Genomic DNA, 112,634 nt, shown 5'->3' with positions numbered 1-112,634 from the left:
TCATACGCCCTGTTCTGGACGCTGGTGGTGCAGAAAGTCAATCCATTCAAGCCGGCTTCGGTAGAAGAAGTCCTGGCCAAGGAGTTTTCCAATGAGCCTGGCAACCCTCACAACGGCTATCTCGACCCTGCTGCAAAAACTGTCTGAGATGTTCAGTGCCCAGCGGGCCCCGGCAGGTTACCGGCCCGGGGTCACGCTCGAGTACCTGCGGCGTAATCTCGCAAGGGAGGGTTTTACCTCGACAGGCCCGGCCGAGGCCGTGCTGATTCTGGAGGAGGCCGACCTTCAGGTCGACATCGTCGAGCGCACCGAATCGCAATTGCTGATGCACCTGGTGATGACGCAATTCATGACCAGGGTGCCCGCCTCAGAGGAGGGCAATGCTCGCTTCGAGTTGCACCATAGCGGGTCGATTCGACGCACGGGATTGAGGTATCGACAACGGGCAGGAGACCCCGCTTTGGCAACCAGACTCCAGGCCCGCCTGGAAGAAGACAAAGCGTTGCATCAATCGTTGATGCTGCTTGATTTCAAAACCCTGCAAATCGATTTGGACGGAACTCAATGGCAGGTTCGGCTGGAACATATGGGCGGTAGCGAGGTGGTCAACCGGATGCCGGCCTTTCGTCGTTACATCGCCCTGAGCGGCGAGCAGCGTCAGGAGCTGCTCAATGTGCTGGTGGGTTTTCAGCGGGTACTGAACGGACTCTGAATTTAGGTGTTGGCACCATAAGTGCTTCTGTAGTCGGTACCACGGATTTGTTGCGTCTATTTAGATAACATGTTAACTATTAGCCAACAAAAACAAGATGCCACTGCGGAGATGCCCATGAGCACCTATCAGTCTGCGCAACATGGATTAGAAAACTGGACTCGGGACTTGCGAGCGGCCTGTGGCCATTTCAACACTGAACTGGCCTACAACCGTTCGCTGTTCATCGGCGAGGTTTCCAAACAGTCCAGGGGCGGTCTGTCCCTGGCCAATCTGCGTACCAACGCCGGTTTGATTTCGCGCGACCGGCCCAACGCCGATCACGATAACGATCAACATTGCTTCCTGGTCAGCCAGCGCAGTGGCTATTGTCAGATCACCCAAAATGGCCAGGTCATTCAGTTGGCCCCAGGCGATATGTTGTTGATGGACTCCACAGGGTCGATCGAGATCAGTCCTTTCGGACTTATCGAACATGCCTCGCTGTCGCTCTCGCGCAACGAGGTGTGCAAACACCTGGGAAGCGGTTCGAGAACCTTCGGCAAGATTTCTTCCAGCAAGGCCTGTGGCCGGATGCTCCATGTATTGATGGATCAACTGTGCAGGGAAGGGCAGAACGGCCAGGATTCGAGTGCAGAGGGTGAGGCCCTGCAATCAGCTTTTGTCTCGCTGCTCGGTTCCGCCTTCGAAATGAATGACACGGCGGGTGACAGCGCTGCATCCCTGCAGGGCAACAATCTGCGTAGCTATGTCCAGAAAGTCATTGAGGACTCCTTGACCCAGCCGGGTCTAAGCCCGGTGGGTCTTGCCAGCCGCTTGAATATCTCGGTTCGCCATTTGTACCGGTTGTTCGAAGAGCAGGACGACAGTGTCTGCCGCTACATTCAGCGTGCGAGACTCAAACGAAGCGCGGATGACCTGACGAATCCGTTCCTGAAGAGTGAGTCGATCACATCGATCGCTTACAAGTGGGGGTTTACCGATTCCGCTCACTTCAGCCGATCGTTCAAAAAACAGTTCGACCTCTCGCCCAAGGACTTCCGCTCAACCCATTTGCAGCAAGCGGTCGGAGCTGCGTAGGTCGTTAATCTATTAACTAATTGACGTTGGTCAGGGTGCTGGATAAGCTTGCGGGGGTTCCTACCTATTGGTAGGAACCCCTCTTCAACGCCAGGACTTACGATGACTTTTTCAGAAAACGGTACTCGATCCAACTGGCGGTTTGCGGTTTCACTCGCAGTGATCGGTGCCCTTGGCCCTTCAGCCGTCGACATGTATCTGGCTAGCCTCCCGGATATTGCCCATGAGTACGCCAGTTCCTATGCGAGCGTTCAACTGACACTCACAGTGTTTCTGCTGGCGATGGGGGCAGGGCAACTGGTATTTGGGCCGATGGTCGATACGCTTGGCAGACGGCGACCATTACTGGCGGGGTTGCTGGTGTTCAGCCTCAGTTCGCTGACCGCTGCGCTGGCGCCGAGCCTGGAGTGGCTGTTGGTTGCACGCTTCGTTCAGGGGCTGGGCAGCGCGCTGACACTGGTGGTCATCATGAGCATGGTTCGCGATGTCGCTGAAGGCGCGCGAGCCGCGCAGATTTTCGCTTTGCTGATGACGATCGAAGGTTTGGCTCCAGTGATAGCCCCCGCCCTGGGGGGCTTTCTGAGTGGGCATTTCGGTTGGCGGGCAATCATGGTGGTGCTAGCGGTGCTGGGCGCAGGGGTATTGCTCAACTCGGTTCTGGCGCTCAAAGAAACCCTGCCCGCAGAAAAGCGCCTTGCCTGGCAACCGTACGCCATCATGTGTACCTATGCGAACATCTGGCGAGATCCGAACTTCTTGCTTCCGGCCCTCGCTTTGGCCGCAGTGTTCTTTTTCCTCTTCGCCTACATTGCCGGCGCGGCATTCGTTTATCAGACCCATTTCGGCTTATCGGCAACGAGCTTTGGTTTGGTGTTCGGCGCCACGGGGGTTGCGATCCTGCTGGGCGCGATCACCGCAGGTCGCCTGGTCAGCCGATTTGGCCTGAGCACACTCGCATTGTTCGGGGCCGGATGCATGCTCATGGGAACATTGCTGACGCTGGTCTTTGCATTGGGCGAGCCGCACTTGATCGGCGTGGTTGCCGGCGTGGCCCTCAGCCTCTTCGGACTAGGCGTCTGCGAAACGACATTGATGTCACTGGCCATGGCTTCTCAGGTGCGTGCGCTGGGTTCGACCGCTGCGTTGCTCGGTGCTTTTCAGTTGGTTATTTCCTCTTCCTCCACACCATTGGCAGGGGCCGTGGTGGAGCGGGGTGTTGTTGAGTGGGCGCTATTGCTGATGCTGTCGGCTTTATTGGTCTGGGGTCTGACGTGGCTCACCACGCGTTGCACCGATGCTGTCTCAAACAGTGTGATTGAGCACTGAGTCCTTTTTATGAGCCAGGGAAAACGATGTCATGAAACCGCTCACCCCTTCGGCCAGTAATATTTGCGTGGTAGCGGTCGAACACTTTGCCGATCACGGTTACGACGCCTCGTCCCTGAACGAGATCGCTGGCAGGGCAGGCATGCGCAAGGCGTCGCTTTACGCGCATTTTGTCAGCAAGGATGAACTGTTTCAGACGGTCTTCGCGATCGCCCTGAAACATGAGCATCAGTACATCGCCACCTGTTTTAAGGAAGAGACCGAGCACATGGATATACCTGGACAATTGCACCTTGAACGTTTGATCGGACGCTATGACGTGTCGGCGCATCTGCGCTTTCTATTGCGCACGGCCTACTTCCCGCCGGTGGATATCCGCACAGTCATTACCACGGGGTTCGAGGGTTATCTGGCACGGATTCGCCGGTGCTTTCAGAGCGCCGCGCATGACAAATACCAGTCGGCGGGGGTCCAGCCTGAGCAGCTTGAAGTGTTCTGCGACGCCTATCTTGGCATTGTCGACAGCCTGCATGTGGAGCTGATTTATTCGACGCCGCAGGGTTACGGCAAACGGCTTGCAGCCTTGTCGCGCGTCTTCAGGGATTCCCTGTCAATGCTCGAAGGTGCAAGCCGTGTCTGAAGGCGTCCAGGCGGTTCAGGTCGTTTGCCAGAGGTGCGAAATCACACCTCTGGCAAGGTTGATCCACCGTCAACGACGATGGTCTGTCCGGTGATGTAAGTCGCCAGATCAGACGCAAGAAAGAGCATCGCCCCGGCAATGTCCTCGGCAGAGCCGAGTCGTCCCAACGGTACCCGTTTGGCAATGTCGCCATTGACTTGATCGTCGCCCAGATTGTTCATGGCTGGCGTGGCAATCATGCCGGGCTCGACACCATTGACGCGCACGCCATGGCACGCCAGCTCCAGAGCGGCATTGCGAATGAAACCGTTGACCCCGGCCTTCGACGCGGCGTAATGGCTGAGCCCCGGATAGGCTACCCGTGGACCGGTGACTGACGAGGTGACCAGCACGCAGCCAGCACCCTGACGCTGGAACATCGGCAAGGCTGCCTGGGTCAGCCAAAACAGTGCCGAGAGATTGACTGCCAGCGTGCGCTCGAGAATCGGCGGGGTGATGTCGGCGAACGACGTCAGCGGAAAGTAGCCGGCGTTATGGATCAGAATATCTAGCCGTCCCCAGTCTTGTTCCAACCCCTGAACCAGTTTGGATACTGCTGTCGCGTCGGCCAGATCAACGTCCACAGCCTCAACCTGACACGCTCTCTCCTTCAAGTCTGCAGCGAGCGCCTGAGCTTGAGCCAGACGAAGATCGGCGATCATCACCCGTGCTCCGCGCAATGCGAAGGCTTCGACGATTGCTCGGCCGATGCCTTGCGCGCCTCCGGTCACCAGCACCGTTTTCCCGCTGAAATTCAAGTCTTCACGCATGGGCAGCCTCCATATGAGCATAAGCCAGCGTTGGCACATCGACGATGCTTGAGCCCCCGTCGGCGACCACCGTCGCCCCTGTGATGATCGAGGCATCAGCGCTGGCGAGGAAGCGACAGACCTTGGCGATTTCTTCGGCGCTGGCAGGACGCCTTAGTGGCACATCGGCACAAACCCGGTCGTAAGCTTGCTGCAGCGTGTCGCCATAGAAACTCATCAATGGCTGCATTTCCTCATCGGCCATCGGGGTCGTGACCCATCCCGGACACACAGCGTTCACCCGAACGCCGCGTGGCCCATAGTCCCTGGCCAGTGAGCGATTGAGCCCAAGCAATGCGTGCTTGGCGGTGGTGTATCCGCACACTTCGGGGCCGGCGGCCAGAGACGCTATGGAGCCGATCAGCACGATGTTGCCGGCGCTTTCGATCAGTAACGGCAGGCAGGCCCGGGCACTGTAGAACGCGCTGTCCAGATTGCTTCGCAACGCAGCTTCCCAGGTTTGCGGGCTGGTCTGGGTGGCGCTGCCCATGCCATGACCGCCGGCACAGGCCAGCAGCACATCGAGCCGACCGTAGCGCTCACGAATTTGTGCAACGAAACCATCCCAGGTGTCTGGGCAGGCTGCATCGCCGACCAGGATCAGGCCGCCGGTTTCCCGGGCGACCTGTTCCAGAGGTTCGCGGCGGCGACCGATCAACACCAGGTTGGCACCCTTGGCTGCGTACAACCGGGCGCAGGCAGCACCGATGCCCGTTCCGGCACCGGTGATTACGATGGTACGTGAGTCAGGCATCGGGATACTCCGTCCGGTTGAGGACTTGGCAGTAGGAGCTGACCGGGAAGTTCGACAGCTCATCGAAGGACGAACCGGCATACCCGAAGATCTTGCCGTCGCTGCGGTGTTGTTGCAGGTCGATCAAGACCAGGCCGAGGGTCGGAATGATCTTTTCGCGCCAGACGAACAAATACAGTTGGTCGGCAATCTTGTAGTAGTGGCAACGGTCGGTATCGCACAGGCCTTGCTCGACACCCTTGAGGCACTGCCAGGCATAGAACTGATCGTTGAGATAGATGTGCTCGTAAACTTCGCTCGGGCTATAGCGATACATGTTGCGCAACCCGACCAATTCTTGGGTCGGCGCGTGCGGGCATTGGCCTTCCTGCCATGGTCGATCAAGGCTGCCATGCAGGAAGTCCACTTCAACCGATGTCAGAGCTTTGCCGGCCAGAGCACGGCTGTAAAGCCCTTCCTGGGTTTGCTCTTGAGGCGGCATGCTTGCGATCACGGCGGTGAACGACGACGTGGTGGTGTCCAGCACCAGGCTAACCGACCAGGCCTGACCGGCTTCGCGTTTAATGAAATCGACCAGATACAGACCAGGGCGCACAGACGTGGCCCGGTACGAGGCAGACCCGCTGGAGTGACCGTCGGCGGCGTTCCAGGTCAGCACCTCCGTTTCAAATCGATGTTCGATCTGCCAGCCGTTGGCGAAGTTCAGCGTGAAGGTCTTGCCGTTGAGGTCGGCCAGGTTGGGCAGGATAAAGGCGTCTGGGGCGAAACCATCGGCGAGGGCACCTACGGTGATCCAGTCAGATTGTGTTGTCATTGTGTGGCTCCGATTGAATGAATTGACGACCTGGATCATGCCCCTCGGAGAGTGAATCGCCTATCAACCGGATGGTTGAGCCGGTCTAGAGAAACAGCGTGCCAACCAACTCGGTACGGCTGGTCACGCCCGTCTTGCGGAACAGATTGATCAGATGCGTCTTGATGGTCGGCAGACCCACTTCCAGCTCCAGGGCCAGTTGCTTGTTGCTGGCTCCTTGACGTAACAACAACGCGATCTGACGCTCTTTGGGTGTCAGCCCGATCAGCGAATCCTCACAAGGCTGCATGTTGGCAACGGCCATTTGCAGCAACGACTGCAAGGCATTGAGCTGGGCCAATTGATCGGTGGTGAAAGCGCCTTGTTCGGCGGTGCGTAGCAATGAGATTGCAGCCTGAGGTTGGCCCGCGCGATGAGCGAGTACCTCCACGACATCAACAACACCGTAGCGTTGCAGAAAGTCACGATAGCGAAGACTGTCACGCGCAGGCTGTCGGGCCATGGCGAGGCTCAGTGGTACTACCGCCAGTCCGCTCGACAGGCAATTGCGCGGTTGCAGCGGGTCGAAATGACGGTAGTTGTCCAGATAATCGCGATGCATCTCACCGCTCATGCAGTGCAGCCGGAAATCACGGGCTTGCAGTTGTCGGTCGACACAATAGAACGCCGCCTGACTGGCGGGAACGAGTTGAGTGAAAGCCCGCAGGCAATGGCCAGCGACTTCCTGAGCAGGGATGGCGTTCATGGTCAGTAACTTCGCCAAAAAAGGCTGCCGGCACGAGCCGGCAGCGGGCATCTGTCAGACGACAGCGAAATAATGCTTCACAAAGCTTTCACTGACAACTTCCCAGAGCACAGGCGTGCCCTTGGTCACGAACCAGCTGTCACCTGCCTTGTAACGGGTGCTCTGACCGGTGGATTCGTCCGTCAGCACCACTTCGCCGGTGACCACGGTGGCTTGTTCGGCAAACGGATATACCATTCGGAACTTGCCTTGGGTCGTGCCGAAATAAGCACTGCTGACTGGATCGGTCGGGGCGCCGAACGTCATTTTGCCGAAGGCTTTGACTTCACCTTCGAGGATCTCCGAGCCAAGGTCAGCAACAGTGCCCCATGCATCGAGCTCGGACAGTTGGATGTCTTTCTTGAGAGTGGTAATGGGCATGGCAGTTCTCCTATGAATGATTCAGTGGGGATCAACGGCGACCGTTGAAATAGCCCGAGAGTTGATGAAGGCTTTTGCCTGCCGTCAGCAGCAGCGGCCGGAGGTGATCTTTGCCCATGATCTGCGCATGCTTGACTGAGCTGATCAGGTCATAACGAGAGGAACCCTCGCTCATTCCCTCGGCCAATACCTTGCAGATGATGTGGCTGGGCGTTACCCCAAAGCCGGCGTAGCCCTGTACATAAAAGGCGTTGGGACGACCGCTGAGCGTGCCGATCTGAGGAAACAGGTTTGCGCCAGTCGCCATCGGACCACCCCATGCCAAGTCGATTTTCACGTCCTTCAGGTACGGGAAAATTTTCAGCATCAGGTTGCGGTTCCAGGCTTTCAGGTCCAGGGGGATGTGCTCGACGAAAGGCGTCGCGGCACCGAAGAGCAGACGGTTTTCGTTGGTGACACGGTAGTAGTCGATGACCGGTCGAATATCGCTGTAAGCGCCGCGTATCGGACTGATGCGGTTGATCATTTCGTCCGATAGCGGTTCGGTCATCAACTGGAAGGCATAAGTGTTCAACGTGGTCTTATGGAGCTCTGGTTCCAGCTTGTTGAGGAAACTGTCGCAGGCCCACAGCAACTTGGAGGCTTTCACTGAACCCCTGCCTGTGCGCACCGTGATGCGTTCGCCATAACTGACTTCCAGAGCTGGGCTGTGTTCGTAGATGCGCACACCATGCCCGACCAGCGCCTTGGCTTCGCCCAGCAACAGATTCAGGGAGTGAACATGCCCACCGCCCATGTGCAACAACGCACTGGTATAGGCGTCGGAGCCAATGATCTGCTTGACCTCGGAGCCGGCCATAAAACGGATTTCGTCCTTGGTGTTGATCGACTTGAAGTCCTTTTCCCAGGCGCGCAGAGTTTTTTCCTGGCGGGCGTTAAAGCCCATGTAGCCGTAGCCGTTACAGAAGTCAGCATCGATCGAGTACTTGGCAATTCGATCCTTGATGATTCCGGCGCCCAGTTCACTGGTTTCAAAGATCTCGCGCAGCCCTTGCTCGCCCACGTGCTTCTTGATCTTCTCGAGATCGTGGCCGATGCCCGCCATGATTTGTCCGCCGTTGCGGCCAGTACCACCAAACCCCAGGTAACGCGCTTCCAGTACCACGATATTGGTGATGCCTTTTTCAGCGAGTTCCAACGCCGTGTTGATGCCGGAGAAACCGCCACCGATCACGACGACATCCGCTTCCACATCCTGCTCTAGGGTCGGAAAGCTGAGGTTGTATTTTTTGGTTGCTGAGTAGTAGGTAGGCGTTTCGATATTGATCATGGCGCAGCCTGGAAAAGTGAAGGGAAACTCAACTGCAGGGCTTGCAATAAGCTCTGTTTCTGTTGGGTGGTATTAAGTGCCTTCCGACCGGTAGGTGTCTTGATCCTGTGTGCCGCAGCTTTTGACCGTGGCTGCCAGAACTGGAGAGGCTCGCTGTCCGCGCGAGTGTCGGATCAAGCACAACTGATTCCGGGACGCCTCGTAATGATCAGGATCGCGCAATGCTGAGCGGAGAATGATAGAGTTTAGTTAATCTATTAACTAACTATGAGTTCGAACGTATTCCGATGTCCAGGCCGCGCCAATCTTTGACCCTCACATTGCTCCATGCTCGCGAAGCCGCAATGGGTTTTTTCCGTCCCTCTTTGAATCAGCACGGGTTGACCGAGCAGCAATGGCGGGTCATTCGGATCCTGAGTCAGCATGATGAGCTTGAGATCAATCGCCTGGCTGAGCTGGCTTGCATCCTCAAACCGAGCATGACTGGTGTGCTGATGCGCATGGAGGCCGCCGGCATGGTTGAACGTCGTAAGGCGGAACAGGATCAACGGCGAGTGCTGGTGCGGCTGGCCGAGAAGGGGAAGGCCTGCTTCAACTCAATGAGTCAGAGCATGGAAGCGAATTACCAGCGGTTGCAGGCTGCTTTTGGCGAGGAGAAGTTGCAGACGTTGTTGACGTTGCTCAACGAACTGAAAACGCTCAAGCGCTAGTCACAAGTGGTTACATTACCCAACCCCAGCGTTGCGCTGGGGTGGGGTGGGGTGGTTTGTTATCGTCAGTCAGACGTTTCAGGCTTGACCGATACCCATGCACATATACTTTTGTTCGATGTAATCATCGATGCCGTACTTCGAACCTTCTCGTCCCAGCCCCGACTGTTTGATGCCGCCAAACGGCGCCACTTCGGTCGAGATCAATCCTTCGTTTACACCGACCATTCCGTACTCCAGCGCCTCGCTGACGCGCCAGGCACGCCCCAGATCGCGGGTGTAGATGTAAGACGCCAGGCCGAATTCGGTGTCGTTGGCCATTGCAATCGCTTCGGCCTCGGTTTCGAAGCGGAACACCGGCGCCAATGGGCCGAAGGTTTCGTCCCGTGCGACCAGCATCGCCGGGGTCACTTCACCGAGCACTGTCGGCTGGAAGAAGTTACCGCCCAGCGCGTGGGTTTTTCCGCCCGCTAGCAAGGTGGCACCTTTACCCAGTGCATCGCTGATATGTTCCTCGATCTTGGCCACCGCTTTGGCATTGATCAGCGGTCCTTGCTGGGCGTTATCTACGTCAGCTGCACCGACCTTCAGTTGATTGACCGCAGCCACCAGTCGACGCGTGAATTCATCGTAGACACTGTTCTGCACCAGGATTCGATTGGTGCAGACGCAGGTTTGCCCACTGTTGCGGAACTTCGAACCCATGGCGCCTTCGACCGCGGCATCGAGGTCGGCATCTTCAAATACGATGAAAGGTGCATTGCCACCGAGCTCAAGGCTGACTTTCTTGATGGTCTCGGCGCATTGCGCCATCAGGGTTTTGCCGATACCGGTAGAACCGGTGAACGAGACCTTCTGAACAGCGGGATTACCCGTCAGCTCGGCGCCGATGATACGGGCACGGTTGCCGGTGACGATGTTCAGCACACCGGCGGGGATGCCCGCGCGTTCGCCCAGTTCAGCCAAGGCCAGTGCGGACAGCGGCGTTTCCGACGCGGGTTTCACCACGACCGTGCAACCTGCGGCCAATGCCGGACCGACTTTGCGAGTAATCATCGCATTGGGAAAATTCCATGGCGTAATGGCTGCCACCACGCCGATGGCTTGTTTGATCACCACTAGGCGGCGGCCCGGCTTGTCATGCGGGATCACGTCACCGTAGATGCGCTTGGCTTCTTCGGCGAACCACTCGATGAAACTGGCACCGTAGGCAATTTCGCCGCGGCTCTCGGCCAATGGCTTGCCTTGCTCCAGGCTGAGCAAACGGGCGAGGTCCTCCTGGTTGAGCATGATCAAGTCAAACCATTTGCGCAGGATAGTGCTACGCTCCTTGGCGGTCTTGCTTCGCCAGACGGGCAGGGCAGCCTGGGCTGCGGCGATGGCGCGTGCGGTTTCTGCCTGGCCGAGAGAACTGACTTCGGCGATGATTTCGCCATTCGCCGGGTTGGTCACCGGGAAACGATTGCCGTCATCGGCTTCGATCCATTGGCCGTTGATGTAAGCCTGTTCGCGCAGCAATTTCAGATCGTTAAGTTTCATGGGGTTTCTCAAAAAATCAGTACACGCCGCCGGAGCTGGTAGGCGCCGGAGCATCTTTGAAGGTGGCAGCGAGGGTTTGCAGGCCGCGCATCAGGACGGTCGTGTCAACGCCAACGGCAACGAACGCCGCGCCCAGTTCGATGTAACGCTTGGCCAGTTTCTGATCGGCGCTGAGAATACCGGCCGCTTTGCCGGCTTTCTGGATGCGGGCAATGGCGTCCTCGATAGCAGCCTGTACTTCGGGGTGCCCCGGGTTGCCGCGGTAACCCATTGAGGCACTCAAATCCGCCGGGCCGATAAAGACCCCGTCAACGCCGTCGACCGCCGCGATGGCATCCAGATTGGCCAGGCCTTCGCAATTTTCGATTTGCACGAGCAGGCACATCTGTTCATCGGCTTTGTCGAGGTAACCGGGAATACTGTTCCAGCGCGACGCACGTGCCAGCGCACTGCCGACACCGCGAACGCCGTTGGGTGGGTAGTGGATTGCTTTCACCAGTTCTCGCGCCTGGTCCGCGCTTTCCACCATCGGAACCAACAGCGTCTGCACGCCAATATCGAGCACTTGTTTGATCAGTGCAGTGTCGCCGATGACCGGGCGAATCACCGGATGGCTAGGGTAGGGCGCTACAGCCTGTAGCTGGCCGAGCATCCCGCGCAGATCATTGGGTGCATGTTCGCCGTCGATCAACAGCCAATCGAATCCGGCGTTAGCGGCCAGTTCGGCGCAGTAGGCATCTGCCAGACCAAGCCAAAGGCCGATCTGTGCTTCACCGCTTTGCAGGCGAAGCTTGAAGGTGTTTATAGGCATATCCATGAGAAGACCTCCGGTCAAACGAAACGGCAGGCAATGGACCCCAGCATGTCGTAGTCGACATGGAAGGTATCGCCAGGGTTGGCCGCCACAGGACGGGTGAAGGAGCCACCCAAGATGATTTGCCCTGGCTGCAGGGTGACGTCATAGGCCGCCAGTTTGTTTGCGAGCCAGGCCACGCCCTTCGCCGGGTGGTTGAGTACCGCCGCTGAAACCCCGGACTCTTCGATCACACCGTTGCGGTAGAGCACGGCTGGCACCTTGCGCAAGTCGATCTCCGTGGGGCGTACGGCGCGACCACCCATGACCACACCGGCATTGGCTGCATTGTCGGAGATGGTGTCGAACACCTTGCGGGTTGCGTTGGTGTGCGGGTCGACCTGCTGGATGCGTGCATCAATGATTTCCAGCGCCGGGATCACCCATTCGGTGGCGTCCAGCACGTCAAAAACCGTCACGTTCGGACCTTTCAAGGGTTTGCCCAAAATGAATGCGAGTTCGACTTCGACTCGCGGCACGATAAAGCGCTCGAACGGAATGTCGGTACCTTCATCGAAGAACATGTCATCGAGGAGCGCGCCGTAATCCGGCTCGGTGATGTTGGAAGACACCTGCATGGCCCGGGAGGTCAGGCCGATTTTATGCCCGACCAGCTTGCGGCCATCTTTTATTTTTTGGGCCACCCAGGCGCGTTGAATGGCATAGGCGTCTTCAATGGTGATCTCTGGATGGTCCAGGGAAAACTGACGTACCTGCTCGCGTGAGCGCTCGGCGTGGTCGAGGCGGGCAGCGGCTTGCTGAATAATGCGTTGATCAAGCATGACAATGATCTCTTACTGAGGGTTGACGATGGAGGCTTGGGTGCGCAGCACCAAAAAACCACCGAGAGCGATGAACAGTGCGAGCAGGTAAAGGGCCAGGCTTGCACTCTGGGTTGTGTCGCGCATCCAGCCGATCAGATAGGGCGCGAAGAACGCCGCGATGCTGCCGAAGGAGCTGATCAGCGCAATACCGGCAGCTTGGGTACGGTTGGACAAGAACGCAGGGGGGAGTTGCCAGAACATTGGCAGCGCGGCGCTAGCCCCCATGCCGGCGAGGATCAAACCACCCAGAACCAGGGTCGGGTTGGTGGGTGAGAGCCCGGCGATGGCGATGCCGGCAGCAGCCATCAGTAGCGGCACACAGAGGTGCCAGCGGCGTTCACGATTACGATCGGATGAGCGCCCGCAGCCAATCATGAAGAAGCAGCCGGCCAGATAGGGCACGGCACTGAGCAGGCCGATCTTGCCATCGCTGCCGATGCCGGCGCCGTGGATCAGCGTCGGCATCCAGAAGGCCAGGGTGTTGACCGCGAGCATCACCGCGAAATACACCGCCACCAACAGCCATACCTGCGGGTTGCTGAGGATTGCGGAAAACAACGTGATCGATTTGCGGTGTTCTTCCTTGTTCAGTTGTTCACGCAGTTGTTGCTTCTGCTCCGGCGCCAGCCACTTGACCGTCTCGAAGCTTTCCGGCAAGCACTTGAGTACAACGAGCCCAAGCAGGATCACGGGTAACCCCTCGATGACGAACATCCATTGCCAGCCGCGCAGGCCGCCAAAATCATGAAAATGTTCGAGGATGCCGCCTGAGAGCGGACCACCGATGACACCGGCCATCGGTACCGCGATCGCAAACAACGCAGTGATTTGTGCTCGACGACCGGCCGGATACCAGCGGTTGAGAAGCACCAGAATGCCTGGGAAGAAACCGGCTTCGGCCACACCGAGCAAAAAGCGCAGGGCATAGAAACCCGTCGCGCCGCCGATCAAAAACATGCACGTCGACAACGCCCCCCACACCACCATCAGCGTGGCAATCCAGCGTCGCGGACCAACACGGTCCAGGGCCATGTTGCTGGGTACGCCAAACAGCGCGTAGGCGACGAAGAACAGGCCGGCGCCAAAGCCGTAGACGGTGTCGCTGAAATTCAGGTCAGTGCTCATCTGCATCTTGGCGAAGCCGATGTTGATGCGGTCGAGATGGGCGAAGAGGTAGCAGATCAACAACAACGGCATCAGACGCCAGGTGATGATGCTGTGTGTACGGTCGCGTGCAACCGTCTCGATAGTGTCGGCAGTATTGGCTGTGCTCATGGTTTTATACTTTTTGTCTGAGAGGCCGATGGAACGAACGGGCAGGCTGCCTTAACGGGCCTGAGCCTTGAGAAAGGCGTGGACGTTGTTTTCCTTGAAGTTGAGTTGCTCGTGCAGTTCGATCATCTCGAACGACAAGGCCAGCGGGCGTTGGGCCTGAAGCTCGGCAAAGTGCTGGGTAATGACTTCGAAGAGTTTTTCGGCGACTTTCTGCCGTGTCGCCAGATCACGGCCGTGACCGACTTTCAATGTCATATGGACGAACGCGTAGTCATGCTTGCCGTCGGCCATGCGCCAGGTGTCCAGCCGCACGCCTCGGCTGCGGATGCCGCCCAGGGGAAACACGCCACTGTCACCCAGTGTTTCGTGGACTTTTTCGAACAGGCCAGGCAAGTCGGCTTGCTGTTCAATGTTATCGGTGTACTCAGCAATGAAGTGGGGCATGAACGGCTCCTTCAGGCCGCGCGGGAGGGGCGCGTGGCCGTACAGTCAAACAGGGAAAATGGCGTTGATCTGACCGGTGCCTGAACTACCGAAGGGCTCGGTAATGATCTCAGCGGGCTTGTCGTAATTCGGCCCGCCGAGCAAGCCGAGGAGCATGGCGGTGTCATGCATCTTGCCTTCACCGAAGCAGTGCTCGGCGTAGTCCGGGAGCATGGCGCAGAACTCTTTCCAGCGGCCCTGGCGCCAGAGATTCACGACGTGCAGGTCGACTTGTTTGTCGAACTCACGGGTCCAGCTATGAATGTTGGCCTCGGCATCGCGATCATCGGAAAAGCGGTGCGACAATGAACCGGAGGCCAGCACGAGGACCTTGCGGTCACTCTTCTCGATGGCACGGCGTACGGCGGCGCCGAAGGTGAAGCTGTCTTGCAGACGATGCCAGGCACACCAGGCGGCAATCGAAACGACATTGAATTTCTGATCTTGCGGTACCCCCATGTGCATGTAACGCATCGGCACCAGGGTTCCGTACTCCAGCTCAAGGCTCGGGATGTTGTGGGCCAGGGTGCGTACGTCGGCAGCGTTGGCCTCGGCGGCGATCAACTCGCCCAATTCAGGACAGCCCGGGTAGTCGTACTCCATATTTTTAATGAAGTGCGGTAATTCGTTGCTGGTGTAGATGCCTTTGAATTGCTCGCCACAGTTAACGTGGTAAGCACTGTTGACCAGCCAGTGCACATCGAACACCACGGCAGTATCGGCACCCAGCTCACGGGCGCGACGACCGATTTCCTTATGCCCGGCAATGGCCGCTTCACGGCAGCCATGGTGTTTTCCGGGAAGCTCCGACAAGTACATCGAGGGGACGTGGCAGATTTTCGCAGCCAGGACGACTTCGCCCATGATGATTCTCCTGAAATTGTTGTTATGCGTTTCAATCCGACATTAAGTGAAGCCGCGACAGGCCGATGCGCGACCCTCGCGGACTTTAGCAATCGTTAGGCCGGTTACAGTCCCCACCGAGGAATGTGATGGCTGCCCATCGAGATGCAGATGTTCTTGATCTCTGCGAACACTTCAAAGCTGTACTGGCCGCCTTCACGGCCCGTGCCGGAGCCTTTCACACCACCGAACGGCTGGCGCAGATCGCGCACGTTCTGGCTGTTGATGAACACCATGCCCGCTTCGATGCCATAGGCCAGACGATGCGCCTTGCCAATGTCCTGGGTCCAGATGTAGGACGCCAGGCCGTACTCTGTGTCGTTGGCCAGTTGCAGGGCTTCGGCTTCATCCTTGAATGGGATCAGGCACGCCACCGGGCCGAAGATCTCTTCCTGGGCAATGCGCATCTTGTTGTTTACATCGGCGAACACTGTCGGCTGGATAAACTGACCTTTGCTCAAGTGGGCAGGCAAGTTGGCCGGACGCTCAAGGCCGCCAGCGAGGAGGGTGGCGCCTTCTTCGATACCGATCTTGATGTAGCCGGTGACCTTGTCGTAATGAGCCTGGGTGATCATCGAGCCGACCTGGGTTTTCGGGTCTTGCGGGTCGCCGACGATCAAGCGTTTGGCGCGAGCGGCAAACTCGGCCACGAACTGCGGGTAAACGCTTTCCTGGATAAATATCCGGCTGCCGGCGGTGCAACGCTCGCCGTTGAGCGAGAAGATGGTGAATAACGCCGCGTCCAGGGCTCGTTCAAGATCCGCATCTTCGAATATCAGCACTGGCGACTTGCCGCCCAGTTCCATGGAGTACTTTTTCAGGCCGGCGGTCTGCATGATTTTCTTGCCGGTGGCGGTGCCGCCGGTAAAGGAAATCGCGCGCACATCCGGGTGCCGAACCAGTGCATCCCCCGCCGTGGCGCCGTAGCCCTGAATGACGTTGAGTACGCCCTTGGGAATACCTGCTTCGACGGCCAGGCGACCCAGTTCGTTTGCGGTCAGTGGTGACAGCTCAGACATCTTCAGCACGGCGGTATTGCCCAGCGCCAGACACGGTGCGGTCTTCCAGGTCGCCGTCATGAACGGCACGTTCCATGGCGATACCAGGCCGCACACACCCACTGGTTGATAAAGGGTGTAGTTGAGCATCTGGTCATCGACCGGGTAACTGTGCCCGTCCATGCGAGTGCAGACTTCGGCAAAAAAATCGAAGTTATGCGAAGCACGGGGAATCAGTACATTTTTGGTTTGGTGAATCGGCAGTCCGGTATCGAGGGTTTCCAGTTCGGCGAGGTGCGGTACATTCTGCTCGATCAGTTCGCCAAGCTTGCGCATTAGCCGGGCACGCTCCTTGGCAGGAGTGTTTGCCCATTTTGGAAACGCTTCCTTGGCCGCCGCTACCGCTTGAGCGACTTCTTCGGCGCCGCCACTCGCCACTTCACCGATAGCCTCACCGGTTGCCGGATTGTAGTTGACGAACACGTTTTTGCTTTCGACCTCACGGCCGTTGATCCAATGTTTGATCATGGTGCTCAAGCCTCTTTCTGAGCGGAGAAGAACTCCGCTTCGCTGACAATCCGATTGACCAGGCGACCTACGCCTTCAACTTCCACGATGACTTCATCGCCGGGCACCACGTCGGCCAGACCTTCAGGCGTGCCCGTGGCGATCATGTCGCCGGGCTGCAGGGTCATGAAGCTGGACAGGTATTCGATCAGATAGGGGATGTCGAAAATCATGTCCTTTGTGCTGCCTTCCTGACGCAGCTCACCGTTGATCCAGGTGCGCAATTTCAGATTGCTCGGGTCCGGCACATCGGCGACGTCGACGATCCACGGGCCGACGGGGGTCGTGGCGTCGCGATTCTTCACCCGCAAATTGGGCCGGTAGTAATTTTCCAGGTAGTCGCGAATCGCGTAGTCGTTGCACACCGTGTAACCCGCCAGATATTCCAGGGCGTTTTCACGTTTCACGTTGCGTGCCGGCTTACCGATGACGGCAACGAGTTCGCACTCGTAGTGCATATAGGCGACGTTATCCGGACGCCAAGTCACCTGGTTATGGCCGGTGTAGGTGCCGGGCGATTTGATGAATGCCAATGGCTCGGTGGGCGGCTTGAATGCCAGTTCTGCGGCGTGATCGGCGTAGTTCAAACCGAGGGCGAACATACTGCCAGTGGCCGGTGGCAGCCATTGCACCTGGTCTTCGGTCAGCAAACGGCCGTCGGCCAAGCGTACGGCGTTGTTGTCTTCGACATGGGCGAGGTGGACTTCGCCTTCAAAATTTATACGGGCGTGTTTCATGGAAGCTCCTGTTACTCGGCCACGATGTGGTTGACCAGACGGCCAAGGCCGCTGATTTCGACTTCGACGGTGTCACCGGGTTGAACATCGACACGTCCTTCCGGGGTGCCGGTTATCAGCACATCGCCTTCGTGCAACGTCATGAATTCGCTGATCTCTGCAATCAGTTGGGGAACACCCCGAACGAAATTGGCAGTGTTGTTTTGCTGGCGAATTTCGCCATTGACGTAAAGCGTGACGGCCAGACTGTGCGGGTCGGCGAGTTGTGACGTCGGCACCAGTTCTGGCCCGATGGCACAGAAACCATCACGGCACTTCGCTTTGACGGCGGGGCGGTAGTAGCTGTCTTCCGGCAGGCTGAATTCATTGACGATGGTGTAACCGGCCACGTAATTGAGTGCCTCGACCGGGCTGACACGGCTGGCTGTTCTACCAATCACAACCCCCAATGCCGGCCCAGGTTGCAGACGTTCACCGTGGCCTGGATGCACAACTTCGGCGCCGTGCTGATTGCGCGTATTGGGCGTCTTGATAAAAAGCACAGGTTTGATAGGCGGCTTCTGATAGGGCGGCTGTTCGAATTCGGCGAGGCGCTGCTTCAGCAGTCCCTGATAGTTCAACGCGACACCGAAAAGGGTGCCGGTCACGACGTCATGCAAGGCACGGCTCATGCTTTTCTCCTGGCAGAGCCATGAGGGCTCTGCGATTTGTTAATGTGTTAACAGTTATAATTAATATGTTAACTATCGTCAAGCGTGGCAGAATGGCGTGGCAGTGGTTGTCATGCCCAATTCGGCGCAGGATGAAAGCGACTGCGGTGCCTGAGTCAGTATAAAAACGAGTAGTCCACGATGACCGACCGTCAACAGATCCCGAACATCAACATTGGCCAGGTATACGACCAGCGTTATAGCGACGCTGAAGTCCATTACGACAAGCTGAACAACCTGGCGGGCTTCTTTGGACGCAACATGCCCGTTCACCGGCATGATCGGTTTTTCCAGATTCATTACGTGAAAAGCGGAACGGTGAGGGTTTACTTGGATGACCAGCAATACGTTGAGTCCGGGCCGATGTTCTTCCTGACACCACCCACCGTCCCACACTCCTTTGTGACCGAGGCCGACAGTGACGGGCACGTGTTGACGGTGCGTCAGCAATTGGTGTGGCAACTGATCGATGCCGACTCCAGCCTGGCGCCGGCCGGAGCGCAATTGCCGGCGGCGTGTGTCGCGCTGGCTCATTTGGGGCCGGAATATGCGGGCGATGTCCGCCGACTGGAATATCTGTTCGAGGAACTGAGCGAAGAGGTGATAGCTGCGCGTTCCGGGCGTAGCGCCGCCCTGGACAGCTTGACGCGATTGATCATGGTCAGCCTGTTGCGGCTGTGCTCCAACTCTTTGAAAGCGACCCCTGCCAGGCACGAGGATCTGAAAATATTCCATCGCTTCAATGAGCTGATTGAAGCTCACTATCAGCAGCACTGGCCTTTGTCGCGTTACGCTGAAGGCATTGGGGTTACAGAGGCACGGCTCAACGATGTATGCCGACGGATCGCCGATCTGCCTTCCAAGCGTTTGATCATGGAGCGTTTGATGCAGGAGGCCAAACGATTGCTGTTGTTTACGGGCAGCTCTGCCAACGAAATCTGCTATCAGCTCGGGTTCAAGGATCCGGCCTATTTCAGTCGTTTTTTCCAGCGCTACGCACAGCTCACTCCGGGAGAGTACCGCCAGCGTCAATCGGGTTTGCGTTAAGCGGGGCATAGGTGTTCTTGCGTCGGTCTTGTTGATCTTGTACGGATCATCATGGCCACCGCAGCGGTTCGACAGAATGGCTTTTACGGGGAACGGATTGTACTTTTCACAGAAGCTGCCGCTGGGCGATGTCCACTGAAGTCACGTTGTGAAAACGGTAACAAGCGAATAAACGAGTGTTGGTCCGCAGCTTGCCCCCGTTGGCTGGCGACACTAAGCTGCCGACTCGCCCATTCAAGTAGTTTCGTTATGGCTAACCCCAGACCCTCATTGACATTGACCTTGTTGCAAGCTCGCGAAGCCGCCATGGCTTTCTTCCGGCCCTCACTCAACAAACATGACCTGACCGAACAACAGTGGCGGATCATTCGGATACTGCGCCAGCAGGGGGAACTTGAAAGCCACCAACTTGCACATCAGGCCTGCATTCTAAAGCCAAGTATGACTGGCGTTTTAAGTCGTCTGGAGCGAGATGGTCTCGTGCGTCGGCAGAAATCCAGCCAGGACCAACGGCGAGTTTTCGTTGCGCTCACAGAGCGCGGCCAGCAATGCTTTGTCTCCATGAGCGAAGGTATGGAAAGCAACTACCTCAAGATTCAGGAACAGTTTGGTGCGGAAAAAATGGAGCAGCTTTTGGCTTTGCTCAATGAGCTGAAAAATATCAAACCTTGATTGATCGCGAGGGGCTCGAATACAACCATTCTGACTTCGTAGGCGTACTTCGTTGACGGCCGGCTCTAGTATTCCGACCAGAGTTTGCTCCAAAGTGGAATTGTCGGAGCAATTGAACACAAGTTTTTTTGAACCCGGTGACGGCTGGAAATGCTTGTCCTGGAGAGGCGGCACGGCGCTCTTTTGAGTATTGGTCGAGGATGTCTTGCTCGGCGCGCCCCTCAATGACCGCGGTCGGGGCTTCATGCAGTACATAGATATCGAACAGGCCAGACGTCAGGCCCAGACCACCCGTTGGGTTGATCACATGCGCTGCGTCTCCGGCCAGTATGACTCGGCCCACATTTGTTTGAAGCGGTTATGCAGTGCCACCAGCTCTGCGGCCGAAAAGATTCAGCCTAGTTCTACCTCGTAGTCGGCAGGGATTCGTGGGGTGCCGTCGACCAATTTAGTTAGGTCCGCCAGGGTTGCAGCTTTCTGGGGCAGGGGGATGTTGGTGAAGTAACTGATGGCTTGCCGGCGAGGGCAGCGGTTGACCAAGGCGCGGATCATTACCCGAGCATCGTGCTCGGAAACATAAATGACTGACATCTTGCCAAGTGTTGGGTCTCCAGCCAGTGGTTTTCATCACTGGCCCTGGCTAGTGCCGTCTCTAGCGGTCTATCAACGTCTTTCCAAGGAATGACTGCAACGCTGTGCAATTCCATGCCAATCCTCCCATGCCCCATGCCCCATGCCCCATGCTGGGCAAAAATTCAAAAAATATCTGAAAACTCTGGTCTGCTGGTTATTTGGTTATATCTGCTGAGTCGATAGGTGAGGTTTCCGACCCGGGAGGTCGGCTTCGCAGTCGATAGGAGGGCAGCGGTGATTTCTCGGATAGTCCTTTGTTGTGGTGCCTGCACTATGAGGGGCGCTCTTTTCTGAAAGTATTTGAGTCTGTTTTTTCGTGTCTTTTGTACACAAACTTTAAAACTTCAAAAATTACCGTTCAGTTATGTGTGCGCTGAATTTATTCATTAGTCGCAGGGCGCTTGACTCTCCATAATTAATCCGTAGCAGCACGCTGTAGTAATTTTATAAAGGGGGCTGTTTTTCCTGTATTCCGGTAAGGAAGTTAGTGTGTTGGGTATCGTTAATTCGGCGAGATACTTGCCTTTTGGGTGGATTGTCTTGTCGGATTATCCTCGTTGGAAATTATGCAACTAATGGAGCATTCGAGTATGGGGCAAACTGAACATCCGCCCGTTAATGTGGTGGTAAATGATTCTTCAAGTGAAGGGCTTGAGCCTGAGGTCTATGAGGCCTTGCTGCTCAGTACCACTGCCACATTGGCCAACATTATGCTTGGTCATGGCTTGAGCAATACATATTTGCTTGGGCTTTCGCCCCTTGCTGCCGGCCAGCCCAAGTTAATCGGCCCTGCTTATACGCTGCGTTTTATTCCTGCACGGGAAGACATCGACTCTATGGCTAATTACGCCAGCTCCGACAATTTACATCGTCGAGCTATTGAGGAGTGCCCGCCGGGTGCGGTTTTGGTGATCGACAGCGGTCGCTGTGTGCGTGCAGCTTCGGCGGGAGATGTCATGGCAGCCCGACTGAAGAAACGAGGGGTGCTGGGTATGGTTACTGATGGCGGATTCCGCGATTCGCAGTCGATTCGTGGTGTCGGCCTGCCAGCCTTTCAGCAACAGGCGGCGCCTCCGGCGACACCAATCGCTTTGCATCCCATCGAATTGAATGGCCCGGTGGGCTGTGCCGGGGTGGCGATATACCCGGGCGACATCATCGTCGGTGATGAAGATGGCGTTGTTGCGATCCCGGCGCATCTGGTGCAGGTGGTGGCCAGAGAGGCGCTACGGGTCTCGCGTTATGAGGAGTTCGTCGACCTGAACATCGAGAGTGGACGTTCAATATTCGGGCTGTTCCCTTCCAGTCTGGAGAGCCTGCAGGAATACGAGCACTGGGTCTCCTCGGGTAAACCGGGTCATTCAAAATGAAATGTTCCAAAGGAGGGCAAGTACCATGACCAGCACTTCGATTCGTCCGTGGTTTGACAGTGTGGCGCCCCCTTGCGGCATTGCCGAGCCGGTGGGGGTGGACGCTTTCCGCAGCGCTATGCGTCAATTGGCGGGGGCAGTGACCATTGTCACCAGCAGTGACGATCAGGGTGCTTGCGGCCTGACCGCCACGGCCGTCTGTTCTTTGTCCGCTGATCCTCCGCGCATTCTCTGCTGTGTCAATCTGACAGGGCGCACCTTCCAGGTCATCTCTAAGAGTCGGCGGCTGGCGATCAATGTGTTGCAGGCTGGGCAACTGGATTTGGCCATGACGTTCGCTGGGCGCGAAGAAAAACCCTTCGCTTCCGAGCGCTGGACCCATGCCGCCACCGGCGCGCCAATCCTGCGTGAGGCGCTGGTGTCCTTCGATTGCGCCGTCGCCGAAATGTTTGTGATGCCCACGCACGCTTTGATTGTCGGTGAGATTCGCCACATCAGCTATCTGGATCGCCCAGCTGCGCCCCTTGCCTATCAGAACGGTCAGTTCATGACTTTCGGCGCTACGTCTGCGAACTGATGAGTCGCAACATTGTGTATTTTTCCCTTTCTCGCGCGGCAGCATGCGCTGCGGCGCGATCATATGTGCACAGCCTTTGATAGCGTGGTTATGCCATAACTTGGTGCGTGCTCTCTTGGTTGCTATGTATTAGTGCATAAAAACGGTGTTGCGCAGTGCTGCGAAGTAACCATTCAAGCGCGATGGCAGAAATGTTACTGGTTCGGAGAGGCTGTTACATAAGGCCTCCCTGCTGCTACAGCTTGCGGTTTTGCGATGTTGTTGGGAAAAATCAGGCATTTGCGTTTTGCTTGATCAGGATCCCTGGATGGGTGTGCGATATAACCAATTGGTTATAAGTTGGAAGGAACTTTTCATTTTTATTTCACTTCGCGCTGCTCAATACTCGGTTTTAACTTGTAGGGCAGATGGCACCTTTAATGCGTTCGCCATCGTGCAGTAGCCAACGAATATAACTACAACTTTCCAGCAGGTTTTGACCCTATGTTGAACAAACAAACTCAGGTCGTCCAATCGGCCAACGCCGTCGGGTTGAATTATGTTGTTTATCAGGTAACCGACCTGTTAACCGCTCAGCGTTTTCTTGAAGACTTCGGTTTGACCCGGGTGCTGATCTCCGCCGATCGCCTGTTTATGCGGGGCGTCGGCGATGAAGCCTACTTGTACGAGGCGCGGTTGGGAGATCGCTGTGCTTTTATAGGTGCCGGTTTCAGCGTCGCCAGCATGGCGGAGCTGGAGGCGTTGTCACTGTTGCCAGGTTCGCGGCCTATCGAGCCCAGTGATGCGCCGGGCGGTGGACAACAGGTGCGTATGCTGGCCCCGGAAGGATTTGAAATTACCGCATTATTCGGCCAACAGGCCTCGCCCCTGGACGTGCCGGGCAACTCCCGTCTATTGAACATGAGCGGCGTCAAGCCGCGAATCAATAGCAGTGTGCGCATCCGGCGCCAGGCCGGCAATGTGCTGCGTCTTGGGCACTTTGTGCTGCGGGTTAAGGATCACGACGCGATGGTCACCTGGTTCAACGAACGCCTGGGCCTGATCGCATCCGACTATCTAGTGTCTACCCCTGACTCGCGACGCCCGCTGGCGACCTTCTTGCGCTGCGATAACGGCCAGAACCTGGTGGATCACCACTGCTTGTTCGTGATCGGTGCCGGCGAGACCGGAGTTCATCACTGTTCCTTTGAAGTCCAGGACTTCGATGCCCTGGCCAGTGCACATGACTACCTGGAGCAGCGCGGCGCACGCCTTGTTTGCGGCATTGGCCGACATTTGCTGGGCAGTCAGATCTATGACTACTGGCTGGATCCCTTCGGTTTTCGCGTCGAGCACTACACCGACGGTGACGTGGTGGACGCCGAGCATCGTCCGGGCTTCCACGCGGTGACCGCAGAAGAAACCACCCAGTGGGGCATGCCGCCGCCGCCGGATTTCTTTACCTGAGTTGGCCTTTTCATTTCAGTCTCTAGCTTGGAATTCACCGATGAAAAAGATCGCAATCACCAGTCCTGATGTCGCCGAGCCCGCACCGGGCATGTGGAGCAACTGCATCAAGGTCGGCGAGACCTTGTACGTCTCCGGCCTGACCTCCCGTGGTCAGGATGGCAAGACCATCCACGGCGCCGACGAAAGTGAACAGGCCACCATTATTTTCGACAAGATGAAAGCCTTGCTCGAATCGGCTAACGCCAAGATGGACGACGTGGTGAAGATGACTATCTTCGTCACCGACATCACTCGCAACACCCTGGTTTGGGAAGTACGCAAGCGCTACTTCACCGGCGCCTTCCCGGCTTGCAGCCTGGTGGAAGTCAGCGCCCTTGCAACTCCGGCCATCAAGATAGAGATCGAGGCTGTAGCGGTGATTGGGAGCGGCCGCTGACATGAAAATTATTGCATTTGAATATGACGGACGTCGGCGCCTGGGCTTGGTGCAAAGCGAAGGCATCCAGGTGCTACGGAGAGTGGCTGATATCGAGGAGCTGATCCATCTCCCCGAGCGGTTGCAGGTAGACACCTCATTGCCGCTGCTCGCCCTTGAGCAATTGGTTCTGCTCCCGGTGATCCGCCCTCGGCGCAATTTGTTCTGCGTTGGCTGGAACTACCGTAAGCATTTCGATGAAAGCATCGGCAAGCGCGAAGGCCAGGGCCCAGAGACGTTGCCCGACGTGCCGACTTTTTTCACCAAGGCGACCACTACCGTAGCTTCGGCGGTGGACGATCTGCCGCTGCACCCGGAGTTGACCGGCAAGCTGGACTGGGAAGTGGAGTTGGCAGTGGTGCTGGGGCGCGGCGGTCGGGATATTCCCGAAGACCAGGCTCTGGCCCATGTCTACGGTTACACCGTGGCCAACGACATCAGTGCCCGCGACCTGCAGCGTGCCCATGGCGCCCAGTGGTTCAAGGGCAAAAGCCTGGATGGCACTTGCCCCCTGGGGCCGGTGTTGTTGACCTGCGACGAGATAGACGACCCCCAGGCGTTGCGCATCAGTTGCCGGATCAACGGCCAGGTCGTGCAGAGCGACAACACCGCCAACCAGATTTTCCCCGTGGCCCGTTTGATTGCCGAACTGTCTCGGGGCATGACCCTGCTGGCCGGTGACGTGATCCTCACCGGCACCCCCGACGGCATTGGCGCGGCGCGCACGCCGCCAGTGTTCCTGGGTGAAGGAGATCGCATCGAAAGTGAAATCGAGGGCATCGGTTGCATGCACAACCAGGTCTTCGGCGCGCTGTCGGCGGCCACTCCTTCGAACCGTATCGCCTCCCTGAATCGCGAGTGAATGGCATGAGTATCGACCAAAACAAAGTGTTTGCAGAACTATCCCTCCAGGCCATCAACCCGGGCGCTCACGACAGCGAGCACGGCTGGTCCGCGGCCAGCGGTGCGACGTTCGATGTGACCAATCCAGCCACGGAGGAGCGCCTGGCCCAAGTGGTCGCGGCCACTGCCGACGACCTGGAGCGCGTGACCCAAACTGCCGTGGCTGCCCAGCAACGCTGGCGTATGGTGCCGGCGCCACGTCGCGGTGAACTTGTGGCTCGCATCGGTGAATTGTGCAAACAGCACCATCAGGCGCTGGCGGCCATCGTCGCTCTGGAGACCGGCAAGTCACTGGCCGAAGGCATGGGTGAAGTGCGTGAAGTGATCGATATGGCGATTCTCGCAGCAGGTCAGTCGCGCATGCTTTACGGCTTTACCCAGCAGTCGCAACGGACCAACCACCGTATGTATGACCAATGGCTGCCACTGGGAGTGGTGGGGATCATTTCGGCCTACAACTTCCCGGCCGCGGTCTGGGCGCAAAACGGTTTTCTCTCGGCAATCGGTGGCAACACGGTGATCTGGAAGCCTAGCCCCAAGGTGCCGTTGACCGCCCTGGCCTTGCAGAATCTGTGTGACATCGCCATGGGCGAGTTGGGTCAGGAAGGGGTGTTCTCTCTGGTGATCCCGGAAGCCAACGAGGTGGCCGAGCAGTTGGTGCGTGACACCCGCGTTGCGCTGATTTCTTTCACCGGCTCTAGCCCGGTAGGACGCAAGGTGGCGCAGATTGTCGGTTCGACCCTGGGGCGTCGCAGCCTGCTGGAGTGCTCCGGCAACAATGGCTGCATCGTCGATGAAACTGCCGACCTGGAACTGGCCGCCGCCGCCATTGCCTTCGGCGCCGTGGGGACCTCTGGCCAGCGTTGCACCAGCACCCGTCGGGTGATTGCCCAGCGCTCCATCGCCGGGCCGCTGGTGGAACTGCTGAAGAAAGCTTACAGCCGTATTGTCGTCGGTGACCCGGCAGTGCCTGGCAACCTGGTTGGGCCGCTGGTCGACCGCGCAGCTGCCGGGCACTTCGAGCGATCTGTGGCCGAGGCCGTGGCCTTGGGTGGGCAGATAGCCTTTGGTGGCAAACGCATGGACCGCCCAGGTTACTTCGTGGAGCCGACCATCATTGTCAACGCCCGCAACGAGTGGCCTTGCGTGCAGGAGGAAACCTTCGCTCCGCTGATCTATGTGATCGAGTACGACGATCTGGCCGATGCTATTGCCTTGCACAACGGCGTGGTCCAGGGCCTTGCCTCGGGGATCCACAGCAGCCACCTGGGCAACATTGAACTGTTCCTCTCCGCGGCCGGCAGCGATTGCGGGATTGCCAAGGTGAACATGGGTACCACTGGGGCCGATGTGGGGGCCGCGTTTGGTGGTGAGAAGGAAACCGGGGGCGGGCGCACTGCCGGCTCCGACGCCTGGAAGGGTTATATGCGTCGGCAGAGCGTGTGCATCAACTGGGGCAAGGACAGCCCTTGGAACCATCTACTAAACGATTGAACTCGACAGGCCAGGAGCCAAGACCATGACTGCGTACTTCCTTGCTTTCGGCACCGTCAAGGACCCGGAAAAATTAGCTGAGTACATCGATAGATCCAGCCCTTCGGTGGCGGAGTTCGGCGGTGAATTCGTCGGTGTCAGCGAGCAGACCGATGTACTGGTGGGGGTGCATCCGCACCAACGCTCGGCAATGTTCACTTTTCCCGATGCGGCCACCTGCCGTGCCTGGTTTGAGTCGCCGATGTACCACCAGTTGGAGGGGCTGCGCGAAGCCGCTGCGGATTTTGTTTTTCTAGTTTTTGATGTTTGACAGGGGCCGCCCCTTGAGGGCGGCCTTACCTGATGCGGGATTGGTGGACTATTGCCACCACACTGATGTCTCACAACGAGGAGAGCAGCATGCAAAAGACCATAAAAATAGCTTTGCAATTGTCCGCTTTGATCACCACGCTGGTCAGCTCCGCTGCCCACGCCGGTGTTGCCGACCAGACCAGCATTCCGGTGTTGGCCATGGACCCGCCACGGCAGACCGCCGCTGAACCCTTTCACGGCAAACCGGCAGTCTACAACCTACTCAAACCCAATGAGGTGGCTCAGAAATGGAATCTCTGCGCGCTGTTTCCACACACCACCAATGACATCCTGCGGGCTTACCTCTACGGCACTGTAGAACAGGCTAAGCACCTCGGCGCGCAGTTGACAATCTACGACGCCGGCGGCTACGCAAACATCGACAAGCAAATGGCCCAGTTCGACAACTGCCTGACCCTGGGCGCTCAGGCAATCCTGATGTTCTCGGTATCGCCCAACGGCATGAACCAGAAGATCGAACAGGCTCGGGCCAAGGGCATCAAGGTGGTGGACTTGAACACCGGGGTGGCCACGGCTACCGATGCCCGAGTGGTTGTCACCTACAAGGAGGTCGGCAAGCTGATAGGCCAAGCTCTAGCGAGCAAGCATCCGGCTGGCTCTGGTTCCACTCCGGTGGTGTTGATGCCTGGGCCGGCGGGTGTTTCCTGGTCCGAAGACAGCGTACTGGGCTTCAAGGACGCCATTGCCGGTTCAGATATCAAACTAGAGAAAGTCATCTACGGGCAAAGTGGTCGCCTGGACCAGCAACCTCTGGTGGAAAACGTCCTGGTGACCTACCCCGGAATCAAATACATCGTCGGCATGGGTAGCACCATCGAGGCCGCACTGACCACATTGCGCGAGCGCGGCAAACTCGGCGACATCGGTCTCTATGCCACCTTTATCACCGCTGACCTGCTCAAACCTGTGCGCAGCGGTGAAGTAGCCGGCGTGGTTGTGGAGAACTCGGTATCGATCAACCAGATCGCCGTGGATATGGCCGTGCGCAGCTTGCAGGGCTCGTTGCAATTGCGGGACGCGATTCCTGCCGTGCAAATGATGGACAAGCGCAACGTCGATACCCTCAGCGAGGCCGCCTTTGCCCCTCGTTCCTGGAAAGCCCGGCTCAAAGTCGATTGAGCAGCAAGACCCTACCCGCTAACTCGTTAAAGGAGCTTTCCCATGCCACCACGCATTCTTCCCCTCGAACGCCAGGACCTGCCGCAATTCGAGAGTGCCTTCAAGGGCATGATCGACTCCATCGGCTACGTCCCCAACAGCTTCTTCACGATGGGGCGCGCTCCACTGCTGCTCAAGGCGGTGGACGCCATGAGCGACGCGGCCTGGTACCCGACCACGGTCGAGGAACCGGTGCGGCGCCTGGTGACCTTTGCCTACAGCCAGTTCTCCCAGTCCCACTACAGTGCCGCCCACTGCGCCTGTGGTGCCCCGGAGCTGGGGTTGCCCCTGGAAAAGCTGCTGGCAATCCATGCGTACGAAACCTCGCCATTGTACGACGCCCGCGAGCGCGCCTTACTTCGTTTATGCAGGCATGCCGCACGGATTCCGGGGGAAGTCAGTGACCAGGACGTCAATGACCTCAAGGCGTTTTTCTCCGAAGAGCAGGTCATCTTCATCACTACGCTGATCTGCTACATGGCTTTCCTCAACAAGTGGAACGAGATCATTGGCACCCGCCTCGAAGACATTCCCCATGAGTGGGCCAAGGCCCATATCCAGCCGGTGGGCTGGAAGCCCGGTCACTGATTGCGCAGAACACTACAACGATAAGAACGCCACCCGGGCGACTTGCTCGGGTGAGCGCAGAACATGGGAGACGACCACTGTGATGCATGCCCTTGTCAATGACAGCCAGGCTTTATCGGCCGATTCCGTGCCGCCGGCGTTCGCCCAGGGCACGGTACTTCGCGTCGAGGGGTTGAGTAAACGTTTTGGTGCGGTCCAGGCCCTGTCTAACATGGCCTTCGAGCTGCACCGGGGTGAGGTCCACGTGCTGTTCGGTGAGAACGGTGCCGGCAAATCGACCTTGATCAACATGATTGCAGGAGCCTTGCAGCCCGACAGCGGACGCCTGTTGCTCAACGATGCACCGGTATCGTTCCGCGATGTACAGGACGCGCGTCGACATGGTATTGCCGCGATGTTCCAGGAGTTCAGCCTGGCCCCCACCTTGAGTGTGGAAGAGAACGTATTGCTGGGTGCCGAGCCTCGGCGCTGGATCTTCATCGATATCGCCGAACGGCGTCGGCGGGTGCGTGCCGCCTTGGCCCGGTTCGGTTTCGATCTTGACCTGCACGCCCCGGTCAGCCGACTGTCCCGGGCCCAGCAGCAAATGGTCGAAATGGCCAAGGCATTATTGACCGAACCGCAGATCCTGATCCTCGACGAGCCGACCGCGTCGTTGTCGGAGAAGGAAACCGAAGCCCTGTTTGAACTGGTCAACAGTCTGCGCGCCCAAGGCGTGAGCATCATTTACATCACCCACCGGATCAAGGAAATCTACCGGATTTCCGACCGCATCACGGTGATGCGAGATGGCCAGTTCATCCGCACCGTGGAGACCAAGGCGATCGCCGAGGAGCAACTGGTGCAACTGATGACCGGGCGTTGCTTTGAAGCCTTTTATCCCGAGATCGCTCATCGACCGGGTGCTTGCCTGTTGAGTTTGCACAATCTGAGCAGCCACGACGGTTCGGTCCGCGAGGTGAGCCTGCGGGTATACGCCGGCGAGGTAGTCGGGCTGGCGGGCCTGGTGGGTTGCGGCAAATCGGAAATCGGCCGCGCGGTGTTTGGCCTGGTGGGCATTGCCGCCGGTGAGGTGCAAGTGGGCGGCTGCCCGAGCCTGCGTCCGAGCCCGCGCAAGATGCTCGACCGTGGCCTGGCCTACATCACGTCGGACCGGCGCAACGAAGGTTTGATGTTGCTGCGCCCGACTCAGGAAAACATCACCTTGTCAGCATTGCGCCTTGGCTCGTTGTCCCTCGGCGGCTGGCTGCGCATGGGTGCCGAGCGCCAGGCCGCCAGCGATTTGGGGGAGCGCATGCGTGTACGACCGCTCAGCCTGGATGGTCACGTTGGGCGCTACTCCGGTGGCAACCAGCAAAAAGTGCTGATCGCCAAGGCGCTGTCACGAGATACACAAGTATTTATTTTCGACGAGCCCACGGTGGGCATCGATGTCTCGGCCCGGGTCGAGGTCTACGCCTGCATCAAGGCATTGGCCGAGGCGGGTCACGCCGTGGTGATTATCAGTTCTGATCTGCCCGAGGTGCTCAACCTCAGCCACCGTCTCTATGTGGTCAGAGACGGTCGTATTGTCGACCACATGGACAAACCCGAGATCACCGAAACCCGCGCATTGCATGGCTTCTTCGGTACCCAAATCCCCTCCGCAGCAGGAGTCGAGTCATGATTTATCCCGTTCCCGAGTCCAATCTCGCGGTGCCCGCAGCCTTCAATGCGAGTACCTTGGCCAAGCGGCTGTTCGTCAGCCTGGGTATTTTGCCGTTGCTGCTGACGGTGACCCTGGTGTATTTCGCGCTCAATGAACCGCGTTTCCTGTCCCTGGACAATCTGTCCAACGTGATGCGTGTCTCGACCTTCCTGATCATCGTGGCAATGGGGCAGATGCTGGTGATCCTCACCGCCGGACTGGATCTCTCGGTCGGCTCGATCATCGGCTTTGTCGGGGTGGTCACTGCCAGCCTGATGCTGCATCTGCTGGACAGCTACCCGGATTCTATTGGCATGGCGATGGGCCTGTCGGTGGCAGGCGGTTTGCTGGCCGGGGTGCTGGTGGGTGCGGTGAACGGTATAGGCGTGTCCTTGCTGAAAGTTTCGCCGTTCATGATGACCCTGGGCACCATGACCAGCCTGGTCGGGATCTCGCTGAGCCTGACCAGCGGCCTGCCGGTGACGGGTATCCCGGATGAGTTCATGCAGCTGTTCGGCTATGGCCGGGTGTTGGGCATGACCCCGCCGGTGTTGATCACTCTGGTGCTGTTCGTGGTCATCTGGTTGTTGCTCAATCGAACCACCAGCGGGCGTTACTTCTATGCGGTTGGGGCTAATTTGCGCGCCGCGCAATTGTCGGGGATTTCCACCCGTTGGCAGCTGTTCCTGGCCTATTCACTGGCGGGCCTGCTGGCAGCGGTGGTGGGAGTGTTATTCCTGGCCCGCACCGGTTCGGCCGAAGCCTTGAATGGCCAGCCCTTCGGCCTGCAGGCGATCGCCGCCTGTGTGATTGGCGGCGTTTCCTTGTTCGGTGGCATTGGCAAGGTGCGCGATGTGCTACTGGGTGCCCTGTTCATCACCATTTTGACCAACGGTATGGACCTCATTCGCGTCGAGTCCTATGTGCAGCAAATTGTCCTCGGGGCGGTGCTGATCCTCTCGTTGGTGGCCGATCAACTCCGCCTGCGCTGGACCTGCTGAGGAATACGCCATGTCTGCACAACTTGAACGAAACCGTCTTGTGGTCCGGGAGTTTCTCGACTTGGTGTTCAACCAGCATGCGGTGGATGAGGGCATTGCCCGTTGCATAGGGCCAACCTATCGCCAGCACAACACACAAGTGGCGGATGGTGTGGAAAATTTCCGGCAGTTTTTTACCGAGTTTTTCCGCGACTTTCCCCAGTCGTCCCTGGCAATCAAACGTCTGATTGCCGAGGACGATTTAGTGGCCGTGCATTTGCATTGGCAAAGCCATCCGGATCAACCCGGCGATGCGGTAATGGACTTCTTTCGTCTTCAGGACGGGCGGATCGTCGAGCACTGGGACGTGATCCAGCCGGTAGCATCTCAGTCAGCCAATAACAATTCAATGTTCTGAAATCTGCTCTTCCCTGGAGTTTCAACCATGACCCTAGCCGACTACATTGACTGGATCAGCCGCTTAGCCATCGCCTTCTATTTTCTCTGGGCGACCGTATTCAATTTCAAGAGCCGGGATATTCAACTCAGCGAGTTCAAACGCATTGGCATGCCCTTCGGTGGGCTGTTGCTGGCGATCGGTTTGTTGATGCTGGTGTGCGGCAGTCTGTTGCTGCTGTACCCGGCGACGGTGATGAGCGGGGCGTTGCTGCTGATTGTGTTTATCGCCAGTGCCGACCTGATGTTCCATCGTTACTGGACCTACTCCGATCCTCATGAGCAGGTACTGCACAAATTTTTTCTGTTCGAGCACGTTGCACTGATCGGTGGCCTGCTCGGCATCATCAGCGGCCGTCTGTAATCCGCCAGCCCTCAAGGAGCAGTGAGTGATGAGCAAGCAAAATCTTCAAGCCGATGTCGTTGTGGTTGGATCGGGCGCCGGCGGTGCCGCCGTGGCCGGGCGCCTTGGTCGAGCCGGCAAGCGAGTGATCGTGGTCGAGGCAGGTCCCCTACGCTTCGGCACATCAGGTGGGCATGCGCGCAATCTGGATGTCAGCGAGTCCGGGATGCTGGCCTACGCCAAGGAAGTGATGAAGGAGTGGGTGTTCCCCTGTGGTAGCGCCACGCCAGTGCAGGGGTTGCCGGGCTTCCTGGTCAGTCACGGGGCTGGCGGCTCCTTCTCGTTGTGGTGCTCTAATGCACCTGCGCCGGATATTTCCGAGCTGCCCACCTGGATGGACCCGGCAGATTGGCTCGACTACTTGGGGCAGGCCGCGCAGGTCATGCATATAGATCCAGATATCGCCAAAGGAGGGGTGCGTGCCGAGCGCATCCTTGCTGCCACCCGGGCGGTGATTGGCGAATTGCCGGCGGGGCGCGAGGTGCAGCCGATGCCCATCGCCGCACGGAGGGTCAACGGTCGCCTGAAATATACCTCCAGTGATGACCTGCTGGCCCAGGCCTATGGCGGGGTGGAGCCGTTGCTGATCACCGAACATATCGTTCAGCAAGTATTGCACAGCAATGGTCGGGCCAGCGGTGTGGTGGCCATTCCACGCAATGGCGGTGAGCCGCTGGTGATTGAGGCCAGCGCGGTGGTGATCGCAAGTGGCACTCTGGCCAGCGCCCAACTGATCCAGGCCTCGGCTATCGACGCCGGGCCAGCCTTGGGGTGTAACCTGCTGGACCATCCGATCATCTCCACTCGTGTGCTGCTGCGGCCAGAAATCCTTGAAGGAGTGCCCGAGGATGACCCGGTGTTTTCCATTTGGGTTCCCCATTCAGCGGCGCACCCTTGGCAGACTGAAGTTTTCCGTTTTCCTCAGACGCCACCATCAGGTACCCGCGACGAAGATGGTGCGGATGTAACAACCTTCGTGGCCATGGACGAGAACCCGGATAACCGACTGTTCTTTGAGCCGGGTGTCAAAGACGCCTTTGGACTGCCTCAGATTCGGGTGCAACTGCGCCACAGCGCCGCCGACAGCCAGCGCATCAGTCTGGCCATGGCGGAGAATTACCGGGTCTGCGCAGCAGTGGGTGACACCCTGCGTGGCGCTGGCGTGATGCTTTACGGGGCAGGCGGTTCGGCACATCTGATGGGGTCGTGCCGCATGGGTGCCAAGGCCGACGGCAGCAGTGTGGTCAATGGTGCCGGACAGTTGTGGGCTATGGACAACCTGTTCGTGGCCGGCAATGCGGTGTTGGGCACCTCCAATAGCTCCAACCCTACATTCACTCTGGTCGCAGCGGCATTGCGCACGGCTGATCGTATCCTCGCCACGCTTTAGAGTCGGGGTCCGATGGGTTAGGTACGTAGAAGGAACACCTTATGGCAAGGCTCGACTGGTACATCCGCGCGGGGTTAAAGCCTCGGCACCTGCAATTGCTGGTGGCGATCGACGATCTGGGGCAGTTGACCAAGGTGGCCGAGTTGCTCAACGTCACCCAGCCAGCGGTTTCCAAGGCACTCAACGAGTTGCAGACGGGGCTCGGCCTCAAGCTGTTTGATCGTACGGGTCGCGGGCTCACGCCCACGGCTTATGGTGAGTGCCTGATTCGTCACGCACGCTCGATCCTCGCGGACCTGAGTGTTACCGGCGAGGAGTTGCAGGCCTTGGCGGCGGGACGTACCAGTAAGGTCAACCTGGGGGCGTTGCCGGCAGCGGCGGGAGCCATAGTGCCTAGGGCGTTAGCGTTGCTGCAGAAGGAGTCTCCCGGCACATCGGTGTTTATTCGCGAAGGCAGCATGGACTTGTTGTTACAGGAATTGCGGGCCGGCACCATCGACTTGATCTGTGGCACTTTGCCCGCCAAGAGAGTGGGCCTGGATGTAGATGAAAAGGTCCTCACCGAAGACAATACGGTGGCGGTGGTCGGTCCACAGCACCCCTTTGCCAAGCGCATCGATGTCACTTGGTCAGACCTGGTGGAGTTCCCCTGGGTCCTGCCGCCTTCGGGCTCCTTGTTGCAGGCGCCGTTGCTGGCAACCTTTCGTCGGCACGGAGTGCCGTTGCCAAGTACTTATATCGAGACCCTTTCGGCCAATGTGATCCAGAGCTTTATTCACGAGACCGACTCGATCGCCTTTCTCTCTGGCTCCATTGCCTCCGATTACGAACAACGTGGACTGTTGTCGATCCTGACCCTGGCGCTGCCGCGTCTTGTGCGCCCGGTGGGAGTGCTGTGGCTGGCCCATCGGCCGCCCAACGAAGTGACCTGCCAGTTGGTGGCGTGCATGGAGAAGGCCGCAGCCAACATGAGCCCTCATGTGCCAGTTTACGATGAGCCGGAAGATGAATTCGAGACTTTGCCGGAGGGCGTTTAAGACCGGCTGAACTGAGTGGATGGTTATATCAAGTGCTGATTTATTCAGTGGTTATTCACTGAGATGGATTTGATACTTCAGCTTGAAAGTTACTTGTTATCTGGCACTAAGCCAACAGGGAGTGACCCATGACACTCGAAGTATTGATTCACACCGCGCAACTGGATACGGACGGTTGGCGCGATTTTCCAGAATATGGCTTTCGCCAATACTTTCTTTGGAAGCACCCTACCAGCGGCGCTAGCATCGCCTTGTTGGAGTATGAAAAGGGTGGGCGTATTCCCGTCAAACATTCTCATGCGTCTAATCAATTCATGTATTGCCTGGAAGGCGAATATGAATACACCGACTCCGGTCTGCGCCTTTTGCCAGGTTCTTTCTATATGAACCCCAAGGATCATCCCCACGGGCCAACCTTGGCACATGAACGTTCAGTATTGATCGAAATTTACGACGGGCCGCACTACTACGAAAAACCGGTGTTTCACACCGATGAAACCATCGGCGATTTTCTCAGCGATTCAACCCAAAGCTGATCGCGGAGTGGGCCAATTGCAATTGCAGACTAGACAGGACTACACAGATGTCGAAAGAAATCGTTAAGCGCTTTTATGAGTACGCCGGCAATGGTCGCTTTGCCGAGGCCGCGGCGTTGTTTTCCCCGCAAGCCCACATCAGCTTCTACGGCCCTTCCAGCGTGCCCCATTCCGGGGAGTACCTCGGTGTTGATGGTTTGCAGGAATTTTTCGCGATTGTTGGTGGCACCCTGGAAGTGCAGGCGTTCGAGCCCTTGGAGTTTATCGCTGAAGGTGATCGTGTGGCTGTCCTGGGGCGCGAGCGTTCACGGGTCAAGGACAATGGGCGCGAGTTCTCCGTTCAGTGGGTACAGGTCTGGACCGTGGAGCATCAGAAGATTGTCCGCCTGCGTGATTACTTTGACACCGGAACCATGGCTGAGGCTTTTGCCGCGCAGCTGTGAGTGCCCCTTCACTCTTGATAAAAACAACCAGATTTGAGGAATTCACCCATGTCCCGTAACGGTTCCGACTACCTGGCCAGCCTGCGCGATGGCCGTGCTGTCTACATCAATGGCCAGCGGATCGACAATCATGTCGATCACCCAGCCTTTCACAACGCCGTACGCACCGTGGCCGGCATGTACGACTACCAGGCGCAGAATGAGGAACAGATGACCTTTCGCTCGCCCGGCAACGGTAAGCAGGTCAATTTGGCCTGGCAGTTGCCCCGCAGCAAGGAGGATCTGCTGCGTCGCGGCGAGGCACATCTGGCCTGGGCACGCTTGACCGGCGGCTGGGTAGGTCGTTCTCCCGACCATGTGCCAGCAGCCCTGGTGGGCATGATGATCGGCATTGAACTGCTGGAGAACTACGACCCGGCGCGGGCCAAGGCCTTGCGTGACTACTACGCCTATGCACGGGACAAGGACCTGGCGATGACTTACACCATCGTCAACCCTCAGGGTGACCGTTCGCGTAATGTCGGCGATCAAGGCACCAAGTACCATTCCCTTGGGGTGGTCGATGAAGATGCCGAAGGCATCACCGTGCGTGGCGCGAAGATGCTCGGCACCTCGGCGGTATTAGCCGAGGAGTGCTTTGTCGGTGTGCAGAATCCGCTGCGCCCCGAGGACGATATGTATGCCCTGTCGTTCGCTGTACCGCTGGCCCAAAAAGGCGTGAAAATTCTTTCTCGACGCTCATACGAGCAATCGGCCACCTCGTCTTTCGATTATCCGCTGGCCACCCGCTTTGATGAAAACGATGCGCTAATTTACTTCGATGATGTGAAAATCCCTTGGGATCGGGTGTTTATCTACCGTCGCCCGGAACTGTGTGGGCCGTTGTTCCACCAGACTGCCGCCGAACAGATGATGAACCTGCAAAGTCAGGCGCGTTTCACTGTCAAGTTGCAGTTCCTTCTGGGCGTGGCTCGGCGCCTGACAGAAACTACCGGGACTGTGAACTTCCCTGCGGTGCAAGACACCCTCGGCCGCCTGGCTGGTCAGGCGATGGCGGTGGAGGGTAATTTCCGCTCGCTGATGCACGACCCGGTGCAGCGCGGTGAATTCTTCGTACCCAAAGCCTCGCGGGTGTATTCGGCCACCTCCATGGGGCAGGAGTTGTACCCGCAGTTCATCAACGACATCCGTGGCCTGGCTGGCGGCGGGGTGATCATGTTGCCGTCGTCGGTGGAAGACTTTGCCAACCCGGAAATACTCGAGATGATCGACGCTACCCAGCGTTCAGCCGCCACCGATCCCATGGGCCGGGTCAAGTTGATGAAGCTGGCCTGGGACGCCTTGGGTTCCGAGTTCGGTTCGCGGCATACCCAATACGAGATGTTCTATTCCGGCCCGCCGTTTGTGCAGCACATGCGCTGTTTCGGCAACTACGACTGGAATGCCAGCACCGCAATGGTCGACGGTATCCTCGCAGACGTTTCTGTCGAGGCATCCCTGGGAGCTTTGAAGTGAGCATTGGCGCCAGTACCTCTTGGGTGCCACGACCGGAGGTTGGTGCCCACCATGGCCCCAGCGACTATCTCAGTGCGGAATTCGCCCGGGAACATTTTCGCCAGGCCATGCGTGGCCTGGCGGGTGCGGTAAACATCGTCACGACCACTCACGCTGGTGACCGCTTTGGCTTGACTGCCACCGCGGTGTGCTCTGTGTCAGCCGATCCGCCGCGAATTCTTGCTTGCGTCAATGTTGGTGGCCGGACCTTCCGCGCCTTGATGGACAGCCGGCGCATGGCGATCAATGTTCTGGCCCTGGATCAGCAGTACATTGCCGACGCCTTCGCCAAGTTTGGCGAAGGCCGTCAGGACCCCTTCAGCGTAGGCGGCGAATGGCTGGCAGAGGGGACTGGAGCCCCGGTGCTGCAAGGTGCGCTGGCATCGTTCGACTGCGTGGTGGCGGAGCTCTTCGTGACGCCAAGCCACGCCATTATCATCGGCGAGATTCGTGATTTGAAAGTGGCGCAAGAACGTCCGCCGCTCATGTACTATGATGGCACTTATGGAACTTTGGAGGCCTTGTAAAGATTTGAACTTAGAGTTTTAATGCTTCAGCCTTTGGTTAGGGTTTTGCCGTTTAGACGGTTTTGGCAGGCGTTAATAGCGCCTGCTTTTTTATGCCAATTATATCCGGCGCCGATTAAGTTATCTTTTTCGTCGTTTAATTCATTGTTTATTTTCAAGGCCTCTCTCCATACTCGGTGATGAAGAGTGCAAAGCTCTTCGGCGTCCCGTTATATATTCATGCCCTGTTTTCCTGGTGTGGAAATAACAATAAGCGGGCGTCTCGTTCTAATAATTAATTACCTGCCCTCATATGGTCCGGGAGATAAAAATGAGCGTACCGAAAAGCAAGGTTAGTTATGTTGGGTCGTCGATAGTTTCTTTACTGGCTACCACTGCAGGGTGTTGGGGAAGTCAAGCCCAGGCCTATGAACTGTATTCTCAGGGTGATGACACACTGAATGCGGAGGTGACCACTTACCTGGGGGCGTTCAAAAGCCAGAAAAGTTACAATCAGATGGGCAACCGTGAGGCGGGCAGTGTCAGTTGGCAAGAAGCTGCCACTAAGTACGGTCTCAAGGGTACATATGGCCTGGGAACCAACGGGTTGCTTTACGGTAGCTTGAAAGGTATCACTACCGGCACTTGGGGTGACGGCGATCCAGCCGGTTGGAGTGTTGGCGGTGAGCGCCGCACCAATTTTGAGGAAGCTTATCTGGGCTGGAAGTCTGGGGAGTTGATTCCAGCCTTCGGCAAGAACGGTATCGATGTTTCTGTAGGTCGCCAGGGCCTTGTGATCGGTGATGGTTTCATCATCAAAAACGACGGTTTCAACATGGGGGCCGGCGGCGGCAACAGTTTCGACCGGGGCGGAGCCTACTACTTGGGCTTACGTCAGTCTTATGGTCAAACCGCGATCATGCGCCTGGGCGGCACTGAAGGCTGGCGCTCGGATCTGGCCTGGCTAAAGTCAGCCAACCCGATCCAGGCCGAGACCTCCTTGGCCTTGTTCAACCTGGAGCATGTCAGCCCCGAAAGTACCTTCGCCTTGCTCTATGTGCATGGCCTGGACGTCAACGATCGTCTGGCTTCAGCCAGCCAGTTGCAGCGTAAAGATCTGGATCAATACAGCTTCAGGGTCAAGACCAATGCGGGTAACCCTAATGTCTTCCTGTCCTCCGAACTGACCTTCCAGGACAAGAAGCAGGACGCCCAGGCCGGTTATGGCGAGGCTGGCTACACCTTTGCCGATCTGCCTTGGTCGCCGACTATCAGCTATCGCTATGCCCGTTACTCGGAACACTACGACGCGCTGTTCAGTGGCTTCTATCGCGGCTACGGCACGTGGGTTCAGGGTGAGGTGGCGGGTAATTACGCCGGCGCTTTCAACTCCAATGCGGCGATCCAGAATGTCGGGCTCAAGCTCAAGCCGGCGGAGACTCTGAAGCTGGGGGCGCAATTCTTCGATCTGAAGACGGTGAATACCCGCAACTATGACTTCAGCGGTCGCGAACTGGACCTGTTCGCTGAGTGGACGCCTACACCGACCTACTACATCAGCCCGATGCTGGGTTTCTACAAACCGGATAAAAGCGTCGGGGAGGGAGGCTCCCAGCTTGGTGGTGATGGGCTCAATACCTACCTGCAGTTGATGGTCGGTATCTATTTCTAACCAGGGATTATGGCGCGCAGCCAGTGTCGGGCACCCTGTTCGGCCTGGTTGTGGGCTTGCGAGAGGGATGTCATGAGTATCAAATTAAAATTGACCTGGGCCTTTGCGTTGATCGCCTGTGTGCCGGTGCTGTTGTTTGCAGGGTGGGTGATCGACGGTTTACGTAACGCTGCCCGCGAGGATTTTATTGAGGGCAGTTCCCGGGAGATCCGTCAGATCGACAACACCGTGCAGGTGTTTTTCGACTCGATTGAACAGAATGTCCGATTTCTGGCTGATCACCCGCTACTCAAAGGTCTGGACGGCAACATCAAGCAATACACAGGTGGCACACCTAATCGCGCTGTCGCTGCAGCTTCGGAGCAGGCCATCAGTGCTCTGTTCGATGACTTTCGTCGCAGCCATCCTCCCTATGCCTATCTTTATCTGGGGACCGTTGAAGGCGGCTCACTCTTCAGTCCGGCAGATCCAGAGCTTGTGAGCTATGACCCGCGTTCAAGGCCCTGGTACGAGAAGGCTATGAAGCAACCTGGTGAAGCCATTCGTACAGGTACCTACTATTGGGCCAAGGACAAGGTTTCATTACTGGGCACAGGGAGCACCTTCAGTAACACCGCCGGTGTTTTAGCGGGGGTGATCAACGTAGATGTGTCGTTGGCACAACTTACCGATGCGGTGAAGAAGATAAAGCTGGGGGAGGGCGGATACCTACTCATGGTGGAAGGTAACGGAAATGTTCTAGTGGACCCACGGCACCCAGAATACACCCTCAAACCCTTGAAGGGACTGGGGCTTGGCTATGCCCAACTGGCCGACGGCAAGCGCGGCTTCAGTGAGGTTGAAATTGACGGGCAGCGCTACATGGCCAATGTCTGGCCCTCAGAGAAGCTGGGCTGGGTATTCATCGGCCTGACTCCCTACGATGAGGTCATGACCGAGGCCACGCGGATGGCTTGGTCTGTGGTCCTGGGTGCATTGTTTCTGGCCCTGTCTTTTGCCGTTATCGGTTCGCTGTTCGCAAGGTTGATCGTGCGCCCGATTCAGCAGGTATCTGGCGGTCTGACTGAGATCGCCCAGGGCGGCGGCAGCCTAGGTCAGCAACTGGAGGTGCGGGGGCAGGACGAGGCGGCGCAACTGGCGAAGGGATTCAACCAATTTGTCGGTGCCATTCGTGAGCTGATCCAGAGTATTGCCACTACCTCTACCCGCGTATTGGCGCATGCAAACACCTCCACGGTGGGCGCCGCCGACATGGCGGCGATTGCCGGACGCCAGCGGGAAAATGTCGATTTGGTCTCCACCGCTTTTAACGAGATGGTGGCCACCGCCCATGAAGTCGCGCGATCTTGCAGCCGGGCGGCTATCTCCGCCGATCGTGGGCAGCATCAGGCGCAGTTGGGGCAGGCGGAAATCGAGGCCGCGGTGCAGGAGGTCGATCAACTGAGCTCGGAGTTGGGCAAGGCCACTGATGCAATGCGCCAACTCGAGCAGGACAGTCATGATATTCAGTCAATTCTTGGCACCATCCGGTCGATTGCCGAGCAGACTAACCTGTTGGCCCTGAACGCTGCCATCGAAGCAGCTCGCGCCGGTGAACAGGGGCGGGGGTTCGCTGTGGTTGCAGACGAAGTCAGGGCGCTGGCCAAGCGTACTGCAGATTCTACTGAAGAAATAAACGGCATGCTCCTGGGATTGGCAGATCGTACTGGGCAGACATCCGGGCAGATGTACGCCAGCTTTGAAGTTTCCCGCAGCTCAGTGCAGCGGATTAACGCGGTGCGGGACAACTTCAGCGTGATTCGCGAGTCTGTGGAGAGCATTCGCGACATGACCACGCAGATTGCGGCAGCAGCGGAAGAGCAGCATCGGGCCGCGGAGGGCATCAATCAGAATATAAGTATGATTCATGGTGACGGTCTGCATCTGGCGCAATTGACCGATACGGCCAGTAGCAGGTCCGAAGAACTGGCGCAATTGTCTGATGAGTTGAATGTGTTGGTCAGGCGTTTCAATCTTGACTAAAGAGTTTGTTCGAGGCTCAGGCGAAATTTTAGAAGATTCAGCTTGAGCGTCAATGCGTTAATCACCGTTTAACGCTGTCCGCTCATTATGTTAGGGCAGTTATGTTGTCTAACTAAGGGAAGTGGTGTCATGCAAATTATTAATGGTGCAGCAAGGCCGCGTTCTTGGCTCAGAGCTATTTCTGGTCTGTTGGTGTTGTGTTTTCAGCTTTCAGCGCATGCAGGTGTGTCAATAGAGCATAAAAACCTTGATCAGCTATATCAGGAAGCCAAGGCTGAAGGCGGAGCTTTGGTGGTGTACGCGGGAGGCGATACCCCGGGGCAGCAGGACGGTATCAAGAAGGCTTTCGAGGAACGTTTCCCTGGTGTTATTCTTGATGTAGTCGTCGACTACAGCAAGTTCCACGATGCTCGTATAGATAATCAGTTAGCGACTAAAATGTTGACACCTGATGTGGTTCAATTGCAGACACTGCAAAATTATCCTAGATGGAAGTCCGAAGGTGTCTTGCTCAGCTACAAACCGCTTGGCTGGGACAAAGTCTATCCATCTTTTCGTGATAAAGATGGCGCATGGACCGGAGTTTTTGTAGATGCATTCAGCAATGTGGTGAACACCCAACAAATACCTCAGGCTGCGTGGCCCCGTGAAGCCAAGGACTACCTGCGCCCGGATCTCAAGGGCAAGATTGTAGTGACGTATCCCACCGACGATGATGCTGTTCTTTTTTGGTTCAAACTTATGGTGGACAAGTTTGGCTGGTCGTATGTTGAGCGTTTCAGGGATCAACAACCACGTTACGTGCGAGGTACCCAAGCGCCGGCGGATGATGTTGAAAGTGGACTATCCAGCGCCACGTTCTCGACGGATGGTGCTTTGAACCCAGATCCGGCAGCTCACTCTCGCTTTGTACTGCCCAAACAGGACCCGTTTGTCTCATGGGCCCAACGCGCTGCAATCCTAAAGGACGCCAAACATCCGGCGGCGGCGAAGCTTTACCTGAGCTGGCTGCTCGATAAAAAAACCCAGAGTGAAGTTTGGTACATGTGGTCGGTACGTACGGATGTCACCCCTCCAAAAGGTTACAAGCAAATATGGGATTACCCCAACACGGACCCTACAGCTTTCGAGCATTTCATGGCAGACCGTGCAGCAGTTGAACGCTTCCGTGCCCAGATAGGGCTCTACCTTGGCGAAGTCAAAGGCGAGCCGTCGCCGGGGTTACCTGGACTTCACCCAACTACAGCGTTACCCCACTAAATCAAAGGAGGGGGCGCGGTTGTTCGCGGCCTCCTCCCGCTCGAAGTAGACAATTCGGTAGGCAAATCTTTGTTGGCGATCAGCATGGTTTTGTCTTGAACGTATATGGTCAAGGCATCGTTTGGTTTGGGTGGCTCCGATGCATTGGAAAAACACGACGAAAACGTTGCAGGCAAAGTACAGGCCTGTCTGCAATGACGTCAGGCGGATGCCTTTCATCAGGATTGAGGGTACCGCGGCGAACTAGGCAAACCTCAGCCGCCTGGCCAATGTCCAAATCGATGGTCGCCAGCTGGTCGCGAGGGAATTCGTTGCCATTGCCCACCAGCTGCTGGTGGCCGGCAACGAAACGACGACCAGTGCTATCGCCACCGCCATCTTTGAGCGTCTCTAGGGTTTGATGGCGTTTTTAAGCATCGTTGCCACCCAGGAAGAACAAAACCGCAGATTACAGGTTCGACATCGATAGCTCCGGGGCGCGCTGCAGACAAGTGTTCGTTCGGAAAGTTAGCCGCTGGTCGAAAAGCAATACACCATCCAGGGTGTGGCCTGAAGTGTGGGTTACGAGGTTTTTCCAAACCTAAGAAACGACAAAGCCCTGAATAATCAGGGCTTTGTCGTATAAAGATGGCGGAGACGATGACATCTCTTACTGTGTCTCAAGTCCCTCCAAATCATCCTGGCCTATCAAGATATCAATGAGCTTGTCGCCCAACAGGTTCCAAGCTTTTTTCTCTCAGCGGCATAATCATGGTGTAAGTAGTGACGGCGGACCCGCGAACCTGCCAGCACGTGGTTCTGGCACCGGTCTATCACATCAAGGCTTACCCCCGAGGCTTGCATCATGATTGCACCGGTTCGTATCAAGTCATGAGGTGTTCACTCCCCATTCAAACCACCAAACAGCACCAGGGTGTCATCATGTCGGCGACGTGCTAGCGGCTTGCGATTTTTGAAACGTGATTGGCGGTCCCCAACCTGTTTGCTGACGACCTTGAGATCGAAGGTTTTGAGTTTTCAATTTCCACTTTAAATCCGTTAAAGTGCCGCCTCCGGATTACGCCCAAACACCCGGCTGTATTCAGCCTTTGCGGTCTGTTCGGTAAACTCCCCCGACCATTTTGAGACCACCACCGTCGCCACGCTATTGCCGATGGTGTTGCAGGTGGCGATGGCCATGGACATGAAGCGATACACCCCGAACAGCAATGCAAGTCCTTCCACTGGCAGCACGCCGATTGCCGTTACCGTGGCGGCGAACACCACAAAGCTGCCGCCGGAAACTGCTGCTGCACCTTTTGAAGTCACCAGCATGATGGCGATAGTGCCCAACTGTTGTTCCCAGCTCATCGGTACGCCGTAGGCATTGGCGATAAACAGCACGCATAGCGACATATAGATGGAAGTGCCATCGAGGTTGAAGGCATAACCGGTAGGCAAGACCAAACCGACGCTCTGTTTGGAGCAACCGAATTTTTCCAGTTTCTGCAGCAGGCGTGGCAGAGCGCTTTCCGAGGACGCCGTTCCCAAGACAATGAAAATCTCATCCTTGATGTACTTGAGGAATCGCCACAGGCTGAAGCCTGAAATACGGCAGACGGCACCCAGCACCACGAAAATGAAGAACGCGACACAGACGTAGAACATCAGCACCAGGTTGGCCAGCGACATCAGCACCGCGCTGCCATTACTGCCGACGGCGTAGGCTACCGAGCCGAAGGCGCCGAACGGAGCGAACTTCATAATCAGGTTGATGAACTCGAAAAAGCATTCGGAGACGCGGCTCAAGCCGTCCTCAATCACGCTGCGACGCTCGGGCTTGAGGGCCAGCAGGGCGAAGCCGAACAGTACTGAGATCACCAGCACCTGCAGTAGTTGTCCGCCAGCGAAGGCACCGACGAAGTTGTCCGGGAAAATTCCGTAGATGAAGTCCATCGTCGAGGCCGGGGCGTGGCCCTTGGCGACCGCTGCGCTGGCGGCGGCTGCCGTCGCGCTGCTCGGATGAGCGTCGTGCATGCCCGACCCGATGTCCAGTAGATTACCCCACAGCAGACCGATGGCCAGAGCAATGGTGGAGACAATTTCAAAGTAAATCAGTGCACGCAAGCCGACCTTGCCGACTCGCTTGATATCGCCAGCCGATGCGATGCCATGAACGACGGTGAAGAATACCAAGGGCGCCACTGCTGTCTTGATCAGCTTGAGAAAGATATCGCCGAGAATCTTGAACTTGGCAGCCAGTTCCGGGGCAAGGAAGCCGAAGGCAATACCCAGCACCATGGCAGCGATGACCTGGAGGGTCAGATCTTTGTAGAACGGCTTTTTGTTGATAGTGGTCATGTCTGCGATCTCGTTGTTTTTATTGGCGAGCAAAATGCAGAAGGGGCCCGACCATGTACGAGCCCCGTGAGATTAACGCTTGACGGAGCCTTCGCGAGACAGAGCGATATCAACCATTAGGGGGGCAAGACCCAAATAGTTAGACGGGTCGGTCAGGCGCTTGAGTTCCTCGATATCCAGTTGCGCGGTGGCTTCGCCCTGAGCGAGCAAGGCATCAAGCAGGCTGGTGCCTTCATCGTTCGCCATGCGGCAGGCGGCATACACCACGTCATGCGCTACCTGACGGCCCAAGGCTGGAGCCAAGCCCATCATCACCGCCTCAGCCACGATCAGGCCTTGGGTCATGTCGAGATTCTTGCGCATGCGTTCAGTGCGCACTTCCAGGCCAGCGAGCATGAATTTCGCCTGACCGAGAGAGGCCGCGCTTAACGCGAAGGCTTCAGGAATGGCGATCCACTCGGCCTGCCAAGGGCCGGTAGAGCGCTCGAAGTCCTGAATCATTGCGTCGAGCATCAGACCGGCGTGCTGACGGACGCCTTTGGCGGCGGCGTACATCAATTCACAGGAAATCGGATTGCGCTTTTGCGGCATGGTGCTGCTGGCGCCACGACCTTTGACGAAGGGTTCGTAAACTTCACCCAGCTCGCTGGTCATCATCATCATGACGTCCAGAGCGACTTTGCCCAAGGAACCGGTGACCAGTCCGAGGAAGTTCAGGGTTTCGGCCAGGCCGTCCCGGGCAACGTGCCAAGTGGCTTGCGGCACGCCCAGACCCAGTTCCGCCATCAAGGCTTCCTGGACTTCCAGGCCTTTGTCACCCAGTGATGCCAGGGTGCCCGCCGCGCCGGCGAACTGACCGATCTCTACCCGAGGACGCAGTTCCACCAGGCGCTCGGCGTGACGGTCGAACATGCTCAGCCACACCGCGCATTTGTAGCCGAAGGTGATCGGCAAGGCGTGTTGCAGGTGCGTACGGCCAGCCATCGGGGTATCGCGGTAGCGTTTGGCCAGATCGGCCAGCAGGCCGCGTACGGCCTGGATGTCGCGCTCGACCAATGCCAGCGCTGCGCGTATTTGCAGCACAACAGCAGTGTCCATGATGTCCTGGGTGGTGGCCCCCCAGTGAACGTAGCGTCCGGCTTCGCCACAGATTTTCGACAGTTGTTCAACCAACGGCAGGATCGGGTAACCGACGATTTCGGTCTCGTGCTGCATCAGCGCCAAATCGAGGGAGGCATACGTTGCGAGTTCGGCGATTTGCTCGGCGGCCTGGCTCGGGATTACACCACAGCGCGCCTCGGCGCGGGCCAGGGCCACTTCCACTTCGATGTAGCGTTCGATCAGGGCTTTATCGGAAAACACACCGCGCATCTCGGCGGTGCCGAACATGTCGCGAAAGAGGGCGGAGTCGAAGACAGTGCTGGACATGAGGTAATCCTGATATGTTTGTTATTGATCGGACATATTTAATATGTCCGTACATAATTCTTACGTGCTCACTGATACACTGTCAACTCGGTAAACGCTCGGGACTGATGAAAGGTATGAACCAGACGCGCTATGCGGTCGTTGCAAAGGACTTGATGGAGGGGATTTCCAGCGGGCGATACCCGGTCGGGACGTTGCTGCCGACGGAATTCGAGCTGTGCGAGCTGTATGACGTGAGCCGACATACGGTGCGTGCCGCCATCACTCAATTGCAGAACCAAGGGCTGGTGTCACGGCGCAAAAGGGTGGGCACCCGAGTCGAGTCTGCCTCGCCCAAGGGCGGCTACTCCCAGTCACTCGCCTCGGTATCTGACCTGGTTCATCTCGCCGAAACCCAAGTGCGCAGTATTCAGAGCGTGCAGCACTTTGTGGCCGACATCGCGCTGGCCAAACGATTGGGGCTAGAACCCGGCGAGCACTATTTTTGTGTGTCGAGCATCCGGGTCGACCAAGAGAACCCGCGTGCGCCATTGTGCTGGACTGACGTGTATGCCCAGGACATTTACTCTGAAGTCATCGAGCTGGCCGAGCAGCATCCTGATGAGTTGATTGCCGCCTTGATTGAGCAACACTTTGGTCGTCACATCGATGTGGTGGACCAACAAGTCCGTGCGGTCTTGCTGTCACCCGAGATTTCGAAAAGCCTCAATGCTGAAGCAGGCTCACCGGGCCTGAACATTCTTCGCCAGTACCGTGATGAGGAGGGGGCTGTGATGGTGGTGTCGGAAACCACCCACCCTCAAGACAGGTTTACGTTGGTCACTCAGATGCGCAGAGAAAAGAATTTGACCCCTTAGGAGTGACTGCTATGGGTTGATTCTGTTGAAAAAGTCGATCCGCCCAAACGGCCTGGTCCTTGACTGGTTAAACCGCCTTTTTTGCACGCTGCTACGTGAAATCTGAGTCCAGTAGTCTCTGCCGAAAGTAAAGATTTCAATCTCAGACGCATACTTTTCTGCTGCGGAAACCATGGCCGACTTTTTCAACAGAATCAACCCATAGCAGACACTCGCCATAGGCTGCTGTTGGGCAAAAGCGGACTTTTTTATGAGTTTGAGAAATTAGGAGCAATTGATCTGAACGGGTCGCTGGGTGCGCCGAGAAGCTTCGCGGGCATTACAGCCAGAGTTTGTTGGCGCTGAGGCGATTTTGACCCAGGTTACTGATTTTAGCTGCCCCATGTGCAGCCTCTTAAATCCCACGCAGGGCCATCGATTGCTGAGTATTCGTATGGGTGAATGATTTCCGGCGGATTGGGTCAAAATCGCCTCAGCGCCAACAAAATTGCCAAACATGCTGAAATCACCCAGAGCACAGGAGTGGCGATTTACTTCGCTGACCCTCACAGCCCCTTGGCAGCGGGGCTCGAACGAGAATATCAACGGTTTGATCCGCCAGTTCCTGCCCAAGAGCACGGACTTGTCGGTACATAGCCAAGAGAAACTGGATGAAATTGCTTACTTGCTGAACAACCGCCCACGTAAACGGTTCGACTGGAAATGCCCAATTGAAGTAATTACGCAGGTGGTGGGTTTGCAACATGATGCCCCCGCTTCAATTCAATAGAGGTGTTGCACTCAGCTTCTACAACCGCCGTGTTTTTCGTGATGGATCGTGATCATTCTGAAGTGGTGGAAAGTATTTGTGGGTATGTTATGCAAGAATACTATATTGTTTGGCTCGCCACCCGACCAAGATTGAGAGCATCATGCATAGCATTTCAATAAAAATAAGACTGACCCTTCTGGCTGTGATTTCCCTGATCGGCATCGGTGTGACGGGAGGCGTTGGTAGCCTGGGTGTCGGACACCTCGCCGCCGCACTCGACGATATCCAGCAACGCAGCATGCCTGCGGTGATACTGGTGACTGAGTTGCGAATGGCGCAGCTGAAATCCGTGCTCATTTCGCGCGAAGGAGGAACTTGGAGTCTTGAGCCATACGAGGCCATGTCTAATAAAGATGATGCGGTTGCGGAAGCGAATAGTCTGTTTACTTCCATCCTGGAGCGTCGAGACAAGGCCGACCAAATTGCTGATCAGGCGTATGTCGCTTACGACGCATTACCAAAATCAGACGCCGAAACGCTGCAATGGCAGAAGGTCAAGGCCGAGGTTGTTGCATTTCATGAGGTTTATGACGAATTGCATGTAGTTACCAAGGAGCTGAGCACTGCCCCTAATTGGAATGTGGTACGCAACGGTGTGCAGCGTTTTCAGGACCTTCAATTCTCGCTGGGTAACTTTCTCGAACGGCTTGAGGTCGAAATCGAAGCGTTGAGGAGTATCGCTGGCGCGCACGCTGCGCAGGTGGCTATTGACGCTGAAGTTACCCGGCGGAGTGCTTTCAGTTACTTGGCTGCGATTAGCGGTTTGACGGCCCTGGTGCTGTCGCTTCTGACCTTTCTCATTGTGCGTAGCGTCACGTCCTCCTTGACGAGCTTGCGTCGCGTGATCGTGTCCGTGGCACAGACTAACGACTTTCGAGAGCGCGTCAAGGTGTTAGGGCGAGATGAGCTTGGGCAAACCGCACTCGCTTTCAATGGCTTGCTCGAGGGTGTGCAAGAGGCATTATTGCGCGTGCTTGAAAGCGCAACGGCAATCGCCAAGGCTGCGGACGAAACGTACTCGGCGTCCACTCAGGTCTCTGTCGCATCGGCTCGGCAAAGTGAGGCTGCGACAGCGATGGGAGCGGCCATTGGCGAAGTGACGGCGAGCATTAGTAGCGTGTCGGCGAACGCTCAGGCTGTCCTGGGGCGCTCGGAACTGGCTTGTACCATAGCAGTACAAGGCGCCCAGGCCATGACATTGGTTGCCAATGAGATGGACCAGGTCAATCTGGCTGTCACCCAGGCTAGCGTTTCTATTGATGACGTGAATGGCCAATCTGCGCAAATCACCAAGGTCACATATGTCATTAGGGACGTTGCAGAGCAGACCAATTTATTGGCGCTCAATGCGGCGATCGAGGCTGCGCGCGCCGGCGAGCAGGGGCGAGGTTTTGCGGTTGTCGCCGATGAAGTTCGGCAGTTGGCCGAACGTACCGCTCAATCGACTGTAGAGATTCGGCAAATGGTTGGAACGATGCAGGCGGCAGTGAACGGGTCGGCATCGGAGATGAGCTTTATCGTCGATAAGGTCCAGTCCGGAAAACATCTTTCCGCCACGGCCGCCGAGCATATCCTCGTTGTAGAGCAGTATTCCCAGCAAGTTAGCGAGGGAATCACGGGTATCACATCGGCCTTGCTCGAACAAAGTGTGGTTGTTCGCGGAATTGCCCAGGATGTCCAGTTAGTGGCGCAAATGAGTCAGGAGAACAGTCGAATCGCCATGGAGACTACGCGTGTTTCGCAAACGCTTCAGGCCTCTGCAGTGGCTTTGCACGACGCGGTCACGCGGTTCAAAGTCTGACTGATAGAACCTTGACAATCGAGAATTTTATTGTTGTGAAGTCGACTCCTTGTTTGCCACCCCTGACATACAAACTATTCCGGTGTTGGCGCTGATTGAAAACTGACCCAGGGCGGACTGCTGATTTTTGTCCCAACAATGGTGGATAAGCTTAGCAGCAGTGTCCCGGTCGAACGGTCATCAAGCCCCACCGCATAACGGCATGCGGCAGGGTATTTTTGGTGCAGATCAAAACGCTTCATCGTCCTCGATATCATCTTCGTCCTTGCGCTTTCGTTCGCGTGATTTGATCTTTGTCTGGGCGGCCAGCGTGCTGTGTTGCGGCCGGTAGGACTCGTTGCCCGTTTTGACGATGTGGCAATGTTGTGTCAACCGATCCAGCAACGCTGTGGTCATCTTGGCGTCGCCAAACACACTCGACCATTCCGAGATTGGTAGTGATCACAATGCTGGTGTGCTCGTAGAGCTTAGACAGCAGGGGAAATAACAGTGTGCCGCCGCTCTGGCTGAAGGGCAAATACCGCAGTTCATCGAGTATCACCAAGTCAGTCCGAAGCAGCCGTTGAGCGATTCGGCCACTCTTGCCGTCGTACTTTTCACGCTCCCGCAGATTGACCAGATTCACTGTGGGGAACACGCGCGCTTGTTATGCGCCGTGATTCCGGACACGTCCAGTGCACTGGCCAAATTTGTTTTGACGGATCCTGGCCCACTGATGAACACGACATTCTGCGCGGTCTCTGTGAACTCCAAGCTGGCCAGATCTTTGACCAGTCGGGCATCTGCGCTGGAAGCGCTGAAGTCAAAGCCTGCCAAGTCACGATGCATGGGCAGTTTGGCCATGTTCATCTGATGGTTAACCGACCGTACGGCGCGATCTGCATGTTCCTGTTGAAGCAGATGTTCGAGCAGCCACTTCGGCGACGCTATCGAGGCTTCTCCTTGAGAAGCCAGTTCTTCCCAAGCGCTGACCATGCCATGCAGACGCAGCTCTTTGAGTTCCGCGATTAGGTCACGCATTGCGATTCTCCTCATCGGTTGTACGGAGCCGGTCGTAGCGCGCCGTATTGGCGACAGGCGCTACCTTGAGTTGCAGTTTGGTGAGAAGCCGCAATGGCTTCGGCAGATCGGCAAACGGCGCGCCATTGCGTAGCGCTCCAGGCTTGCGTTCGATGAGAGGGATGTAATGCCGCCAGTCAAAACTGATCTGATCTCGATCATAGAGATGGTCGTGGCTGGCGATCATCGTTTCATCGGCGATGACCATGATCCGAGTAGGATACAGACGGCTGCTGACCCTCTGGCCGACCCGCTCACAAGGCGCCGAATAGCGATTTCGTGCCACGCTGATCAGGCAGGTGCTGCAAACCCGTACGGTGCGCTCGACATAGCTATCAAAGACCGTTGGTATCGGCATCATTTCGACCCGCTCTAGCTCAAGGACCTCTGCCGCCGTCAGCCCGTTGTACTACGTGTACGACCGCGCTTGTCGAGCCAGGCATTCAGTTCTTCGAAGGTGTGAAACATGCAGTCTTGAGCGTCGAGCCAGATGCGTCGTCTGCTGTCTTGTACGTTCTTTTCTACGATGCCTTCCCAACCCGAGGCGACGTTGCAAAAGTCCGGATCAAACAGGTAGTGCACACACATCACGAAAAACCGAGCATTGACCGTGCGGCCCTTGCCCTTGTCGACAGTCGTTTCCATGTTGTCGTAGATGCCGCGACGCGGCACCCCACCTAACGCACCAAACGAGCGTGTATGGGCATCGAACAGCATCTCGTGGCCTTGGCTGGGTACGCAACCAACCAGAGCGCGCGACTGGCGCACAGCTTCATATGGGAGACCTGGATGCGTCGAAACAGGCCGCCGATCAGCAGACCTTCTTCGCTCCAGTCAAATTGAAAAGCCTCACCGAGTGCAAACGTCAGCGGTACAAAGGCACGTAAAGATTTGCCTTGTTCTCCGCGCCACGAGCGGATGAAGGCGGTGAGCTGGCTGTAGCCGCCGTCGTAACCCTGGGCTTTGATCTGCTCGAAGAGTGTTTTGGTGCTCCTGCGGTTGTGCTTTGCCCGAAACGAATCGGCCTTCAGCACCTGCTCCAGCGTCTCGTGAAATGGACTGAGTTTGTTGAAGGTAACGCACCGCTGGTACGCCGCCTGAGTGGCTTCGGGTGCTCTGACCCATTTTCGGATGGTGTTTCTCGACAGCCCGGTACGCTTGGCTATCTGGTGCAGCGACAGCTTGTCGCGAAAGTACATCCTCCGAATTTTCCCCAACATCTCCATGCTGATCGCCCTGTGTTCTCCTGCTCGGAAAGTGAGCAGAAGTAGTTGAACACCTGGGTCAGGTACTTGAGCAGCAACGGATCTGTTTCTGGCCCCTTGCTGCTAATCGCGACAGGCTACTATCGCTAGACACATCCGGCCATCAGCGGTGGAGCGTAACGCTGTCGGTCAGCGGTGCGCGGCCCAGGCGTTCGGTGTTTCCTTTGGATGCGTCGTCGTGGTATCCGAAAGAGATGCCAAGCAGCAGTTTGAACTCAGCCGAAACCCCCAACACTTCGCGTACGACATCTGCGAAAAATCCCAGCGAGGTTTGCGGGATGCTGCCGATGCCGCGCGCGGCAAGTGACAGCAACAGCCTCTGCGCATACATGCCGATGCGACCCGCACATTGGTTCCAAATGATGGCATGAACAGGAACGCCACGTTGGGTTCATCGAAGAAACGATAGTTGCGCACCACGGCTTCATGTTGGCCCGGCAGGTCATGAATGCCACGGTGCACCTCTTGGCAAAGACGAAATTGCCACAGCTCGTAAAATGTTGGATTGGCCGTACGAACCTTTTGACGTGCCTGATGCGATTCGTGTTGACTCAGGGCAAGCGAGCGCTGGAGCTACTTGATAGCTGGGTGCGTCGTAAGTTGCGCTGTGTCGTGTGGCGCCACTGGAAGCTGCCCTCCACAAGGGCCCGCAACCTGCTACGGCTGCGGCTCAACGAGAGCACTGGCCTGAAAACAATCCCTGCGTTTTCACACAGCCTGGCACAGCAAGTCACCTTCCCTGTGACCAGGCACAGGCCGATCTTTAACTGTGACCGGACGTTCGCCGATCGATGCCGCGTCACTAATTCGGCGGTGATTTTCTTTCTTCTGAGTATGATGACGCGGCGGCGCATGGCCCGAGTTCGCCGCAAATGCTCGTTCTAGTGGAATTGGGTGGTTAAACGGCGCGGTGATGCATCGGGCCTCCCCTGACATACGCCAAATAGCTGTGATACTGTCTAGTGAACTAGATAATATTGAGCTATAGAAAACGATGACTGCCAGTAAATCTGCAGCACGCCGCGAAGTCGGAACTCAGCTGTCCTTCGCCCTATATGGGGCTACCAGTCGATTGATTAAACTACATAAACCTTTGCTGGAGCCTCTGGGACTGACTTTCCCTCAGTACCTCGTCATGCTGGAGTTGTTCAGTGAAGCACCCAGGACTGTGGGCGACTTGGGCACCAACCTCGCCATGGATACCGGGACGATCACTCCTTTGCTTAAGCGCCTTGAGGTATCGGGCATGGTAACTCGCACCCGTGATAGAAATGATGAGCGTCGTGTGCAGATCGCTCTTACGATTGCTGGTGAAGCTTTGCGAGAAGAGCTTTGGCTTGTCACTGACAAAATCAAAACTGCCTGCCAGCTTACCGATGAAGGGCTGGAAGCACTTCGCGACACGCTTAACGCTTTTGCTCGTCCAGCTAGCGAATGAAGGGCGTGCTTTCTACTCGCTGAAAAGGATGAATTTATGAAGTTTGGTATTGTTGGCGCAGCCAACATCGGCGCAACCATTTCAGCCAGTGGTCATGAGAGCAGGGTCGCAAATTCAAAGGAATCTGACTCCCTGCAAGTTCTAGGCCGTGGTGTCGGCGCACGTTCCATCAACAGAAAATCGCATTAAGCCTGCTCACGTCTCAATTCGGCCCACTCTATTAGCGCCTGTATTGAAGGTCCGAGCGCGTGGCCGATTTCGGTTAGCTGATACTCGACCCTGGGTGGCACCTGCGGGTACACCGTTCGCTGAACAATGCCGTCCTTTTCCAACTGCTTCAGCTGCTGAATCAACATTTTCTGATTGATCCCTTCGATCGCCTTTTCCAAAACTGAGAAGCGAATTGCACCTTTTGCAGCGAACAGTTGGCACAAGATTATTATTTTCCATTTCCCCTCCAGTATTCGAAGGGTCTCGGTCGTAGCTTCAGCCCAATCTAGTCGATTGCGCGGATCGTTGCAGTCCCAGTCGCGTTTCATTTCTACTCCAGTAGTGAGTTACTTACCTTTTGGTAGGTACTTACCATTATCGCATAAGCAACCTAAAATCGATGCTCAGCAATCGGCTAAATTGAGGATCTATCATGAAAATTGGCATCATTGGAACTGGAAACATTGGCGGCACCATTGCGCGGAAGCTTCTAGCTGCAGGACACGAACTCCGTGTTGCAAACTCTGGAGGTGTCGACGGTGTCCGACCTTTCGCCGAAAAAATAGGCGCTGAGGCTGTAGATGTTCGGGGTGCTGTCGATGGCGTTGATGTGATCATTCTCTCGATCCCGCTACCAGCTTTAAGCGCGCTGCCCTCTGATTTGCTCGACCGTGTACCAGTCAACGTGCCTGTAGTTGACACCAGCAATTATTACCCTGATTTGCGCGATCCCCATATCGCGGAGATTGATGGGGGGATGACGGAAAGCGTTTGGGTTAGTAAACAAATCGGACGTCCGGTGATCAAGGCTTTCAACAATGTGCTGGCATATAGTCTGGCGGAGCTGGGGCAGCCGGAAGGAAGCCCAGGACGCTTGGCTGCAGCTGTCGCGGGCGACGATGCCAAATCAAAGGAAATAGTGATGTCACTGGTGAGCCAGGTCGGCTTCGATCCGGTCGATGGAGGCTCACTTGAGGAATCCTGGAGACAGCAACCGTCCAACCCGGGCTACTGCTGCGACTTTGATGCCGAAACTATGCGCAAAGGGCTTTCGACAGGGATCAAAGGACAGGCAGCTACGAAGCGAGGTGAATTGCCTCGCCACTTTGCGAAGCTTGGTGCAAATCCTAGCCATGAAGACATTGTCGCGATGAATCGGTCCATTAACTCATTGGGATGATGTTCTCTAGAAGTGGGAGCTGATCCCGGCAGGAAGGGGTCTTTTCGGTTGAAATAGAAATCCAATGATGGACCGGTATTTTCGATCTCGTTTGCCCGGTGCGTAGGCGGCCGCGCCAGCATATCTTCACGCTGGGCGAATGGATCTTGTTTATGCAGCCGAGCCGGCCTGACCAAACTAATAATTTGCAGCCGCGCGCTTGCTGTTGCATGGCGAGCCCGCGATCGCTCAAGTGGCCAGGCCGTATCTGGTGTTCGATCCAGTTTTTGTCGACGGCCGCAGCGTCGTCCTCTGGACAGCGCGTCAGCGCTTTCCAGCTTTTTCTTAAGGCTTGCCGAAAGTCGATCCCTCTTGCACAACCCGCCATTTTCGATAATTCGATGACAAGGCGCGTCGATGATCGACGCTGCTTTTTCCTGTCATATTCGTTTTTGGGTGCGGTACCAACTCACGAACATCTCCTTCGTACAGCACCGCGAGTATTGGGGCACCTCTTCGGCAATCTACGTCTGCTGGACGCCTGCAAGCCGAAATTCCTTCGGCGCACATGAGTCATGCGGGCAATCTCTGTGACACCCAATTCCAATCCCGCTTGCGATCCAGGTAACGCGGCAACTATTTGTGCATTCGTCAAAATGCTGCCTTTGCCTGTAAAAAATAGGATGATAGCGTATAGTAATGATCAGTATCTTTGTGATCGTTGGGCGTGACGTGGAAAGCGCCTCACTTTTTAAGTCCTTTGCTGTGAATCGAAACGGTATGCCGATGAATGAATCTATAGAGCCTATAAAAGCTAACAGGCAGCCGCGCAAGACGACCAAGACCACCAGCCTGGGCGAGGAGAGCAATTTCGATCAGCGACTTGGATTCCTGATGCACGACGCCTCCCGGTTGCGGCGCATTGTTTTCGACAACTTTGTGAAACCGCTGGATCTGACACGCTCGCAATGGTGGGTTTTAGCTCATCTTTCACGTCACGACGGCATGATCCAAAGTGATCTGGCAGGAACGCTTGAGTTGGGCAAGGCCGCCTTGGGAGGGCTTATTGATCGTCTGGAAGCGTCTGGCTTCATCGAGCGTCGTCCCGATGTGAATGATCGGCGAGTAAAGCGCGTATACCTTGCAAGCAAGGGCAATCAGATAGTTAAAGAAATGCGTTCGCTCAGCCATGACATGAACGAGGACATTTTGCAGGGGCTGGAGCATGAGCAACGGCTGCAGCTATCCGATTTCTTGAGCCGATTGAAGCAAAATCTAGTCAAGATCAAGCGGGATAAAGGAATTGAAGACTGAGGTGAGCGTCTACCGATTGGGCGTCGGCGGCCCGGAGTATGATCTCGTTGGCGGAGAGTCAAAATCACCAGCGAGCAGCTGCTTTCGAATGTTGCTCGACCTGTGTCAGTCTGGAACAGTCGCTTCAGGCAACCATTCCAGATTTCAGCCTACGTCGGCTGTGGAGGTTTTTCGCCAAGACTTCGCCGGTTTTCGCGAGAGCCTACTTTGAGCGCCAGCCACCATCGACACGTAGAACGGTACCTGTGATAAAGCTAGCGGCATCTGATGCAAGAAAAAGTACTGGTTCTGCTATTTCCTCGGGCTGAGCGAATCTTCCTAATGGCGTGACTGCCTTCACCATGGTTTCTACTTCATCGAAATTTTTCATTTCGCTGAATATATTAGTCAGTACGCCGCCTGGTGCAATTCCATTGACTCTTACGCCGTCAACTGCAGCTTCGCAAGCAAGCTGGTTAACTAATCCGGCGACGCCATATTTTGAAGCGGTATAAGATGCGCCGCCAGCCATTGCACCAAGGCTTGCCACTGATGCAGTAAACACCATATTGCCTTTAGTTTTGGCTAGATGAGGCAGTGCGGCACGGGCACCGTAAAAGCAACCTGAAAGGTTGACGCCCATTACCCTTGCCCAAAGCGCATCAGTGGTTTCGGTGCAGTGTATGCCTGCATCGATGACGGCGGCATTGCTGAAGTAAACGTCTAAATGGCCGAAGGTTGCGAGGGTTGATGCTACTAAAGCGTTCACGCTTTTGGCATCACTAACATCCACGAAGATGAAGTGCGCGAGGCCCGCTTTGGCATGAATAAGGGCAACTGTTTCTTTTGCGCTTTCTTCGACAATGTCAGCAACCACAACCCTGGCGCCTTCACGAGCGAAGGCAATTGCGGTGGCGCGTCCAATCCCTGAGCCCCCACCAGTAACAATGACCGTCTTATCTTTGAATCTCATCATCATTCCCCATATTTATTTTTGTGTTGAAACGACTTTGTCGACAGCAGCATCTGTAACTGTGATTGCAGGAACTCATTTCTTTCAGGGCAAGGCCTATTGATGTTTGCTCGTGCGACGAAGGATGTGGACTTAATCACGTCGCCAGAAATCACACGATTCGTATGCATGAATATGATAATGCAAATTGTCTTAATCTGGTATCAAGGGTCTTTTTTGTCAATAACTCCATGAACGGCGAAAGGGGGCGTTGGATCCTGATGTTCGCGGCTGGTGGTGTATTTTCAGGACTGCATCGTCTATTGCTTGTAGGGCACGACATATCGCAGGTTTTCGTTAACCCGCAACTTCTGTCCAAGAGGTGGAAATGCCCGCTGAATGCAATCTTTTCGGTCGCAAACTTTGCAGCCAGGACCTATTTTGGTCGCGGCATTGGGGTCATCAAGACTGAGGCCTTTGGCGTAGACGGTGCGCGCCGCATGGCGGAGATCGCAGCCCAGGCCAATTGCGAAACTGCGTGTGGGAGCGTTATAGCCGCCAGATTGTTGAAGCACTGACCTGGCAATCCATAAATAACTGCGGCCGTCTGGGGTCTGTGCCACCTGCGTCAGCGTGCGTCGCGGTTGGCTGAAGGCCTCGTAGACGTTCCACAACGGGCAGGTGCCACCAGTGCGCGAAAAATGAAAGTCGGTGGCAGACTGGCTTTTTGAGACGTTGCCGGCGCGATCGACGCGTACGAAAAAGAAGGGAATGCCACACTGGTCTGGCCGCTGCAATGTTGAAAGGCGATGGCAGACAGTTTCGAAGCTGACATCGAAGCGCTGCGCTAATAATTCAACGTCATAGTGCAGCGCCTCGGCCGCATTCAGGAAGGTGGTATACGGCAGCAGTAGTGCTCCGGCAAAGTAGCCGGCCAGACCCATGCGACCTAGTGCTCGCGCGTCATCGTTACTGAAATTTCCATCGTCGGCTAATTGATGGATCAAATCTCCAGCTTCGAGAAAGGCCAACTGCGTTGCCAGATGAAACGCCAGTCGACGAGCAGGCAACCGTGCGGGAACGCGAAGGGTACGGGTCTGCGGGTCATAGTCGCGCAACGCCTCGTTGCCCTCGGCGCTGTGGTCCGGAACCGGCAACACCCTTACTCCATGTGCCGTTGCCAGACGTTGGTTCAGCCCTGTAGCGATACGGGTGGTCAAATCGAGACTGCTGTCAGCGCATAGACTGTCGAGTCGCCAGTCGTGATGAAGCGATTCTGCCAGCGCGTCAAGTTCGGCGACATGGTTGCGGCGGCCATAGAAGTAATCGCGTACTTCTTCGTAGGGGGGCACCATCGAACCGCTGGCGACGTGGTCGTTGTCGGCATCGTGCGCCAGTTCGCCGAGCCGCTCCTCTGCCGACTGGCAACGCCGGTGCAACTGCAGCAGCGCTTGCCCGATCGCGGGCATCTGCTGCGCCAGCGCCTGGATCTCGGTGTCGGCGATATTGCCAGCCCCGGGCAATGTTGCCAGCGTCTCGCGCAGCTCTGCGCTGAGGCGCATTTCGTCGCTTTCCGAGAACAATTGTACATCCATGTCGAAAACCTGTTTCAACCGCAGCAGAACTGCCACGGTCAGCGGGCGCTGGTCATGTTCCAGTTGGCTGAGGTAGCTAGGTGAGAGTTGGAGGACCTCAGCCATTGCTGCTTGTGACAGGCCGCGCTGTTCGCGCAATGTGCGCAGTCGGATGCCCATAAATGTCTTGCGCATGTAATCTCTCCCTCTCTTCGCAAGATTTGCATTTGCAAAGAATATCTTGGATTTTCATCACAATTTTAGTCATGGCAACTTTACATTCTTGAGCATACATTATGTAGGCATATCAAACCGGAGGAGAGACGCCATGCAATTTGGGATGTTCCACGAGCTATCCACGCCACGGCCGTTTTCGCCGCAGCGACAACGGTCGGTCTACGAGAACGCCATCGAGCAATCGGTCGTCGGCGAACAGTCGGGCTTTGACTTCACCTGGTGTGTAGAGCACCACTTCCTGGAGGAGTACAGCCATTCGAGCTGTCCTGACCAGTTCCTGATGGCGGTAGCGCGAGCGACGGAGAAAATGCGCCTGGGCTTTGGTATCGCGACCTCCGTGCCGGCAATGCATTCGGCAGTACGTTGGGCCGAGAAAGCGGCGTTTCTCGACGTTATGTCCGGCGGTCGTGTCGAGTTTGGTACCGGTCGCTCTTCAACCTGGAACGAACTAGGCGGCTTTGGTGCGGTGGTCGATGACACCAAGAAGGCTTGGGATGAATATGTCCGGGCCATCCCGAAAATGTGGACGAATGAGCGCGTCAGCATCAGCGGTCAAGTAGTCAACATGCCAGAGCGCATGGTGCTGCCTAAGCCGTGGCAGCAGCCGCACCCGCCTATGTGGGTGGCAGTGACGGCGCCAGGAACGGAGATCGATGCCGCGGCACGCGGGCTAGGTGCGCTGATCCTCAGTCATACCGACATCAACCGTGCCTTGCCTAGGCTCAAGGCTTACCGCGAGCGCATCAAGACCTGCGAACCGGTCGGCGCTTTCGTTAACAACAAAATTGCCGTGGTCAATTGGCTCTATTGCCATCCGGATGGCGATTACGCCCGCGCCCGCGGTGAAGAACTGCTTGCTTCTTTCAGCTATACCGCGGCGCAAACGGTGGAAATATCGGAAGGCTATCCATCAGGGAATTATTCCAATCTCGGTCTGTTGGGCTCGCTTCGCGCTGACCCTGATGCACCTAGCGACAAGAAAAAGTTCGCTAACGGCTTGTGCTTCGGTTCGCCCGAGGAGATCACCGAGACGCTGATCGGTTGGCAAGATGCAGGTGTCGACCAAGTGGTATTCCTGATGCAGTCGCGCGAACACCTGCCGCAGGCAGACGTGCTTGAAAGCATCCGTTTGTTTGGTCGAGAAGTGGTTCCGCGCCTGGCCGCGCACCGGGCCAAAGTAAAAGGGGAAACCGTATGAGCAACGATCTTTTTGGTCATGCCGACGCTACGGTGCTGGGGCAGGGCGTCAAGGCAGATGCAGTACTGGACGGCGACATTGCTTTCGGCAGTGCGCAACTATATTACAGTTTGTTCGAATTTCCGGTGGCGCAAGCACTGGCGCTGCTGCCGCCCAGCGTGCACCCCTGCATACCAGGTGTCGTCGGCGTGACGTTCTGGAATGTTACAGAGGGGCCGCTTGGTCCATTCGAGGTAGCGTTGGTCGGTGTTGCTTGTCGCACTGGTATCAAGCCGCGGCATCTGATTCATGCGGCTTTCGCCAGTACGCCCCAGGCAGTGAATTGGCTGCGTGATCACTTTGGCTTCCCCGCAAGACTGGCGGATGTGCGGCTGCGAGAGAGTCATGACCGAATCCTCGGCACTGTTGTCGAAAACGGCGTGAACGTTCTGGAAGTCGAGACCCAGTCTTTGCTGCCAATCGTCGGTGGCAACTCCTTTATCAAGGTCTCGCCGCCGATTGCGGTGGTAAGCGGTACCGATGGTCCTGAACTGCAACAGTTCGAGGCTAGTTACGACTTTAAACGTGTATTGCGTGGTGTGCCGCGGATCACCGCGTGGCAGCCGCAAGCGCTTAATCGTCCACAACTGGTGCCAACGCACGTGATTTCTGGCGCGCATGGGCTCGTCGAATTTACCGTCCATCCGCCGCGCTACCGTATGGGCCTGAACCAGGCCATTGAGACTGCTGGCGTACGCAAGCTGGAGGTGGTGGTATGAAAAGTCCTCTCATTGTCGGCCTCGGTGGTACGACGCGCGATGGCTCCACGAGCGAGCGGGCGATGCAAACCTGCTTGCAGCAAGCGGAGGCGCTGGGCGCGCGCACTCGCTATTTCGGCGGCGCCGATCTGCGTTTGCCAATGTACGACCCGACGGATCCCGAGCGCAGCGATGCGGCGCGGGAGCTGGTCGAGGCACTACGCGAATGTGATGGCGTGGTCATCGCATCGCCAGGCTACCATGGCTCTGTATCCGGTTTGGTCAAGAATGCATTGGATTACACCGAAGATCTTCGCGATGACCGTCGAGTGTACCTGGATGCGCGACCGGTAGGCTTGATCACCTGCGCACTGGGCGACCAGGCCACAGGTTCGACGTTGTCGGCCCTTCGCGCAATCGTGCATGCGCTGCGTGGCTGGCCGACGTCGCTGGGCGTGACGATCAATACATCGCGCAAGGTGTTTGATGCGCAAGGCGAGTGTGTAGATGACGGTGTGCGGGGGATGTTGAAACTGCTCGCGCGTCAGGTAGTGGAAGCATCGCAGCGGTCGATGGCGCCGCTGCCGGCCCGCCTGCCGGGGGAGGAGGAAAAAGCATGAACCATGAAATCGAAGTCCGTCAGCGGCAGGGTGTTGCGCTCGTGATTGGTGGCAGCGGTGGGATCGGCCAGGCGATTTGCAAGCGGCTGGCTGAGGCCGGTAACGATGTGGCGCTGACCTATCGAAATGGCGCTGAGCGCGCACAAGTTGCAGTCACCGCGGTGCAGGCCAATGATCGTCGTGCCAGCGCGCATGCACTGGATCTGGTGGACGTTGAGCAGGTACAGCGTGTTGTCGACGAGATCGAACAAGCCTATGGCGGTATCCATACCCTGATCTATGCAGCCGGCCCCAAACTGACACATGATGGCTTCAAACCTATCGCGTCGGTCTTGCCTGATGAGTGGCGACGCACCGTGGAAGCCGACGTGATCGGCTATTTCAACCTGCTTCATGCCTGCCTGCCTGCGTTACGACGGACGCAGGGTGCGGTGGTCGCGCTGACCACGGCTGGTACGCGCCGCTATCCATCTGGCGACATCCTTTCGGCAGGCCCCAAGGCGGCGGTGGAGTTGCTGACGCGCGGCGTGGCGCGAGAAGAGGGGCGTTATGGTATCCGTGCCAATTGCGTAGGGGTCGGCTGGATCGACGCCGGGCAGGGCCGCGAGATGAAAGAGTTCGATGGACAAGCGCCGTTCATGGAGCGTTTTATCAGGGCGACCCCGCTTCGGCGACTGGGAACTGCCGAAGAGGTTGCCGATGCTGTTCAATATCTGGCCTCTGACGCCGCTCGATATGTCACGGGCAACCTGATCTGCGTTGATGGTGGTGGCAGTGTTTGACTAGGTGCGGGAGCAGCGGCTGAGCTGTTGCGGGAGGCGCGCAGTGGAGCAAATGCCTGTGCGCCTCAGCCTGCAATATTAAGGATTTGAAGGATGAACACATCAATTTACGCTGGTAGCCGCAGCATGGAGATCACTGCGCTGTCCGGCTTGCCTGAGGTTCGGCCTGGCGATGACATTGCCGAACTCATCGCCGAGGCAGTGCGATCCCATAGCTCCGGCTTGCGCGACGGCGATATTCTGGTCGTTACCTCGAAGATCGTCAGCAAAGCCGAGGGGCAGGTGCGTGCTGATGAAAGCCGTGACGCGACGATCCTCGAAGAGACGGCGAGAGTCGTTTCGCGGCGCGGAGAAGTGGTGATCGCGCAAACTCACCATGGGTTTGTCATGGCAGCAGCGGGGGTGGATGCTTCCAATACAGAGCGGGGTACGGTACTGATGCTTCCGCGTGATCCTGATGCATCCGCGGCGCGCATTCGAAAAGGACTTCAGGATCGGCTTGGTATAAACGTGGGAGTCATTCTTTCCGACACCTTCGGTCGTCCCTGGCGTATTGGACAAATGGATCTTGCCGTTGGTATAGCGGGGGTATGTCCAGCACTTGACTACAAGGGCATGCACGACAGCTACGGAAACCCGCTGCACGTTACACACATTGCGCTCAGCGATGAGATTGCCGCGGCTGGTGACCTGGTCAAGGGCAAGCTTGCCGGCACACCCATCGCTGTGGTGCGAGGTCTCGCGCAATACACCTTGAACTGCGATGGACGGGGCGCAACCGAACTGGTGCGCGCCTCCGCAGAAGATATGTTCCGATATGGATCGCGGGATGTCGTATTTGCTCGTCGAACGATCAGGTCATTCTCTTCCGAGCCAGTCGACTCCCGGGTGGTCGAGCGGGCGGTGATTGCAGCGACTGCAGCACCGGCTCCGCATCACCGATTGCCCTGGCGATTTGTGCTGCTTGAGTCGGCACAACGGCGGTGTGCGTTCCTCGATAGCATCGATGAGGTCGTAAGCTCTAATCTGTGCAGTGACGGCATGTCCGAGGTCTCGCTCGCTGAACATATCCAGCGCGACGACGTGTTGCGGAATGCGCCCTACCTGGTCGTGCCCTGCATGGTGGTGGAAGACGCGCACGCATATCGCGATGAGCAGCGCAATGCCGCTGAACGGGAGGTGTTTGTCATGTCCATGGGGGCTGGTGTTCAGAATTTCCTGGTTCAACTGGCGGTTGAGGGGCTTGGCTCGGCGTGGGTGTCGTCTACGATGTTCTGTACAGATACTGTCCGCGAGGTGCTTGATCTACCACCAGGCTGGGAGCCAATGGGGACTGTCGCCATTGGGCATCCTGCAAAGAAGCCAGACGAGCGTGAACCCCTTCAGACGGATGACTTTATTCTGCGACGCTAAGCAGGTGTTTCGGCACGCACCCTTAGCCCCGCATTATCAAGGCTGGCAGAAACTCAGAGGGGGTCTGCGTGGTGTCAAACAACAACCGTCCATTTTCGATCTTGACCGATACACGCTGCAGTGGGGCAACTGCAGGGCCATTAACAGCCGCGCCGCTTCGGACATCGAAGCAGGCACCGTGGAATGGGCAATGGATTTTCCCGGCTATCAATCGGCCGTCATCCAATGGCTTGGCCAAGTGTGTGCATTGGTTGCGGTATGCGAACGGCACGCCATCCGCCCAGCAAAGCAGAATATCTATCCCGCCGACAACCTGTCGCGACATCCGGCTCGCGGACAACACGATCACGCTGTCATGGTCGATCCAAGGCATTTTACAGCTCCCAAACGGCGACTCGATAATTTCCACTATGCTTGCCGCGCGGCAATGTAGCGCCAATAACGTATGCTACCAAATATTGTTGCCAGGGTGCGATCTCAGTCGATCAGAAAGCGGTGCTTGATGTTCCTCAAGAATACAAGGCTCAAATACCGGTGTTATGACGCGAATTCAGAACGACGAGTAACGCCACCTAAGCGGTAGTATCGCTAGCGCAGAGATCGTTGCTCGCTCAATAGAGGTATGCTAGGTTACTATAGTTCCTCAAGGCTAACACCGGAGTGCGCTTTACAAACCGCACATGAGCCACGAAACGTACGACATCTGGCCGGTTGGTTTTTGTCGGCGACGCAGCGCAGCGCGAGTTTTCAATAAGCATGAGCTCCCAACGAAACAGCCATTCGAAATGGCAACCTAGGAAGAGCGATATGAGCACAACTTTCGATCCCCAGATCGGTTTCGTCAATTACCCTGCCGATGAAGCTGGCAAGGCCGGCCGCAAAGCGCCTCCTGTAGACCTGGGAACGCATCAGCCCGATCCGCGGCGTTATTACGATCGCGATGAGGCTCAGCGCGAGTGGGATCACATGTGGATGAAAAGCTGGGCTTTCGCGGGGCTTACCCAAGACCTGCAGGAGGTTGGTGACTACTTCCGTTACGATCTTGGAAAGGAGTCGTTCATCGTAGTCCGCGCTGCGCCGGGAGACGATGGCATCAAGGCTTATTACAACGTCTGTCCTCACCGGGGCAATCGCCTGGTGCGTGGCGACTTTGGCCATATGGACCCGAAAAAAGGCTTTCAATGCGACTTCCATGGCTGGAAGTTCTCGGTGGACGGCTGCAATACCGAAATTCGCGATGAGTTGATCTTTCGCTCTGGCGTGATAGCCGATCGCCCAGGCCTGACCGAAGTAAGCTGTGGCGTGTGGAACAGTCTGGTCTTCGTAAATCCTGATCCTTTGCCCGCAAAGACACTGCTCGAGCATTTGGACGTTATTCCCGATCACTGCAACAACTACGACTTCAGTCAGTTCAGAGTTTTCCGGGATGTTAACGTCTGCTGGGATGCCAACTGGAAGACCGCACTGGAAGCCTTCATCGAGTTCTATCATGCCGATGATGTCCATCCCGAACTGCTGGCCTTGACCGCTACCCGTGACTGTCAATATGACGTCTACCGGAACGGCATTAGCCGCATGATCATCGAGGTGGGTAACTCAAACACCCGCGCCGAGGACACGTCCGTCGTCACCGAGGGTATGAAAAACCTGGTGGCGATTTATGGTGGCGATCCGGAAAAATTCGCGCATCTCAAGGGCAGGGAGTACAAAAAAGCACTTGTCGAGGCGAAGCGAGCTTGGGGCAAGCGGCACGGTTATGCGTTTTTTGACCGGCTCACCGATCCTCAGATCAGTGACGACTGGAATTATTTCGTCTTCCCAAACATCACCGTCAATATCTTTGCCGACAGCCTACTGATCCAGGCTTTCCGGCCACACCCGACCGATCCGAGCAAGAGTTTCTACAACGCGATCACGATGTGCTTGCCCGTAGCAGATGAGGACACTCCCGTGTTTGACCTCAACGAATTCAACTTCGGTCCCAAAGGCTGGAAGGGTGACGAGCGTCCTGCGCGCTTGGTACCGACGGATTTGTCCGCTGCAAGCATCGGCTATGTGTTGGCCCAGGACGCACTCCGTGTGCCGGAAGTTCAGAAGGGTATCGAGTCGGCCGCGTTCAAAGGTTCTCGGCTGTCGGAGAGCGAGATCCGCATTCGTCATTACCTGTCCGAGATCGACGCTTACCTAGGGCGAAGCTAGACAGACGTTCTGCATCAAGCCGCGTGCCACCCATTGAGGTGTGGCCGGCAATCCCGCAATCCTTCGGAGCATGAGGAAATCAGTATGAGCCCTGTCCGCCCCCAACCCGACCGCCGGACGCTCGTCGAGATCTACCGTCGTATGACGCTGATCAAACAGAACGACGAGCGTTTCCGTTCGATAATCAAGTCCGGCAAGCTGGTGATGCCGTATTACTCGCCGCGTGGCCAAGAGGTCATTCCGTCGGCACTGGCGGCACATCTGACCGATAGCGATTATCTGTGCACCATTTATCGTGGCATTCACGACATGCTCGCCAAAGGCGTGCCCAGCAAGCTTCTATGGGCCGAGTTGGCCGGTCGGGCCACAGGCACTTGCAAAGGCAAGGGCGGACCGATGCATGTCACCCATCCGTCCAGCGGCGTGATGGTCACCACGGGTATCGTCGGCAGCACCATGCCAATAGCGAATGGCCTCGCGCTGGCGGCTCAGATTCGCGGTGAGAAGCGTGTTGCGATTGCGATGTTTGGCGATGGCGCCAGTAACATCGGCGCGTTCCACGAGTCGCTGAACCTGGCGTCTGTATGGAAACTGCCGGTGATTTTCATCTGCCAGAACAACCGTTACGCCGAGCACACGCCGTATGCGATGGGGACCTCCATCGAGCGCATTGCCGATCGTGGTGCTGCCTATTCGATGCCATCGATTCACGTCGACGGCAACGATCCGATCGCCATGTGGCAGGCCGCTGGCGAAGCTGTCGCACGTGCGCGAAACGGCGATGGCCCCACGCTCATTGAGGCGATGACCTTCCGTTTCCATGGCCATATTTTCGGTGATGCCGATGCGTACATGGATCCAGCGGAGAAAGCTGAGGCAATGAAACAGGACCCGGTTCCCCTGTTTCGTGCGTGGCTGCTCGAACAAGGACACGCTGGCGAAGACGAGCTTGCGGGGCTTGAAGCCACCATCGACAAGGAAATTGGCGAGGCGGTCGAGTTTGCCTTGACCAGTCCGTACCCGGATGTCGCGGAACTTCGCCGTGATGTTTTTGCGCAGGAGATCAAAGCATGAGCGCTACCAAAATGAACATGATTGAGGCGATCAATCTCGCGCTGGATGACGCGATGACTGAAGATTCCAATGTCATTGTGTTCGGCGAAGACGTTGCCGACCGCCAGGAAGGCGGTGTCATGGGCGTTACCAAGGGCCTTTCGACTAAGCACGGTGATCTAAGGGTGCGGTCGACCCCTATCGCCGAGCAGGCGATCATCGGCGCGGCGATCGGCGCGTCACTTGTAGGCATGAAGCCGGTGGCGGAGATTATGCTGATGAACTTCACCACAGTAGCGATGGACATGATCGTCAACCATGCTGCGAAGCTGCGTTTTATGTCGGGCGGCCAGACCCATGTGCCGATCACCATTCGCACCATGACCGGCGCGGGCTTTGGGGTCGGCGGTCAGCATTCCGATTTCCTCGAAGCCTGGTTTGCCCATACGGCTGGCATCAAGGTGGTGGCACCCTCCACACCGGCCGATGCCTATGGCTTGATGTTGTCGTGTATCGAGGACGAGGATCCGTGCCTGTTCATCGAGAACATGACGATGTACTGGACGCCGGGTGCGGCGCCCGAGCGCGGCAAGAGCATTCCACTGGGCAAGGCCAACATTGTGCGCGAGGGCAGTGACGTTACCGTCATCGCCTACAGTCGGCAGGTGTTGGATGCCTGCACTGCGGCGGAAAACCTTGCCAAGGACGGTATCTCGGTCGAGGTCATCGACCTGCGCACAATCGCACCGTTCGATGTCGAGACTGTGCTTGCCTCGGTCGCGAAGACCAGGCGTGCGGTGATCGTGCATGAGGCTGTCAAACCCTTTGGCGTGGGCGCCGAGATTTCTTCGCGAATTCATGAGGAGTTATTCAGCCAGCTCAAAGCTCCTGTGCAGCGGGTTGCATCGGCGTTCTGTCCGGTACCGTTCAGCAAACCGCTCGAGACTGCTTTCGTCCCTGGCGTTCCTCAGATTGAGGCGGCGATCCGCAAGACGCTCGACTGACCCATTCCTGATCACCTTTGTGAAGGTAGCTGATAAATGATTATTGAAGTTTTGTTCCCAAAGATCGGTTTCTCGATGGAGGAGGGCAAGCTCCTCGAATGGCTGGTTGCCGATGGCGCCAGTGTTCAGGAGGGTCAGCCACTGTACGCGCTTGAGAGCGACAAATCGGTGCAGGAGATTGAGTCGCCGGCCAGCGGGATCCTAAAGATCAGCGCTGTTGCTGGCGAGGACTACAAGGTCGGTGATACGTTGGCCACGATCGAATCCTCGGAAGAGCAGTCATGAGCGCTGCGCCCGGGCTATCACTGAATCTGCCAGCTTGGCCGGTCGTGGATTTTGCTGCGTTCGGCGAGGTCGAGGCAGTGCCGCTGTCACGTATTCAGAAACTCACCGCAGGTTACCTGTCGCGCAATTGGGTCGCGATTCCGCAGGTTACCCATCATGACGATGCGGACATTACCGCTTTGGACGGCTGCCGTGCGCGCCTGGCGAATGAGACGGGGAAGCGAGTTACGCCAGTGGCCTTCATGGTCAAAGCACTAGTCGAAGGGTTGCGCGCATTCCCGTGTTTCAACGCGTCACTCGATGCAAGCGGCCAGACGCTCATTCTAAAGAAATACTTTCATGTTGGTATCGCTGTGGATACCCCGGCAGGCTTGCTGGTTGCGGTGATCCGCGACTGCGACAAGAAGGGTGTCGTACAGATTGCCAGCGAGATTGCGGATATTTCAGCCCGGGCGCGGACAAAGGGGTTGCCAATGACCGATATGCTCGGCGGCTGCATGACCGTAAGTTCCCTTGGGCACATCGGCGGGACGGCATTCTCGCCAATCATCAACGCGCCCGAGGTGGCAATCCTCGGCGTAAGCAAAGCCCAGTGGAAGCCGCAACGTGGCGAAAATGCAAATGCAATCGACTGGCGGATGATGCTTCCGTTGTCGCTGACCTACGATCACCGGGTGATCAATGGTGCTGATGCGGCCCGTTTCGTGGCGCATGTGGCCGCTGCGTTGGCACAGCCGGATACTTTGGTCGAGTAACGTGACTTTTCGTCAGCGATATTTACCGGATCTAATGCTCTAAGGGGGATGCATGATACTGAGCTACACAACCATCGGTTCGAACAATCTCGAAAAATCCATTCCGTTCTTCACTCAGCTCTTTGCGTCGGGCGGGGTCGGGAAGCTCGCCGATCATCCGCGGGGCGGGGTGCTCTTCGGCAAAGATGGCAAGATCGTGCTGGGGGTGCTTACGCCATTTGATCGTGAGGCTGCCTCACCTGGTAACGGTGTAATGGTCGCTCTCGAGATGACAAGCCGTGGCGCTGTCGACGAATTCCACGCTAAAGCGCTCGCGCTGGGCGGGACAAATGAAGGAGCGCCAGGTGAGCGTGGTCCTGGCTTCTATATGTCCTATTTTCGTGATCTCGACGGTAACAAATTCTGCGCTTGTCACTTAGGCTGAATCAGATGGAAATGTGGCGCGTGATCGGTTTCGTCCAGGACTAACTGGTTGAAATCGATTACGCGCCGTAGTCTGGTTCGCGCATCAGCTTGATTGGGCTGTAGTCGTCGATGTCGGTGTTGTCGATAAGCACACAGACGGGGCCGAGTGCGACTTCGGTCGCTGCTACGATTAGTTGCCATTCCCAATTGTTCGTGACGTCATGAGATAAGTCGCTCGTCTGGGCGTCTGGGGTATCGACAGTCGCATGGCCTTTGGTGTTCACGACGGCCGTCATCACAGCGCACCCCGTGCGATGATCAATGTTGCGACCGTGCCGTTTGCTCTTGCCATCGCGGGCCCCATTGTTATGCAGTGGTGTCATTGAAAAGGGGGAGGGGACATCTCCCCCTTTTGTTTATTGACAGGTGATTCCGCCATCGACGACGAACTCGGCGCCGGTAGAAAACGATGACTCGTCGCTGGCAAGCCACAAGACGATGCTGGCTACCTCATCAGGCTTACCCGCCCGGCCCAACGGTGTCGCAGCGATGAACTGCGCAACGATTGCCTCCGACTCAGGTGTCGGCTCCGTCATCGGTGTCATGATCAGTCCCGGGTGTACCGAATTCACGCGGATATTGCGCGGTGCCAGTTCCACGGCTGCCGCCTTGGTCATGCCGCGCACCGCAAACTTCGAGGCGGTGTAACCCAAGGCGTAGCCCGCGCCGATGAGGCCGGCGACCGAGGAAATATTGATGATCGATCCGCTGCCGGCCCGCGCCATGGACGGGATTACGCTCTTCATGCCCAGAAACACCGAAACCTGATTAACATCGATCACGCGTCGATATTCCGACTCCAGCATCGACTCAATCGGGCTGTAGGCGGCAATGCCGGCGTTGTTGACAAGCACTGAAATCGGTCCGAAGGCATCTTCAGTCGCGGCGATGACCTGCTGCCATTCGTGCTCATTTGTTACGTCGTGATGCAGATAGCGCGCCTGGTCGCCCAGGGCGGTTGCAGTTGCCTGGCCTTCGGCGTCCAGCACGTCGGTGAGCATAACCCTTGCCCCTTGCTCGACCAATTGGCGCGCGTGGGCTGCGCCCATGCCGCGGGCAGCTCCTGTGACGATTGCGACTTTCCCGTTTACTCTTCCCATCATCATTTCCTTGTTTTTATGTGGTATGGCTCGGGCCACGCTGTCAGGTCACCGCGAGCAGAGCGATGCGTTGCCCAAGGGGCGTCTGGTTTGCGCTCAGGCGTTCGGCCGAGGGCGTTTCGTAAAGCGTGGTGCGCTGGCGTGCAACACGTTTGTGCGCTACGACCAGCGCCGACAGTTCGTCTCGAGTCATTTCCTGGCCATGCACGGCACCGGCGCTGCGGGTGATCGACTCGTTCATCAATGTGCCGCCAACGTCGTTCACGCCGGTGTGCAATGCGGCCTGTACGCCGGTCGGGCCAAGCTTTACCCAGGAGGCCTGCACGTTGCGGATATGCGGATGTAATACGAGCCGTGCAACCGCATGCATCAACAGTGCTTCGCGGAAAGTCGGGCCTTTGCGCGCCTTGCCCCGGATGAAGAGCGGTGATTCCATATGCACGAACGGTAACGGCACGAATTCGGTAATGCCGGCGGTCTCTGCCGCAAGGTCACGCACGCGCATCAGGTGACGCGCCACATGTTCCAGGCGCTCCATGTGGCCGAACATGATGGTCGCGGTGGTGCGAATACCCAAACCGTGTGCGCAGCGCATCACCTCAAGCCATTGTTCGGTGTTGATTTTGTCCGGGCACAACGTCGCGCGTACCTCGTCATCGAGGATTTCTGCCGCTGTGCCCGGCAAGGTTCCCAGTCCGGCTTCCTTCAACTGTGACAGATAGTCTGTGAGCGACAGCCCAAGCGTCTGTGCGCCCTGCCAGATCTCCAGTGGCGAGAAGGCGTGAATATGGATCAGTGGCGCCGCAGCCTTGACTGTTCTGAGGATGCGCAGGTAAGTCTCGCCGGTGTACGACGGATGGATGCCACCTTGCATGCAAACTTCGGTTGCACCTTGCTCCCAGGCTTCGCGCACGCGCAGGGCGATTTCATCGCTATCCAGGTCATAGGCCGCTCCACGATGGCTACGCTTGCCACCTTTCGAGAAGGCGCAGAATGTGCAAGTGAAAGTGCATATGTTTGTGTAGTTGATATTGCGGTTGACGACGAAACCCACACTTTCACCACACTGCTGTATGCGCATTTCGTCAGCGCTGTGGCAAACCTGAGTAAAGTCCTCACCCCGCGCCTGCAGCAGGCGCACGATGTCTCCTTCGCTCAGGGCCTGGCCAGCGGCTGCGTTTCGCAAGATAGCAGCGATGTCCGGCGAGACGAGTGCGGGCTCTGGTGCACACAGGCGTTTGAGATCCGCGGCCGGCGGTTGTAATCCTCCGCCGGCGATCCAGTCGTCAGTGCGGGCGAGGCCTTCAGCGTCAATACGGTGCAGGACGGCGGCACGCAGGCCAGGGTCGATCCAGTTCGCAGCGTCAAGGGCAAAATGCGGATAAATCGTCAGCCGCTCCTGCAAGTGTTTGCCGGCCGCTCGAGTGTCCCGTTCCAATTGCTCAAGATGCGGCCACGGTGCTTCGGGGTTGACGAAGTCAGCGGTCAACGGAGAAACCCCGCCCCAATCGTTGATGCCCGATGCAACGATCTGTCGTAGACCTTGCGGTGACAGGTTCGGTGGCGCCTGGATGCCCATGTCGCTGCCGAACACAATCCTGGCCATGGCGATGGTCCAGCACAGATCATCGAGTGAAGGTTCGCAATTGCTTGCCATGGGGGTGCCCGGCTTCGCGCGGAAGTTCTGCACGATCACTTCCTGCAGGTTACCGTGATGAGAATGTATGTCACGTAACGCCAGTAGTGATTCAATTCGCTCAAGGCGGGTTTCACCTATGCCGATCAGGATGCCCGAAGTCATCGGCACCCCGAGACGGCCTGCAGCTTCCAGTGTCGCGAGGCGTGGCGCAGGATGTTTGTCAGGGCTACCGTAGTGAGGCATACCGGGCTCGCAGAGGCGCTCCGAAGCCGACTCAAGCATCAGGCCCATTGACGCTGCCACCGGGCGAAGTTTGGTCAGTTCTTCTTCTGTCAGGCAACCTGCGTTGATGTGGGGTAACAGACCGGTCTCACGGTACACGGCCGCAGCTGCGTGCACGACATAGTCTATGGTGGTGGCGAATCCGAGGCGGGCCAAGGCTTCCCGCGCAGCCCTGTAACGCAGTTCGGGTTTCTCGCCGAGCGTGAACAATGCCTCTTTGCATCCCAGGCGTGCGCCCTGGCGGGCAGTGTCGAGCATCTGTTCCAGAGTCAGGTAGGCAGAGTCTATCGAGGGCGACTGGCGCGAAAAAGTGCAGTAGTGGCAGACATCCCTGCACAAGCGCGTTAATGGCAAGAATACCTTGCGCGAATAAGTCACTACATTTCGTGAGCTGCGATCGCGAACTTTGGACGCGGCCGCCATCAATTCGGGCAGGTTGTCGTGATCAACGAGCGCCAAAGCTTGGGCGGGCGTCGGCAAAACGCCGGACACAGCTGCATGGAGGAGTTGTGTGAGTTCGTTCATAACGCAGGCTCCATCGCGTGCATCGATACGTAAGGGCAGAGTGCGGTCATCAGGGCAGTGGTTCGCGGACCGCAACGACCAGCCTGCGCAGCAAGGCGCAAGAGTTCGAAATCGTCAGGGGTATCGATGTCCAATGATGTAGAAAGCTGTTCGATGCTGGCGACGGTGTATTCCAGACGTCTGCATTCGGCGCGGTGCGAAGCGTAGCTGTCAGCACCGAATCGGTAGCCGAATGATGACGCCTGATTAACCAGGAGCACACTGGTGCCACCGTCTTTGGAGCGTGCCAGCACGGCCCGCTTCGGTCCTTGCAATGTGTCCCTTTTTTGCATGATGAGATCCAGCGTGTTCGCGTTCAGCAGAGGCAGGTCTGAGTGAATGACCAATACCGTATCAGCGCCCTTCGAGTGCGCCAGGTTTGCTACGCCTGTGATAGCGGCATTCAATCCCGGTACCGAAGCGACCTGCAGATCTAATAACGCCAAAGCGCCGTGCCGCCTGGCGAGCTCATCCACCGCCGGCGAACCATGGTCTGTGAGAATGCAAAGCACATCAGCCTTGCCGGAGGCGCCTATCGCGCTCAGCACATCGTCGGCCATTGCACATGCCAACCGCTGACGATCTTCGGGGGGGAGTACAGAGGAGAGTCGTGTCTTGGCTTGCGCAAATGATTTGATAGGCACCACGGCCCAAACGACTTCAGATGAAGAGTTCATTGCAGTACTCCACTACAGCCTTGGCCAGCATGGTTCGGTCGCTGTCGTCTTTCATCAGCGTGGGCAGGGTCCGGCACTCGAAACCCAGGTTACGTATATCCTGGGCCTGGTCTTGATCAGACTCGTCAATGATCCAGGCCGTTACGATGTCTCGGTAGTGTTCGGCGAGGGCGACGTTGGTGACGGGCATGCCCAGCTCTTCCATCATTTTTGCTGACGGCCCTTTGACGGCCTTGCCATTGATGAAGGGTGAGACCGCGACCACCGGCACACCTGATTGTGCAAGGAGGTCGCGCATTCCAGGCAGCTCGAGGATAGGACCGACGCTGACGAATGGATTGGACGGACACAGGATCACTGCGCGCAGTTCCTGAGAAGTCAGTGCTGCCCGTGCGTCGGCCTGGATTGCGGCGTGTGGGGCGCCGGCAAAGCTGAATCCGGTCACGCGCGGCACGCAGCGTTGGCGGACAAAGTAGTCTTGAAAGTTCAGTGTTCCTTGATCTGTATCGACTAGCGTTGCCACCGGATCATCGGACATCGGTACTACGTGATGTTTGATGTCCAATGCGCGGGTCAGTGTTTGTGTGACCTCTGTCAGGGAGGCGCCATCACGCAGCTTTAGCGTACGCATCACGTGAGTGGCGAGATCGCGGTCGCCCAGAGCAAACCATGTCTCGCCCTTGAGCAGACCTAGAGCCTCCATGAAGTTCCAGCTTTCGCCTTCTATACCCCATCCCAACGTACGATTCTCGCATCCGGCGAGTGCGTAAGTGATCGAGTCGAGGTCCGGACAGACTCGCAGGCCAAGGTGATCGAAGTCGTCGCCTGTATTGGCGACAATCAGCAGCTCCTCTGGGGGAAGTTCTCGTGCCAGGCCAAAGGCAAGCTTGGCGCCGCCTACGCCACCTGACAGGGCGATGTATTTGGGCGCATTCATCGAGACACCTCCGCATGCACGATCATGTTCCGATCCTTTAAACGCCAGTGAGTCGGATGCCAGAGTGACATTTGAACTGGCGGTTAATTGTGATCAGCACCGAAGTCAGTGCCTCGGCCGCCGCCGCATTCTGGATCGGACCCGCCTGGAAACCTCGCAAACCGCAAGCTTCCACAAGTTGTACTACCGCTGCGCGCGCGTCAGGGTCGTTCCCGCAGATCAGTACATCACAGTCGATGGGGTGTCCGGATTTGAGGTGGTCGGCTGCGACGTTTTGAAAGGCGGAAACGACCTTCACACCATCTCCAAGAAGGTTCTGCGCGGTTTGGGCTGCAGAACCTGCCGCTGGGAGTTGTACCGTTCCCACTTTTGGGGGCATCAGCGGAACCGTTACGTCGATGAGGATTTTGCCGGCGAGCTGCTCTTTGACATCAGCGAGCGTGGACTGCTGATAGCTGAAAGGGACCGTCAGCACCACGATATTGGCGGCAGCCGCTGCGCTCGCATTATCCATGTCACTGAGCAGTGATGAGTCTACGTCGCGCTCGGCGAGAATCTCGCGCAGTTCTGCGCAGGCAGCGGTTGCCTTTTGACGATCGCGTGATCCGATGATGACCCGGTATCCGGCCGTGATCCAGCGTAGAGCAAGGCCTGACCCGAGGTCGCCAGTACCGCCGAGGACTGCCAATAGAGGTTTGGTTTCCATATGTTTTAGGACTCTTGAGTTGTAGTCAGGCGGCGGTGAGCCGATTCGTTGAAATCCGGTGATCGGGTGTCGATCCGCAGGAGGGGGAGGAGGGGCATCATGGCGCACGATCAGCGATTGGCAGAACCCACTCGGGATAGCGCGCAAAGGTCTGGCCCGCCAAGGTGAAGATGCTCGCCACGACCGCATTGAACTCGCTCATGAATGATGCTCCGGCGCTCAACTTCACGTGATTATCTGCCTTATTTTTTTCGTGGTTGACTTGGTAATTCGTACCATAGCATATTTTAGTCGGTGCGATGCAACGTCAAAGTGAGTCGATTCTGTCAGGCGGCAAAGCGTCATTGAATGATGCTTGTAGGCATTGCATACGGGCTTATTGGCTCGTCACCGATAGACTTTACCATTAAGGGTTTTAGATAAATTATTTGTTGTATGCAGGCATACTATATGATAGGTTTTTTCCACTTGGGCGGGATATGCCACGTCATGAACGACCAGGTGGCGACCGTCGTCGCTGCCGGATTTAGAAGGAGTATTTTCGATGGGTAAGTGGGTACGTGATGCGAACTGTTTTCTTTCGCGCTTCACTGTGGATCCGGCTCGGCGCGACGACTTCATTGCTGCGCTTGAGGAGTTGGCCAGAAACGCTGAGCCCTGGTACGAGGAAGGGTGCAATTTTGCTTTCCATGGCTGGGCACGCGATCCAAATCAGTGGGTAGCAATCGCTTCCTGGAAGTCCGAAGACTTCGTCAATCGGATGCGCCAGACCGATTGGTACAAGGATACTCAGCAACGCATGCTGGAATGCAGCAGCGATGCCATGGTCATGGAACAGTTTAGCGGTATGAATGTTGATCGCAGCGTCTTTGAGCAGTACCCGGCGGGCAGCTCGCAGGTGCATATGAAGACGAAAACACTGGATGTGACCTTTCTCTAATGATTTGTTCTGAACCCACTGCAGGTTTCCTGGAGTCGGTTGAGTCTGAGGTACTTAGGAGGCGAGTTGTATGCGTAAATTCAAGCGAGGCCATGCAGAGGTACGAGGCATTGTCGATGCTCCGATCGACCAGGTTTGGGAGCTTCTGACCGACTGGGCCGGTCTTTTGCGTTGGTGGGTGAAGCCAGAGGATGGTGGACGCCCCGGCCCGGATCTTGCCAGCGTCGATCTGGTCGGTGGACCTCAGGATGTACCGCGCACGCGGGTAGTTCGCCACGTAACCGGCTCGACTGTCGACGAGACCTTGTTGCTGCAGAACGACGAGACTCGACGCATCTACTACGACATGGTGTATCGCCCGAATCCGGGTGGTGCGGTACTGCGAAGCGAGTTCGAGAACTACCTTGCAACCACAGTGCTCGACACCCTGCCGGACGGTAAGACGTTAATGACCTTCAAGGCCGAATTCGATGTTGTAGAACCCGCGGATCTCGATCTGATGCGTTCCATCATCGAGCGCACGTGGACCGACGGTATTCTGCAAGGTTATCGGCGCTACTTCGCCAAGGCGCACACGGCCTGACGCCACCTTGGTCCTGCCTGTCTTGAAGGGTCAGGACTACCGACCGACGATAAAGGATAGGAAGAACTGAGATGCCTAAAATTGGCTTGTTGCTCGATCGAACTACCAACTTCTTGCCCGGCCCACAGCTCGCGGAGCTTGCTCAAAACATCGAGCGACTCGATTTCGAAAGCGTATGGTTGCTCGACGCGTTCGGTCGCGAACCCTTCATCGCCGCATCATTCCTTCTGGCCAACACCACGAAATTGAAGGTGGGTACTGGCGTTGCAACAGTATATGGCCGCGATCCGACGTCTGCGGCCCAGGCATTGCAAACGATCTCCGAGCTGTACCCTAACCGATTTTTCATGGGCCTTGGCGCATCTAATCCGGCGGTTATTGCCAAGCGAAAACAAGAGTGGGTCGCACCGCTGCCAAAGATGAAGGCGTACCTGGCGGATATGGCCGAGGTTGGTCTCGCAGCACTGAAACCGGAAACCACCGCGCCTCTGTATATCGCCGCGCATGCACCTGGTCTGCAAGCGCTGGCAGTCCAGCGCACGCAGGGCATCCTGACCTGGATGATGCCTTCTGCTGTGGTGGCGCAGGCGCGGGAGCGCATCGGAGAGCAACTGGAACTCACCGCGCAGATCCTGTGTGTGATGTCGTCCGATGCTGGCGAGGCTCGGCGGATCGCTCGCGCCTACCTCGCCATGTATCTGGCGCTGCCTTACTACCAGGATGCGTTCGAACATGCCGGCTTTGACCGGGCAGAGTGCACTGAAGGCGGGGGCAGTGATCGCCTGATCGATACGGTGCTCGCCTGGGGATCACCAGAGGATGTGATGCGTCGCGTTACCGAATTCGCCGAGGCGGGCGCTACGCGTGTGGTGCTCAATCTGCTCACGTCGGATCCGACGAAGTCCGGCCCCGATGGCGCACCTGAAGTGACCGGCGACTGGAACCTCAGTCATCTGCAAGATCTTGCCAAGGCAGTACACACCCACGCCGGATAGCCTGAATAGTAACACTGTGCTGTCAGTTGCGAGACTGCATCACTTGCATCAGAAGTGCCTGAAAACAATAAACATACCTGTAGAGGGAGGCATCAAATGATTAGTAGAGCCCATTGCCTGACGCCGTTCGTGCTCGCTATGAGCATTTCCAGTTGGTCCATCGTCGCGATTGCCGAAGAGGCGAAACAACTCGGCGATCCTGCACTTACGGCATTCGGTGCCGAAAAGGCCGGCAACAAGGACGGCACGATTCCGCCCTACACGGGCGAAGGACTGAAGACGCCACCGAACTTTGGCAAGGATCCGAAAGACCCCTATTCGCGTCCAAATCCATTCGCTAACGAGAAGCCGCTGTACTCGATTACCGCGCAGAATGCAGCCCAATACGCAGACAAGCTCGACGGTGTCATCGAGGTGTTCAAGACCTATCCCAACTTCCGGATGGATATTTACCCGACCCATCGCTCGACATTTTTACCGAAGTACGTGCTCGACAATACGCTGAAGAATGTCACGGACTGTAAAGGTATGGACGGCGATACGCGGATCGAAAACTGCTGGGGAGGCACCCCTTTCCCTGTACCGAAGAACGGCGCCGAGGTCATGTGGAACCACCTGATGGCCTTCCGTGGTTATGCATGGCAGAGCTACTCCAACTCCTACGTGGTGGCCACAAATGGCACAGTGACCAACGTTGGTGGTAACCGGATTTGGCAGCAGTCGCCTTACTACGATCCGAAGGCGTCGGCACCGGCCGTCGGCAAGACCGTGTACTGGGCCTTCCGGGCTGACGCAGACGCACCTACTCGCAAGGTTGGTGAGAAGCTGGTGATTGTTGATCCGGTCGACGTGAAGAACATCGGCCGCCGGGTTTACCAGTACATCCCTGGTCAGCGTCGCGTGAAACTGTCGCCCGACCTGGCCTATGACATGCCGGCACCTATGGCCGGTGGTGCGGCTACAACCGACGATGCGATCGTGTTCTCCGGTGCCCTGGATCGTTACGACTTCAAGCTCGTGGGCAAGAAAGAAAAGTTCATCATGGCCAACAACTTCAAGATCTATGATCGTGCGGGCTGTGACGACGCCAAGGTCATGACGAAGAACTTCCCCAATCCCGACTGTATCCGCTGGGAGCTGCGCCGCGTATGGACGGTGGAGGCCAAGCTTAAGCCCGGCTTCCGTCATGTCTATGCGCGTCGCATGTTCTATTGGGATGAGGACGGCTATGCAATCGGCCTTGCGGAGAACTACGACGCAGCCAACAAGCTCTATCGTGTCGTTAGTTCGCATGGCATCCCGTACTTTGCCGAAGAGGGTGGCGGCATGATGAACGAGGGCACCGTAAACCTGGATATGCAGACGGGCGTCTGGGCGTTGATGGGGGCATACGGCAACGTTGGCTCGGGGACCGCCCCAGCGGCACCACAGCCAGAACGCTTTTTCACACCCGATGGGCTGGCCGGCTCAGGTATCCGCTGAGAACGTGAGTCAGGCGCGAGGCGCGAGGCGCCTGGCTCACTAAAAGGCAGATGAACTGGATTGGCAGGTACTCAGAGTGTCCCGCACGGCAATTGGTAACGCAGCTGTGTCGCGCATGCGCGCGTGCCGGCGGTGCCAACAAGAAGGAGTTAGAAAGTGGCAATTGATTTCGACGTGATCGTTGTGGGTGGCGGAGGCGCGGGGCTGGCAGCCGCTTGCCACGCCAGGTTGGCCGGGGCGTCCGTCATGGTCATTGAGGCCGACAGCAAACTGGGCGGGGCGACCGCTCTGGCGGGTGGTGTGGTCTATGCGGCGGGTACCTCGGTTCAACGCGAAGCGGGGATAGAGGACTCGCCCGAAGCGATGTACCAATACATGATGTCGCTCAATCAATGGTCGATCCGCCCCGCCCTGGCAAAGATTCTGGCGGACAGTGGTGCCTCGATCATCGACTGGCTCATTGAGTTGGGTAATGAATTCCCGCCAAACCTCATCGTTGAGTCGGGTGTAGGTGGCTGCCCGCGTGGGCATCAGAGTATTGGTGCCGGTGTCGGGATTATCCAATCGTTGGTTAACGCCGCCGGGGCGCTCGGCGTCGAAACAGCATTAGGCTCGCGTGTTTCGGACCTGATTTTTGAGGAGGGCCGCGTTTGTGGCGTGCGCTCCGAGGGCGTCGAACTGCGTTCCAAGGCGGTGGTTGTCACGACGGGTGGATTTGGCAACAACCCTGAAATGATCAAGCGGTTGTGGCCGACGGCCGCCGCCCATGGCAGCCGGATTTTTTCGATCTACGCGGCTGTGCCGTACAACATGGGCGACGGTATCGCATTGGGTGAGAAGGTCGGGGCGCAACTGACCGGCATCGACAATGGGCTGCTCGTACCATCGCCCAATTTCGCGCCGAATCTGGAGGCTTTTCTCCCTGAGTGGGCAATGGTCGTCAATCGCGATGGTCACCGCTTTATTCCTGAAGACGCATCCTATGCAGTGTCGGGTTACCTGCTTAATGAGCAGCCCGAACGGCGCTGTTTCGCAATCTTCGATGAGCCGGCAATGCTTGAAGCATGCGCTGACGAGAATGTCGTCAAGCACTACATCAACGACCCTGGTTCGGATAGCTGGCGTATTGCAGCCATTCGCAAGAACGTCGAGACCGGCCGCGTGAAGGTGGCTGATTCGATTGAAGAGTTGGCACGGCGAGCCGACATTTCGCCTGCCGGCCTGGCCGCCTCAATCGCCCGCTACAACCGTTACGCAGATCAAGGCGAAGATCCTGAGTTTTTCAAAAAGGCCAAAAAGATCTACCCGATTCGCACCGGTCCGTTTTTTGCGGTCGAGATCCGGGCGTCTGCAATCGTTTCGTGCCATGCCGGGCTCGATATCGACGATCACGGTCGCGTGCGAGACCGATTCGGCGAACCGATCCATGGACTCTATGCGGGAGGGGAGGTGCTCGGATGCACGCTGGGGCGCCGATACATTGGCGGAGGAATTGGTATTGCCAATGCGCTGACCTTTGGACGCCTCGCGGGCAAAACTGCCGCACTGGATGGCATGGCGTCATAAACAACAGCTGATCCATGGAGCGCGAATGAAAACACGCAGGAAGGTACCCGGGTTGCACGATTTCGCACAGCAATCCATGAGCGGCTGGGCGGGACGAGGTACTCATGGTGTTTTGCCGGGCATCGATGGGTCACTTTTCGTGGTGTGGAGATCTGATCATGCAAATTGAAGACAAGATCGCGCTCCAGGAACTCAATTACCGCTACGCGCAGCACATCGACTTTCATCAGGTCGACGAGTGGGTCGCGCTGTTCACCGATGATGCGGTGCTGGATGAGCGCTCGCTCGGTTTTGGTATCCATGAAGGACGTGCAGCCATCCGCATATATGCCCAGATGCTCGCCGCCGACGTGCTGCATGCGGCGCATTTGGTGCCGAATATCCTGGTTACAGGCCTGGGCCCTGACGAAGCAAAGGGCAGCGTACTGGCGCTGGTCGAAGCGGTGACACGTGACCAGTGCCGCATGCGCTATCAGATCTGCTACGAGGACTCTTATGTTCGCCAAGGGGGAGAATGGTTGATCCGCAAGAGAGTTGTGCGTTCCACCGTTCCGCCTGAAATTCTGACGGCGGCCTCCGTTATCTGATTCGTCTACAAAAAATGGGGCGAAAGCGGACCTGGACCGTGGGCGCCCAACAAACTCTGGAAAAGAAGACATCAAATGATCTGTAGAGCCCAATACCTGACGCCACTCATGATTGCCATGAGCGTTTCTGCCTGGTCCCTCGTCGCGATTGCAGAAGAGGGGAAACAACTCGGTGGACCCGTACTCACAGCTTTCGGTGCCGAGAAGGCTGGCAACAAGGAAGGTACGATTCCGCCCTATACCGGCGAAGGCCTGGAAACCCCACCGGGTTTTGGCAAGGACTCTAAAGATCCGTATTCGCGGCCCGACCCATATGCCAATGAGAAGCCGCTGTACTCCATCACCGCGCAGAACGCCGCTCAATATGCCGACAAGCTCGACGGCATCATCGAAGTGTTCAAGATCTATCCCAACTTTCGGATGGATGTCTATCCATCCCATCGCTCGGCGGTTTTTCCTCAGTATGTGCTCGACAACACCCTGAAGAACGTCAAGGACTGCAAGAGCGTGGATAGCGACACGCGGATTGAAAACTGCTGGGGCGGAACTCCCTTTCCCGTACCGCAGAATGGAGCCCAGGTCATGTGGAACCACCTGACGGCGTACCGGGGTCATGCCTGGCAGGGCTACTCCAACTCTTACGTGGTTGCAACCAACGGCACCGTGTCTAACGTCGGGGGGAACCGGCTTTGGCAGCAGTCGCCGTATTATGACCCTAAGGCGACGGCACCCGCCGTGGACAAGACGGTGTATTGGGCCTTTCGGGCTGACGCCGATGCACCCACTCGCAAGGTTGGCGAAAAGCTTGTGATAGTCGATCCGCTTGACGTAAAGAATCTCGGTCGTCGGGCCTACCAGTATATTCCTGGTCAGCGCCGCGTGAAGTTGTCGCCGGACTTGGCCTATGACACCCCCTCGCCGTCCGGCGGAGGCTCGGCAACGATGGATGACGCGCTCGCTTTCTCCGGTGCCCTGGATCGTTACGACTTCAAGCTTGTGGGCAAGAAAGAAAAACTCATCATGGCCAACAATTTCAAGATCTACGACCGGGCGGGGTGTGATGATGCCCGCGTCGTATCGACCCGGAATTTCCCTAATCCGGACTGTATCCGCTGGGAGCTGCGTCGGGTATGGGCGGTGGAGGCGAAGCTCAAGCCCGGTTTACGACACGTTTATCCGCGTCGGATGTTTTATTGGGATGAGGATGGTTATGCGTTAGGTCTTGCGGAAAACTATGACGCAGCCAACAAGCTCTATCGAGTGGTTAGCTTGCACGGCGTTCCTTATTACGCCGAGGAAAAGGGTGGCGTGGTGGCTGAAGGCACCTTCAATTTAGATTTGCAGACAGGCGTCTGGTCAGTTCAGGGCATTCACGGCAATACCGGAGCCGGTGCCGCCCAGTCCTCCCCCAAACCGGAAAATTTCTTCTCATCCGAAGGTCTGACAGGGACAGGTATTCGCTAACGGTTGAAACCCTCCCAGCCTGCCTTTCACTCAAGGCACCGCCCCTTCCGCGAGGGCGGTGTCGCCAATCCAGCGAACTCGGAAGTCATTCCATCGGTTGATATGCTTGAAGCAGTCAAGCGTTGTTGAAGTGGGGCAGTAAGTCCCGCGCGAGCGCATCGACAGTCGAATCAAGCACGTCGGGCTCATGTGAATTCAGTGCATAGATGAAGTGGGTCACCCCTGCGGCGGCATAGGCTGATGCGACCTCGACGATGCGTTCCGCGTCGTAGCCGTCAATAGTCGAGCGCAGTTCGACCTCGGTAACCTCAACGTCATCCAGCGCAAGGTTGAAGCGCATGCAGATGTCCAGGGTTTCGGTATCGCGCCCCAGCGCTTGAGTGGCGAGGCGCAACTGTGCCAACTGCCCGCGCAGTTCATCGGGTGTTAGCCCGGTGGGATGCCAGCCGTCGCCCGCGCGAGCCACTCGGCGCAATGCTGCTTCGCTCATTCCGCCTACCCAGATTGGGAGGCGTCGCCCGGCAAAGGGTTTCGGCGAGGTGTGGACTTTGCTGAAGCGCCACTGCGGGCCAATATGTTCGGCTGCCTCTTGAGTCCATACCGCGCGCATCACGTCGAGTGCCTCGTCGGTCAGCGCCCCGCGCTTTTCCCAGGGTACGCCCAGCACGTCGAATTCTTCACGCACGTTGCCGATTCCGACACCCAAAATCACGCGTCCGCCTGAGAGCTGATCGAGCGTAGCGATGTATTTAGCGATGTCGAGTGGATGATGGAATGGCAGGACGAGCACCGAAGTGCCTAACGCGATGCGCTGTGTGCGTGACGCAATGGCAGACAACATTGCCAGGGGGTGGAAATACGGTCGGTCGCCAATTCGGGCACGCACGTAATCAACATTGACCAAGTGTTCCGAGGTCCACACCGATGCGAAGCCGTGAGCTTCAGCGCGTACCGCCAGGTCTACGAGCTTTCCAGCGTCTTGAGCGCCCCAATTGTTGGGAATCGAGATACCGATCTTCATGATGCATAACCTTCCGATTTCGTGGTTTATCCAAAGTGCGCAAACGTCTGGCGAATGTATTGCGTCAAATATGGTGTGCAAGCATATAATCTGTTTGAGGCCAGTTGGCGTCAATATCGATTTGTCTTCGGACCATTTGCAAGTCAGAGGCGTTAGCCTTGAGGAGATTTTTTTGAAAGCGACTATCACCGACATTATCGAGGCCCCCATCGACCGTATTTGGGCCATCGTTTCCGACTTTGGCGGCCTGATGCGCTGGCACCCTATGGTGGTGCGGTGCGAGACCGCGGGCCAAGGGGTGGGGGCTTTGCGAACCGTACACTTTGCCGACTGGTGGGCTGTCGAAAGACTTGAGAGTCTCGATGCTGAGGCTCATGTTGTAGGGTATGCCGTGACCGATTGCAGTCGGCCCCAGAACACGGGGGTGACCGGGCGTATTACCCTTTCGGAAGCAGGCCCTGGACGTACCTGCCTGGAGTGGGTCGCGGGCCTGGAAGCCGATAATGAGCATGCCGATGTGGTCAATGCTGCACTATTGGCTTACTACCCTGTGCGTATAGGACACCTGCGCACAGCGTTGGGGTTGACTAGCTAAGAACGGCAAGCTCTGCACCTGCAGGAAGCAACCCGTGCACGGCTCATCCGATTTCTTGCATTTCGGCGAACTGACTATTGTTAGGGTCTGCATAATAAAATAGTATGTATTCAATACCGTATGCAACAACAATAAATAGAGTGCGCAACCGGAAACTATATGTTCCGGTCCAGGAGGCATCATGGCATTTCCCGCTATTCCGTTTCTCGACCTAATCAGTAATCACTCCCTCAACGATCACCTCTGCGCCCGACAGCCGGCGGCCTTTTTCAACGACTAGGAAGTTTGCACAATGGCACAACTTATTGTGACGCAGCGGGACGGTGCTGAGGTGATCATCGAGTCGACAGGTGATCGTTCCGTGATGGAGTTGATTCGCGATCAAGGTATCGACGAATTACTGGCAATGTGTGGCGGGTGCTGCTCATGTGCGACCTGTCATGTGTACGTCGACCCTCTTTTCCTGGACAGGGTGCCGCCGATTAGCGAGTCAGAGCACGACTTGCTCGACGGCAACGATTCGCGCTGTTCGAACTCTCGTTTGTCTTGCCAGATTCCATTCAACGAAGCGCTGGATGGTCTGCGGGTAACAGTGGCGCCGGAGGAATAACATGAAGAACAGTTACGACATCCTGATCGTCGGCGCTGGCCATGCGGGTGCGCATACCGCGCTAACGCTTCGCCAGCTAGGCTTCACCGGAAGCATCGCGCTGCTTGGCGAAGAGCCAGAGCTGCCTTACGAGCGTCCCCCGTTATCCAAGGAGTTTCTTGGCGGTGACAAGCCTTTCGAGCGATTGCTGATTCGACCGGGATCGTTCTGGCTTGAGCGCGCAGTTGACGTGATCACCGGGTGCCGTGTTGTCGCTATCGATCCGGATGCGCACACAGTGCGCACCGCTGCGGGTGCAACGCTGACCTATGGCCGACTGGTCTGGGCGACCGGCGGACGAGCGCGCATGCTCACCTGCCCCGGTGCACAAGCCAGGGGTGTCCGCAACCTGCGCACGCGCGCCGATGCAGACTGGATGCAAAGCGAACTGGCCGATGTGCAGCGCGTGGTGATTATCGGCGGCGGCTACATAGGCCTGGAAGTGGCAGCGTCGCTGTCGGCAAAGGGCAAGCACGTGACTGTACTCGAGGCCCGCGAGAGGGTTCTGGCGCGTGTCGCTGGCGAGGTGCTGTCGCGGTTTTACGAGGCTGAACACCGTGGACGGGGTATCGAGGTTAGGCTAGACGCGATGGTTGAGGCCATCGAGACATACGATGATCGTGCCGTAGGCGTTCGACTTGAAGACGGCGTGATCTTGCCAGCGGAATTGATCGTTGTCGGTGTCGGCATCATCCCGGCCGTGGCGCCACTTGTCGAGGCGGGTGTCGAGTGCGCCGATGGTGTCCTGATCGATGAGTTCGCGCGCACCCGACTGCCGGACGTTCTGGCCGTTGGAGATTGCGCACGGCACGTTAATTCATTCGCGGGCGGAGCACAGATTCGAGTGGAGTCGGTCCAGAACGCAGTGGACATGGCCACCACTGCGGCGCGCACTCTGATGGGCGACCTGCGGCCGTATCACGCAGTGCCTTGGTTCTGGTCGACACAGTACGACCTGAAGCTGCAGACCGTCGGCCTGTCGATCAATTACGACCAGGAAGTGGTGCGTGGCGACATTGCAACGCGTAGTTTCTCGGTCATCTACTTGCGACAGGGGCGAGTGATTGCTCTTGATTGCGTGAATAACGCCCGGGACTTTGCGCAAGGCCGTGCTCTGGTGGCAAACGGCGCACAGATCGACCCTGTGATCCTGGCGGACCCGTGCATACCGCTCAAGGAGGCAATGATCCACTCGATCATCGCACCCGCTTGAACGACGGATATCCGCAACCTGCCATAAGCCTGGTCACCGACCCAATAAAACCAAACATCAGGAGCCGCAATGAACAACAATAATCCTGAGCAGCCAATCAGCTTCACCGACCGTGAAGTGTATGCCTGCCCATTCTCCACTTACGATCGGCTACGTGAAGAGCAACCTGTATACGTTGATCCAAAATCCGGTCACTACATCCTCACGCGATACGACGATGTACGCAAAGCGCTGTTGAAGGTCTCGGCGTTGAGCAACAACACCGGGGTCATGGGTGACCGCTGGGCGCCTGAAGCCAATGCGCTTTTTAAGGCACACGGTTGGCTACCGATGAACACGCTGGTGTCCAACGACCCTCCAGGTCACCGTACCTATCGCAGCCTGGTGGACAAAGTATTCACCACACAAAAGGTGGTGAGCCTGGAGCCGCGTATCCAGCAAATCATCGATGATCTGATCGACGACTTTGTCGGAGCTGCGGAAATCGATTTTCTTGAGGCATTTGCGGTGCGCTTGCCCATGTATGTCATCGCCGAGCAACTCGGTGTGGCAAGCGAGGACCGTCTGAAATTCAAACGCTGGTCCGATGTGGCACTCGAAAGCTTGAATCCAGTACTGACGCCGGAACAACAAATTTCTCTGGCACATGAAATTATTGAGATGCAACGCTATATGGCGGTTCAGATCGAGCGAGTGCGAGCGGTGCCCGACGACCGCTTATTGAGCCGCCTGGTCAATCTCGAGACCGATGGTCGTCAGCTCGACATGCGTGAGTTGCAGAGTTTGATTTTGCAGATCCTGGTGGCAGGAAACGAGACGACCACAACGACGTTGGCGCTGGGTATGAAGACGTTGATCGAGCGCCCTGAGCTTGTCGAAGAAATCTATCGTAATCCACAGCGTGTCGAAGCGTTCGTCGAAGAAACCTTGCGGGTCACGGCGCCACTGCAAACGCTGTTCCGCCGTGCAGTTGTCGATGTCGAGATTGGCGGCGTAACGATTCCATCAGGCGCGATGGTGGAGGTGCGGTTCGGAGCCGCAAATCGTGATCCGCAGCAGTTTGCCTGCCCGGCGCACGTTGATTTGGATCGTCCGAACAGTGCCAGCCATCTGAGCTTCGGTGCCGGCATTCACATGTGTATCGGTAACCAGCTTGCGCGGGGTGAGCTACGGCTCGCGTTTCAGGCTTTAACCCGGCGGTTGAGCGGGTTGCGCTTGACGCGCGATGGCGACAGTATCCGCTGGATCGATAACTACACCGCTTACGGACCCAATCAGTTGTGGATGGCGTTTGAGGTGCGTACGGAGTAGTCCAATCGTGAAAATCCAGAAACACAGGCTCCTGAGTGCCTTGCGGCAGTCGATCGACGAGCTCGCAGCAGTGGCTGACCCGCTTCGGGCGAAGGAACATCACTTGGCCGCACATTCGATTCTGGCGGAGCTGGCGCGCGGCGATAGATTGCATGACCTTCGTGATAAGTACGAGAGTGGGCGCTCACTGGGATCGCGCCTGGCCGCAGCAATAGGGCAGGGTGGTCTGTCGCCTGTGAGCAACCTGCCGCCCAGAATCTGCCACTCCTGCGATCAGGCAGCAACACTTGCACTGCTTGACCGCTTACAAAGAACGCTGGAAAGTCTCGTTGCAGCGTCCGGTTACCCTGTTGGAGGAGGCTCTGAGATCGACTCGGTGGTGCTGACTTTGATGCACTGGGAGGCGGGCTTGTACGAAGTTCCCCCGGCACCGGTACCGATCACAAGTAAGCAACTTGATATTGAAGCCATGCTCGAACGGTCGGTTCGCAACCAGGGCGGTGTGTTGGCTAACGCTCGCTTGGTGCATTGCGCGCCACTGTTTGGCGGTTTTGGCAACTCGACGGTGTTCTTTGAAGCTGAGGATGCCGACATGTGCCGCTGGCCACTGGTGTGTCGGCTGCAGACGGATGATGCTCCTTTGGGCTTACGGGGCGATATTGTTGGTGAATTCCACTTGCTGTGCTTCCTGTATCGAAAAGGTATCACCGTCGCCCAGCCATTGTGGCTTGCCAACAAACGATCGAGAGAAGAGTCACCTTTTTCAGTAGTGCGTTGGTTGGCAGGCTCTCAATTCGAACATTGGGCGGATTTGCAGTCATTGAACAGTGCTCAGATCCAATCCCTTGCTTCCGAGCTAGCGAGAATTCACGGAGTTTTGATCGAGGCGAGCGACAGCGACCTGCAGAGCAGCCTTATAGATCCGTCTGACTGTGAAGGACCGATTGTGGTAGCGGCGCGAAAGCACCTTGATCGGTGGGATGATCTCTGGAGGAGTGTCGCTGTCGCTCCGTCGTCGATCATCGAAGCCATGCTGCAATGGTTGCGTGTCAATGCACCACAATCCAATGATGAGCCAGTACTGGTACACGGCGACTACTCGCCACACAACATTGTGTTTGAAGGTGACAAGGTCGCCGGTGTTCTCGATTGGTCTCTTTCGCACATAGGTAGTCGAGCCGAAGACTTAGCACATCTGCTTTCATCGTTGGGCTCGCAAGTACAGGCTGATCATTTCATGCGTGAATACGTTGCGGCAGGTGGTCGTGCGGTGACGCCTTTTCAGCTGAAGTATTACGAGGTCATAGGTTATTTTAAAAGGATGGTGGTAACGCAGGAATCTCGATTTCGCTTTGACACGCTGTGCCACGTCGGTCCTGAATACTTCGCGCTTGGGCCGCAGTTTATCCAAGCCCCGGTCTCGAATATCGAGGCTGCAATGCGTGCCGCCGAAGCGGCACTTTAACTAACTGCTGCGAGGAGCGATCGTCGCATGAGCGGCGACCGCTGGCGACAAGGGATCTGAGATCTGGCGCTATTTTGTTTATACGAACTCAGCCCAGCCATTGTTCAGTACGACTCGCTCCAGTTTCGACCATGGCGCGCCAAAAGCCGTCGAGCCGGTTTGGCCATCGCCCGCTCAATCCTGCTGCAGTGGGGCGGCAACTGTGGTGTGCAGTTGCCGCCGTTAGTCGATGCCCTGCGTGATGTTGTGATCGAACATAGCGTGATACACGGCGATGAAACACCGGTAAAGATGCGCATGTCGAGCAAATGTCAGCGTTTATATACCATATCAACTGCTGGTGAACTCCGTCGCTGTTCATAATTCTTTTTTCTTCTGGGCAAAGCCAGAACAGCCAATAACATCATAAAACAGCAGCAGAAAACGAAGGCGAAAACCAGTCTATAAGAAGCAGGTGAGGGATAAGAAGCATTCGATCCAGCTTCTGGGCTCGATACGATATATACACTCATTAACAGAAGTACCACCAACCCACCCACACCCGTTGATGCGGCACGTAGAACCTGAAGCATGCCTGTCGCCTCAGAAGTCCGATTTTCAGGTACTGCTTCGACAATCAAATTGGGTAAAGCGGTATAGACAATTTGTAACCCTATAGCAGCAACAAGTATAGCCCCTGATATATACCATAGGCCTGAATGGTGTAGGAACAATCCTCCCCAAGCGATCATCATGGTCCAAACACCTATGAGCGCAGCATCCCGGGCAGTAAAACGTGCAGCAACCCAACCACTAAAAGGGGAGGAAAGCACACTTGCCATTTGCGAAGGCAGCATCATCAAACCGGCAACGGTAGCGGTTAGGCTGAGGCCGACTCCTGACCATGAAGGTTGCTGAAGAAACATGCTGAACACCAGATAAATCTGCAGGCTGCCTAACCCCGCTAACACAATACTGATGTTAGCGAGCGCCACCTGACGATTGGCTAGCAGACGAATGTCTAACAAAGGCTCCTTGTGTCGAAGCTCATACATCACCCAGGCAAACAGCAGCAACGCGCTGATGGCAACCAGTCCCAAGGTGCGCTCATCAAGTACGCCCCATGCCTTGACATTCGCCAAGGCATACATCACGCCGGCCACCGGCAGGATGAACAATATTCCTCCAATGAAATCGATACGCCCGGTCAATCCGGCAGGCTTAGAGGGAGGAACGAATAACCAGACCAAAACAAAGCCAAACGCAGCGAGACCGACACTGCTGTAGAAAAGAGTTGGCCATGCATGATTATCGACAATATATCCACCGATCACCAGGCCCGCACCCGCGGACACCGAAGCAGCCGCAAGGATGAAGCCAACCATCAAGGGAACCTTGTCCGGCGCGAAATTCTCACGTACCAACCCAATGCAAAGCGGCAATGCAGCAGCGGCAATACCTTGCACTGCCCTCCCTGCAATAATCCAGTTGAGCGATTCAGACAGGGCGCTGATTAAAGAGCCTAAAAGCGCAATAACCAATAAAATCAGCAAAACACGACGGCGCCCATATATATCTCCAAGGCGTGCCACTATCGCTGTCACAGATGCGGAAACAAGCAGGAATACAGTGATCAACCACCCTGCCTTAATAGGGTCACCAAATAATTTAATGAATGTCGGCATTGCCGAGAAGACCATTGTATATTCGTATCCAGCTGAGCACTCCGCCATGAGCAGCGCGAACAGTATGAGCCCAGATGAATATTTTCCTGATTTGTTGTACATAATATCACCCTTTTTTATTCTGAGATTTCATTGAGAGCATCTTGCTTGAATGTATAGGCGCCAGCTTGCAAATGGGTAGGCTGACTTGCTGTTTATGACAATGTAAGCGCTGAAAGCGCACTTTGCTTATTGCTCGCCATGTCCGGCTCCCTGCATCCTGCCGAGCGTCACCAGAACTTAAAAGTGTAACCTATGATTACTCGATTCCCGTCGCGATCCACAGTATGGTTGCCGCGGTACTTGACATTGCGCCAGCGCAGGGAAATATTCTTGAATGCTCCGCTTTGCACTACATAGGTCAGATCAGTGTTGAACTCATACTCATTCGCTTGCGCATTGCCAACTTGAAAGTTGTCGCCTCGCACATATCTGTTCATCAGAGTCAGCCCGGGGATACCGACGGTCGCGAGGTCAAAACTATATTCGACCTGCCAAGTATCCTCGCCGGCATAGAGAAAATGGTGATAGATTCCCCAAGCGCGGGCCCAAGGGACAGTCCCGCCTATGAACGGCATGCCGGTGCGACCGCTCTGGTTCTGATAGCCCGCGCCCAAGGTGTGGCCTTTAAAACCAAGGCTGAACATGCTACCCAAAGTTCGATTATCGATGCCGCTGTTGTTTTCTTCGTCACTGTGGAAATAGCGCGCTTCGGACGTCAAGCGCCATTCATCCGACAACCGCAGCGTGTGGTTCAGCTCCACATATTGCTGGTTGTAATTGTCCTCCAACTTGGCGTAATAATAAGTAGCACTGAAACCTGGGCGGAAGTCATAGGTGAAACCGGCATAGTTGAACCTTTCGCTGGCTGTGCTGGCCGCCAGCCCGCCGCCCTTGGTAAAGGCCAACATGGCCATGTCCTCATTACCCGTTGAATCACGCAGGCGGGTACTACGGAGCTGCCCAGCGATCAGGGTAATCTCTTCAAGATCCTTCGATACTATCTGAGCTCCTTCGAAAGTCTGCGGCAGTAGCCGGTTGTCAGCCCTGAAGGCCACTGGCAACACCGGTTCTTGCGTACCCACGGTAAGCACACTCTTGCCAGCACGAACCTTTGCCGTCATGCCAAAGGAGCCGAATTCGTCCGCAACGTCCCCTTCCTTACTGACTGGCAGCGCCCCGGTGCCGCTAGTGCCACGGCCGGAGTCGAGCTTCATGCCCAGCAGACCCAAAGCATCGACCCCGATGCCAACCGGTCCTTCGGTATAGCCGGAGTTGAAGCGCAGCATGAAACCCTGTCCCCACTCTTCCAGCTTGTGTTTGCCACTGGAAGGGTTATCCCGTAAATCCTGATTCATGTAGAAGTTACGAGTCTGCAGGGTCAGGTGACTGTCATTGGCGAAAGAGGCCATGGCTGAAGCGATGGGAACGTAATGTATGCCGCCAAAAATTGACGAGACTAACGCGATGTGCCTTGCGTACATTATTAACCCTTTTTTATTATTATTTCGGTCAGGTACCGGCTCTTGATCTTTGCGGGGCAGTTTTCTGATATCGCAAAGCTAGTAAAACTAATTGCGAAGTTCTTTTTTAGATCAAGTAGTTGCGTCATAAGAGGGTGACATAAACGTCATTTTTGATGTGCAATGGAGCGGTCGTCGATTGAGGATCGCTGCGGCAGGGGGCATCGACATGCCCCACTGCCTTTTTCATGCGAGCTGGGCCCAACCATTGTTGAGTACGACAACTTGCCGTTCCACCGCAGTGGTTCGGAAGCTTACCCCACCGCTTTCCTTCCAGAGCTCGGTACGCAGTGTTTCACCGGGGTAGACGGGGGAGGAAAAGCGCAGACTCAGCGAACGCAGCTTTTGCGGGTCATCCTTGCAAGCTCCCTCAAGAAGCGCACGGGTAGCCACACCCATGGTGCACAGGCCGTGCAGGATCGGCTTGTCGAAGCCGGCCTTTCGGGCGATTTCGGGGGACGCATGGATTGGATTGTAATCACCCGAGAGCCGGTAAATCAGTCCGGCCTGGGGTAGTGTTGTAAGGCTGATGTTTCTATCTGCTGCCCGTTCGGGCATGGAGCGCGGCGCTGGTGCTTTCTCCGAAGTACCACCGCAACCGCCGTCGCCGCGCAAGACATAGGTCGAGGTCACGGTACTCACAAGGGTACCGTTTTCCTTGTCGGTAAGGGTCTTGCGCAGGTAGAGCATCGCACCTTTGCCTGGGCCCTTGTCCACCACGTCGGTGACTTGGTAAGCGCCTACGTAAGTTCGCCCGGGCAGGAGAGGAGCGTGGACGACGAACGATTGTTCGCCGTGCAGAATGCGCACCCAATCGATGCCCAACTCGGGCTCCTTGACCCACGCGCCTGGATGCGCGATGACGTTGACCATGGCAGGGAAGACCTTCAGGCCTTCTTCGTAGGTGAATTGCAGATCTTCACTGGCATCGGCGCGCGTACCGACGCCGACACCCAGTGCGTAGAGCATGCAGTCGCGCGCTGTGATTGTGTGCTCAAGGGCTGGAAACTGCCAGGCCAGAACTTTTTCGAGGTTCATAGCGCTTGCCTCAGACCGGATCCCAGGTGAACACGTCGCGCGACTTGTCCAGCGGATAGAACGAGGACTCGAACATCGGGATGGCGCGTTCAAGGCAGGTTTCCACGGTCCAGCCTTCGCTATTGTGAGCCGTGCGGATCGGGCGCGGTTGCGAAAACAGGAAGATTTCGTTATTGCGCACGGCAAATATCTGGCCGCTCACATGGCTGGCGCCGTCCGTCAGCAGCGCTAGCGTGAACGGGGCTATCTTGTCAGCCTCAAGACGCATGTTCACTTCCATCCGGGCTTTGCCTTCCGGGGTGTCGGCAGGAATGCTGCTGACCATCCGTGTGAACGCGAACGGCGCGATGCAGTTCGAGCGTACGTTGAATCTTTCCAAGTCCAGCGAAATGGATTTGGAGAGTCCGACGATTCCCATCTTGGCGGACATATAGTTGGCTTGCGCCAGATTGCCGATGAGCCCCGAGGTCGAGGTCATGTGTACGAAGGCACCGCTTTGTTGCTCCTTAAAGTGAGGCGCCGCGGCACGAGACACATTCCAGGTGCCTTTGAGGTGCACCTTGATCACGGCATCGAACTCCTCCTCCGTCATCTTGTGGAAGAGCACGTCTCGCAAATTGCCAGCGTTGTTCACCACGCCATCAATGCGACCGTAAAGGTCAATTGCTTGTTGAATGATCCGCTGTGCACCGTCCCATTCAGCGACGCTGTCGGTATTGGCTGAAGCGGTTCCACCCAGTTCCTCGATCTCCGCAACCACTTGTTGTGCGGGGCCGGCACTGGCGCCGGAGCCATCCATACTCACACCTAGGTCGTTGACGATCACTTTGGCACCCTGACGTGCGGCTTCGATCGCGATACCGCGACCCACGCCAGCGCCGGCGCCGGTCACAACAATGACTTTATCTTCAAGCAGTTTCATAAACGCACTCCGGACAGTACAGCAATGGGAAAGAAAGCAGGTTAGAGACGACTGGCGATGAGTCGCCATGCGTCTTGCAGTTCGCTGCGGTATTCGGGCGCTGCAATTTGGATCAAGGCTTCGGCGCGCTCATGCACGCTTGCACCCTTGAGCCGCGCAACGCCGTATTCGGTGACGACAAAGTCGACGTCTACCCGTGAGAGTGTGGCGACCGTTTGCGGGCCCAGCATCGGTACGATGCGGGAACCGTGCTTGTGGGTGGCATGCAGCGCGATGATGCTGTTGCCGCCGAGTGACATCCGACCGGCACGCGCGAAGTCTGGTGCACCTCCACACCCGCTCACGGCGGCGCCGCGAGTCGTCTCAAGGTTGCACTGACCGAACAGGTCAACCTCCAGTGCCGAGTTAACTGTCACGAAGCGGTCAAGTTTGGCGAGGAGAACCGGGTCGTGGGAGATATCGCAGCCAACCACTCGCAACGGATGGAAATCGCGGATTCTTTCGTAAAACGAATGGCTGCCCACCAGCACGCAGGAGGTGTGGAGGTAATTCATGTCCAGTGCACCGGCAGCGGCCAGTTCCAGCAACCCGTCCGAGAGCATGCCCGAATGCAACTTTAAACCGCGGCGGTCACGCAACATGCTCATCAGTGCGGTGGGGACCTTGCCCAAGCCCGTTTGCAGCACAGTGCCATCTTCAATCAGGGGGGCGATGTGGCGCGCGATGGCTTCAGTGCCACTGTCGGCAGGCACGTCATAGACAGGAATCGGTGTATCGACTTCGCAGACATAGTCCAGTGAGTCGAAACGAACAGTGTAGGACCCGCGCACCACGGGCGTCTGCATGTTGATCAAACCCAGTCGGCGACGTGCTTTGCGCAGAACCGTCGGGGCGAACTCCACGGAAGGGCCGAGGGAGCACATACCATTTTCGTCGGGCGGCGACAGCTGGATCACCGCGAGGTCGACGTTGACCTGTTCGTTGATATGTCGAACGAAGCCAGCGTAGGACATTGGCAGCGCGCGGAAGCGGCCCTCACGTTGAGCGATCGCAAACTCGGGTTGCATGAACAGGCCCGTCACCTGTCCAGAGGGGTGCATCCGCTCCAGATCAAGCGCATTGATGCCTGGCACGTAACTGGTGAGCAAGCGAGCGTTCCGTGTGAGCTCCGGATCGCGCAGCAGTTCTTCCATGAACGATAGTGGCGCTCCACTGGATCCAGGGACGAAAACCCACTCACCCGGCTTTATCAACGACGGCATCGCCTGTGGCTCGATGAAGCGCTTTTGCCGCAAGGACTTGAGAGGCTCGCCTACCTGAATATGGTTTGTCATCAGCTGTGCAGTCCAAGGATCGACAACGCAGCTATGCCCAAGTAAGGGACACCGCCAAGGTTGTGAGTCAGGCCATAGGTCGGGTTTGATAGTTGGCGTTCCCCGGCGCGACCGAGTAACTGTTGGTAGACCTCGTAAGCCATGCGCAGTCCAGAGGCGGCGATCGGGTGGCCGAAACACTTGAGGCCACCGTCTACCTGGCACGGCACGCCGCTTCCGCCCCGGTCGTAGAAGCCGTCCAGGATGTCGTGGACAGCGCGACCGTCCTTTGAAATGAACAAGTCTTCCATCGTCACCAGCTCAGTGATGGAGAAGCAGTCGTGGACTTCCATAAGGGAAAGCTGATTGCGAGGGTCAGTGATTCCTGCCTCGGCATAAGCGCGTTCGGCCGCCTTCCGGGTAGTGCGCACCTGGCTGCCGTCCCATTTGTCAGTGGTCGACTCGATACCTGAGCTGATACTGAGCTGGATGGCCTTGATCGTGACCATGTCCCTCTTGCCGAGCGCTCGTGCGATCTCGGGAGTGGTGACGATCGCGCAGGCTGCGCCATCGCTCACGCCGCAGCAGTCGTACAGGCCGAGGGGGTCGGCGATCATCGGCGCGTTGAGGATTTGCTCCATGGTAACTTGATTACGCAAGTGGGCCTTTGGGTTCAGCGCGCCGTTCTGATGGCTCTTCCAGGAGACATGGGCGAGGGCACGCTTCAGGTCCTCTTTCGACACACCGTGCCGTGAGCGGTAACCTGAGGCCAGTTGGGCAAAACCGGCTGGGGCCGAGCCAAGCGGCAACCAAAGGTCATTCAACGTGCCCTTGTATGGCGCCGGCAGGCCACCATAGCCGGTATCCTTTAACTTCTCGGCGCCGATGGCCAGGGCGATGTCTACCGCTCCGGATGCCACCGCGTAGGCAGCGCCGCGCAAGGCTTCAGTCCCTGTTGCACACATGTTTTCTACCCGGCTGACCGGGATGCCATCGAGCCGCAACGCGAGCGAGGTCGGGATCGCCGAATTGCCGACGTTGACGTTATCCATGCAGGAGCCGCTCCACGCGGCCTCGATCTGGTGACGTTCGATGCCGGCATCGGCCAGCGCCTCATCAAATGCCTCAGCCAATAGTTCATGTGTGCCGACGTCCCAGCGCTCGCCGAAACGTGTGCAGCCCATGCCGATAATTGCGACTTTGTCCCTGATGCCCGTTGCCATAGATATTTTCCAGTGTGTTATGCCACGATCGGCGTGGCTTTCCAGAAATAGCGCGGATAGCCACGCACCTTGTCGATGTCCTTGATGCGGTAGACCATGCGCAGCGGGGTGCCGACGTCGATGCCGGCTTCGCCGACGTCGACGACCTCCATCAACAGGCGGGCACCGACATCAAACTGCACGAACCCAACGTATAAAGGTGGCGAGGGGTGGTAGGACAGCCAATCGGCGGTATAGGTCAGCACCTTGGCCGATTCGTCAAACAGTGGGGCTGGCTTGAAGACGGACGCCGGGGCGTGGCACTCGGGCGATACGCAATAGGCCAGTTGGGGAAACTGGACCGTGCCGCAGCGTGTGCACTGACCGGCAACGAAACTTGATAGCTGATGCGCCGAGCGATACTGCTCTGTGAATGCGGTCTTCAGCTGTTTCTCTCCACGCATGCCGGTCTCGAATTCGAGGCCATCGTCATACGCCAGCAATCGCATGTAGCTTTCATGTACTTGCGCATCGGCTAGCGCGCCGCTGACACCACGGCGTGGCTTGAACGAATCGATAGCGTCGGTAGCGCGCAAAACGAGTACGTCGCACCCTTGACCGAATCCGATGACCACGAGTATTTCGTTTGCCTTCGCCTTTTCAAGTGCCTTGGCCAGCATCAGGCACGGATGGGCGCTGCCGGCGTAGCCGCATGTCTCTGCGAGGCCGTCGCTGATTGCTTCGCTAGAGATGGCGCATTTTTTGGCCACCAATTCGGCTATGCCCTTCAATGAGGAGCCCAAAATGAAGTGGCTGACTTCAGAGGCGGACACCTTCGCGTCATCCAATGCCGCTTCGACTGCCTCGGGGACTATTTTTGCGTAGCCCTCGTCGCGGATCCAGCGCTCCTCCCAGTAATAGTCATGGCGGCCGTTCGAGGCACGGAAATGGTCGACAAAGACGTTGGTGCGGCTGGCGCTGCCGACCAGGCGAGCGATTACGCCTTCGCTGCCCAGCGTAAAGGCGGCGGCGCCAGCTCCATAACCCAGCTCCTGGGTGCTGGCCGGCTTGGCGGACGGGTGATCACTCGCGATGTAGAGCGCGGGGCCCCGGGAGCTCTGCAACGCATCGAGCAAACCCGAAACGCCGGCGCGCTGGGATTGGCCCAGGTCGCGGCTTTGTACATCACCGGGCAGTGCCAGTGCGCTGGCGACAAGGCTGGCGCACTGCAGGTCTGCAAACGGCGCTCGCGTGGTAGCCAATACCAGCGAGCGCAACGCGGTGCGAGGTCGTCCGTCGAGGGCATCGCGAGCGGCCTCGACCGCCATGGTCACGCTGTCCTCGTCCCAGCTGCAAAATGCTCGCTGACCCTTGGCCTGATTGCGCAGGCCTGGAGCCATCCAGCTGTGCGCCGCCGCTATTGCTGTGCGCTGCATACGCAGTCGCGGAACGTAGCCGCCATAGGCGGTGAGGCCGAAGTCTGTGGGGAATGCAGTCACTTGGGAAACCCTTCAAGTAGTTGGCATAGGTGTGTCACGAAGCGCCTTCGCCAGAATTATAGTATGAAAGCATACGATATGTGCAAGCTCATATTTCCAAGAATTTATCTGAGGGTGTAAGCCAAGTGAGATCTGTTGGGGCACCCTTTGTGCGTTCGATCTCCCTACATATAACTTATGCTGGCATATTACTTTGGCTATGATAAGGTTTGTACCGATGTTTTGATTCGTAGACCCTTTTTACGCTCCAGCGAGGTGGTGATGGCAGGCCTGTATTTTGAGCAATTGACGATGGGGCAGGTTTTTCGGCATGACATCCGACGTACGGTGACCGAAACCGACAATATTCTTTTCACCACGATGACGCATAACCCGGCGGCCATTCACCTCGACGCGCATTACGCAAAAGACACTGAGTTTGGTCGTCCACTCATGAACAGTGTTTTTACGCTTGGGCTCGTGGTCGGAATTTCGGTCGGCGATACCACGCTAGGCACCACGGTGGGTAATCTGGGATGGGATGAAGTTCGCTTTCCGAAGCCGGTTTTTATCGGCGATACGATTCGAGTCGAATCCACGGTAATCGACACGCGGGAAAGTAAATCCCGCCCTGCCAACGGAATCGTCGTCTTCGAGCATGTGGGCTATAACCAACACGACGAGTTGGTGTGTTCGTGCAAACGCAGCGCGTTGATGTACCGCCTTCCTTCAGGCGCGAATTGACGGAAGCTCTTATCCTCAATAACAGCTATTGCGGTGCAGCGAAATGCCTGGAATCAACAGGCCGCGCATCGCTATGAGGCTTACTAAAACTGGAGGTTTTCTTGATCACCCGCACGATTTTCCAGAGCGAACACGAACAATTCCGCGACAGCGTGCGTCGGTTCATTGAGCGCGAGATTACGCCGCACCACGAACGCTGGGAAGAGCAGGGTATGGTTGATCGCGACCTGTGGCTCAAAGCCGGAGCGGCGGGTCTGCTATGTCCCAACCTGCCTGAAGAGTATGGAGGCTGTGGTCCCGATTACCGTTTCAACGTAGTGATTACCGAAGAGCTGGCGCGAGCCGGCGCTACCGGTCCGGGTTTCTCGATCCATTCAGACATGGTGGCTACCTACATTGCCACTTTTGGCACAGCAGAGCAGAAGGATCACTGGCTGCCGAAGATGGTGAGCGGCGAGGCCATCGGCGCATTGGGATTGACGGAGCCTTCGGCAGGCAGCGACCTGAAGAACATTCGCTGTCGCGCCGTGCGCGAGGGTGACGAATACGTCATCAGCGGTCAGAAGGTCTACATCTCCAACGGCCAGTTGTGCGACATCATCGTCATGGCCTGCAAAACCGATCCTTCAGCGGGTGCGAAAGGAATGAGCTTTATTCTGGTCGAGGCGGATCGGCCAGGCTTTACCCGTGGGCGCAACCTCAAGAAAATCGGACTCAAGGCGCAGGATACGTCTGAGTTGTTCTTTGACAATGTACGCGTTCCGGTCAGCAACCTGCTTGGACAGGAGGGGGCGGCGTTTGCGATGGCCATGAGCAAGCTTGCGGAGGAGCGGTTGACGATTGCCGTATCCGCCATCATGGCAGCCGAAACTGCGTTGCAGTGGACCGTAGACTACACGCGCGAGCGGAAGGCGTTTGGTCAGTCGATCAGTGATTTCCAGAATACGCGTTTCAAGCTGGGCGAGCTGAGCGCTGAGGTTCTCGCCAAGCGGGTCTTCGTCGATCGCTGCATTGAACTGCTTTTAGAGAAGAAACTCGATGCAGTCGACGCTGCGGCGGCCAAGATGCTTTGCACTGAGCTGCAGTGCAAGTTGGTCGATGATTGCCTGCAGTTCTTTGGCGGCTACGGGTATATGCTCGAATACCCCATTGCCCGCGCCTACGTCGACGCGCGTGTCCGTCGCATTGCCGGGGGCTCCTCGGAAATCATGCGGGAGATATTAGGGCGGCGTTTGTTCTCGGAGCGTGGTAAGTGAGTGGCGAAATCAGTCGTGCGCCCTTACGATCACTTTTGTTCGTGCCAGGCGATAGTGAACGCAAGCTGTTGAAGGCTGAGGCGTCTGGGGCTGACGCGCTGATTCTCGATCTTGAGGATTCGGTGGCGTCGAGCCGGACGGCGATAGCTCGCGAGCTGGTTCTCGAGTATTTGCATGCGCATCGCCAGCGTGATTTCCAACTGTGGGTGCGCATCAATCCCTTGAGCACCCCCGCAGCGCTGCTCGATCTTGCAATCGTGGCGGGTGCCCCCGACGGTTTAATGTTGCCCAAGGTCGATTCGGCGGCCGATGTTGCGAGGCTTGCCAACATGCTCGATGCGTTGGAGGTGCGTGACGGCTTGGCCTTTGGCGGTATTGCCATCCTGCCTGTGGCTACCGAGACTCCGGCATCGCTGTTCACGGTTGGCTCTTATGCTGGCTGTTCACCCCGACTTGCTGGCCTGACCTGGGGGGCTGAAGATATCACCGCAGCGTTGGGGGCCAGCAGCAATCGTGAGGCGAATGGCGAATATAACCACCTCTGCACACTGGCCAGGACATTGTGCCTGACCGGTGCAGCCGCGGCTGGGGTGCAATCGATTGACACCATTTGGGCTGACTTCGCTGACATTGATGGTCTCGCCGAGGAAGCGCGACAGGCGCGACAGCGCGGTTTCACCGGCAAGCTGGCCATTCATCCAGGCCAGGTTGAGGTGATCAATCGCGCCTTCACGCCCAGCGCCGAAGAGATCGCCTGGTCCCAGCGGGTAGTGCAGGCTTTTGAAGCCAGCCCCGGCGTCGGCACCCTTGGGCTTGATGGGAAAATGCTCGACATGCCGCACCTTAAACAGGCTCGCCGGATACTGTCGACAGCGCGCATTCTGGCGTGAGATCGGTACATGCAGGCCGTTTCAGGCGTTGAGAAGTCGCAAGCGTTCGGCGGTGATAATCTGTCGGTAGGTTTGGCGGTGAGTCGATAGTCATTTTTCGGAAGGTTTTCCGGTCGCCAGGGTGTCTATCGGTTCGATTAAAACAACAATCATATTTCGAAGAATTCAATTTACGGCTTCTGCTGAAGGCGCCGCAACGGAGTTGCCGCAATGACCGAACATTTTATCGAGCGCGCCTTAGAAGGCGTGCTGGAATTCCGGCTCAATCGCCCCGAAAAACTCAACGCGCTCAGCCCGGCGATGTTGCGCGCATTGGCTATAGCGGTGCAACGCTTTGCGCAAGACCCGGCGCTGCGGGTCATGCTGATATCGGCTAACGGAGCCTATTTCTCTTCGGGAGTCGAGGTCACTGCCGAGATTACCCCGCCGGACAACGGCAGTACGCTGGACAATCGTCGTTGGTTCCTTGAAACGTATCACCGACTTTTTGACGAGCTCGAGTACATCGAAAAACCTATCGTCGTAGCGCATCAAGGGGGCTGCTTCGGAGGTGCTCTGGAGCTCAGCCTGTCGTGCGATTTTCGTCTGGCCGCACGTAGTGCGATGTATCGACTGCCGGAAATTGATTTCGGTACGTTACCCGGCTCCGGTGGTGTGAGCCGGCTCACTCGCATAGCAGGCCCGCATTGGGCGCGCTGGCTGGTGATGTCGGGTGAGAGCGTGACGGCCGAGGAAGCCGTCACGATGGGGTTCGTGCACCGAGTTTTTGATGACGCTGTTTTCGAGCGTGAGGTGCAGGCTTTCTGCCGCAAGCTTGCGGGGCAACCGCGGGAGATGCTTGCTGCTGCGAAGCTTGCCATCGAGCTGGCGACAGACCTGGATCGGTCGCAGGGTCGTCAGGTCGAGCGGCTCGCCAACAGCATGTTGCTCTCGGGTGCGGAGCACAAGGCAAAGCTGCAGGCGTTTTTGGACCGACAGGCTGCGAAACGGCGCCAGCGCGAGAGTGATGGTGGGGCATCGTCGTGACTGCTGTGATCATCGCGGCGCTGCGAGATCTTTAAGCGCCTCGAGCGCATTGTAATTAATAGTATGCTTGCAATCTGAATGTGTTGCTGTGCTGTCCCAAAGGTTATTGATTTTCACAGCAACGTTTCTCGGCTGCTTGATTGATATCGTATGCATTGATACTATATTTTTGATTGCTTGGCAGACCGAACAGCCTGACGGGTTAGGGTCGCCGGCATTTGTCATAAACCCTTCTCCAGAAGAACTACCTATGGCCCAGCGCACCTCCCATTTCATCGCCGAGACCGATGTCGATTTCCTCCCTTGGTCGATTGGCGACCTGCTCCGCGACGCCGCCCACCGACGACCTGATCATACGGCGTTGATTGTTCCGGCTGATGCGCAGGGTCGTCCGGAGCAACGATGGACTTACCGCGAGCTCGAGGCCGAAGCAGAACGTGTCGCAACTGCGCTGTTACGTCATTGCGATACGGGTGACCGGGTTGCAACCTGGGCCGGCGCGAGTTCCAACTTACTGATGCTGCACCTTGGGGCGGCGTTGGCCGGCGTTGTGCTGGTCACGCTCAATCCGGCATGCCGAGGTGAGGAGCTCAAGTATTTACTCGGTCAGGGGGACGTTCGGGGCATTTTTCTCGATCGCGTGTTCCGCAATATGGACAATATTGCCGTACTCGAAGCGGTGCGGCCAACGCTCCCGAAGTTGGACTCGGTCGTCTACCTGGATGAGTGGCAAGCGTTCATCGGTGGCGCGTGTGATGCGTCGAAGCTGCCTTCGGTCAATCCCGACGCGCCAGCACTGATTATCTTCACGTCCGGAACGACAGGGAAGCCAAAGGGCGCAATGCTCGGCCACGCCGGCGTCGTTAACAACGCGCGTTACGCACAGGCTCGCATCGGTATGCCCGAGGGGGCGGTGTGGCTCAATATGTTGCCGATGTTCCATGTAGGAGGCAGCGTAACGATGACGCTCGGCTGTATCGCGAACCTTGGCACTCAGGTGCTGCTGCCCGAGTTCAATCCAGAAGCGATGCTGGATGCCCTGCAGCGTTACCAAGTGAACATGACCATGGCTGTGCCAACGATGATCCTTGCGGCAATACAGTCCGAGCAGTTCGACCATACCGACCTGTCGCACCTTCAGGTACTGGTCACTGGGGGGACTGTCGTCGTTCCGGATCTGATACGTATCGTACGTGAGCGCTTTCGCTGCGAGCCCATGATCGTGTTCGGCCAGACCGAGGCGGGGGGATCCATGTGCTTGTCGCGCCGGGGCGATGATGTCGAGCTGCTCACACAAAGCGTCGGCGCACCGCTACCGTTGTCGGAGGTCAAGATTATTGACATCGACGGGTGCCTGGCACCGATAGGGCAGGTGGGTGAGATCTGCGTGAAGACCCGTTGCCGTATGCTTGAATATTTCCGCATGCCTGAGAAGACGAGCCAGACGATCGATGACGACGGCTGGGTGCACACTGGTGATCTGGGCAGTCTGCAGCCGGATGGCTACGTGCAAATCACCGGCCGCCTGAAGGATATGATCATCCGGGGGGGCGAGAACATTTACCCTCGCGAGATCGAAGACTTGCTGGCAGAACATCCTGCCGTTCAGCAGTCCGCAGTGTTCGGCGTTCCGGACGAAAAATGGGGCGAGCAGGTGGCTGTCGCGATTGTGTTGAAGTCGGGGTACTCGTGTAATGCAGAAGAGCTCGGCCTATTCCTCGATGGTCAAATTGCACGACACAAGATGCCGCGTGTTTGGCGCTTCCTGGACACTTTACCGGTTACGCCCACGGGCAAGGTGCAGAAGTTCGTGCTACGCGAGCAACTGCTTCGAGAGTAGGCCTTGGCCTGATCGGCCTCGGGCGAAATCTGCCCCACAAACTGCGCGGCATCCTGTTACTCGCTGGTGCTGGCTGCGCGCAGTGCACATGACTGAAATAGGAAGGGTGTTCGATGGAATTAGGCATTCGCGGGCGCAAAGCCATTATCAATGGCGGTAGCGCAGGGCTTGGATTCGGTGCTGCGTTGGCATTGGCGCATGAAGGCGTCGAAGTCTACATCTCTGCGCGCAATGAGGTGCGACTGAACGAGGCGTGCGAGTCGATCCGCCGCTCTACTGGAGCGAAAGTTGAAGCAGTTGTCGCTGATCATGCCTCGGTGGAAGGGCGGCAACGTATTCTCGAACGCTGCCCCGAGCCCGACATCTTGATTGGCACCTGCTCTCCGCCGCCCTTCATTGAAGATTTCCGCTCGATCTCCGAGGACGACTGGCGCAGCAACTTTGAAACCACGCTGATTTCGCCGATCGAATTCATGCGATCGGTAGTCGACGGCATGGTCGAGCGGCGCTGGGGGCGCATAGTCAACATCGCTACGGCTGCCGCCAAATTTCCGCATCCATGGCGCATCTTGTCTGGTGCCCCGCGTGCCGCACTGACCAACTATTCCGTGGCGGTTGCTCGGCAGGTGGCGCAGTACAACGTCACGATTAATACGCTGCTACCGGCGATGCACGACACCGATGGTATCCGTGCGATTTACGGGGCGAAGGCGGTTGAGAATGGCACGCATGTCGACATCGAAATAGCCGAAGCCGTGCGCTCGATCCCTATACCCGCTGGCAGGTTCGGATCGGCGGTCGACTTTGGAATGATTACCGCGATGTTTTGCAGCGAGCAATCGAACTATATCACCGGGCAGAGCCTCGTCGTTGACGGGGGGGTTACGAATTCTCTGTTCTGAGTAGCGCTAAGATTCAGCAGGAACTAATGTGCAGCCATACCATATGTCGATGGAGTGCCTGCGCACCGTGGCTGGACGCACGATGGTGTGTTCGCTTTTTCACATGATGAGGTGGAGAGATTCGATATGGCAGCGATTCAGAGAGGAATGGCCCGAGGCGATGGTATCATTGAGGCCGATATTGACAATACCTGGGCATTGTTAACCGATTGGGGAAACATGGATTGGTGGGGCAACGACCTTGATCAGGGAGCGATGACGGCCGCCCGCACGTATCTTGAAGGAGAAAAAGGGCAGGTTCCGCGCACAAAGGTCATTGAGCGCGAAAGCGGTGACGAGACCGGGGTCGCTCATGTAAATCGGGAAGTCTTGATTCACGAAGATTCCGCGACGCATCGCTTGTACTACACCTGTTCGAACGGTCTGTTGCTTGGTGTTAACAACTACCTTGCCAGCTGGACGCTTGATGCTCTCGAGGGGGCGCGCTGTCGTATGACCGTTACGGCGCAATTTGATGTGGTTGAGCCTGGAAAACTGGAGGAGGCCCGTAATACCTTCGAGGCTGTCTACGAGCTGATTTTCAAAGGTGTTGGCAGCTACCTTGCTAAGCGCGGTGGAACGTACACTCAGGCAGGGTAAATCTGAGAGAGGCTGGCCGAGGTGAGGTGGTCAAGACTGGGGGGAGGGCGAGCCCGCCCTTCAGCTTGAGCCACTCGGCGCTAAACTCGTTTCAGTCGCGCAGCCTATGTATCAGTTGCGCGCGGGTGAAGGACATGCAATGTGTCATTGCCCGAATTAGGCTCCTGAATGCTTGAACTCTCTCGCCAGACACTGACATGACAGCCGCCTTTAGAGGTGGCGTATCAGCGATGCCTCAATCAGCGCAGAGAAGCGAAGCTCACCACGGGTGTGAAGCAACTCAGGGGCATTTCATTACAGGCCTTTCGGGCTAACTCCCTCTGCTCAATCACACTCGCATTTAGCAGTGTAAATATTGCAAAAACTGACAGCGCAAATATAGTAATCATTATTGTTGTTTTCATTTTTTTGCCTGCTTATGAGCAATTTCGGTTCCATATCCACGATAAATTTTCTTCGGGTCAAAGGGTTTGACGCGCAGTTTTATCCGGGATGGAACATTCATTCGTGGTCTTTTCCTGCGATACGGTATGCAGGCATACTATGTACCTGTTGATGGTTGCCGATTCAATCTGCAGCCGATAAACGGTGGTGTCTTTTCGTATTTGGATGTGAGGGGCGTCGGTGCCGCTGAGCAATTCATGCCTCATGAAAAAGTTGGTGAATGCTTGAATAGCTCGCCGCGTTGCCATCTGGCTGACTGTAGGCATGACGCAAATAGAGGTTTCGAGTCATCATTCCCAAGGGTGTGAATGCCTGGGTCTCCTGTGCGCAATCCATGGCGATTTCCAAATCATTCAGCAACGGTCCCATTAGTAAACCACTGGCCGCAGTTTTCACGGTTTCTTCGCGCTTTGCCTTGAACGCACTGAGGCTGAGGCGATCACTTGCACTGTGTTGCATGATCGAAGCGAGGACGAGTGGGTCCAAACCGCTCTTGACGCCAAGCGCGAGTGACTCGGCGGTAGCTGCCATAACAATTGCTTGGCGTACATTGCTGCAGATGCGTGCTGCCTGACCACTTCCGCTGGCGCCCACATGAAAAATCTGTCTGCCCATGCTCAGCAGTAGGGGATTGGCCAGCGCGAAAGACGTTCTTGACGCGCCGACCATGAAGCTCAAGCGGCCGGTTTGTGCCTCTTCGATATCCCCCTGATAGGGCGCGTCCAACCATATAAGATCGCGTGCTGCAGCGGTGGCGGCAATCAACTCAGCCGCCTTCGGAGAAATTAGTGAGCAGTCGATCATCATTAAATGCTGGGGTGCGCAGGCAATGATGCCTTCTTGCGAAAGATAGAGTTTTTTTACCTGATCTTCGTTCGATAACAGGCTGATAACCACTTCCGACCGGATAATGGCGTCGATAGTTGACGATTCGGCTGTCCGATCATTCCAAGGGAAAGCCATAACCTTGTGCCCGGAGCCTTTGAGTTTTCGAGCAAGGATTGTCCCGATTTCTGTCGATCCAATGAACGCAATTCTGGCCATGGTTAGGAGGTCTCGATTGGCTAGCGTTTTATTTAGGAAGGCAACCGGGTTGAGCGCTTCAACTCATCCAGTGTTCCGGTTATGGAAGCCCTCACAATGCTGGTCATCAACTGTGAGCGGCTGACTGAGTCGAGTTGATCGTGAGCGAACCAGGAGGGCAGATTATTGAGCAGTGACACACTGCTTTTGGCCAGAGCTTTCAATTGTGGCGAAACGTTCTGGCAGGCACATTCGGCGAGCAACTGAGCCAAACGGTTTTCATAAATACTCCGCAGGCGTTGAATCGCTTCGCTTTGTTCTTCATCAAGGCAATGCATTTCTCGTTCGGCCACCAAAAAATATGGGGCCATCTTGCTGTGCAGGTTTATGTGCAAAGCGAGCAATTTATGCAATCGATCTCGAGCGCTGCCTCGTGCGGTTGACGTGCGGCTGAGACCATTCACTAAGCATCTGTACAACTCCTCTATCAACTCGAAGAGTAGGACTTGTTTGCTCTCGATATGGTTGTAGAGGGAGCCCGGGGAAAGCCCCATATGGGCAGCGAGCTCTCGCATGCCTGTCTGACCGAATCCACGACTGGCAAACAGCTCCAGTGCTTTCAACCGAGCCTGGTGTGGGCGCATGACGGGGGCCTTGGGCGATCGTTTGAAGGATTGGTCAGTTCCCGGTGCATTTGGCTGCGTGGTCATGTCGATACCTCGTTCTGAGTGGATACTCAATGCGAGCAATGTGGTCCGGTTGCGAGAATTGCTTGCGCTAAACGTATGCTAGCATATTTCATTTTCCTAAATGGAAGCTAGAAATCTTCGGCCAAACGATATTCAGAATGTCCATGCATAAGCGCCAAGCGGCGGTGCTTGGAGTGGTTGCCATTCGTTCCCCAATGATTGCGAGTTTGCAACCGATCAGAGCACTATCGATGGTCCGCTCAATCATCCACCTTCCAGAGTGTTTGCTCATCGTTTACCCATGGGATGTGCAGGTTTCGCGAGAGATACAACCTCTCTGCATGAATCGTATCCTTGCATATCACAAATCGTATGGTAGCATGCGTTAACAGCCTGCCAGTGGCCTGGTCAGCTTTTTCGCCAAGGCGGCCAACGTTGCAACAAAAACAAAAATAGTCAAAGGGGCACACCCATGAATGGTCTCAAGATAAGGGGCAATATGCCCGCTTTACTGGCGGTTTCGATCGCTGCCTTGTCAGATGCAGGCTTCGCCGCGGCGGATTCTATTGATGTCGGGAATCCGGATATCAAGCTGCGCTGGGATAATACGCTTAGATACAATATCGGGATGAGGGCGCAGGGGAAAGAGAAGGCCTTGTCGCAAAGTGCGTCACAACAGATCAGCGACAATAAGTTCGATCGCGGCGATGTGGTCACCAACCGTTTCGACATTCTTTCTGAGATGGACCTGGTCTATAAGGACAGATACGGCGCTCGCGTGTCAGCGGCAGGCTGGTATGACCAAGCCTATGATGACAAAGCCGAAGGCTTGCCGGCCTATCAGGCCGCTGGTTTTCCGGCGGCCTACTCCGACAATAAATACACCGGTAGCGTAAAACGCTATTACATGGGGCCTTCTGGAGAAATTCTCGACGCCTTCGTCTTTGGTGGCATCGATATCGGCAGTACGCCCGTGAATTTCAAGTTGGGACGACACAACCTGTACTGGGGCGAGTCGCTTTTCTCATTTGTTCATGGCGTTTCCTACGCTCAAGGCCCCGTTGATATCCGCAAGGCAACGGCGACTCCTGGTATTGAGGCCAAGGAGCTTTTTCTGCCTTTAAATCAGCTCTCGGTGCAGACTCAGCTCACCGATGACTTGTCGATGGCGGCCTATTACCAGTTTGAGTGGGATTCGAACCGGTTCCCTGAAGGTGGCACCTATTTCGGTACGGCCGATTTCCTGTTCCTTGGCAATACGACTTTCCCGATTGCGCCAGGATTCGGTGTCCCGTTCGAGGGTGATCAGCACACGCCAAAAAATAGCGGGGCCTGGGGCGTCAATACCAAGTGGAAGTCCGATCTGGTTGGCGGCGACGTAGGTTTCTACTACCGCGAGTTCAGCGACACGATGCCTAACGTGGTCGGCGTCTACGACGCGAATGGCGTGCCTACCAGTTTTTATAATAAATATGCTGAGAATGTCCGTCTCTACGGCATGAGCCTTTCCAAGCAGGTGGGTTCTTTAGCGGTGGGCGCTGAACTGGTGCGCAGAGAAAACACTGCACTGAGTTCTATTGGTGGATCGCCTGATTTCGCACGTGGCAACACGTGGCACGGGCTGGTGAACACCATTGCTTATTTTGGTGGAACACCACTGTGGAATTCAGCGGTGTTGCAGGCAGAACTGACCTATAGCCGGCTCGATAAGGTCACCAAAAACAGCGATTTCTACAATGCAAAGGGTAACCCAGGGTGCCCATCCCAAAGCGGCGGTAAAGGAGACGCCAAGGATGGTTGCTCCACTCGCGATGCGCTCGGTTTGCAGTTGGCGTTTACCCCCACCTGGTACCAGGCGTTCGAGGGTGTGGATCTGACCCTGCCGATCACTTACGGAAGAGGGCTGTACGGGACCTCGCCCGTAGCCGGCGGCGGCAACGAAGGCGCCGGGAATTTCAGTATCGGGATCGGTGCAGACTATATGGCCCGTTACAAAGTCGACCTGGCCTATAACGGCTTTTTCGGCCCTATAACCACTAACTTCAACCCAGTCGTCGGCCAGAATACGGTGGCCACATCCAGTGGCGCCACGCCTTTGCTGCGTGATCGGGGTTGGGTTTCTCTAACGTTCAAGACCAGTTTTTGATCCTTGGTGGTATTGGCGGTTGAATGGCTGCACCCGTTTACAGAGTGCAGTCCATTCAAGCGCCATTTGCCATAAGACCGTTTTAGGGTGGAGCAATACCGATGATTCGAGATAGCGATTCTCTGGCATTGGGACTGAGGTGGTCGCGCCGCAGTTTCCTACGTGCTGCGGTAATCGGCGCATGCGCTGTGTCACCCCTGGCCGTCGCATTTACTGCCCCTCTGCAAGAGCCGGCAATGCCCAGTCATTTGATTGTGCACAGTCCTTTATTGGATGTCGTGTGTATTAACAACCGGATCGTGGCAGTCGGGATCCGAGGGACGATCCTGTTTTCCGACGACCAGGGGCAGAATTGGACACAGGCTCAGGTGCCACTCAGTACCGATCTTGTAGCGATGGCTTTTGCCAGTGCTGACAAGGGCTGGGCAGTGGGTCATGGAGGGGTCGTGCTGCACAGCGCTGATGGTGGGCAGTCCTGGCACAAGCAACTTGACGGCTCTGCCGCTTCAAAGCTGGCTATTGAATATTATGAGTCGAACGCCTCATCACTCCCCGATGCCCAGCAGTTTTTGGAGCGTGAACGCTCCCTTGCGGTTGAAGGGGAAACTCAGCCGTTCATGGATGTTTTTTTCGTCGATGAGAGCCGTGGGTATGTAGTAGGGACCTTCAATCGTATTTTCATGACTGAAGATGGTGGCCAGAACTGGCAGCCCCTGATGCACCTCACCGAAAACCCTGGGGAATTGCATTTTTACTCGGTCGCCGGGTTTGACGATCAACTCTATCTGGCAGGAGAGCAGGGAAAAGTCTGGCGTCATGATCCAGTCAGCGGCCGCTTCATCGCACTGGACACCTCTTACTCCGGCACGCTTTTTGGTGTTCTGCCCAGCTCCGCCAATCTGCTGTTGGCATACGGCATGCGGGGGAGCCTGTATCGAAGCATTGATCGTGGGGCGACCTGGGCAAAAATCGATACCCCCCTCCAGAGCGGCATAACGACAACATTAGCTATGGCTGAAGGCCGTTTTTTGATTGCCGATCAGTCCGGCGCGGTTGCGTTAAGCGTGGATGGCGGCCGGCATTTCAAGGCACTGAACGTCGCCAAGCCTATGGCGTATGCAGGTGCATCGGTTTTATCCGATAGCGCGGTGGTCATGGTCGGCGCCTTGGGCGTGCGGATTGAGACGGTTTAAAGGCACTCACGGGCCGCACCCAGACGAGCAGGATTCAAAATGAACTCGATGAGCGAACACAACCAATATGGGGCAATGGAGGTCATTGCCGATCCGCGAGCGTTCGATGAGCGTTCGGGCAATCTACTTGAGCGGCTGGTTTTCAACAATCGGCTCTGGGTGATTCTGGCGTGTCTGGCCATAACGATTTTTTGCGCATCGCAGCTGCGAACACTGGCGGTTGGGGCTAATTTCGAAAAAATGCTGCCTAGTGGTCACCCCTATATACTTAATTACCTAGAGAACCGTAATCAACTGCGGGGGTTGAGCGACTCGGTTCGCGTTGTCATTGAAAATCCCAAAGGAAATATTTTCGCCCCGGATTTTTTGCGGACGATGGCGAAGATCAACGACGAGATATTTTTGATCCCGGGTATTGATCGGGCCTGGATGAAGTCGATCTGGACCCCTGTGGTCCGCTGGACTGAAGTGACTGAGGAAGGGTTTGTCGGTGGTCCGGTCACACCCAACAATTTTGATGGTTCGCCGGAGTCGATCAATGCACTCCGATTGAATATCGGACGTGCTGGGGTAGTTGGCAGTCTTGTCTCCAATGATTACAAATCGAGCATGATTGTAATCCCACTATTAGCCATTGACAGCGATGGCAAGCCGCTCGACTACCATGCGATATCGTCGGCCCTGGAAAATATACGCAGCAAGTATCAGGGCGACGGCGCTGTCAGTATCCATATTATTGGCTTTGCGAAGTTAGCCGGTGATCTGATCGACGGGCTATTCAAGGTTATGATGTTTTTTGTCGCTGCGGCCATCATCGCCGCAGTGGTCATCTACTTGTTTATCCGTTGCGCGCGCAGCACGGTATTGGTTTTGTTGTGTTCGATGGTGGCAGTGGTCTGGCAGCTCGGCTTCGTGTCTACCTTGGGTCTGCCCCTGGATCCTTTTTCGATCCTGGTTCCGTTTTTGGTGTTTGCCATTGGAGTGTCCCATGGGGCGCAAA

Annotated in this window: 111 protein-coding genes and 6 pseudogenes (2 of these 117 cut by a window edge); 74 read left to right on the top strand and 43 right to left on the bottom strand. The window is 56.8% G+C overall.

Going from position 1 to position 112,634, the window contains the following annotated elements:
• The 5 genes from KGB27_RS00865 to KGB27_RS00845 all read left to right on the top strand — a co-directional run.
• Positions 1-147: the 3' end of an APC family permease gene (locus KGB27_RS00865; protein ID WP_223552515.1), read on the top strand. Its footprint begins 1,353 nt before the window's first position; the window shows 147 of its 1,500 coding nt (coding positions 1,354-1,500); its start codon lies beyond the left edge, outside the window; it ends in the stop codon at positions 145-147.
• Positions 92-712 carry a DUF3156 family protein gene (locus tag KGB27_RS00860; protein ID WP_223552514.1) on the top strand — a complete coding sequence of 207 codons (621 nt, stop codon included), beginning with the start codon at positions 92-94 and terminating at the stop codon, positions 710-712. The genes KGB27_RS00865 and KGB27_RS00860 overlap by 56 nt, the downstream gene beginning before the upstream one ends.
• A gap of 117 nt (positions 713-829) precedes the next feature.
• Entirely contained in the window at positions 830-1,792 is a 963-nt protein-coding gene (feaR, locus tag KGB27_RS00855) for a transcriptional regulator FeaR (RefSeq protein ID WP_223552513.1), read from the top strand.
• A 102-nt stretch (positions 1,793-1,894) separates the two neighbouring features.
• Positions 1,895-3,118: a multidrug effflux MFS transporter gene (locus KGB27_RS00850; RefSeq protein WP_223552512.1), complete on the top strand. Its 1,224-nt coding sequence runs from the start codon at positions 1,895-1,897 to the stop codon at positions 3,116-3,118.
• Positions 3,119-3,149: 31 nt separating this feature from the next.
• Positions 3,150-3,758: a TetR/AcrR family transcriptional regulator gene (locus KGB27_RS00845; protein WP_223552511.1), complete on the top strand. Its 609-nt coding sequence runs from the start codon at positions 3,150-3,152 to the stop codon at positions 3,756-3,758.
• 41 nt (positions 3,759-3,799) lie between these two features.
• Here KGB27_RS00845 and KGB27_RS00840 read toward each other — a convergent pair whose 3' ends face one another.
• From KGB27_RS00840 to KGB27_RS00815, 6 genes are all read right to left on the bottom strand, one after another.
• Positions 3,800-4,567 (bottom strand): SDR family oxidoreductase, encoded by a 768-nt coding sequence (locus tag KGB27_RS00840; protein ID WP_223552510.1) that lies wholly within the window; start codon positions 4,565-4,567, stop codon positions 3,800-3,802.
• Positions 4,560-5,360, bottom strand: a complete 801-nt coding sequence (locus tag KGB27_RS00835; RefSeq protein WP_223552509.1) for an SDR family NAD(P)-dependent oxidoreductase — start codon at positions 5,358-5,360, stop codon at positions 4,560-4,562. The genes KGB27_RS00840 and KGB27_RS00835 overlap by 8 nt, the downstream gene beginning before the upstream one ends.
• Entirely contained in the window at positions 5,353-6,174 is an 822-nt protein-coding gene (locus tag KGB27_RS00830) for a molybdenum cofactor biosynthesis F family protein (protein WP_223552508.1), read from the bottom strand. Before KGB27_RS00830 ends, KGB27_RS00835 begins: the two co-directional genes overlap by 8 nt.
• 85 nt (positions 6,175-6,259) lie before the next feature.
• The gene (locus KGB27_RS00825) at positions 6,260-6,919 is read right to left on the bottom strand and encodes a helix-turn-helix transcriptional regulator (protein ID WP_223552507.1); all 660 of its coding nucleotides are present in this window, start codon (positions 6,917-6,919) and stop codon (positions 6,260-6,262) included.
• A 54-nt stretch (positions 6,920-6,973) separates the two neighbouring features.
• Positions 6,974-7,339: a cupin domain-containing protein gene (locus KGB27_RS00820; protein ID WP_223552506.1), complete on the bottom strand. Its 366-nt coding sequence runs from the start codon at positions 7,337-7,339 to the stop codon at positions 6,974-6,976.
• Between the two features lie 31 nt (positions 7,340-7,370).
• Positions 7,371-8,669, bottom strand: coding sequence for an NAD(P)/FAD-dependent oxidoreductase (locus KGB27_RS00815; RefSeq protein ID WP_223552505.1), 1,299 nt, complete (start codon positions 8,667-8,669; stop codon positions 7,371-7,373).
• A 287-nt stretch (positions 8,670-8,956) separates the two neighbouring features.
• On the opposite strand from KGB27_RS00815, the gene hpaR (KGB27_RS00810) reads away from it, so the two are divergent.
• The gene (gene hpaR, locus KGB27_RS00810; protein WP_223552504.1) at positions 8,957-9,379 is read left to right on the top strand and encodes a homoprotocatechuate degradation operon regulator HpaR; all 423 of its coding nucleotides are present in this window, start codon (positions 8,957-8,959) and stop codon (positions 9,377-9,379) included.
• Between the two features lie 78 nt (positions 9,380-9,457).
• Here hpaR (KGB27_RS00810) and KGB27_RS00805 read toward each other — a convergent pair whose 3' ends face one another.
• The 9 genes from KGB27_RS00805 to KGB27_RS00765 form a co-directional block, all read right to left on the bottom strand.
• Positions 9,458-10,918 (bottom strand): NAD-dependent succinate-semialdehyde dehydrogenase, encoded by a 1,461-nt coding sequence (locus KGB27_RS00805; RefSeq protein ID WP_223510857.1) that lies wholly within the window; start codon positions 10,916-10,918, stop codon positions 9,458-9,460.
• 16 nt (positions 10,919-10,934) lie between these two features.
• Positions 10,935-11,735 carry a 4-hydroxy-2-oxoheptanedioate aldolase gene (hpaI, locus tag KGB27_RS00800; protein ID WP_223552503.1) on the bottom strand — a complete coding sequence of 267 codons (801 nt, stop codon included), beginning with the start codon at positions 11,733-11,735 and terminating at the stop codon, positions 10,935-10,937.
• 14 nt (positions 11,736-11,749) lie between these two features.
• On the bottom strand, positions 11,750-12,553 hold the full coding sequence (gene hpaH, locus KGB27_RS00795; protein WP_223552502.1) for a 2-oxo-hept-4-ene-1,7-dioate hydratase: 804 nt from the start codon (positions 12,551-12,553) through the stop codon (positions 11,750-11,752).
• A gap of 12 nt (positions 12,554-12,565) precedes the next feature.
• On the bottom strand, positions 12,566-13,870 hold the full coding sequence (locus KGB27_RS00790; protein WP_223552501.1) for an MFS transporter: 1,305 nt from the start codon (positions 13,868-13,870) through the stop codon (positions 12,566-12,568).
• Between the two features lie 51 nt (positions 13,871-13,921).
• Entirely contained in the window at positions 13,922-14,314 is a 393-nt protein-coding gene (locus tag KGB27_RS00785; protein ID WP_223510861.1) for a 5-carboxymethyl-2-hydroxymuconate Delta-isomerase, read from the bottom strand.
• 45 nt (positions 14,315-14,359) lie between these two features.
• A complete protein-coding gene (gene hpaD, locus KGB27_RS00780; protein ID WP_223552500.1) occupies positions 14,360-15,217 on the bottom strand; it encodes a 3,4-dihydroxyphenylacetate 2,3-dioxygenase in 858 nt (285 codons plus the stop codon).
• Positions 15,218-15,321: 104 nt separating this feature from the next.
• Positions 15,322-16,782 (bottom strand): 5-carboxymethyl-2-hydroxymuconate semialdehyde dehydrogenase, encoded by a 1,461-nt coding sequence (hpaE, locus tag KGB27_RS00775; RefSeq protein WP_223552499.1) that lies wholly within the window; start codon positions 16,780-16,782, stop codon positions 15,322-15,324.
• A 5-nt stretch (positions 16,783-16,787) separates the two neighbouring features.
• Positions 16,788-17,558 (bottom strand): fumarylacetoacetate hydrolase family protein, encoded by a 771-nt coding sequence (locus KGB27_RS00770; protein ID WP_223510864.1) that lies wholly within the window; start codon positions 17,556-17,558, stop codon positions 16,788-16,790.
• A gap of 11 nt (positions 17,559-17,569) precedes the next feature.
• On the bottom strand, positions 17,570-18,229 hold the full coding sequence (locus tag KGB27_RS00765) for a fumarylacetoacetate hydrolase family protein (protein ID WP_223552498.1): 660 nt from the start codon (positions 18,227-18,229) through the stop codon (positions 17,570-17,572).
• 180 nt (positions 18,230-18,409) lie between these two features.
• Here KGB27_RS00765 and hpaA point away from each other — a divergent pair, with 180 nt between their 5' ends.
• Together hpaA and hpaR (KGB27_RS00755) are read left to right on the top strand one after the other, a co-directional pair.
• Complete coding sequence (hpaA, locus tag KGB27_RS00760) at positions 18,410-19,315, top strand: 4-hydroxyphenylacetate catabolism regulatory protein HpaA (protein ID WP_223510866.1); 906 nt, start codon at positions 18,410-18,412, stop codon at positions 19,313-19,315.
• 249 nt (positions 19,316-19,564) lie between these two features.
• The gene (hpaR, locus tag KGB27_RS00755; protein ID WP_223510867.1) at positions 19,565-19,987 is read left to right on the top strand and encodes a homoprotocatechuate degradation operon regulator HpaR; all 423 of its coding nucleotides are present in this window, start codon (positions 19,565-19,567) and stop codon (positions 19,985-19,987) included.
• On the opposite strand, the gene KGB27_RS00750 is transcribed toward hpaR (KGB27_RS00755), so the two are convergent.
• A complete protein-coding gene (locus tag KGB27_RS00750) occupies positions 19,977-20,330 on the bottom strand; it encodes an FAD-dependent oxidoreductase (protein WP_411736687.1) in 354 nt (117 codons plus the stop codon). The two genes, hpaR (KGB27_RS00755) and KGB27_RS00750, sit on opposite strands and share 11 nt — an antisense overlap.
• Before the next feature lie 880 nt (positions 20,331-21,210).
• Between KGB27_RS00750 and KGB27_RS00745 the strand changes: the two genes are divergently transcribed.
• The 19 genes from KGB27_RS00745 (at position 21,211) to KGB27_RS00655 (ending at position 38,019) form a co-directional block, all read left to right on the top strand.
• Positions 21,211-21,990, top strand: coding sequence for a ribonuclease activity regulator RraA (locus KGB27_RS00745; protein WP_223552497.1), 780 nt, complete (start codon positions 21,211-21,213; stop codon positions 21,988-21,990).
• Positions 21,991-22,015: 25 nt separating this feature from the next.
• Complete coding sequence (locus tag KGB27_RS00740; RefSeq protein ID WP_223552496.1) at positions 22,016-22,567, top strand: flavin reductase family protein; 552 nt, start codon at positions 22,016-22,018, stop codon at positions 22,565-22,567.
• A 483-nt stretch (positions 22,568-23,050) separates the two neighbouring features.
• A complete protein-coding gene (locus KGB27_RS00735; protein ID WP_223552495.1) occupies positions 23,051-24,013 on the top strand; it encodes a VOC family protein in 963 nt (320 codons plus the stop codon).
• A gap of 40 nt (positions 24,014-24,053) precedes the next feature.
• Entirely contained in the window at positions 24,054-24,452 is a 399-nt protein-coding gene (locus KGB27_RS00730) for a RidA family protein (protein ID WP_223552494.1), read from the top strand.
• Position 24,453: 1 nt separating this feature from the next.
• Complete coding sequence (locus KGB27_RS00725; protein ID WP_223552493.1) at positions 24,454-25,353, top strand: fumarylacetoacetate hydrolase family protein; 900 nt, start codon at positions 24,454-24,456, stop codon at positions 25,351-25,353.
• A 5-nt stretch (positions 25,354-25,358) separates the two neighbouring features.
• Positions 25,359-26,888 carry an aldehyde dehydrogenase family protein gene (locus tag KGB27_RS00720; RefSeq protein WP_223552492.1) on the top strand — a complete coding sequence of 510 codons (1,530 nt, stop codon included), beginning with the start codon at positions 25,359-25,361 and terminating at the stop codon, positions 26,886-26,888.
• A 25-nt stretch (positions 26,889-26,913) separates the two neighbouring features.
• Positions 26,914-27,198 carry a DUF1330 domain-containing protein gene (locus tag KGB27_RS00715; protein WP_223552491.1) on the top strand — a complete coding sequence of 95 codons (285 nt, stop codon included), beginning with the start codon at positions 26,914-26,916 and terminating at the stop codon, positions 27,196-27,198.
• Positions 27,199-27,287: 89 nt separating this feature from the next.
• Positions 27,288-28,379 carry a TMAO reductase system periplasmic protein TorT gene (gene torT / locus KGB27_RS00710; protein WP_223552490.1) on the top strand — a complete coding sequence of 364 codons (1,092 nt, stop codon included), beginning with the start codon at positions 27,288-27,290 and terminating at the stop codon, positions 28,377-28,379.
• 42 nt (positions 28,380-28,421) lie between these two features.
• Positions 28,422-29,006: a carboxymuconolactone decarboxylase family protein gene (locus tag KGB27_RS00705; RefSeq protein ID WP_223552489.1), complete on the top strand. Its 585-nt coding sequence runs from the start codon at positions 28,422-28,424 to the stop codon at positions 29,004-29,006.
• An 82-nt stretch (positions 29,007-29,088) separates the two neighbouring features.
• A complete protein-coding gene (locus KGB27_RS00700) occupies positions 29,089-30,672 on the top strand; it encodes a sugar ABC transporter ATP-binding protein (RefSeq protein ID WP_223552771.1) in 1,584 nt (527 codons plus the stop codon).
• Positions 30,669-31,694: an ABC transporter permease gene (locus KGB27_RS00695; RefSeq protein ID WP_223552488.1), complete on the top strand. Its 1,026-nt coding sequence runs from the start codon at positions 30,669-30,671 to the stop codon at positions 31,692-31,694. The genes KGB27_RS00700 and KGB27_RS00695 overlap by 4 nt, the downstream gene beginning before the upstream one ends.
• Before the next feature lie 10 nt (positions 31,695-31,704).
• Complete coding sequence (locus KGB27_RS00690) at positions 31,705-32,091, top strand: ester cyclase (protein WP_223552487.1); 387 nt, start codon at positions 31,705-31,707, stop codon at positions 32,089-32,091.
• Between the two features lie 27 nt (positions 32,092-32,118).
• Positions 32,119-32,493, top strand: coding sequence for a DoxX family protein (locus KGB27_RS00685; RefSeq protein WP_223552486.1), 375 nt, complete (start codon positions 32,119-32,121; stop codon positions 32,491-32,493).
• A 28-nt stretch (positions 32,494-32,521) separates the two neighbouring features.
• Positions 32,522-33,922 carry a GMC oxidoreductase gene (locus KGB27_RS00680; RefSeq protein ID WP_223552485.1) on the top strand — a complete coding sequence of 467 codons (1,401 nt, stop codon included), beginning with the start codon at positions 32,522-32,524 and terminating at the stop codon, positions 33,920-33,922.
• A gap of 41 nt (positions 33,923-33,963) precedes the next feature.
• Positions 33,964-34,959, top strand: a complete 996-nt coding sequence (locus KGB27_RS00675; protein ID WP_223552484.1) for a LysR family transcriptional regulator — start codon at positions 33,964-33,966, stop codon at positions 34,957-34,959.
• Positions 34,960-35,087: 128 nt separating this feature from the next.
• Positions 35,088-35,495, top strand: a complete 408-nt coding sequence (locus KGB27_RS00670; RefSeq protein WP_223552483.1) for a cupin domain-containing protein — start codon at positions 35,088-35,090, stop codon at positions 35,493-35,495.
• 47 nt (positions 35,496-35,542) lie between these two features.
• Positions 35,543-35,938, top strand: a complete 396-nt coding sequence (locus KGB27_RS00665; protein ID WP_223552482.1) for a nuclear transport factor 2 family protein — start codon at positions 35,543-35,545, stop codon at positions 35,936-35,938.
• A 48-nt stretch (positions 35,939-35,986) separates the two neighbouring features.
• A complete protein-coding gene (locus KGB27_RS00660; RefSeq protein ID WP_223552481.1) occupies positions 35,987-37,453 on the top strand; it encodes a 4-hydroxyphenylacetate 3-hydroxylase family protein in 1,467 nt (488 codons plus the stop codon).
• Positions 37,450-38,019, top strand: a complete 570-nt coding sequence (locus KGB27_RS00655) for a flavin reductase family protein (protein ID WP_223552480.1) — start codon at positions 37,450-37,452, stop codon at positions 38,017-38,019. Before KGB27_RS00660 ends, KGB27_RS00655 begins: the two co-directional genes overlap by 4 nt.
• 26 nt (positions 38,020-38,045) lie before the next feature.
• On the opposite strand, the gene KGB27_RS31360 is transcribed toward KGB27_RS00655, so the two are convergent.
• A complete protein-coding gene (locus tag KGB27_RS31360; protein ID WP_263290009.1) occupies positions 38,046-38,177 on the bottom strand; it encodes a hypothetical protein in 132 nt (43 codons plus the stop codon).
• A 152-nt stretch (positions 38,178-38,329) separates the two neighbouring features.
• On the opposite strand from KGB27_RS31360, the gene KGB27_RS00650 reads away from it, so the two are divergent.
• The 3 genes from KGB27_RS00650 (at position 38,330) to KGB27_RS00640 (ending at position 42,952) form a co-directional block, all read left to right on the top strand.
• On the top strand, positions 38,330-39,670 hold the full coding sequence (locus KGB27_RS00650) for an alginate export family protein (RefSeq protein ID WP_223552479.1): 1,341 nt from the start codon (positions 38,330-38,332) through the stop codon (positions 39,668-39,670).
• A gap of 72 nt (positions 39,671-39,742) precedes the next feature.
• A complete protein-coding gene (locus tag KGB27_RS00645; protein ID WP_223552478.1) occupies positions 39,743-41,692 on the top strand; it encodes a methyl-accepting chemotaxis protein in 1,950 nt (649 codons plus the stop codon).
• Positions 41,693-41,821: 129 nt separating this feature from the next.
• Positions 41,822-42,952, top strand: coding sequence for an ABC transporter substrate-binding protein (locus tag KGB27_RS00640; protein WP_223552477.1), 1,131 nt, complete (start codon positions 41,822-41,824; stop codon positions 42,950-42,952).
• A gap of 649 nt (positions 42,953-43,601) precedes the next feature.
• Here the strand turns inward: KGB27_RS00640 and KGB27_RS00635 are convergent.
• The 3 genes and pseudogenes from KGB27_RS00635 to KGB27_RS00625 form a co-directional block, all read right to left on the bottom strand.
• Positions 43,602-43,954: pseudogene (locus tag KGB27_RS00635) on the bottom strand (integrase); the annotation flags it as partial.
• A 36-nt stretch (positions 43,955-43,990) separates the two neighbouring features.
• Complete coding sequence (locus KGB27_RS00630; RefSeq protein ID WP_223552476.1) at positions 43,991-45,292, bottom strand: cation:dicarboxylate symporter family transporter; 1,302 nt, start codon at positions 45,290-45,292, stop codon at positions 43,991-43,993.
• 72 nt (positions 45,293-45,364) lie between these two features.
• A complete protein-coding gene (locus KGB27_RS00625; protein WP_223552475.1) occupies positions 45,365-46,720 on the bottom strand; it encodes an adenylosuccinate lyase family protein in 1,356 nt (451 codons plus the stop codon).
• 116 nt (positions 46,721-46,836) lie between these two features.
• On the opposite strand from KGB27_RS00625, the gene KGB27_RS00620 reads away from it, so the two are divergent.
• The 4 genes and pseudogenes from KGB27_RS00620 to KGB27_RS31480 all read left to right on the top strand — a co-directional run bounded on the left by KGB27_RS00620 (position 46,837) and on the right by KGB27_RS31480 (position 50,189).
• Positions 46,837-47,577, top strand: a complete 741-nt coding sequence (locus KGB27_RS00620) for a GntR family transcriptional regulator (RefSeq protein ID WP_223552474.1) — start codon at positions 46,837-46,839, stop codon at positions 47,575-47,577.
• A 483-nt stretch (positions 47,578-48,060) separates the two neighbouring features.
• Positions 48,061-48,346 (top strand): annotated as a pseudogene (locus KGB27_RS00615) (IS30 family transposase); the annotation flags it as partial.
• Positions 48,347-48,488: 142 nt separating this feature from the next.
• A pseudogene (locus KGB27_RS31485) lies at positions 48,489-49,331 on the top strand (Tar ligand binding domain-containing protein); the annotation flags it as partial.
• A 132-nt stretch (positions 49,332-49,463) separates the two neighbouring features.
• A complete protein-coding gene (locus tag KGB27_RS31480; RefSeq protein WP_411736690.1) occupies positions 49,464-50,189 on the top strand; it encodes a methyl-accepting chemotaxis protein in 726 nt (241 codons plus the stop codon).
• Positions 50,190-50,417: 228 nt separating this feature from the next.
• Here KGB27_RS31480 and istB read toward each other — a convergent pair.
• The 3 genes and pseudogenes from istB to KGB27_RS00595 all read right to left on the bottom strand — a co-directional run bounded on the left by istB (position 50,418) and on the right by KGB27_RS00595 (position 52,826).
• Positions 50,418-51,209 (bottom strand): annotated as a pseudogene (istB, locus tag KGB27_RS00605) (IS21-like element helper ATPase IstB).
• Positions 51,202-52,474 (bottom strand): annotated as a pseudogene (gene istA, locus KGB27_RS00600) (IS21 family transposase). The pseudogenes istB and istA overlap by 8 nt, the downstream one beginning before the upstream one ends.
• A gap of 142 nt (positions 52,475-52,616) precedes the next feature.
• Positions 52,617-52,826, bottom strand: a complete 210-nt coding sequence (locus KGB27_RS00595; RefSeq protein WP_263290008.1) for a hypothetical protein — start codon at positions 52,824-52,826, stop codon at positions 52,617-52,619.
• Between the two features lie 166 nt (positions 52,827-52,992).
• Between KGB27_RS00595 and KGB27_RS31475 the strand changes: the two genes are divergently transcribed.
• The 4 genes from KGB27_RS31475 (at position 52,993) to KGB27_RS00570 (ending at position 54,140) form a co-directional block, all read left to right on the top strand.
• On the top strand, positions 52,993-53,094 hold the full coding sequence (locus KGB27_RS31475; RefSeq protein ID WP_411736689.1) for a hypothetical protein: 102 nt from the start codon (positions 52,993-52,995) through the stop codon (positions 53,092-53,094).
• Positions 53,048-53,398, top strand: coding sequence for a group II intron maturase-specific domain-containing protein (locus KGB27_RS31470; protein ID WP_411736686.1), 351 nt, complete (start codon positions 53,048-53,050; stop codon positions 53,396-53,398). Before KGB27_RS31475 ends, KGB27_RS31470 begins: the two co-directional genes overlap by 47 nt.
• Positions 53,399-53,507: 109 nt before the next feature.
• Entirely contained in the window at positions 53,508-53,951 is a 444-nt protein-coding gene (locus KGB27_RS00575; protein WP_223552471.1) for a MarR family winged helix-turn-helix transcriptional regulator, read from the top strand.
• Between the two features lie 36 nt (positions 53,952-53,987).
• Entirely contained in the window at positions 53,988-54,140 is a 153-nt protein-coding gene (locus tag KGB27_RS00570; protein WP_223552470.1) for a hypothetical protein, read from the top strand.
• Here KGB27_RS00570 and KGB27_RS00565 read toward each other — a convergent pair.
• Complete coding sequence (locus KGB27_RS00565) at positions 54,137-54,490, bottom strand: winged helix-turn-helix transcriptional regulator (RefSeq protein WP_223552469.1); 354 nt, start codon at positions 54,488-54,490, stop codon at positions 54,137-54,139. The genes KGB27_RS00570 and KGB27_RS00565 overlap by 4 nt on opposite strands.
• A 104-nt stretch (positions 54,491-54,594) precedes the next feature.
• On the opposite strand from KGB27_RS00565, the gene KGB27_RS00560 reads away from it, so the two are divergent.
• Together KGB27_RS00560 and KGB27_RS00555 are read left to right on the top strand one after the other, a co-directional pair.
• Positions 54,595-55,341, top strand: coding sequence for an NADPH-dependent F420 reductase (locus tag KGB27_RS00560; RefSeq protein WP_223552468.1), 747 nt, complete (start codon positions 54,595-54,597; stop codon positions 55,339-55,341).
• A 678-nt stretch (positions 55,342-56,019) separates the two neighbouring features.
• Positions 56,020-56,634, top strand: a complete 615-nt coding sequence (locus KGB27_RS00555) for a MarR family winged helix-turn-helix transcriptional regulator (protein ID WP_223552467.1) — start codon at positions 56,020-56,022, stop codon at positions 56,632-56,634.
• Between the two features lie 202 nt (positions 56,635-56,836).
• Here the strand turns inward: KGB27_RS00555 and KGB27_RS00550 are convergent, their stop codons facing one another.
• Both KGB27_RS00550 and KGB27_RS00545 read right to left on the bottom strand, forming a co-directional pair.
• On the bottom strand, positions 56,837-57,586 hold the full coding sequence (locus tag KGB27_RS00550) for an SDR family NAD(P)-dependent oxidoreductase (protein WP_223552466.1): 750 nt from the start codon (positions 57,584-57,586) through the stop codon (positions 56,837-56,839).
• Positions 57,587-57,885: 299 nt separating this feature from the next.
• A complete protein-coding gene (locus KGB27_RS00545) occupies positions 57,886-59,334 on the bottom strand; it encodes a short-chain fatty acyl-CoA regulator family protein (RefSeq protein ID WP_223552465.1) in 1,449 nt (482 codons plus the stop codon).
• A gap of 133 nt (positions 59,335-59,467) precedes the next feature.
• On the opposite strand from KGB27_RS00545, the gene KGB27_RS00540 reads away from it, so the two are divergent.
• The 5 genes from KGB27_RS00540 to KGB27_RS00520 all read left to right on the top strand — a co-directional run bounded on the left by KGB27_RS00540 (position 59,468) and on the right by KGB27_RS00520 (position 64,126).
• Positions 59,468-60,574 carry an LLM class flavin-dependent oxidoreductase gene (locus KGB27_RS00540; protein ID WP_223552464.1) on the top strand — a complete coding sequence of 369 codons (1,107 nt, stop codon included), beginning with the start codon at positions 59,468-59,470 and terminating at the stop codon, positions 60,572-60,574.
• Positions 60,571-61,332 (top strand): acetoacetate decarboxylase family protein, encoded by a 762-nt coding sequence (locus KGB27_RS00535; RefSeq protein WP_223552463.1) that lies wholly within the window; start codon positions 60,571-60,573, stop codon positions 61,330-61,332. The genes KGB27_RS00540 and KGB27_RS00535 overlap by 4 nt, the downstream gene beginning before the upstream one ends.
• Positions 61,329-61,931 carry an NADPH-dependent FMN reductase gene (locus KGB27_RS00530; protein ID WP_223552462.1) on the top strand — a complete coding sequence of 201 codons (603 nt, stop codon included), beginning with the start codon at positions 61,329-61,331 and terminating at the stop codon, positions 61,929-61,931. Before KGB27_RS00535 ends, KGB27_RS00530 begins: the two co-directional genes overlap by 4 nt.
• On the top strand, positions 61,928-62,713 hold the full coding sequence (locus tag KGB27_RS00525; RefSeq protein WP_223552461.1) for an SDR family NAD(P)-dependent oxidoreductase: 786 nt from the start codon (positions 61,928-61,930) through the stop codon (positions 62,711-62,713). The genes KGB27_RS00530 and KGB27_RS00525 overlap by 4 nt, the downstream gene beginning before the upstream one ends.
• Before the next feature lie 93 nt (positions 62,714-62,806).
• Positions 62,807-64,126 (top strand): coenzyme F420-0:L-glutamate ligase, encoded by a 1,320-nt coding sequence (locus KGB27_RS00520; RefSeq protein WP_223552460.1) that lies wholly within the window; start codon positions 62,807-62,809, stop codon positions 64,124-64,126.
• 22 nt (positions 64,127-64,148) lie between these two features.
• Here KGB27_RS00520 and KGB27_RS00515 read toward each other — a convergent pair whose 3' ends face one another.
• Positions 64,149-64,499, bottom strand: coding sequence for a Rieske (2Fe-2S) protein (locus KGB27_RS00515; protein ID WP_223552459.1), 351 nt, complete (start codon positions 64,497-64,499; stop codon positions 64,149-64,151).
• Between the two features lie 434 nt (positions 64,500-64,933).
• Here KGB27_RS00515 and KGB27_RS00510 point away from each other — a divergent pair, with 434 nt between their 5' ends.
• From KGB27_RS00510 to KGB27_RS00485, 6 genes are all read left to right on the top strand, one after another.
• Complete coding sequence (locus KGB27_RS00510; RefSeq protein ID WP_223552458.1) at positions 64,934-66,325, top strand: aromatic ring-hydroxylating oxygenase subunit alpha; 1,392 nt, start codon at positions 64,934-64,936, stop codon at positions 66,323-66,325.
• Positions 66,326-66,409: 84 nt separating this feature from the next.
• Positions 66,410-67,399 carry a thiamine pyrophosphate-dependent dehydrogenase E1 component subunit alpha gene (locus KGB27_RS00505; protein WP_223552457.1) on the top strand — a complete coding sequence of 330 codons (990 nt, stop codon included), beginning with the start codon at positions 66,410-66,412 and terminating at the stop codon, positions 67,397-67,399.
• Complete coding sequence (locus KGB27_RS00500) at positions 67,396-68,382, top strand: alpha-ketoacid dehydrogenase subunit beta (RefSeq protein WP_223552456.1); 987 nt, start codon at positions 67,396-67,398, stop codon at positions 68,380-68,382. Before KGB27_RS00505 ends, KGB27_RS00500 begins: the two co-directional genes overlap by 4 nt.
• 36 nt (positions 68,383-68,418) lie before the next feature.
• Complete coding sequence (locus KGB27_RS00495) at positions 68,419-68,667, top strand: biotin/lipoyl-containing protein (protein WP_223552455.1); 249 nt, start codon at positions 68,419-68,421, stop codon at positions 68,665-68,667.
• Positions 68,664-69,422, top strand: a complete 759-nt coding sequence (locus tag KGB27_RS00490; protein WP_223552454.1) for a 2-oxo acid dehydrogenase subunit E2 — start codon at positions 68,664-68,666, stop codon at positions 69,420-69,422. The genes KGB27_RS00495 and KGB27_RS00490 overlap by 4 nt, the downstream gene beginning before the upstream one ends.
• Positions 69,423-69,474: 52 nt before the next feature.
• Entirely contained in the window at positions 69,475-69,846 is a 372-nt protein-coding gene (locus KGB27_RS00485) for a VOC family protein (RefSeq protein WP_223552453.1), read from the top strand.
• A 58-nt stretch (positions 69,847-69,904) separates the two neighbouring features.
• Here KGB27_RS00485 and KGB27_RS00480 read toward each other — a convergent pair whose 3' ends face one another.
• The 6 genes from KGB27_RS00480 to npdG form a co-directional block, all read right to left on the bottom strand.
• Complete coding sequence (locus tag KGB27_RS00480) at positions 69,905-70,123, bottom strand: hypothetical protein (protein ID WP_223552452.1); 219 nt, start codon at positions 70,121-70,123, stop codon at positions 69,905-69,907.
• Between the two features lie 120 nt (positions 70,124-70,243).
• Positions 70,244-70,987 carry a glucose 1-dehydrogenase gene (locus tag KGB27_RS00475; RefSeq protein ID WP_223552451.1) on the bottom strand — a complete coding sequence of 248 codons (744 nt, stop codon included), beginning with the start codon at positions 70,985-70,987 and terminating at the stop codon, positions 70,244-70,246.
• Positions 70,988-71,030: 43 nt separating this feature from the next.
• The gene (cofH, locus tag KGB27_RS00470) at positions 71,031-73,433 is read right to left on the bottom strand and encodes a 5-amino-6-(D-ribitylamino)uracil--L-tyrosine 4-hydroxyphenyl transferase CofH (protein WP_223552450.1); all 2,403 of its coding nucleotides are present in this window, start codon (positions 73,431-73,433) and stop codon (positions 71,031-71,033) included.
• On the bottom strand, positions 73,430-74,149 hold the full coding sequence (cofC, locus tag KGB27_RS00465; protein ID WP_223552449.1) for a 2-phospho-L-lactate guanylyltransferase: 720 nt from the start codon (positions 74,147-74,149) through the stop codon (positions 73,430-73,432). The genes cofH and cofC overlap by 4 nt, the downstream gene beginning before the upstream one ends.
• A complete protein-coding gene (gene cofD, locus KGB27_RS00460; protein WP_223552448.1) occupies positions 74,133-75,086 on the bottom strand; it encodes a 2-phospho-L-lactate transferase in 954 nt (317 codons plus the stop codon). Before cofD ends, cofC begins: the two co-directional genes overlap by 17 nt.
• 37 nt (positions 75,087-75,123) lie before the next feature.
• A complete protein-coding gene (gene npdG / locus KGB27_RS00455) occupies positions 75,124-75,792 on the bottom strand; it encodes an NADPH-dependent F420 reductase (RefSeq protein WP_223552447.1) in 669 nt (222 codons plus the stop codon).
• 544 nt (positions 75,793-76,336) lie between these two features.
• Here npdG and KGB27_RS00450 point away from each other — a divergent pair.
• The 7 genes from KGB27_RS00450 (at position 76,337) to KGB27_RS00420 (ending at position 83,409) form a co-directional block, all read left to right on the top strand.
• Entirely contained in the window at positions 76,337-76,732 is a 396-nt protein-coding gene (locus tag KGB27_RS00450) for a putative quinol monooxygenase (protein ID WP_223552446.1), read from the top strand.
• Positions 76,733-76,802: 70 nt separating this feature from the next.
• A complete protein-coding gene (locus KGB27_RS00445) occupies positions 76,803-77,315 on the top strand; it encodes an SRPBCC family protein (RefSeq protein WP_223552445.1) in 513 nt (170 codons plus the stop codon).
• Positions 77,316-77,386: 71 nt separating this feature from the next.
• Positions 77,387-78,310: an LLM class flavin-dependent oxidoreductase gene (locus KGB27_RS00440; protein ID WP_223552444.1), complete on the top strand. Its 924-nt coding sequence runs from the start codon at positions 77,387-77,389 to the stop codon at positions 78,308-78,310.
• A 96-nt stretch (positions 78,311-78,406) separates the two neighbouring features.
• Positions 78,407-79,792 carry a DUF1329 domain-containing protein gene (locus tag KGB27_RS00435; RefSeq protein WP_223552443.1) on the top strand — a complete coding sequence of 462 codons (1,386 nt, stop codon included), beginning with the start codon at positions 78,407-78,409 and terminating at the stop codon, positions 79,790-79,792.
• Positions 79,793-79,948: 156 nt separating this feature from the next.
• Positions 79,949-81,358, top strand: coding sequence for an FAD-dependent oxidoreductase (locus KGB27_RS00430; RefSeq protein WP_223552442.1), 1,410 nt, complete (start codon positions 79,949-79,951; stop codon positions 81,356-81,358).
• A 158-nt stretch (positions 81,359-81,516) separates the two neighbouring features.
• On the top strand, positions 81,517-81,945 hold the full coding sequence (locus KGB27_RS00425; RefSeq protein WP_223552441.1) for a nuclear transport factor 2 family protein: 429 nt from the start codon (positions 81,517-81,519) through the stop codon (positions 81,943-81,945).
• Positions 81,946-82,062: 117 nt separating this feature from the next.
• Positions 82,063-83,409, top strand: coding sequence for a DUF1329 domain-containing protein (locus KGB27_RS00420; protein ID WP_223552440.1), 1,347 nt, complete (start codon positions 82,063-82,065; stop codon positions 83,407-83,409).
• A gap of 115 nt (positions 83,410-83,524) precedes the next feature.
• On the opposite strand, the gene KGB27_RS00415 is transcribed toward KGB27_RS00420, so the two are convergent.
• On the bottom strand, positions 83,525-84,430 hold the full coding sequence (locus KGB27_RS00415) for an LLM class F420-dependent oxidoreductase (protein WP_223552439.1): 906 nt from the start codon (positions 84,428-84,430) through the stop codon (positions 83,525-83,527).
• Positions 84,431-84,602: 172 nt separating this feature from the next.
• Between KGB27_RS00415 and KGB27_RS00410 the strand changes: the two genes are divergently transcribed.
• From KGB27_RS00410 to KGB27_RS00385, 6 genes and pseudogenes are all read left to right on the top strand, one after another.
• Positions 84,603-85,025, top strand: a complete 423-nt coding sequence (locus tag KGB27_RS00410) for an SRPBCC family protein (protein ID WP_223552438.1) — start codon at positions 84,603-84,605, stop codon at positions 85,023-85,025.
• Between the two features lie 292 nt (positions 85,026-85,317).
• Complete coding sequence (locus KGB27_RS00405; RefSeq protein WP_223552437.1) at positions 85,318-85,635, top strand: 2Fe-2S iron-sulfur cluster-binding protein; 318 nt, start codon at positions 85,318-85,320, stop codon at positions 85,633-85,635.
• Position 85,636: 1 nt separating this feature from the next.
• The gene (locus tag KGB27_RS00400; protein ID WP_223552436.1) at positions 85,637-86,887 is read left to right on the top strand and encodes an NAD(P)/FAD-dependent oxidoreductase; all 1,251 of its coding nucleotides are present in this window, start codon (positions 85,637-85,639) and stop codon (positions 86,885-86,887) included.
• A gap of 69 nt (positions 86,888-86,956) precedes the next feature.
• Positions 86,957-88,198, top strand: coding sequence for a cytochrome P450 (locus KGB27_RS00395; RefSeq protein ID WP_223552435.1), 1,242 nt, complete (start codon positions 86,957-86,959; stop codon positions 88,196-88,198).
• Positions 88,199-88,205: 7 nt separating this feature from the next.
• The gene (locus KGB27_RS00390; protein ID WP_223552434.1) at positions 88,206-89,663 is read left to right on the top strand and encodes a phosphotransferase family protein; all 1,458 of its coding nucleotides are present in this window, start codon (positions 88,206-88,208) and stop codon (positions 89,661-89,663) included.
• A 150-nt stretch (positions 89,664-89,813) separates the two neighbouring features.
• Positions 89,814-89,957: pseudogene (locus tag KGB27_RS00385) on the top strand (IS66 family transposase); the annotation flags it as partial.
• 17 nt (positions 89,958-89,974) lie between these two features.
• Here KGB27_RS00385 and KGB27_RS00380 read toward each other — a convergent pair.
• From KGB27_RS00380 to KGB27_RS00350, 7 genes are all read right to left on the bottom strand, one after another.
• The gene (locus KGB27_RS00380) at positions 89,975-91,429 is read right to left on the bottom strand and encodes an MFS transporter (RefSeq protein ID WP_223552433.1); all 1,455 of its coding nucleotides are present in this window, start codon (positions 91,427-91,429) and stop codon (positions 89,975-89,977) included.
• Between the two features lie 167 nt (positions 91,430-91,596).
• Positions 91,597-92,778, bottom strand: coding sequence for an OprD family porin (locus tag KGB27_RS00375; RefSeq protein WP_223552432.1), 1,182 nt, complete (start codon positions 92,776-92,778; stop codon positions 91,597-91,599).
• Positions 92,779-93,075: 297 nt separating this feature from the next.
• Complete coding sequence (locus KGB27_RS00370; RefSeq protein WP_223552431.1) at positions 93,076-93,927, bottom strand: MaoC family dehydratase; 852 nt, start codon at positions 93,925-93,927, stop codon at positions 93,076-93,078.
• Positions 93,928-93,937: 10 nt separating this feature from the next.
• Positions 93,938-94,849 carry an SDR family NAD(P)-dependent oxidoreductase gene (locus tag KGB27_RS00365; protein ID WP_223552427.1) on the bottom strand — a complete coding sequence of 304 codons (912 nt, stop codon included), beginning with the start codon at positions 94,847-94,849 and terminating at the stop codon, positions 93,938-93,940.
• Between the two features lie 41 nt (positions 94,850-94,890).
• Positions 94,891-96,042, bottom strand: a complete 1,152-nt coding sequence (locus tag KGB27_RS00360) for an acetyl-CoA hydrolase/transferase family protein (RefSeq protein ID WP_223552426.1) — start codon at positions 96,040-96,042, stop codon at positions 94,891-94,893.
• Between the two features lie 140 nt (positions 96,043-96,182).
• A complete protein-coding gene (locus KGB27_RS00355; protein WP_223552424.1) occupies positions 96,183-97,385 on the bottom strand; it encodes an acetyl-CoA acetyltransferase in 1,203 nt (400 codons plus the stop codon).
• Positions 97,386-97,402: 17 nt separating this feature from the next.
• Positions 97,403-98,863 (bottom strand): 3-oxoacyl-[acyl-carrier-protein] synthase III C-terminal domain-containing protein, encoded by a 1,461-nt coding sequence (locus KGB27_RS00350; protein ID WP_223552423.1) that lies wholly within the window; start codon positions 98,861-98,863, stop codon positions 97,403-97,405.
• 177 nt (positions 98,864-99,040) lie between these two features.
• Between KGB27_RS00350 and KGB27_RS00345 the strand changes: the two genes are divergently transcribed.
• The 7 genes from KGB27_RS00345 (at position 99,041) to KGB27_RS00315 (ending at position 106,139) form a co-directional block, all read left to right on the top strand.
• On the top strand, positions 99,041-99,586 hold the full coding sequence (locus tag KGB27_RS00345; protein WP_223552419.1) for a MaoC family dehydratase: 546 nt from the start codon (positions 99,041-99,043) through the stop codon (positions 99,584-99,586).
• Between the two features lie 101 nt (positions 99,587-99,687).
• Positions 99,688-100,842, top strand: a complete 1,155-nt coding sequence (locus tag KGB27_RS00340) for an acyl-CoA dehydrogenase family protein (RefSeq protein WP_223552415.1) — start codon at positions 99,688-99,690, stop codon at positions 100,840-100,842.
• Positions 100,839-101,732 carry an HpcH/HpaI aldolase/citrate lyase family protein gene (locus KGB27_RS00335; RefSeq protein ID WP_223552409.1) on the top strand — a complete coding sequence of 298 codons (894 nt, stop codon included), beginning with the start codon at positions 100,839-100,841 and terminating at the stop codon, positions 101,730-101,732. The genes KGB27_RS00340 and KGB27_RS00335 overlap by 4 nt, the downstream gene beginning before the upstream one ends.
• 210 nt (positions 101,733-101,942) lie before the next feature.
• Complete coding sequence (locus KGB27_RS00330) at positions 101,943-102,758, top strand: enoyl-CoA hydratase/isomerase family protein (RefSeq protein WP_223552408.1); 816 nt, start codon at positions 101,943-101,945, stop codon at positions 102,756-102,758.
• Positions 102,759-103,008: 250 nt separating this feature from the next.
• A complete protein-coding gene (locus KGB27_RS00325) occupies positions 103,009-104,598 on the top strand; it encodes a class I adenylate-forming enzyme family protein (protein WP_223552407.1) in 1,590 nt (529 codons plus the stop codon).
• A 113-nt stretch (positions 104,599-104,711) separates the two neighbouring features.
• Positions 104,712-105,500: an SDR family oxidoreductase gene (locus KGB27_RS00320; protein ID WP_223552405.1), complete on the top strand. Its 789-nt coding sequence runs from the start codon at positions 104,712-104,714 to the stop codon at positions 105,498-105,500.
• Between the two features lie 126 nt (positions 105,501-105,626).
• Complete coding sequence (locus KGB27_RS00315) at positions 105,627-106,139, top strand: SRPBCC family protein (RefSeq protein WP_223552400.1); 513 nt, start codon at positions 105,627-105,629, stop codon at positions 106,137-106,139.
• 639 nt (positions 106,140-106,778) lie between these two features.
• Here the strand turns inward: KGB27_RS00315 and KGB27_RS00310 are convergent.
• Entirely contained in the window at positions 106,779-107,627 is an 849-nt protein-coding gene (locus KGB27_RS00310) for an NAD(P)-binding domain-containing protein (RefSeq protein WP_223552395.1), read from the bottom strand.
• Positions 107,628-107,659: 32 nt separating this feature from the next.
• Positions 107,660-108,316: a TetR/AcrR family transcriptional regulator gene (locus tag KGB27_RS00305; protein WP_223552391.1), complete on the bottom strand. Its 657-nt coding sequence runs from the start codon at positions 108,314-108,316 to the stop codon at positions 107,660-107,662.
• Between the two features lie 451 nt (positions 108,317-108,767).
• Here KGB27_RS00305 and KGB27_RS00300 point away from each other — a divergent pair, with 451 nt between their 5' ends.
• From KGB27_RS00300 to KGB27_RS00290, 3 genes are all read left to right on the top strand, one after another.
• Entirely contained in the window at positions 108,768-110,441 is a 1,674-nt protein-coding gene (locus KGB27_RS00300) for a DUF1302 domain-containing protein (protein WP_223552390.1), read from the top strand.
• Between the two features lie 236 nt (positions 110,442-110,677).
• A complete protein-coding gene (locus KGB27_RS00295; RefSeq protein ID WP_223552389.1) occupies positions 110,678-111,634 on the top strand; it encodes a WD40/YVTN/BNR-like repeat-containing protein in 957 nt (318 codons plus the stop codon).
• Positions 111,635-111,682: 48 nt separating this feature from the next.
• Positions 111,683-112,634, top strand: partial view of an efflux RND transporter permease subunit gene (locus KGB27_RS00290; RefSeq protein ID WP_223552769.1) — the 5' portion only. The gene runs 1,463 nt beyond the window's last position; 952 of the gene's 2,415 nt are visible here — the first part of the coding sequence; its start codon is at positions 111,683-111,685; the stop codon falls past the right edge of the window.

Origin of the sequence: Pseudomonas sp. BF-R-01 (assembly GCF_019946615.1) — a bacterium.
Classification (GTDB): Bacteria; Pseudomonadota; Gammaproteobacteria; order Pseudomonadales; family Pseudomonadaceae; genus Aquipseudomonas; species Aquipseudomonas migulae.
This window is presented reverse-complemented; position numbering and strand designations above follow the sequence as displayed.

What these genes read in the sequence shown, in the direction of transcription:
- hpaR (WP_223552504.1), top strand. Translation starts at nt 8,957, where the DNA reads ATGTCCAGGCCGCGCCAATCTTTGACCCTCACATTGCTCCATGCTCGC.
- KGB27_RS00745 (WP_223552497.1), top strand. Translation starts at nt 21,211, where the DNA reads ATGGGGCAAACTGAACATCCGCCCGTTAATGTGGTGGTAAATGATTCT.
- KGB27_RS00860 (WP_223552514.1), top strand. Translation starts at nt 92, where the DNA reads ATGAGCCTGGCAACCCTCACAACGGCTATCTCGACCCTGCTGCAAAAA.
- KGB27_RS00845 (WP_223552511.1), top strand. Translation starts at nt 3,150, where the DNA reads ATGAAACCGCTCACCCCTTCGGCCAGTAATATTTGCGTGGTAGCGGTC.
- KGB27_RS00355 (WP_223552424.1), bottom strand. Translation starts at nt 97,385, where the DNA reads ATGGCAACGGGCATCAGGGACAAAGTCGCAATTATCGGCATGGGCTGC.
- KGB27_RS00540 (WP_223552464.1), top strand. Translation starts at nt 59,468, where the DNA reads ATGCAATTTGGGATGTTCCACGAGCTATCCACGCCACGGCCGTTTTCG.
- KGB27_RS00825 (WP_223552507.1), bottom strand. Translation starts at nt 6,919, where the DNA reads ATGAACGCCATCCCTGCTCAGGAAGTCGCTGGCCATTGCCTGCGGGCT.
- KGB27_RS00380 (WP_223552433.1), bottom strand. Translation starts at nt 91,429, where the DNA reads ATGTACAACAAATCAGGAAAATATTCATCTGGGCTCATACTGTTCGCG.
- KGB27_RS00545 (WP_223552465.1), bottom strand. Translation starts at nt 59,334, where the DNA reads ATGCGCAAGACATTTATGGGCATCCGACTGCGCACATTGCGCGAACAG.
- KGB27_RS00785 (WP_223510861.1), bottom strand. Translation starts at nt 14,314, where the DNA reads ATGCCCCACTTCATTGCTGAGTACACCGATAACATTGAACAGCAAGCC.
- hpaD (WP_223552500.1), bottom strand. Translation starts at nt 15,217, where the DNA reads ATGGGCGAAGTCGTCCTGGCTGCGAAAATCTGCCACGTCCCCTCGATG.
- KGB27_RS00435 (WP_223552443.1), top strand. Translation starts at nt 78,407, where the DNA reads ATGATTAGTAGAGCCCATTGCCTGACGCCGTTCGTGCTCGCTATGAGC.
- KGB27_RS00550 (WP_223552466.1), bottom strand. Translation starts at nt 57,586, where the DNA reads ATGAGATTCAAAGATAAGACGGTCATTGTTACTGGTGGGGGCTCAGGG.
- KGB27_RS00405 (WP_223552437.1), top strand. Translation starts at nt 85,318, where the DNA reads ATGGCACAACTTATTGTGACGCAGCGGGACGGTGCTGAGGTGATCATC.
- KGB27_RS00325 (WP_223552407.1), top strand. Translation starts at nt 103,009, where the DNA reads ATGGCCCAGCGCACCTCCCATTTCATCGCCGAGACCGATGTCGATTTC.
- KGB27_RS00400 (WP_223552436.1), top strand. Translation starts at nt 85,637, where the DNA reads ATGAAGAACAGTTACGACATCCTGATCGTCGGCGCTGGCCATGCGGGT.
- KGB27_RS00420 (WP_223552440.1), top strand. Translation starts at nt 82,063, where the DNA reads ATGAGCGTTTCTGCCTGGTCCCTCGTCGCGATTGCAGAAGAGGGGAAA.
- KGB27_RS00530 (WP_223552462.1), top strand. Translation starts at nt 61,329, where the DNA reads ATGAAAAGTCCTCTCATTGTCGGCCTCGGTGGTACGACGCGCGATGGC.
- KGB27_RS00445 (WP_223552445.1), top strand. Translation starts at nt 76,803, where the DNA reads ATGCGTAAATTCAAGCGAGGCCATGCAGAGGTACGAGGCATTGTCGAT.
- KGB27_RS00510 (WP_223552458.1), top strand. Translation starts at nt 64,934, where the DNA reads ATGAGCACAACTTTCGATCCCCAGATCGGTTTCGTCAATTACCCTGCC.
- KGB27_RS00620 (WP_223552474.1), top strand. Translation starts at nt 46,837, where the DNA reads ATGAACCAGACGCGCTATGCGGTCGTTGCAAAGGACTTGATGGAGGGG.
- KGB27_RS00440 (WP_223552444.1), top strand. Translation starts at nt 77,387, where the DNA reads ATGCCTAAAATTGGCTTGTTGCTCGATCGAACTACCAACTTCTTGCCC.
- KGB27_RS00840 (WP_223552510.1), bottom strand. Translation starts at nt 4,567, where the DNA reads ATGCGTGAAGACTTGAATTTCAGCGGGAAAACGGTGCTGGTGACCGGA.
- KGB27_RS00705 (WP_223552489.1), top strand. Translation starts at nt 28,422, where the DNA reads ATGCCACCACGCATTCTTCCCCTCGAACGCCAGGACCTGCCGCAATTC.
- KGB27_RS00395 (WP_223552435.1), top strand. Translation starts at nt 86,957, where the DNA reads ATGAACAACAATAATCCTGAGCAGCCAATCAGCTTCACCGACCGTGAA.
- KGB27_RS00715 (WP_223552491.1), top strand. Translation starts at nt 26,914, where the DNA reads ATGACTGCGTACTTCCTTGCTTTCGGCACCGTCAAGGACCCGGAAAAA.
- KGB27_RS00725 (WP_223552493.1), top strand. Translation starts at nt 24,454, where the DNA reads ATGAAAATTATTGCATTTGAATATGACGGACGTCGGCGCCTGGGCTTG.
- feaR (WP_223552513.1), top strand. Translation starts at nt 830, where the DNA reads ATGAGCACCTATCAGTCTGCGCAACATGGATTAGAAAACTGGACTCGG.
- KGB27_RS00360 (WP_223552426.1), bottom strand. Translation starts at nt 96,042, where the DNA reads ATGGAAGAACTGCTGCGCGATCCGGAGCTCACACGGAACGCTCGCTTG.
- KGB27_RS00425 (WP_223552441.1), top strand. Translation starts at nt 81,517, where the DNA reads ATGCAAATTGAAGACAAGATCGCGCTCCAGGAACTCAATTACCGCTAC.
- KGB27_RS00765 (WP_223552498.1), bottom strand. Translation starts at nt 18,229, where the DNA reads ATGAGCCGTGCCTTGCATGACGTCGTGACCGGCACCCTTTTCGGTGTC.
- cofC (WP_223552449.1), bottom strand. Translation starts at nt 74,149, where the DNA reads ATGAACTCTTCATCTGAAGTCGTTTGGGCCGTGGTGCCTATCAAATCA.
- KGB27_RS00660 (WP_223552481.1), top strand. Translation starts at nt 35,987, where the DNA reads ATGTCCCGTAACGGTTCCGACTACCTGGCCAGCCTGCGCGATGGCCGT.
- KGB27_RS00475 (WP_223552451.1), bottom strand. Translation starts at nt 70,987, where the DNA reads ATGGGAAGAGTAAACGGGAAAGTCGCAATCGTCACAGGAGCTGCCCGC.
- KGB27_RS00640 (WP_223552477.1), top strand. Translation starts at nt 41,822, where the DNA reads ATGCAAATTATTAATGGTGCAGCAAGGCCGCGTTCTTGGCTCAGAGCT.
- KGB27_RS00500 (WP_223552456.1), top strand. Translation starts at nt 67,396, where the DNA reads ATGAGCGCTACCAAAATGAACATGATTGAGGCGATCAATCTCGCGCTG.
- KGB27_RS00450 (WP_223552446.1), top strand. Translation starts at nt 76,337, where the DNA reads ATGGGTAAGTGGGTACGTGATGCGAACTGTTTTCTTTCGCGCTTCACT.
- KGB27_RS00670 (WP_223552483.1), top strand. Translation starts at nt 35,088, where the DNA reads ATGACACTCGAAGTATTGATTCACACCGCGCAACTGGATACGGACGGT.
- KGB27_RS00700 (WP_223552771.1), top strand. Translation starts at nt 29,089, where the DNA reads ATGCATGCCCTTGTCAATGACAGCCAGGCTTTATCGGCCGATTCCGTG.
- hpaH (WP_223552502.1), bottom strand. Translation starts at nt 12,553, where the DNA reads ATGCTTGATCAACGCATTATTCAGCAAGCCGCTGCCCGCCTCGACCAC.
- KGB27_RS00675 (WP_223552484.1), top strand. Translation starts at nt 33,964, where the DNA reads ATGGCAAGGCTCGACTGGTACATCCGCGCGGGGTTAAAGCCTCGGCAC.
- KGB27_RS00535 (WP_223552463.1), top strand. Translation starts at nt 60,571, where the DNA reads ATGAGCAACGATCTTTTTGGTCATGCCGACGCTACGGTGCTGGGGCAG.
- KGB27_RS00730 (WP_223552494.1), top strand. Translation starts at nt 24,054, where the DNA reads ATGAAAAAGATCGCAATCACCAGTCCTGATGTCGCCGAGCCCGCACCG.
- KGB27_RS00735 (WP_223552495.1), top strand. Translation starts at nt 23,051, where the DNA reads ATGTTGAACAAACAAACTCAGGTCGTCCAATCGGCCAACGCCGTCGGG.
- KGB27_RS00520 (WP_223552460.1), top strand. Translation starts at nt 62,807, where the DNA reads ATGAACACATCAATTTACGCTGGTAGCCGCAGCATGGAGATCACTGCG.
- KGB27_RS00365 (WP_223552427.1), bottom strand. Translation starts at nt 94,849, where the DNA reads ATGAAACTGCTTGAAGATAAAGTCATTGTTGTGACCGGCGCCGGCGCT.
- KGB27_RS00480 (WP_223552452.1), bottom strand. Translation starts at nt 70,123, where the DNA reads ATGACGGCCGTCGTGAACACCAAAGGCCATGCGACTGTCGATACCCCA.
- KGB27_RS00665 (WP_223552482.1), top strand. Translation starts at nt 35,543, where the DNA reads ATGTCGAAAGAAATCGTTAAGCGCTTTTATGAGTACGCCGGCAATGGT.
- KGB27_RS00560 (WP_223552468.1), top strand. Translation starts at nt 54,595, where the DNA reads ATGAAAATTGGCATCATTGGAACTGGAAACATTGGCGGCACCATTGCG.
- hpaE (WP_223552499.1), bottom strand. Translation starts at nt 16,782, where the DNA reads ATGATCAAACATTGGATCAACGGCCGTGAGGTCGAAAGCAAAAACGTG.
- KGB27_RS00295 (WP_223552389.1), top strand. Translation starts at nt 110,678, where the DNA reads ATGCCCAGTCATTTGATTGTGCACAGTCCTTTATTGGATGTCGTGTGT.
- KGB27_RS00310 (WP_223552395.1), bottom strand. Translation starts at nt 107,627, where the DNA reads ATGGCCAGAATTGCGTTCATTGGATCGACAGAAATCGGGACAATCCTT.
- KGB27_RS00555 (WP_223552467.1), top strand. Translation starts at nt 56,020, where the DNA reads ATGATCAGTATCTTTGTGATCGTTGGGCGTGACGTGGAAAGCGCCTCA.
- KGB27_RS00680 (WP_223552485.1), top strand. Translation starts at nt 32,522, where the DNA reads ATGAGCAAGCAAAATCTTCAAGCCGATGTCGTTGTGGTTGGATCGGGC.
- KGB27_RS00300 (WP_223552390.1), top strand. Translation starts at nt 108,768, where the DNA reads ATGAATGGTCTCAAGATAAGGGGCAATATGCCCGCTTTACTGGCGGTT.
- KGB27_RS00790 (WP_223552501.1), bottom strand. Translation starts at nt 13,870, where the DNA reads ATGAGCACAGCCAATACTGCCGACACTATCGAGACGGTTGCACGCGAC.
- KGB27_RS00850 (WP_223552512.1), top strand. Translation starts at nt 1,895, where the DNA reads ATGACTTTTTCAGAAAACGGTACTCGATCCAACTGGCGGTTTGCGGTT.
- KGB27_RS00690 (WP_223552487.1), top strand. Translation starts at nt 31,705, where the DNA reads ATGTCTGCACAACTTGAACGAAACCGTCTTGTGGTCCGGGAGTTTCTC.
- KGB27_RS00345 (WP_223552419.1), top strand. Translation starts at nt 99,041, where the DNA reads ATGCTGGCATATTACTTTGGCTATGATAAGGTTTGTACCGATGTTTTG.
- KGB27_RS00720 (WP_223552492.1), top strand. Translation starts at nt 25,359, where the DNA reads ATGAGTATCGACCAAAACAAAGTGTTTGCAGAACTATCCCTCCAGGCC.
- KGB27_RS00575 (WP_223552471.1), top strand. Translation starts at nt 53,508, where the DNA reads ATGACTGCCAGTAAATCTGCAGCACGCCGCGAAGTCGGAACTCAGCTG.
- KGB27_RS00815 (WP_223552505.1), bottom strand. Translation starts at nt 8,669, where the DNA reads ATGATCAATATCGAAACGCCTACCTACTACTCAGCAACCAAAAAATAC.
- KGB27_RS00415 (WP_223552439.1), bottom strand. Translation starts at nt 84,430, where the DNA reads ATGAAGATCGGTATCTCGATTCCCAACAATTGGGGCGCTCAAGACGCT.
- KGB27_RS00505 (WP_223552457.1), top strand. Translation starts at nt 66,410, where the DNA reads ATGAGCCCTGTCCGCCCCCAACCCGACCGCCGGACGCTCGTCGAGATC.
- cofH (WP_223552450.1), bottom strand. Translation starts at nt 73,433, where the DNA reads ATGAACGAACTCACACAACTCCTCCATGCAGCTGTGTCCGGCGTTTTG.
- KGB27_RS00315 (WP_223552400.1), top strand. Translation starts at nt 105,627, where the DNA reads ATGGCAGCGATTCAGAGAGGAATGGCCCGAGGCGATGGTATCATTGAG.
- KGB27_RS00835 (WP_223552509.1), bottom strand. Translation starts at nt 5,360, where the DNA reads ATGCCTGACTCACGTACCATCGTAATCACCGGTGCCGGAACGGGCATC.
- KGB27_RS00645 (WP_223552478.1), top strand. Translation starts at nt 39,743, where the DNA reads ATGAGTATCAAATTAAAATTGACCTGGGCCTTTGCGTTGATCGCCTGT.
- KGB27_RS00740 (WP_223552496.1), top strand. Translation starts at nt 22,016, where the DNA reads ATGACCAGCACTTCGATTCGTCCGTGGTTTGACAGTGTGGCGCCCCCT.
- KGB27_RS31480 (WP_411736690.1), top strand. Translation starts at nt 49,464, where the DNA reads ATGGGAGCGGCCATTGGCGAAGTGACGGCGAGCATTAGTAGCGTGTCG.
- cofD (WP_223552448.1), bottom strand. Translation starts at nt 75,086, where the DNA reads ATGAATGCGCCCAAATACATCGCCCTGTCAGGTGGCGTAGGCGGCGCC.
- KGB27_RS00695 (WP_223552488.1), top strand. Translation starts at nt 30,669, where the DNA reads ATGATTTATCCCGTTCCCGAGTCCAATCTCGCGGTGCCCGCAGCCTTC.
- KGB27_RS00630 (WP_223552476.1), bottom strand. Translation starts at nt 45,292, where the DNA reads ATGACCACTATCAACAAAAAGCCGTTCTACAAAGATCTGACCCTCCAG.
- KGB27_RS00370 (WP_223552431.1), bottom strand. Translation starts at nt 93,927, where the DNA reads ATGAACCTCGAAAAAGTTCTGGCCTGGCAGTTTCCAGCCCTTGAGCAC.
- KGB27_RS00320 (WP_223552405.1), top strand. Translation starts at nt 104,712, where the DNA reads ATGGAATTAGGCATTCGCGGGCGCAAAGCCATTATCAATGGCGGTAGC.
- KGB27_RS00515 (WP_223552459.1), bottom strand. Translation starts at nt 64,499, where the DNA reads ATGCCTTGGATCGACCATGACAGCGTGATCGTGTTGTCCGCGAGCCGG.
- KGB27_RS00305 (WP_223552391.1), bottom strand. Translation starts at nt 108,316, where the DNA reads ATGACCACGCAGCCAAATGCACCGGGAACTGACCAATCCTTCAAACGA.
- KGB27_RS00330 (WP_223552408.1), top strand. Translation starts at nt 101,943, where the DNA reads ATGACCGAACATTTTATCGAGCGCGCCTTAGAAGGCGTGCTGGAATTC.
- KGB27_RS00490 (WP_223552454.1), top strand. Translation starts at nt 68,664, where the DNA reads ATGAGCGCTGCGCCCGGGCTATCACTGAATCTGCCAGCTTGGCCGGTC.
- npdG (WP_223552447.1), bottom strand. Translation starts at nt 75,792, where the DNA reads ATGGAAACCAAACCTCTATTGGCAGTCCTCGGCGGTACTGGCGACCTC.
- KGB27_RS00805 (WP_223510857.1), bottom strand. Translation starts at nt 10,918, where the DNA reads ATGAAACTTAACGATCTGAAATTGCTGCGCGAACAGGCTTACATCAAC.
- KGB27_RS00570 (WP_223552470.1), top strand. Translation starts at nt 53,988, where the DNA reads ATGAAGTTTGGTATTGTTGGCGCAGCCAACATCGGCGCAACCATTTCA.
- KGB27_RS00685 (WP_223552486.1), top strand. Translation starts at nt 32,119, where the DNA reads ATGACCCTAGCCGACTACATTGACTGGATCAGCCGCTTAGCCATCGCC.
- hpaA (WP_223510866.1), top strand. Translation starts at nt 18,410, where the DNA reads ATGACCGACCGTCAACAGATCCCGAACATCAACATTGGCCAGGTATAC.
- KGB27_RS00770 (WP_223510864.1), bottom strand. Translation starts at nt 17,558, where the DNA reads ATGAAACACGCCCGTATAAATTTTGAAGGCGAAGTCCACCTCGCCCAT.
- torT (WP_223552490.1), top strand. Translation starts at nt 27,288, where the DNA reads ATGCAAAAGACCATAAAAATAGCTTTGCAATTGTCCGCTTTGATCACC.
- hpaR (WP_223510867.1), top strand. Translation starts at nt 19,565, where the DNA reads ATGGCTAACCCCAGACCCTCATTGACATTGACCTTGTTGCAAGCTCGC.
- hpaI (WP_223552503.1), bottom strand. Translation starts at nt 11,735, where the DNA reads ATGGATATGCCTATAAACACCTTCAAGCTTCGCCTGCAAAGCGGTGAA.
- KGB27_RS00830 (WP_223552508.1), bottom strand. Translation starts at nt 6,174, where the DNA reads ATGACAACACAATCTGACTGGATCACCGTAGGTGCCCTCGCCGATGGT.
- KGB27_RS31470 (WP_411736686.1), top strand. Translation starts at nt 53,048, where the DNA reads ATGCGATTCGTGTTGACTCAGGGCAAGCGAGCGCTGGAGCTACTTGAT.
- KGB27_RS00625 (WP_223552475.1), bottom strand. Translation starts at nt 46,720, where the DNA reads ATGTCCAGCACTGTCTTCGACTCCGCCCTCTTTCGCGACATGTTCGGC.
- KGB27_RS00525 (WP_223552461.1), top strand. Translation starts at nt 61,928, where the DNA reads ATGAACCATGAAATCGAAGTCCGTCAGCGGCAGGGTGTTGCGCTCGTG.
- KGB27_RS00820 (WP_223552506.1), bottom strand. Translation starts at nt 7,339, where the DNA reads ATGCCCATTACCACTCTCAAGAAAGACATCCAACTGTCCGAGCTCGAT.
- KGB27_RS00495 (WP_223552455.1), top strand. Translation starts at nt 68,419, where the DNA reads ATGATTATTGAAGTTTTGTTCCCAAAGATCGGTTTCTCGATGGAGGAG.
- KGB27_RS00565 (WP_223552469.1), bottom strand. Translation starts at nt 54,490, where the DNA reads ATGAAACGCGACTGGGACTGCAACGATCCGCGCAATCGACTAGATTGG.
- KGB27_RS00650 (WP_223552479.1), top strand. Translation starts at nt 38,330, where the DNA reads ATGAGCGTACCGAAAAGCAAGGTTAGTTATGTTGGGTCGTCGATAGTT.
- KGB27_RS00485 (WP_223552453.1), top strand. Translation starts at nt 69,475, where the DNA reads ATGATACTGAGCTACACAACCATCGGTTCGAACAATCTCGAAAAATCC.
- KGB27_RS00375 (WP_223552432.1), bottom strand. Translation starts at nt 92,778, where the DNA reads ATGGCCTCTTTCGCCAATGACAGTCACCTGACCCTGCAGACTCGTAAC.